At 54.4% G+C, this 115,343-nt stretch carries 103 protein-coding genes, 1 tRNA gene, 1 pseudogene and 2 riboswitches (2 of these 107 running past the window's edge); of the genes and pseudogenes, 59 read left to right on the top strand and 46 right to left on the bottom strand.

Features of this window, described 5'->3' with window-relative positions:
• The 3 genes in view from D7D48_RS07655 to D7D48_RS07665 are tightly spaced (each overlapping or abutting the next) and all read right to left on the bottom strand, a layout consistent with a single transcriptional unit that may run on beyond the window.
• Positions 1-1,134, bottom strand: partial view of a tetratricopeptide repeat-containing sulfotransferase family protein gene (locus tag D7D48_RS07655; protein ID WP_125230703.1) — the 5' portion only. 492 nt of this gene lie to the left of the window's left edge; only the first 1,134 of its 1,626 coding nucleotides appear in the window; it begins with the start codon at positions 1,132-1,134; its stop codon lies off the left edge, out of view.
• On the bottom strand, positions 1,131-1,724 hold the full coding sequence (locus D7D48_RS07660) for a nucleotidyltransferase family protein (RefSeq protein ID WP_125230704.1): 594 nt from the start codon (positions 1,722-1,724) through the stop codon (positions 1,131-1,133). The genes D7D48_RS07655 and D7D48_RS07660 overlap by 4 nt, the downstream gene beginning before the upstream one ends.
• Positions 1,724-2,662, bottom strand: coding sequence for an XdhC family protein (locus tag D7D48_RS07665; protein WP_125230705.1), 939 nt, complete (start codon positions 2,660-2,662; stop codon positions 1,724-1,726). Before D7D48_RS07665 ends, D7D48_RS07660 begins: the two co-directional genes overlap by 1 nt.
• A 69-nt stretch (positions 2,663-2,731) precedes the next feature.
• Here D7D48_RS07665 and D7D48_RS07670 point away from each other — a divergent pair, with 69 nt between their 5' ends.
• The 8 genes from D7D48_RS07670 to D7D48_RS07705 all read left to right on the top strand — a co-directional run bounded on the left by D7D48_RS07670 (position 2,732) and on the right by D7D48_RS07705 (position 11,956).
• Entirely contained in the window at positions 2,732-3,214 is a 483-nt protein-coding gene (locus D7D48_RS07670; RefSeq protein ID WP_125230706.1) for a (2Fe-2S)-binding protein, read from the top strand.
• A complete protein-coding gene (locus tag D7D48_RS07675; RefSeq protein ID WP_125230707.1) occupies positions 3,214-5,457 on the top strand; it encodes a xanthine dehydrogenase family protein molybdopterin-binding subunit in 2,244 nt (747 codons plus the stop codon). Before D7D48_RS07670 ends, D7D48_RS07675 begins: the two co-directional genes overlap by 1 nt.
• A 2-nt stretch (positions 5,458-5,459) precedes the next feature.
• Positions 5,460-6,056 (top strand): GNAT family N-acetyltransferase, encoded by a 597-nt coding sequence (locus D7D48_RS07680; RefSeq protein WP_185739807.1) that lies wholly within the window; start codon positions 5,460-5,462, stop codon positions 6,054-6,056.
• A 44-nt stretch (positions 6,057-6,100) separates the two neighbouring features.
• Positions 6,101-6,299, top strand: a riboswitch (cobalamin riboswitch).
• An 84-nt stretch (positions 6,300-6,383) separates the two neighbouring features.
• Entirely contained in the window at positions 6,384-8,231 is a 1,848-nt protein-coding gene (locus D7D48_RS07685) for a TonB-dependent receptor plug domain-containing protein (RefSeq protein WP_125230709.1), read from the top strand.
• Positions 8,231-9,067 (top strand): ABC transporter substrate-binding protein, encoded by an 837-nt coding sequence (locus D7D48_RS07690; protein ID WP_125230710.1) that lies wholly within the window; start codon positions 8,231-8,233, stop codon positions 9,065-9,067. Before D7D48_RS07685 ends, D7D48_RS07690 begins: the two co-directional genes overlap by 1 nt.
• The gene (locus D7D48_RS07695; protein ID WP_125230711.1) at positions 9,064-10,029 is read left to right on the top strand and encodes a FecCD family ABC transporter permease; all 966 of its coding nucleotides are present in this window, start codon (positions 9,064-9,066) and stop codon (positions 10,027-10,029) included. The genes D7D48_RS07690 and D7D48_RS07695 overlap by 4 nt, the downstream gene beginning before the upstream one ends.
• On the top strand, positions 10,026-10,802 hold the full coding sequence (locus D7D48_RS07700; protein ID WP_125230712.1) for an ABC transporter ATP-binding protein: 777 nt from the start codon (positions 10,026-10,028) through the stop codon (positions 10,800-10,802). The genes D7D48_RS07695 and D7D48_RS07700 overlap by 4 nt, the downstream gene beginning before the upstream one ends.
• Positions 10,799-11,956 (top strand): alkaline phosphatase D family protein, encoded by a 1,158-nt coding sequence (locus D7D48_RS07705; protein WP_125230713.1) that lies wholly within the window; start codon positions 10,799-10,801, stop codon positions 11,954-11,956. The genes D7D48_RS07700 and D7D48_RS07705 overlap by 4 nt, the downstream gene beginning before the upstream one ends.
• Here the strand turns inward: D7D48_RS07705 and D7D48_RS07710 are convergent.
• The 4 genes from D7D48_RS07710 to D7D48_RS07725 all read right to left on the bottom strand — a co-directional run bounded on the left by D7D48_RS07710 (position 11,940) and on the right by D7D48_RS07725 (position 16,330).
• On the bottom strand, positions 11,940-13,481 hold the full coding sequence (locus D7D48_RS07710) for a PH domain-containing protein (protein WP_125230714.1): 1,542 nt from the start codon (positions 13,479-13,481) through the stop codon (positions 11,940-11,942). The genes D7D48_RS07705 and D7D48_RS07710 overlap by 17 nt on opposite strands.
• Complete coding sequence (locus D7D48_RS07715; RefSeq protein WP_125230715.1) at positions 13,478-13,951, bottom strand: PH domain-containing protein; 474 nt, start codon at positions 13,949-13,951, stop codon at positions 13,478-13,480. The genes D7D48_RS07710 and D7D48_RS07715 overlap by 4 nt, the downstream gene beginning before the upstream one ends.
• Before the next feature lie 79 nt (positions 13,952-14,030).
• Positions 14,031-15,029, bottom strand: a complete 999-nt coding sequence (locus D7D48_RS07720) for an NAD(P)H-dependent flavin oxidoreductase (RefSeq protein ID WP_125230716.1) — start codon at positions 15,027-15,029, stop codon at positions 14,031-14,033.
• Positions 15,030-15,073: 44 nt separating this feature from the next.
• A complete protein-coding gene (locus D7D48_RS07725) occupies positions 15,074-16,330 on the bottom strand; it encodes an aspartate kinase (RefSeq protein ID WP_125230717.1) in 1,257 nt (418 codons plus the stop codon).
• 54 nt (positions 16,331-16,384) lie between these two features.
• Here D7D48_RS07725 and ubiG point away from each other — a divergent pair, with 54 nt between their 5' ends.
• Complete coding sequence (gene ubiG, locus D7D48_RS07730; RefSeq protein WP_125230718.1) at positions 16,385-17,122, top strand: bifunctional 2-polyprenyl-6-hydroxyphenol methylase/3-demethylubiquinol 3-O-methyltransferase UbiG; 738 nt, start codon at positions 16,385-16,387, stop codon at positions 17,120-17,122.
• 74 nt (positions 17,123-17,196) lie between these two features.
• Here the strand turns inward: ubiG and D7D48_RS07735 are convergent, their stop codons facing one another.
• Complete coding sequence (locus tag D7D48_RS07735) at positions 17,197-18,681, bottom strand: replicative DNA helicase (RefSeq protein WP_125230719.1); 1,485 nt, start codon at positions 18,679-18,681, stop codon at positions 17,197-17,199.
• Positions 18,682-18,828: 147 nt separating this feature from the next.
• Here D7D48_RS07735 and D7D48_RS07740 point away from each other — a divergent pair, with 147 nt between their 5' ends.
• The 4 genes from D7D48_RS07740 (at position 18,829) to dcd (ending at position 21,167) form a co-directional block, all read left to right on the top strand.
• A complete protein-coding gene (locus D7D48_RS07740) occupies positions 18,829-19,311 on the top strand; it encodes a UPF0262 family protein (RefSeq protein ID WP_125230720.1) in 483 nt (160 codons plus the stop codon).
• A gap of 85 nt (positions 19,312-19,396) precedes the next feature.
• A complete protein-coding gene (locus D7D48_RS07745) occupies positions 19,397-20,083 on the top strand; it encodes a glycoside hydrolase family 25 protein (RefSeq protein ID WP_125230721.1) in 687 nt (228 codons plus the stop codon).
• Complete coding sequence (locus D7D48_RS07750) at positions 20,080-20,511, top strand: cytidine deaminase (protein ID WP_125230722.1); 432 nt, start codon at positions 20,080-20,082, stop codon at positions 20,509-20,511. The genes D7D48_RS07745 and D7D48_RS07750 overlap by 4 nt, the downstream gene beginning before the upstream one ends.
• 101 nt (positions 20,512-20,612) lie before the next feature.
• Entirely contained in the window at positions 20,613-21,167 is a 555-nt protein-coding gene (gene dcd / locus D7D48_RS07755) for a dCTP deaminase (protein ID WP_125230723.1), read from the top strand.
• Positions 21,168-21,253: 86 nt separating this feature from the next.
• Here the strand turns inward: dcd and D7D48_RS07760 are convergent, their stop codons facing one another.
• The gene (locus D7D48_RS07760) at positions 21,254-22,177 is read right to left on the bottom strand and encodes a reverse transcriptase family protein (protein WP_125230724.1); all 924 of its coding nucleotides are present in this window, start codon (positions 22,175-22,177) and stop codon (positions 21,254-21,256) included.
• Positions 22,161-22,589 (bottom strand): helix-turn-helix transcriptional regulator, encoded by a 429-nt coding sequence (locus D7D48_RS07765; RefSeq protein ID WP_245964378.1) that lies wholly within the window; start codon positions 22,587-22,589, stop codon positions 22,161-22,163. Before D7D48_RS07765 ends, D7D48_RS07760 begins: the two co-directional genes overlap by 17 nt.
• A gap of 595 nt (positions 22,590-23,184) precedes the next feature.
• On the opposite strand from D7D48_RS07765, the gene D7D48_RS07770 reads away from it, so the two are divergent.
• The 3 genes from D7D48_RS07770 (at position 23,185) to D7D48_RS07780 (ending at position 26,237) form a co-directional block, all read left to right on the top strand.
• A complete protein-coding gene (locus D7D48_RS07770) occupies positions 23,185-23,598 on the top strand; it encodes a hypothetical protein (protein WP_125230725.1) in 414 nt (137 codons plus the stop codon).
• Between the two features lie 108 nt (positions 23,599-23,706).
• Entirely contained in the window at positions 23,707-24,870 is a 1,164-nt protein-coding gene (locus D7D48_RS07775; protein ID WP_125230726.1) for a saccharopine dehydrogenase family protein, read from the top strand.
• A 41-nt stretch (positions 24,871-24,911) separates the two neighbouring features.
• Complete coding sequence (locus D7D48_RS07780) at positions 24,912-26,237, top strand: M20/M25/M40 family metallo-hydrolase (protein WP_125230942.1); 1,326 nt, start codon at positions 24,912-24,914, stop codon at positions 26,235-26,237.
• A 34-nt stretch (positions 26,238-26,271) separates the two neighbouring features.
• On the opposite strand, the gene ctrA is transcribed toward D7D48_RS07780, so the two are convergent.
• Positions 26,272-26,973, bottom strand: a complete 702-nt coding sequence (ctrA, locus tag D7D48_RS07785; RefSeq protein ID WP_125230727.1) for a response regulator transcription factor CtrA — start codon at positions 26,971-26,973, stop codon at positions 26,272-26,274.
• Positions 26,974-27,464: 491 nt separating this feature from the next.
• Here ctrA and D7D48_RS07790 point away from each other — a divergent pair, with 491 nt between their 5' ends.
• The 3 genes from D7D48_RS07790 (at position 27,465) to D7D48_RS07800 (ending at position 29,144) form a co-directional block, all read left to right on the top strand.
• Positions 27,465-28,178: a pirin family protein gene (locus D7D48_RS07790; RefSeq protein WP_125230728.1), complete on the top strand. Its 714-nt coding sequence runs from the start codon at positions 27,465-27,467 to the stop codon at positions 28,176-28,178.
• Positions 28,179-28,247: 69 nt separating this feature from the next.
• Positions 28,248-28,649, top strand: a complete 402-nt coding sequence (gene arfB, locus D7D48_RS07795) for an alternative ribosome rescue aminoacyl-tRNA hydrolase ArfB (protein ID WP_125230729.1) — start codon at positions 28,248-28,250, stop codon at positions 28,647-28,649.
• Positions 28,650-28,661: 12 nt separating this feature from the next.
• A complete protein-coding gene (locus D7D48_RS07800) occupies positions 28,662-29,144 on the top strand; it encodes a GAF domain-containing protein (RefSeq protein ID WP_125230730.1) in 483 nt (160 codons plus the stop codon).
• A gap of 18 nt (positions 29,145-29,162) precedes the next feature.
• Here D7D48_RS07800 and D7D48_RS07805 read toward each other — a convergent pair whose 3' ends face one another.
• Together D7D48_RS07805 and D7D48_RS07810 are read right to left on the bottom strand one after the other, a co-directional pair.
• Positions 29,163-29,912 carry an arginyltransferase gene (locus tag D7D48_RS07805; protein WP_125230731.1) on the bottom strand — a complete coding sequence of 250 codons (750 nt, stop codon included), beginning with the start codon at positions 29,910-29,912 and terminating at the stop codon, positions 29,163-29,165.
• Positions 29,913-30,017: 105 nt separating this feature from the next.
• On the bottom strand, positions 30,018-31,238 hold the full coding sequence (locus D7D48_RS07810) for a threonine ammonia-lyase (RefSeq protein ID WP_125230732.1): 1,221 nt from the start codon (positions 31,236-31,238) through the stop codon (positions 30,018-30,020).
• Between the two features lie 56 nt (positions 31,239-31,294).
• Between D7D48_RS07810 and D7D48_RS07815 the strand changes: the two genes are divergently transcribed.
• From D7D48_RS07815 to D7D48_RS07830, 4 genes are all read left to right on the top strand, one after another.
• Positions 31,295-32,164: an NAD(P)-dependent oxidoreductase gene (locus tag D7D48_RS07815; protein WP_125230733.1), complete on the top strand. Its 870-nt coding sequence runs from the start codon at positions 31,295-31,297 to the stop codon at positions 32,162-32,164.
• Positions 32,161-33,849: an amidohydrolase gene (locus D7D48_RS07820; protein WP_125230734.1), complete on the top strand. Its 1,689-nt coding sequence runs from the start codon at positions 32,161-32,163 to the stop codon at positions 33,847-33,849. Before D7D48_RS07815 ends, D7D48_RS07820 begins: the two co-directional genes overlap by 4 nt.
• Complete coding sequence (locus D7D48_RS07825; RefSeq protein WP_125230735.1) at positions 33,849-34,865, top strand: NADP-dependent oxidoreductase; 1,017 nt, start codon at positions 33,849-33,851, stop codon at positions 34,863-34,865. Before D7D48_RS07820 ends, D7D48_RS07825 begins: the two co-directional genes overlap by 1 nt.
• Before the next feature lie 200 nt (positions 34,866-35,065).
• Entirely contained in the window at positions 35,066-37,810 is a 2,745-nt protein-coding gene (locus D7D48_RS07830; RefSeq protein ID WP_125230736.1) for a TonB-dependent receptor, read from the top strand.
• 187 nt (positions 37,811-37,997) lie between these two features.
• Here the strand turns inward: D7D48_RS07830 and D7D48_RS07835 are convergent, their stop codons facing one another.
• The gene (locus D7D48_RS07835) at positions 37,998-39,386 is read right to left on the bottom strand and encodes a DEAD/DEAH box helicase (protein ID WP_125230737.1); all 1,389 of its coding nucleotides are present in this window, start codon (positions 39,384-39,386) and stop codon (positions 37,998-38,000) included.
• 116 nt (positions 39,387-39,502) lie between these two features.
• Positions 39,503-40,006: a hypothetical protein gene (locus D7D48_RS07840; RefSeq protein WP_125230738.1), complete on the bottom strand. Its 504-nt coding sequence runs from the start codon at positions 40,004-40,006 to the stop codon at positions 39,503-39,505.
• Positions 40,007-40,096: 90 nt separating this feature from the next.
• On the opposite strand from D7D48_RS07840, the gene D7D48_RS07845 reads away from it, so the two are divergent.
• The gene (locus D7D48_RS07845; RefSeq protein ID WP_125230739.1) at positions 40,097-41,536 is read left to right on the top strand and encodes an FAD-binding oxidoreductase; all 1,440 of its coding nucleotides are present in this window, start codon (positions 40,097-40,099) and stop codon (positions 41,534-41,536) included.
• Between the two features lie 66 nt (positions 41,537-41,602).
• A complete protein-coding gene (locus tag D7D48_RS07850) occupies positions 41,603-42,382 on the top strand; it encodes a SapC family protein (protein WP_125230740.1) in 780 nt (259 codons plus the stop codon).
• A gap of 312 nt (positions 42,383-42,694) precedes the next feature.
• Here D7D48_RS07850 and D7D48_RS07855 read toward each other — a convergent pair whose 3' ends face one another.
• Positions 42,695-43,564 (bottom strand): N-formylglutamate amidohydrolase, encoded by an 870-nt coding sequence (locus tag D7D48_RS07855; RefSeq protein ID WP_125230741.1) that lies wholly within the window; start codon positions 43,562-43,564, stop codon positions 42,695-42,697.
• A 296-nt stretch (positions 43,565-43,860) separates the two neighbouring features.
• Between D7D48_RS07855 and D7D48_RS07860 the strand changes: the two genes are divergently transcribed.
• Positions 43,861-43,935: transfer RNA gene (locus D7D48_RS07860), tRNA-Val, on the top strand.
• A 142-nt stretch (positions 43,936-44,077) separates the two neighbouring features.
• Positions 44,078-44,851 carry a thioesterase family protein gene (locus tag D7D48_RS07865; RefSeq protein ID WP_125230742.1) on the top strand — a complete coding sequence of 258 codons (774 nt, stop codon included), beginning with the start codon at positions 44,078-44,080 and terminating at the stop codon, positions 44,849-44,851.
• Here D7D48_RS07865 and D7D48_RS07870 read toward each other — a convergent pair.
• The 3 genes from D7D48_RS07870 to D7D48_RS07880 form a co-directional block, all read right to left on the bottom strand.
• On the bottom strand, positions 44,848-45,429 hold the full coding sequence (locus D7D48_RS07870; RefSeq protein WP_125230743.1) for a septation protein IspZ: 582 nt from the start codon (positions 45,427-45,429) through the stop codon (positions 44,848-44,850). The genes D7D48_RS07865 and D7D48_RS07870 overlap by 4 nt on opposite strands.
• 3 nt (positions 45,430-45,432) lie before the next feature.
• The gene (gene rlmN / locus D7D48_RS07875; RefSeq protein WP_125230744.1) at positions 45,433-46,674 is read right to left on the bottom strand and encodes a dual-specificity RNA methyltransferase RlmN; all 1,242 of its coding nucleotides are present in this window, start codon (positions 46,672-46,674) and stop codon (positions 45,433-45,435) included.
• Between the two features lie 63 nt (positions 46,675-46,737).
• Positions 46,738-47,385, bottom strand: coding sequence for a histidine phosphatase family protein (locus D7D48_RS07880; RefSeq protein ID WP_125230745.1), 648 nt, complete (start codon positions 47,383-47,385; stop codon positions 46,738-46,740).
• 142 nt (positions 47,386-47,527) lie between these two features.
• Here D7D48_RS07880 and dnaN point away from each other — a divergent pair, with 142 nt between their 5' ends.
• Positions 47,528-48,643, top strand: coding sequence for a DNA polymerase III subunit beta (gene dnaN / locus D7D48_RS07885; protein WP_125230746.1), 1,116 nt, complete (start codon positions 47,528-47,530; stop codon positions 48,641-48,643).
• A gap of 150 nt (positions 48,644-48,793) precedes the next feature.
• On the opposite strand, the gene D7D48_RS07890 is transcribed toward dnaN, so the two are convergent.
• The 3 genes from D7D48_RS07890 to D7D48_RS07900 all read right to left on the bottom strand — a co-directional run bounded on the left by D7D48_RS07890 (position 48,794) and on the right by D7D48_RS07900 (position 52,491).
• Positions 48,794-50,536, bottom strand: coding sequence for an N-acyl-D-amino-acid deacylase family protein (locus D7D48_RS07890; protein WP_125230747.1), 1,743 nt, complete (start codon positions 50,534-50,536; stop codon positions 48,794-48,796).
• Positions 50,537-50,657: 121 nt separating this feature from the next.
• Positions 50,658-51,875 carry an argininosuccinate synthase gene (locus D7D48_RS07895; RefSeq protein ID WP_125230748.1) on the bottom strand — a complete coding sequence of 406 codons (1,218 nt, stop codon included), beginning with the start codon at positions 51,873-51,875 and terminating at the stop codon, positions 50,658-50,660.
• A 46-nt stretch (positions 51,876-51,921) separates the two neighbouring features.
• Entirely contained in the window at positions 51,922-52,491 is a 570-nt protein-coding gene (locus D7D48_RS07900; protein ID WP_125230943.1) for a TMEM165/GDT1 family protein, read from the bottom strand.
• 92 nt (positions 52,492-52,583) lie between these two features.
• Positions 52,584-52,701: riboswitch (yybP-ykoY riboswitch) on the bottom strand.
• A gap of 211 nt (positions 52,702-52,912) precedes the next feature.
• On the opposite strand from D7D48_RS07900, the gene D7D48_RS07905 reads away from it, so the two are divergent.
• Entirely contained in the window at positions 52,913-54,985 is a 2,073-nt protein-coding gene (locus tag D7D48_RS07905) for a malate synthase G (protein WP_125230749.1), read from the top strand.
• 5 nt (positions 54,986-54,990) lie between these two features.
• Here D7D48_RS07905 and trxB read toward each other — a convergent pair whose 3' ends face one another.
• Entirely contained in the window at positions 54,991-55,944 is a 954-nt protein-coding gene (gene trxB / locus D7D48_RS07910) for a thioredoxin-disulfide reductase (RefSeq protein WP_125230750.1), read from the bottom strand.
• Between the two features lie 154 nt (positions 55,945-56,098).
• Here trxB and D7D48_RS07915 point away from each other — a divergent pair, with 154 nt between their 5' ends.
• On the top strand, positions 56,099-56,416 hold the full coding sequence (locus D7D48_RS07915) for a 2Fe-2S iron-sulfur cluster-binding protein (protein WP_125230751.1): 318 nt from the start codon (positions 56,099-56,101) through the stop codon (positions 56,414-56,416).
• 43 nt (positions 56,417-56,459) lie between these two features.
• Here D7D48_RS07915 and D7D48_RS07920 read toward each other — a convergent pair whose 3' ends face one another.
• The gene (locus D7D48_RS07920; protein WP_245964379.1) at positions 56,460-57,266 is read right to left on the bottom strand and encodes an NUDIX hydrolase; all 807 of its coding nucleotides are present in this window, start codon (positions 57,264-57,266) and stop codon (positions 56,460-56,462) included.
• A gap of 212 nt (positions 57,267-57,478) precedes the next feature.
• On the opposite strand from D7D48_RS07920, the gene uvrA reads away from it, so the two are divergent.
• Positions 57,479-60,445 (top strand): excinuclease ABC subunit UvrA, encoded by a 2,967-nt coding sequence (gene uvrA / locus D7D48_RS07925; protein WP_125230752.1) that lies wholly within the window; start codon positions 57,479-57,481, stop codon positions 60,443-60,445.
• A 417-nt stretch (positions 60,446-60,862) separates the two neighbouring features.
• Here uvrA and D7D48_RS07930 read toward each other — a convergent pair whose 3' ends face one another.
• The gene (locus D7D48_RS07930) at positions 60,863-61,936 is read right to left on the bottom strand and encodes a RelA/SpoT domain-containing protein (RefSeq protein ID WP_125230753.1); all 1,074 of its coding nucleotides are present in this window, start codon (positions 61,934-61,936) and stop codon (positions 60,863-60,865) included.
• A 259-nt stretch (positions 61,937-62,195) separates the two neighbouring features.
• Between D7D48_RS07930 and D7D48_RS07935 the strand changes: the two genes are divergently transcribed.
• From D7D48_RS07935 to D7D48_RS07950, 4 genes are all read left to right on the top strand, one after another.
• Positions 62,196-63,734, top strand: coding sequence for an alkaline phosphatase family protein (locus D7D48_RS07935; protein ID WP_125230754.1), 1,539 nt, complete (start codon positions 62,196-62,198; stop codon positions 63,732-63,734).
• Between the two features lie 85 nt (positions 63,735-63,819).
• The gene (locus D7D48_RS07940) at positions 63,820-64,137 is read left to right on the top strand and encodes a hypothetical protein (RefSeq protein WP_125230755.1); all 318 of its coding nucleotides are present in this window, start codon (positions 63,820-63,822) and stop codon (positions 64,135-64,137) included.
• 78 nt (positions 64,138-64,215) lie between these two features.
• The gene (gene prmC, locus D7D48_RS07945) at positions 64,216-65,067 is read left to right on the top strand and encodes a peptide chain release factor N(5)-glutamine methyltransferase (protein ID WP_125230756.1); all 852 of its coding nucleotides are present in this window, start codon (positions 64,216-64,218) and stop codon (positions 65,065-65,067) included.
• 178 nt (positions 65,068-65,245) lie between these two features.
• On the top strand, positions 65,246-65,989 hold the full coding sequence (locus D7D48_RS07950; RefSeq protein WP_125230757.1) for a DUF4167 domain-containing protein: 744 nt from the start codon (positions 65,246-65,248) through the stop codon (positions 65,987-65,989).
• A 59-nt stretch (positions 65,990-66,048) separates the two neighbouring features.
• Here the strand turns inward: D7D48_RS07950 and D7D48_RS07955 are convergent, their stop codons facing one another.
• Together D7D48_RS07955 and D7D48_RS07960 are read right to left on the bottom strand one after the other, a co-directional pair.
• A complete protein-coding gene (locus D7D48_RS07955; RefSeq protein WP_125230758.1) occupies positions 66,049-66,444 on the bottom strand; it encodes an acyl-CoA thioesterase in 396 nt (131 codons plus the stop codon).
• Positions 66,441-66,734, bottom strand: a complete 294-nt coding sequence (locus D7D48_RS07960; RefSeq protein ID WP_125230759.1) for a LapA family protein — start codon at positions 66,732-66,734, stop codon at positions 66,441-66,443. Before D7D48_RS07960 ends, D7D48_RS07955 begins: the two co-directional genes overlap by 4 nt.
• 64 nt (positions 66,735-66,798) lie before the next feature.
• Between D7D48_RS07960 and D7D48_RS07965 the strand changes: the two genes are divergently transcribed.
• Entirely contained in the window at positions 66,799-67,227 is a 429-nt protein-coding gene (locus D7D48_RS07965) for a CBS domain-containing protein (protein ID WP_125230760.1), read from the top strand.
• 66 nt (positions 67,228-67,293) lie between these two features.
• Here D7D48_RS07965 and D7D48_RS07970 read toward each other — a convergent pair whose 3' ends face one another.
• Complete coding sequence (locus tag D7D48_RS07970) at positions 67,294-67,998, bottom strand: hypothetical protein (RefSeq protein ID WP_125230761.1); 705 nt, start codon at positions 67,996-67,998, stop codon at positions 67,294-67,296.
• A 142-nt stretch (positions 67,999-68,140) separates the two neighbouring features.
• Entirely contained in the window at positions 68,141-68,884 is a 744-nt protein-coding gene (locus tag D7D48_RS07975) for a Bax inhibitor-1/YccA family protein (protein WP_125230762.1), read from the bottom strand.
• Positions 68,885-69,161: 277 nt separating this feature from the next.
• Here D7D48_RS07975 and D7D48_RS07980 point away from each other — a divergent pair, with 277 nt between their 5' ends.
• The 3 genes from D7D48_RS07980 to D7D48_RS07990 all read left to right on the top strand — a co-directional run bounded on the left by D7D48_RS07980 (position 69,162) and on the right by D7D48_RS07990 (position 72,591).
• Complete coding sequence (locus D7D48_RS07980) at positions 69,162-70,775, top strand: spinster family MFS transporter (RefSeq protein ID WP_425452546.1); 1,614 nt, start codon at positions 69,162-69,164, stop codon at positions 70,773-70,775.
• A 91-nt stretch (positions 70,776-70,866) separates the two neighbouring features.
• A complete protein-coding gene (locus D7D48_RS07985) occupies positions 70,867-72,021 on the top strand; it encodes an acyl-CoA dehydrogenase family protein (protein WP_125230763.1) in 1,155 nt (384 codons plus the stop codon).
• A 135-nt stretch (positions 72,022-72,156) separates the two neighbouring features.
• Positions 72,157-72,591 carry an acyl-CoA thioesterase gene (locus tag D7D48_RS07990; protein WP_125230764.1) on the top strand — a complete coding sequence of 145 codons (435 nt, stop codon included), beginning with the start codon at positions 72,157-72,159 and terminating at the stop codon, positions 72,589-72,591.
• Positions 72,592-72,600: 9 nt separating this feature from the next.
• Here the strand turns inward: D7D48_RS07990 and D7D48_RS07995 are convergent, their stop codons facing one another.
• Positions 72,601-73,398 (bottom strand): crotonase/enoyl-CoA hydratase family protein, encoded by a 798-nt coding sequence (locus tag D7D48_RS07995; RefSeq protein ID WP_125230765.1) that lies wholly within the window; start codon positions 73,396-73,398, stop codon positions 72,601-72,603.
• Positions 73,395-74,015, bottom strand: a complete 621-nt coding sequence (locus D7D48_RS08000) for a 2-hydroxychromene-2-carboxylate isomerase (protein ID WP_125230766.1) — start codon at positions 74,013-74,015, stop codon at positions 73,395-73,397. The genes D7D48_RS07995 and D7D48_RS08000 overlap by 4 nt, the downstream gene beginning before the upstream one ends.
• A 235-nt stretch (positions 74,016-74,250) precedes the next feature.
• On the opposite strand from D7D48_RS08000, the gene D7D48_RS08005 reads away from it, so the two are divergent.
• The 3 genes from D7D48_RS08005 to D7D48_RS08015 are packed head-to-tail and all read left to right on the top strand — an operon-like array spanning position 74,251 to position 77,476.
• A complete protein-coding gene (locus D7D48_RS08005) occupies positions 74,251-75,840 on the top strand; it encodes a M23 family metallopeptidase (protein ID WP_245964380.1) in 1,590 nt (529 codons plus the stop codon).
• A gap of 39 nt (positions 75,841-75,879) precedes the next feature.
• Positions 75,880-76,881: a porphobilinogen synthase gene (hemB, locus tag D7D48_RS08010; RefSeq protein WP_125230767.1), complete on the top strand. Its 1,002-nt coding sequence runs from the start codon at positions 75,880-75,882 to the stop codon at positions 76,879-76,881.
• Between the two features lie 46 nt (positions 76,882-76,927).
• Positions 76,928-77,476 carry a gamma carbonic anhydrase family protein gene (locus tag D7D48_RS08015; RefSeq protein WP_425452547.1) on the top strand — a complete coding sequence of 183 codons (549 nt, stop codon included), beginning with the start codon at positions 76,928-76,930 and terminating at the stop codon, positions 77,474-77,476.
• Between the two features lie 2 nt (positions 77,477-77,478).
• On the opposite strand, the gene D7D48_RS08020 is transcribed toward D7D48_RS08015, so the two are convergent.
• Entirely contained in the window at positions 77,479-79,566 is a 2,088-nt protein-coding gene (locus tag D7D48_RS08020; RefSeq protein ID WP_125230769.1) for a TonB-dependent receptor, read from the bottom strand.
• A 161-nt stretch (positions 79,567-79,727) separates the two neighbouring features.
• Between D7D48_RS08020 and arsC the strand changes: the two genes are divergently transcribed.
• On the top strand, positions 79,728-80,075 hold the full coding sequence (gene arsC / locus D7D48_RS08025; protein ID WP_125230770.1) for an arsenate reductase (glutaredoxin): 348 nt from the start codon (positions 79,728-79,730) through the stop codon (positions 80,073-80,075).
• 27 nt (positions 80,076-80,102) lie between these two features.
• Here the strand turns inward: arsC and D7D48_RS08030 are convergent, their stop codons facing one another.
• Positions 80,103-81,830, bottom strand: a complete 1,728-nt coding sequence (locus D7D48_RS08030; protein WP_125230771.1) for a fatty acyl-AMP ligase — start codon at positions 81,828-81,830, stop codon at positions 80,103-80,105.
• A 110-nt stretch (positions 81,831-81,940) separates the two neighbouring features.
• Between D7D48_RS08030 and D7D48_RS08035 the strand changes: the two genes are divergently transcribed.
• Positions 81,941-82,474 carry a regulatory protein RecX gene (locus D7D48_RS08035; protein ID WP_125230772.1) on the top strand — a complete coding sequence of 178 codons (534 nt, stop codon included), beginning with the start codon at positions 81,941-81,943 and terminating at the stop codon, positions 82,472-82,474.
• A gap of 2 nt (positions 82,475-82,476) precedes the next feature.
• On the opposite strand, the gene D7D48_RS08040 is transcribed toward D7D48_RS08035, so the two are convergent.
• A complete protein-coding gene (locus D7D48_RS08040; protein WP_125230773.1) occupies positions 82,477-84,570 on the bottom strand; it encodes a RelA/SpoT family protein in 2,094 nt (697 codons plus the stop codon).
• A 211-nt stretch (positions 84,571-84,781) separates the two neighbouring features.
• A complete protein-coding gene (locus D7D48_RS08045) occupies positions 84,782-85,138 on the bottom strand; it encodes a CC_3452 family protein (RefSeq protein WP_125230774.1) in 357 nt (118 codons plus the stop codon).
• Between the two features lie 193 nt (positions 85,139-85,331).
• On the opposite strand from D7D48_RS08045, the gene D7D48_RS08050 reads away from it, so the two are divergent.
• The 8 genes and pseudogenes from D7D48_RS08050 to D7D48_RS10585 all read left to right on the top strand — a co-directional run.
• Positions 85,332-85,847 carry a winged helix-turn-helix transcriptional regulator gene (locus tag D7D48_RS08050; RefSeq protein WP_125230775.1) on the top strand — a complete coding sequence of 172 codons (516 nt, stop codon included), beginning with the start codon at positions 85,332-85,334 and terminating at the stop codon, positions 85,845-85,847.
• 211 nt (positions 85,848-86,058) lie between these two features.
• On the top strand, positions 86,059-86,586 hold the full coding sequence (locus D7D48_RS08055; RefSeq protein ID WP_125230776.1) for a CarD family transcriptional regulator: 528 nt from the start codon (positions 86,059-86,061) through the stop codon (positions 86,584-86,586).
• Positions 86,587-86,701: 115 nt separating this feature from the next.
• Complete coding sequence (locus tag D7D48_RS08060) at positions 86,702-87,046, top strand: DCC1-like thiol-disulfide oxidoreductase family protein (protein ID WP_125230777.1); 345 nt, start codon at positions 86,702-86,704, stop codon at positions 87,044-87,046.
• 2 nt (positions 87,047-87,048) lie between these two features.
• Positions 87,049-88,248 (top strand): FAD-binding domain-containing protein, encoded by a 1,200-nt coding sequence (locus D7D48_RS08065; RefSeq protein ID WP_125230778.1) that lies wholly within the window; start codon positions 87,049-87,051, stop codon positions 88,246-88,248.
• A 170-nt stretch (positions 88,249-88,418) separates the two neighbouring features.
• Positions 88,419-89,069 carry a class I SAM-dependent methyltransferase gene (locus tag D7D48_RS08070; RefSeq protein WP_125230779.1) on the top strand — a complete coding sequence of 217 codons (651 nt, stop codon included), beginning with the start codon at positions 88,419-88,421 and terminating at the stop codon, positions 89,067-89,069.
• Positions 89,070-89,114: 45 nt separating this feature from the next.
• On the top strand, positions 89,115-89,627 hold the full coding sequence (locus D7D48_RS08075; RefSeq protein ID WP_245964382.1) for a DUF192 domain-containing protein: 513 nt from the start codon (positions 89,115-89,117) through the stop codon (positions 89,625-89,627).
• Between the two features lie 40 nt (positions 89,628-89,667).
• Positions 89,668-90,054, top strand: a complete 387-nt coding sequence (locus D7D48_RS08080; protein WP_125230780.1) for an NADH:ubiquinone oxidoreductase subunit NDUFA12 — start codon at positions 89,668-89,670, stop codon at positions 90,052-90,054.
• A gap of 155 nt (positions 90,055-90,209) precedes the next feature.
• Positions 90,210-90,461: pseudogene (locus D7D48_RS10585) on the top strand (DUF2155 domain-containing protein); the annotation flags it as partial.
• Positions 90,462-90,496: 35 nt separating this feature from the next.
• Here D7D48_RS10585 and aat read toward each other — a convergent pair.
• Positions 90,497-91,204 carry a leucyl/phenylalanyl-tRNA--protein transferase gene (gene aat, locus D7D48_RS08090; protein ID WP_245964406.1) on the bottom strand — a complete coding sequence of 236 codons (708 nt, stop codon included), beginning with the start codon at positions 91,202-91,204 and terminating at the stop codon, positions 90,497-90,499.
• Between the two features lie 472 nt (positions 91,205-91,676).
• Between aat and purC the strand changes: the two genes are divergently transcribed.
• Complete coding sequence (purC, locus tag D7D48_RS08095; RefSeq protein WP_125230782.1) at positions 91,677-92,456, top strand: phosphoribosylaminoimidazolesuccinocarboxamide synthase; 780 nt, start codon at positions 91,677-91,679, stop codon at positions 92,454-92,456.
• Positions 92,457-92,518: 62 nt separating this feature from the next.
• Positions 92,519-95,383, top strand: a complete 2,865-nt coding sequence (locus D7D48_RS08100) for a M16 family metallopeptidase (protein ID WP_125230783.1) — start codon at positions 92,519-92,521, stop codon at positions 95,381-95,383.
• Between the two features lie 33 nt (positions 95,384-95,416).
• Here the strand turns inward: D7D48_RS08100 and D7D48_RS08105 are convergent, their stop codons facing one another.
• Positions 95,417-97,759 (bottom strand): transketolase, encoded by a 2,343-nt coding sequence (locus D7D48_RS08105; protein ID WP_125230784.1) that lies wholly within the window; start codon positions 97,757-97,759, stop codon positions 95,417-95,419.
• A 128-nt stretch (positions 97,760-97,887) separates the two neighbouring features.
• Between D7D48_RS08105 and D7D48_RS08110 the strand changes: the two genes are divergently transcribed.
• Together D7D48_RS08110 and aptA are read left to right on the top strand one after the other, a co-directional pair.
• Positions 97,888-98,370, top strand: a complete 483-nt coding sequence (locus D7D48_RS08110) for an Lrp/AsnC family transcriptional regulator (protein WP_125230785.1) — start codon at positions 97,888-97,890, stop codon at positions 98,368-98,370.
• Positions 98,371-98,490: 120 nt separating this feature from the next.
• The gene (gene aptA, locus D7D48_RS08115) at positions 98,491-99,807 is read left to right on the top strand and encodes an omega-aminotransferase AptA (protein WP_125230786.1); all 1,317 of its coding nucleotides are present in this window, start codon (positions 98,491-98,493) and stop codon (positions 99,805-99,807) included.
• A gap of 11 nt (positions 99,808-99,818) precedes the next feature.
• Here aptA and D7D48_RS08120 read toward each other — a convergent pair whose 3' ends face one another.
• Genes D7D48_RS08120 through D7D48_RS08135 form a run of 4 tightly spaced genes read right to left on the bottom strand, consistent with a single transcriptional unit; the run spans position 99,819 to position 107,002 of the window.
• Positions 99,819-100,889, bottom strand: a complete 1,071-nt coding sequence (locus tag D7D48_RS08120) for an alcohol dehydrogenase family protein (RefSeq protein ID WP_221738630.1) — start codon at positions 100,887-100,889, stop codon at positions 99,819-99,821.
• Positions 100,886-102,136 (bottom strand): aromatic ring-hydroxylating oxygenase subunit alpha, encoded by a 1,251-nt coding sequence (locus D7D48_RS08125; protein WP_125230787.1) that lies wholly within the window; start codon positions 102,134-102,136, stop codon positions 100,886-100,888. The genes D7D48_RS08120 and D7D48_RS08125 overlap by 4 nt, the downstream gene beginning before the upstream one ends.
• Positions 102,136-104,580 (bottom strand): GcvT family protein, encoded by a 2,445-nt coding sequence (locus D7D48_RS08130; RefSeq protein WP_125230788.1) that lies wholly within the window; start codon positions 104,578-104,580, stop codon positions 102,136-102,138. Before D7D48_RS08130 ends, D7D48_RS08125 begins: the two co-directional genes overlap by 1 nt.
• A gap of 4 nt (positions 104,581-104,584) precedes the next feature.
• Positions 104,585-107,002 carry an FAD-dependent oxidoreductase gene (locus D7D48_RS08135; RefSeq protein WP_125230789.1) on the bottom strand — a complete coding sequence of 806 codons (2,418 nt, stop codon included), beginning with the start codon at positions 107,000-107,002 and terminating at the stop codon, positions 104,585-104,587.
• Positions 107,003-107,164: 162 nt separating this feature from the next.
• Between D7D48_RS08135 and D7D48_RS08140 the strand changes: the two genes are divergently transcribed.
• The 3 genes from D7D48_RS08140 (at position 107,165) to D7D48_RS08150 (ending at position 109,940) form a co-directional block, all read left to right on the top strand.
• The gene (locus D7D48_RS08140; protein WP_125230790.1) at positions 107,165-107,929 is read left to right on the top strand and encodes an SDR family NAD(P)-dependent oxidoreductase; all 765 of its coding nucleotides are present in this window, start codon (positions 107,165-107,167) and stop codon (positions 107,927-107,929) included.
• A gap of 129 nt (positions 107,930-108,058) precedes the next feature.
• Entirely contained in the window at positions 108,059-108,841 is a 783-nt protein-coding gene (locus D7D48_RS08145; protein ID WP_245964383.1) for a lysophospholipid acyltransferase family protein, read from the top strand.
• A gap of 145 nt (positions 108,842-108,986) precedes the next feature.
• Entirely contained in the window at positions 108,987-109,940 is a 954-nt protein-coding gene (locus D7D48_RS08150; protein ID WP_125230791.1) for an NAD(P)-dependent oxidoreductase, read from the top strand.
• A gap of 9 nt (positions 109,941-109,949) precedes the next feature.
• Here D7D48_RS08150 and D7D48_RS08155 read toward each other — a convergent pair whose 3' ends face one another.
• The 5 genes from D7D48_RS08155 to D7D48_RS08175 all read right to left on the bottom strand — a co-directional run.
• Positions 109,950-110,879, bottom strand: a complete 930-nt coding sequence (locus D7D48_RS08155; protein WP_125230792.1) for a LysR substrate-binding domain-containing protein — start codon at positions 110,877-110,879, stop codon at positions 109,950-109,952.
• Between the two features lie 69 nt (positions 110,880-110,948).
• Positions 110,949-112,574, bottom strand: coding sequence for a GMC family oxidoreductase (locus tag D7D48_RS08160; protein ID WP_125230793.1), 1,626 nt, complete (start codon positions 112,572-112,574; stop codon positions 110,949-110,951).
• Positions 112,571-113,758, bottom strand: coding sequence for a mandelate racemase/muconate lactonizing enzyme family protein (locus D7D48_RS08165; RefSeq protein ID WP_125230794.1), 1,188 nt, complete (start codon positions 113,756-113,758; stop codon positions 112,571-112,573). Before D7D48_RS08165 ends, D7D48_RS08160 begins: the two co-directional genes overlap by 4 nt.
• Positions 113,755-115,194 carry an aldehyde dehydrogenase family protein gene (locus D7D48_RS08170; RefSeq protein WP_125230795.1) on the bottom strand — a complete coding sequence of 480 codons (1,440 nt, stop codon included), beginning with the start codon at positions 115,192-115,194 and terminating at the stop codon, positions 113,755-113,757. Before D7D48_RS08170 ends, D7D48_RS08165 begins: the two co-directional genes overlap by 4 nt.
• Positions 115,187-115,343 carry the 3' portion of a spinster family MFS transporter gene (locus tag D7D48_RS08175; RefSeq protein WP_125230796.1) on the bottom strand. It continues 1,151 nt past the right edge of the window, so only the last 157 of its 1,308 coding nucleotides appear in the window; its start codon lies beyond the right edge, outside the window — the gene reads right to left on this strand; the stop codon is at positions 115,187-115,189. Before D7D48_RS08175 ends, D7D48_RS08170 begins: the two co-directional genes overlap by 8 nt.

The raw sequence follows: 115,343 nt of genomic DNA on the forward strand, positions 1-115,343 counted from the left end.
AAAGTACGGCTTGGTCGTTTTACGCTGAATGCGTGTGCGTTCGATAAACTCCGCGCCCAGCCGTTCAGCGTCCTGCGCGCTGAAACCAGATAGCGCCTCAATCCAGTCGGTGTCGCGCCCTTCGCGCCCCTCTCGTCCTTCGCGTAATGCCATCGCCGGAATATCGGGCAATTCCATAGTGCCCTCCACCATAGAATGGCTGGCAAGGATTTGCTCAATCAATGTCGAACCCGCGCGCGGCATGCCAATGATGAAAATCGGGTCAGGCGCATCATGCCCCTGCCCGGCGCGGGCATCCCAAAATGCCGCCGTGCATTGCGTAATGATCCTATCGACCTGCTTACACACCGACTGCGGATCATAATGAAGCTCGGCACTGCGCAACGCATTCGCTTTAGCATAATGTGCGAAGGCCGCGTCATACTCGGCGCGCTCCTCCATCGCCTTACCCAATGCGAAATGGAGATGATATTTATCCTCCGTGCCAAGGCCGTCCGCCGTCAAAGCCGCCTCCATTGCCGCGACGTCATCGGCGGAGAAGCTTAATGTCTTTAAATTGGCGAGGCTCCACCAAACCTCACCTAAGGTCGGTTCCACCGCCAGAGCGTGGCGATAAGCGGCAATGCTTTCCTCCTGATTGCCAACGGTTTTGAGCATATGGCCATAGCTCATCCATAATTTGGCATGGTCGGGGAAACGCGCGGTCAGCTCCTGATAGAGCACAATCGCCTCAGCATAGCCGCCAATCCGGCCAAGCGTTGCGGCTTTCAGATTTTGCTGCACTGGGTTGTCGCCGCCCTCCGCCAGAACGGCGTTGAGATGCTCCAGCGCCTCAGGAAAGCGGTTTTGTTTATAGAGCACTGTTGCCAGATTGGCGCGCGCTGCGCCAAAGTCCGGCGTCAGTTCCAAGGCGCGGCGCAGCAACGCCTCGCTATCTTTCAACCGGCCAACGCGCGCGGCCAGTTCGGCCATCATGCGGATTGCCGCCACATCGGTTGGCGCATCGCGCAAATGCCCGCGCAATAATGGCTCTGCATCTTCCAACCGGTTTTCCGACAAAGCCACAGCGGCCGTCATCAGTTTGGGGTTGCGCAAGGCGGCTTCAATCGCGGGGCGAGCGGAGGTCTGGTTCATAAACTCTGGTCTAAGCCAAGCGACGGCGATTTTGAAGCGGCCAAATCATATGGCGTGTCTATGTCGCGCAAACTGCCGATGGGCGCGGCCAAATAGCGGGCTTGCGACAAGATGTGCCTTGCGCCCGCATCGCCCTGTGCTTGCAAAAGCAAAGGCCAATTGGCGCGCGGAAAAATGGCGGGCGGCATGGCTTGGGCGCCATCCGATGACGCGATGATAGCGCCATCGCACGCCGCAATCAGCGCACCGATATGCGCTGCGCTAATGAACGGCATATCGGCCAGCGCAATCAGCAATGCTTGCGCCTTGGTCATTGCCGCAGCCGCAACCGCGAGATGTAACGAAGCGGATAGACCAAGATCGGCATTTGGATTTTCAACGCGTGTATAGCCCAAGTCCGCATAATGCCGCGCAATGGCGGCTTTGGGCTGACACACGGCAAAATGCGCTGCGGCCGGAATGCCAAGCAAGGCGCGCGCCGCACGCACACCCAGCGGCGCACCATCCAAATCCGCCATCAACTTATCTGAACCAAAACGCCGCGCATGTCCGGCGGCCAGGATTACAATTGCGACCTGTTCGGCCTCCATCACCGCAGGCCCAGATTAAACGCGCGGATCATGCCGCCCGCAATCGATAGCGCGATTTCCGGCGCGCTGATCGCATTAATCGCAACGCCCGCAGGCCCCTCTATCCGCGCGCAGTGTTCCGCGCTGACGCCCGCCGCAGAGAGCCGCAAAAGCCGCTCCTGATGCGACCGGACCGAACCCAAGGCCGCCACATAGGCCGCGGGGCTCGCCAATGCAGCGATCAAGGCCGGATCATCAATTTTGGGATCATGGCTTAAGGTCACGATGGCGCTGCGGCTATCGGGCGCAAAGGCCTGCACCGCATCATCGGGCCAACGATCATCCAAGCGGACATTGGGGAAACGATCTTCAGTCAAAAACCGCCCACGCGGGTCGCATAAGGTGACATTTATGCCTTGTGACACCGCAATTGCCGATAATGCTGCCGCAATCTCCACCGCGCCAACAATCAACAAGCGGCGGGGCGGATAATAGACATTTACAAAACCGTCCGCCTGCGTGTCGTCCGAAACTACACTGCGTCCCGTGGCAAGGTCCGTCACGACCAATAACATGGCCCCATTGCACCGCGCATTGACGATGTCGGCAAATAGGCTTTCGGGAAAGCCGTCCGCCGACACCGGCTGCACCAACACGACAATATCGCCGCCACAGGGCAAGCCAACGTCCCACGCCGCATCATCGGCCACGCCATACCGCCTGAGCATCGCTGGCGCGCCCGCCAGCACCATCTGCGCGCGTTCCAGAACATCGGCCTCAACACAGCCGCCCGACACCGAACCTACAAACCGCCCATCGGCATGAACCAACATATGTGTGCCGGTCGGACATGGCGCGGATTTCCATGTTTCGACCACAGTCGCAATCGCCATCGGCGCGCCCGCCCAATCTCGCGCGGCGGCAAGGATGCGATCATGATTGGCACTGCCTGTTTTCATGGCTACCCGCTAGCAAAGTGACCGAAGCGTTGCTATATGAAACGCAATATCGGGTGGGAGCTTCTTTGTATGGCAATTCAGACGTCAATCAACGGCAAAGCAGTGGCCCTGTCCGCTGAACCGGATACGCCCTTATTGTGGGTCATCCGTGAAGAACTTGGCCTGACGGGTACGAAATTCGGTTGCGGCGTTGCCGCGTGCGGGGCGTGCACTGTCCATGTCGATGGCGAGCCCACCCGTTCGTGCAGCCTGCCGGTCAGCGAAGTGGCTGGCAAATCGATTACCACGATTGAAGGCCTGAAATCCGCCGATGGCACGCTGCATGCGGTGCAACAGGCGTGGATAGCGGCGCAAGTGCCGCAATGTGGTTATTGCCAGTCCGGACAAATCATGGCGGCCGTCGCGCTCATCGAAAAAACCGGTCGCCCCAGCGATGCCCAAATTGACGAAGCGATGACGAACCTTTGCCGCTGCGGCACCTATCCGCGTATTCGCAAAGCCATTCGCGCCGCCACCGGGCAGGCCGCCCAAGCTGTGGAAGGAGCCGTCTGATGACCGATACCCCCACAGCCGATATTGCACCCGAAGCCCCCCACAAGCGCAAGGGCGTCAAACGCCGTGCCTTTTTAATCGGCGGTGTCGCCATCGTCGGCGCTGGCTTGTTCGGCATCTCGATTGCAGACAGCAACGCCGCCAAAGACGCCAAGGCACGCATTACGGGTGAAGGCGAGCATAGCTTTGCGACTTGGCTGAAAATCGGCGAAGATGACATCATCACCATATATTCGCCGCACACCGACATTGGTCAGGGGTCAAATACAGGCCTTGCGCAAATGCTGGCTGAAGAATTGGACGCGATGTGGGATCAGGTGCGCATCGTCTCGGCGCCTGCGGAACCCGCCTTTGCCAATGTCGGCTTGGGCCGCGCGTTTCTTGCGGACATGACGGGCAAGCCAGCGATCATCAACGGCATTCCCGAATCTTTTTTATCGTTCATCGCGCGGCAAATGAACCTTCAGATGACCGGCGGTTCAACCGCCTTGCGGTTCACCGGCCAAGTGACCTTTCAAAAGGTGGGCGCGGCGACACGGCTGGCACTGATTGAAACCGCAGCTAAGCGGCTAAATGTCCCCGTCGGCGAACTGACGACGCAGGACAGCCGCGTCATTCACGCAAAATCGAGCCGGTCTTTGCGTTATGGCGAGCTGGCGGCAGAAGCGGCGACCTTGTCGCTCGACAATGAACCCAAATTAAAAGACCCCTCGCAATATCGCTTGATGCGCCAATCGATTCAGCGGCTCGATATTCCGGCCAAGGTCGATGGCAGCGCGCAATATGGCATCGATTTCGCGATCCCCAACATGCGCGTGGCAACAATTCAGGCTGCCCCCGTGCGCGGCGGAAAACTAACGTCCGTCGACACCGCACCTGCCTTGGCCATCAAGGGCGTTGAGAAGGTGATTAAGCTGGATGATGCTGTCGCGGTGGTGGCCAAGGGCTATTGGCCCGCTATCTCCGGCCTGCGCGCTTTGGCCCCCAACTTCACCGATGGCGGCCATGCCGATGTTTCAACCGCATCGATATTAGCGGCGCATGACGCGCTATTTGCCAAGGGGGAAGCAGATGGCGAAGCGGGCGAAGGCGATGTGCAAGCAGGCCTTGGCGCCAAGCCGATAGAGGCGAAATATCAAGTGCCGTTCTTGCACCATGCGATGATGGAACCCTTTGCGCTGACCGCCCATTTCAAGGACGGCAAGCTCGACATTTGGGGCGGGATGCAGGATCCGTTGGCGACCAAGATGTTGGCGGTCGATGTGTCGGGCCTTGATGCCGACAATGTCACATTCCACCCCATGATCATCGGCGGCAGCTTTGGCCGACGCTTGCCCATGTATATGGAAATTGTGGGCCAAGTGACCAAACTGGCCATGCAATTGCCTTATCCGGTGAAGCTGATTTGGAGCCGGGAAGAAGAAGTCGCGCAAGGCGCTTATCGCCCGCAAAGCTCGGCTGTACTGACTGCCGCGCTCACCGACAAAAAACGCATTGCCGCTTACCGCAATGATTATGCGCAACCCGAAAGCGCGGAGAGCGAGACGGTATTTCCTTACACCCTGCCTGCCGTGTCACGGCGGCATTTTGCCCATGTGTCAAACCAGCAAACGGGTGCATGGCGCTCCGTCAACTCGACGCAGCAAGGCTTTTACAATGAAAGCTTCATGGATGAACTGGCGCATGCCGCGGGCGAAGACCCCGTCATTTTCCGTCGCAATCATTTAAAAGCGGATTCACGGCATTTGCGCGTCTTGGATGAAGTCGCGGCGCGCAGCGGATGGAACACCCCACTTCCGGCTGGACGCGGGCGCGGTGTCGCCTTGGTCGAAAGCTTCAAAACCATCGTCGCAATGGTCGTGGAGGCATCGGTTGGCGCAGATGGCATGCCAAAGGTGCACAAGGTCACGACGGTTGTCGACGCAGGCAGCATCGTGAACCCCGACGCCGCGATGGCGCAAATTGAGGGCGGCACGATCATGGGCCTGTCCTCAGCCATTGGTGAGGCTATCACGCTTGAAAAAGGCGCAGTGCAGCAAAGCAACCTCAGCGATTATCTGTTGCTGAATATGGCGCAAACCCCGTTGGTGCAGGATATCCATTTCCTGAACAGCGGCGCGCCGATGGGCGGCATTGGTGAACCCGGCGTTCCGCCAGCCGCGCCTGCCTTGGCCAACGCCTTGTTCGCGGCGACGGGCAAGCGCGTTCGCAATCTACCCATCATGACACAGGCAAAGGGATAATCTTGCCGCACGCAAAGCTGCTCAAGCCCACAGACAATCTGGAGATTGCCGAAACGCTGGCGCGCGCGTTCCAGAATGAATCGGGTTGGAGCTATGTCATCCCTGACCCAGCGTTACGCGCACGGCGGCTGACGGGGGCATTCCATTTGTTCCTGCGCGATGAACATCGCAAAGGCGCCGTGTTCGGCACGGACGGCATAGAAGCGGTTACCTTATGGCGCGGCCCCGGCCAAGCGCGCGATACCCTATTCGACACCGCGCGGCTCTTCATTCCCTTTGTGCAGCAATTGCGCTTCTCGATTTTACGCGGTCTTGAAATATCGCATTTGATCGAAAAGCATTTGCCGCAGGAACCTGTCTGGTATTTGCATTTTGCCGGTTGCGATCCCGCTTTTCAGGGCAAGGGATTTGGCGGTGCGGCAATCCGCGCAGGTTTAGACCGCGTCGATCAAGATGGCCTACCCGCCTATCTGGAAACCGCCGACGAACATAATATCCCTTTGTACCAAAGCTTTGGCTTTGCCATCAAACATAGCTGGCAAGTCCCCGAAGGCCCCCAATTTTGGGGCATGCAACGCCCCGGCAAAACGCGGCATTAAGCGCGCCGCGCCCCGCCCCTTGCCCTATACCTAAAACCCGCCTAACCTCGTAGCACGCACCAGGTCTGCGCGAGAGCGTGGATAATAGGGAAGCCGGCGGAAATCCGGCGCTGTTCCCGCAACTGTAACCGGCGAGCTTTTGCTCCATATGCCACTGGAAAAACGGGTGACCGTGAAACTGGGAAGGCGGAGCAAGCGCATTGACCCGGAAGCCAGGAGACCTGCCTGATTGCGGTTTGTCCTTTGTGCTTGCGGGACACTGGCGCAATCGGGGTTTGCCTCCGCGTGACGACATACTGTTGAACGTCATGCGAAGGAGAATGATCCATGACCCTGATAAAAACGACGGCAGCCGTGCTTGCGATGCTGCCCTTCACGGCCTTTGCGCAAACGGCAGAGGATGACATTGTCGTCACCGCCAGCGGCTTTGCCCAGCCGCGATCCGAAACCGGACAAGCCATCGACATTGTCGACCGCGACCGGTTGGAACAATTGCAAAGCCCAACCATCTCCGATGCCCTGCAAACCTTAGCGGGTGTCAGCATCGCCACGCGCGGCGGCCTTGGTGGGCAGAGCAGCGCCTTCATTCGCGGCGGGAGCAGCGCGCAAACCTTAGTGTTGATAGACGGCGTGCGGATCAATGACCTTTCCAGCCCCAATGGCGCGTTCGACTTTGGCGCGTTGATGACGGGCAATATTGGCCGCGTGGAGGTTTTGCGCGGGCCGAACGCAATCATCTGGGGCAGCCAAGCGATTGGCGGCGTCGTGAATGTCCAATCCATCGCGCCCGTGACCGGTTTTGAAGGCCGCTTCGGGGCGGAATATGGGGCCTATGATACCAAAAGGCTGAACGCCAATATTGCGGGCAGCAGTGGCGTATTGGAAGGCAGCGTCGGCGGTTCCTTTGTGAATAGCGACGGCATCTCCGCGCTGGCGGGTGGGACCGAACGCGATGGCTATGACAATCTGACGGGCAATGCGCGTTTGAAGGTCAATCTCAGCGACAGCTTCAATCTCGATTTCCGCAGTTATTACAATCGCGCGACAGTTGCATATGACACCGCCTTTGGCGTTGGGGCCAATGGCTTGCCCGTGTCGCACAACCGGCAATTTATCGGCTATGTCGGCGCGCAGTTCGACCTGCTGGATGGGCGCCTGCAAAACCGGATCGCTTATACCCGCACCGATATAAAGCGGGTGGGCACGGATCCCATTGTTTTCAGTTTCAACAATTTCAATGTGCGCGGCGCAATTGACCGCGCCGAATATCATGCAGCGTTTGACCTGAACGATGCGCTGACTTTCGTGGCGGGCGCGGAATATGAACGCAGCTTTGCCAGCACCGCTTTTGAGGGGGCTGCACCTGATATCGCCCGCAACACATTGGGCAGCGGATTTGGGCAAGTCATTGTGCGTCCCGCCTCCGGCCTGACGCTCACGGCGGGCATGCGGCATGATGCCTATGATGATTATGGCGGGCAAACGAGCTTTGGTGGCAACGCGGCCTTCACCCCCAATGACGGGCGGACAATGTTCCGCGCGACTTATGGCGAAGGGTTTCGCGCACCAACCTTGACCGAGGGGCAACCACCTTATGGCAATCCGGACCTTAAGCCCGAAACCGCGCGCAATTTCGACTTGGGCGTTGAACATCAATTTCTGGGCAATAAGGCGCAAATCTTCGCGACCTATTTCAACCGCCGCAGCGATGACCTGATTGCCTTTTCATCGGTCACGGGCCAATCGGAAAATATCGACAAGGTGACCGCTAAAGGGTTTGAGGCGGGTGTTAGCCTCACCCCCCTCGACACTGTGTATATAGAAGCAAGCTACACATTAGTGGACGCCATCAACCGCACGGCAGGCGCCAATTTTGGCAAGCGGCAAACATTGCGCCCGCAACACAGTGCCAGCCTGACCGCCGATTGGCAGACCCCGTTCGGCCTTTCCGTCGGAAGTAGTTTGCTTCTAATCGGCGACAGCTTCGACGATGCCGCGAACAACGTGCGTCTTAAAAGCTATGCATTATTCGGGCTGCGGGCGTCGATGCCACTGACCGACACGCTGGAGGTGTATAGCCGCATCGATAATCTGCTGGACGCCGATTATACGGTGGTCGCAGGCTATAACAGCTTTGGCCGCCATGCGACGATGGGCATCAGGGCCAAATTCTGATGCGCTTTGGCTTCTGCCTCCTTTCGGCATTTGCCTTGGCGGGATGTGCCAGTCAGCCCGCCATTGCGCCCCATGGCGTCGTGTCCAACAATCCGTGCATTGACTCTGTGCTCGCCGAAATTGCGTTGCCCGGCCAAGTCACGGCGGTCAGCGTCTATTCGCATGATCCCGATAGCGCGTCCGCACCTTTGGCATGGGCGCGGCAATTGCCCGCCATTGGCATCAGCGCAGAGGAATTATTATTGGCGCGGCCCAAAATCGTGCTCACCGGAAATCTGGCCAGCGGGGGCACCAATGCGCTGCTTGCGCGGGCGGGCATTAAATCGGTGGCCTTGGGGGTCGCGCCAACGGTCGCAGACGACATGCAACAGATCCGGACGATAGCGGCCCTACTCGACAGGCGTGATGCCGGAGAAGCCTTGATTTCCGACATTCAGGATTCTCTACCCAACACCCCATCTTCCGGTCCATCTGTGTCGGCGATTATCTGGCAAAATGGTGGATTTGTGGCGGGTAAAGGCACGTTGCAGGACGAATTACTGGCACGCCACGGCTTTCGCAACGCGAGCGCACAATATGGCCTATCCTCCTGGGGGATATTGCCATTAGAAACGCTGATGCGAAACCCGCCTCAGGTCATTTTCATGCCCACGCAACCGCGCGGTTCGGATGCCCGTGAGACGAGCGCGCGCCAGAAATTGCTAGCCCATTTGGGCGACCGCACGCGAATTGTCGATTTCCCCGACAGGCTGTTATTCTGCGGCGGCCCGACGATCATAAAAGTATCGGCTATAATAAAGAAAACCCGCGCGTCCTTCGCTAAGGATAAGCCATGAATACACGCAGCTTAACATCGTTCCTGTTGCTCCTTACGCTCGCGGCATTCCTACTGTCGTTGATGGCGGGGAAGGTCTGGATTTGGCCGACCTCTTGGGCGGCAGACAATGCCGATGGCTGGATTTTCCTCGAACTGCGCCTGCCCCGCGCGCTCCTTGGCCTTTGCATCGGCGCCGTGCTCGGGCTTTCAGGCGCGGTGCTACAGGGCTATCTGCGAAACCCGCTGGCGGACCCGACGGTACTAGGCGTGTCGGCCAGCGCGGCTTTGGGCGGCGTCGGGGCGATTTACCTTGGGCTCAACCTGCTGCCCTTCGGCTTATTCGCCTGCGCGATGTTAGGTGCAGGTTCTAGCATATTGTTATTGCTTGTAATTTCTCGGAACGGCGGCCCTATTGGTTTTATCTTGGGCGGCATGGTGCTGTCGACTTTGGCGGGCGCGCTCACCGCCTTTGTCATCAGCATCGCGCCGAACCCCTTTGCTGCGAGTGAGATTATTAACTGGCTGATGGGCGCGCTCACCGACCGCTTGATGGCCGATGTTGCAACAGCTTTGCCCTTTATGGCGCTGGGCGTCGCTTTATTGTTCTCCACCGGCCGCGCGCTGGATGCGCTGACCTTGGGCGAAAATGGCGCACGAAGCCTTGGTATCAACCTAGTCAGGCTGCAATGGATTATTGTTCTGGGCGTTGGACTTGCCGTCGGCGCCTCGGTCGCGGTGTCGGGTGTGGTGGGCTTTGTAGGTCTGATTATTCCGCACCTCATCCGCGCCATATATGGGGAGCAGCCATCGCAAATATTGCTGCCCTCGGCCCTGGGTGGCGCGATACTGACGCTGGTCGCCGATAGCCTTCTCCGGTTGCTCCCCGGCCCCAGCGAAGTGCGGCTGGGCATTGCCATGGCTGTGCTGGGCGCGCCCTTTTTCCTTTTGCTGTTGCTGCGCTACCGAAGGGGTAACGTATGACCCTGACCGTCCGAAATCTTGGCTTTTCTTATGGTCAAACGTGCATATTGGACGCGATTGACGTAACATTTGAAGCTGGAAAATTCACTGTCATTTTGGGCCCCAATGGCGCGGGTAAATCGACCTTGCTCGCCTGCCTTGCGGGGCTTTTGGAACCGCAGATAGGGAACGCCAGCCTGAATGGCGCCGACATCATCCGCATGGCCCCAACCACCCGCGCCCGTCACATCGGCCTGTTGCCCCAAGGCGCCGAAACGCATTGGGCAATCCCGTCCGAGGCTTTGGTTGCGCTGGGCCGCATTCCCCATATGCGTGGCGCTGGGCCATCAGCAGATGACCGCGAGGCCATAAAGGCCGCAATGTCGGCGACCGCCACCGAGGGCTTCGCAAATCGTCCAGTCACGCGGCTTTCGGGCGGCGAACGCGCCCGCGTTCTGCTGGCGCGCGTGCTGGCGGGAGAACTCGACTGGATATTGGCGGACGAACCGCTCGCGAACCTCGATCCGGGCTTTCAACTCGACATTCTGGCTTTGCTCCAGCGGCAGACGGAAGCAGGAAAAGGTGTCGTCGCGGTGCTGCACGACTTGCAATATGCGGTGCGCTTTGCCGACCATATACTGTTGCTGCATGAAGGTTCGCTATTTGCGCAAGGCAGCGTCGAAGACGTCATCACGCCGGCCAATCTGGCGCATGTTTACGGGATTGACGCGAATCTCTTCAAGGACGAGGAAGGGACAATACAGCTAAGCATCAAAGGCAAGGTCAGATTATGAAATATGCCCTCCCATTTATCGCGCTCTCGCTCTCCGGTTGCGCCATCAGCGTCACATCAACGTCGAATATAGCCCCTATTGCTCCACAGAGCGCGCAGGAGGCCCTTCGGCCTTATTACGCAACCTTAGGCACCCAATTGCCCAAGGCTTCGCCCAACCCCGTTCTGGCCGACGATACAGTGATCACGCGCTTTGCCTTTGGCAGTTGCCTAAACGAAAATCGCGACATGAAAATTTGGGACGTCATAGCTGCGCAAAATCCCCAGGCTTTCCTATTGATTGGTGACAATGTCTATGGCGACACAAGGCCCACCAATGGGGCCGATATCCCGACGCTGGCGGCAAGCTATAAAAAGCTGAACAGCCGCGCGGAATTTGATCGCTTCCGCCGCAGCGTGCCTATGATGACGGCATGGGACGATCATGATTATGGCGCCAATGACGCTGGCGGCGCTTTTGCTTTCAAAGAATGGGCGGAGAAAGCCTATGAAACTTATTGGGGTTCCTCGGACGAGGTAAAGTCGCGTCCCGGCGTGTATGAAAGCCGCATCGTCGGGCCAAAGGGCAAGCGCGTGCAGTTCATCATACTTGATGGCCGCTTTTTCCGTTCTGACCTTGCAACCATGCCCTATCGTGACCCGGGCCCAGCGCTGGGTTGGTATATTCCCAACATGGATCCCAAAGCGACGATATTGGGCCAAGCGCAGTGGGATTGGCTGGCGCAGGAACTGGAAAAACAAGCCGATGTTCGCTTCATCATTTCATCAACACAAGTCATCACCGACGCGCATAATTTCGAAGGCTGGACCAATTTTCCCAAGGAACGCGATCGTCTATATGCGTTGCTCGGTCAAAAGGGCGTGAACAACGCCATTTTCCTGACCGGTGACCGGCATAGCGGCGGTTTCTACAAGACCAATGCCCCCGGCCTGTCTAAACCCTTATGGGATTTTACATCCAGCTCGCTCAACTTCGCCTTTGGCAAGGGCGATGGAAGCGAACGGGAACCCGATCCGCGCCGGACAGGCGGGTTCTGGGGCATCCCGAACTTTGGGCAGATCGATATTGATTGGGCGACGAAGAAAGTGACGATGACGCTGCGTAAGGACGATGGCAGCGTGATAGAAACGCAAGTTGCTAATGCGGTTGATTAATCGCTGAATAATCGACAGCGGCGACCTTTTCCATCACTGCCGCGCGAATGGCCTGCGCCGTTGACAGCGGCAGGGCCACCATTTCCAGCGTGCCGCCTGCAACCCCGAATTTGAGCGATGCGAGGCCATAACGCCGCGCCAATGGCCCTTGCGCAATCTCTATGCTTTGTACCTTCACCTGCGGCGCAAGCGTCAATCGCTGACGCCACCAACCGCGCCGAAGGTATAGTTGCTGATCATCCAGCCCGAAGCGATATCTGCGCCAGTCAAGCCAGAGTAAGAGTGCGACAATGATCAACAACAGCATTGGCAACAATGTCGGCGCAAGGGGCGCATGGGCGAAAATCACCAACGCCCCCACCGCTATCAGCAACGGCGGCACAAACAGGAACCACTGAATTACCCAGTGCAATGCTGCACCTTTACGCAGCCGTTCGTCGCCATCAGGTGCGGCAATTCCTGCGGCCTGCGATATGCGCCACAGCTCGTCCAATGTGGCCAATGGCGCAGCGACATAATTGCTTTCTTCTTTGCTATCCTGCGCCAGGCTGACGAATTTCAGGCTGTGCCAACCGCGCCGTTTGCGGATCGGCCCCGTCTGCACAACCGCCGCCTGCACCCGATGCGTGGGCATCACAACATCGGTGAGTGTAAACAAACCGCGCTGCCGCCGGAAACCTTTTGTCGTCTGGGTTAAGCGGAACCCATGTTCGCGCAAAAATGTGCGGACAATGCCTGTGGCAAAGCCAATAAAAATCAGGCTGATCAACGCGCCAAAAGCCAGAATGAGATGCCCCGTTATGCCGACACCATTGAGCGTATTGACGCTCACACCGCTTTCTTCGGCGAGGCCCGCCCAGCGTTTAAAGTCCCAAAACTCGAACGGCAGCAGAAAATCAAACTGTTGGGCAAGGCCGCCAAGAACTGCAAAAATGACAAGTGAAAAGGAATAGATGCCAAGGATAAACACACGTTGATCGTCCATCGCGAAGATCGTTTCTGCATCCTCGGGTTCCGCCATATGTGGCACATCTTGCGCGACCACTTCGCCCGCCTTGCGCGCACGGATTAACGCGCGCAACCGGTTCGCTTCCTCCAAAGTGACGAAGCGCAAGGTTGCGTCATCACCATCGCCACCGCCGGTTTCAAACTTGACCTCGCTCAGCCCCATCATGCGCGCCAGCAACTTTTGCTCAATGCTCACATCCTGAATGCGGTCATAAGGTATCGAACGCGCTGTGCGACTCAACACGCCCTTTTCCACGCGAATGTCATCGTCACCCACATGATAGCGAAAACGCCGCCAAGCCAGCCAGCGGAAGAATAGACTGATCGCCAGCACAGCCGCGATCATGATTGGGATGAGCGCAGGATTATCTGATTTGCGTGCGCCAAAAACCGCAGCAAGCACAGGGAATAGCAATTGCGGTAGGCCCGAAACAAAACCGACAAACAGGCCGCTTATATGCAACCGTTCGCCGTCCTGTGCTGTCACCTCAGTCGGGGCATCGCTGATTTCGTTCACAACATTTCTTGCCGAATCGCCGCGCGAATGGTCTCCCGCATCGCCAAAGCGTCGGGATGCGCCAACCCCGGTAGCGCCACTGTGCTATTGTGATTACCAGCGGTGTGCACCGTCAGCGTTGCAAGGCCATAACGCCGGTCGATTGGGCCTTGGTCCACATCAATATGCTGGATCCGTGCAAAAGGAACAATCGTATCTCTGTAGAACATATATCCACGCACGACACGCAACCGGTCGGTTCCCATATCATAGCCCCAATGCCGATATTTGCGGGCGGGCACAGTAAAGACGACAAACGCATAGACCAAAAGAATGGGCACAAGAAAACTGCCGGGCGGTAGCAATTGTGCAAACTCCAGCACCCCTGCCCCAATCACAAATGGCAGCAAGCCAAGCGCAGTGGCTATCCGGCTCGTCGTTATAAATGCGGGGTCAAGCGGGGTAAGTTCCGGCAGATTGTCATTGTTCATACACCGGATATGCGCACGCTGTGTTGTGTTGGCAAGACGGTTTATCTTCCCATCTTTAGTCGATGGGGAGCATTATTCGTTACCTGGCCAAAGCGGTGTTGGCTTCATCCACCAGCTTCGCGATGATATCGACCACAGGCCGCTCGACATGGACCATACCCACCGACTGCCCAGCCATGACCGAACCATATTCGACATCGCCATCAATCACCGCGCGGCGCAGCGCCCCTGCCCAATATTTTTCGATCTCAAGCTGCGCCGTTTCCATGTCAATTTCGCCGCGATCAAGCATCGCTGCAATTTCCACCTGTTTCTTGGTGAATTCTTCGGTGCCCTTATTCTTCAAAGCCCGCACGGGGATGACAGGTAAGCGGGGATCAATCTGCACGCTGGCGACCGCATCGCGCGCATTGGCGCGCAGGAACGCTGCTTTGAAATTGGGGTGCGCGATGCTCTCATGTGCGCAGACAAAGCGCGTGCCCAATTGCACACCTGCTGCGCCCATCTCCAGATAGCTTGCAATCGCGCCGCCGCGTGCAATGCCGCCTGCGACGAAAATCGGCAATTGTTCGCCAAGCTCTGGTAAGATTTCCTGCGCCAATACGGACGTTGCGACTGGCCCAATATGGCCGCCTGCCTCACTGCCCTCAATGACCAGTGCATCTACGCCGGAGCGCGCGAATTTCTTCGCAAGCGTGAGCGCAGGGGCAAAGCAAATGACCTTCGCGCCAAAATCCTTAATGGCCTCAATACTGCCCTTGGGCGGGAGACCACCAGCCAGCACAACATGGCTTACCTGGTGGCGCGCGCATATCGCAATCAAGTCCATAATCTGCGGATGCATGGTGATCAGATTCACGCCAAAAGGCTTGGACGTAAGCGCTTTAGTCGCGGCAATTTCTGTGTCCAACAACGCAGGTGTCATCGCGCCACAGGCAATGACGCCAAAGCCACCCGCATTGGAAATGGCCGACACAAGGTTGCGTTCAGACACCCAAGACATAGCCCCGCACATAATCGCGACCTCGCAGCCCAAAAAGTCCGTGCCGCGTTGCATGAGATGTTGGAGTTTAGTCATATATTAGAACCATATTTTGCTCACGCAGAGGCGGAAGAAGTTCCTCACTCCGCATCCAACCCATAAGCCGTATGCAACACCCGCACAGCCAGTTCGGTTTCATCCTCGTCAATCAACACGCTGACTTTGATTTCGGACGTTGAAATTGCCTGAATGTTGATTTTGCGGTCCGCAAGACTGCTGAACATCGTCGAGGCAACACCGGCATGGCTTTTCATACCAACGCCGACCACCGAAATTTTCGCGACCTTGGTGTCCGGAATCAGGCGGTTATAGCCAATGGCATCGCGGCGGTTTTCCAATATGTCCGTGCAACGCGCAAGGTCAGCTTGCGGGCAAGTGAAGGTCACGTCGGTCTCGCCTTTATCGCGGCCAACGTTTTGAATAATCATATCTACGTTGATGTTGGCGTCGGCCAAAGGCGTGAAAATATTGGCCACCGCGCCCGGACGGTCGGGAACGCGGGTAAGTGTTATTTTCGCTTCATTCTTGTCATGCGCGATGCCGGTGATCAGTTGGCGTTCCACTTGGCTATTCTCCAATTCTGCGTCGGTCACGATCATCGTGCCGGGGATGCTGTCGGCGTCAGGGGCACTGTCGTCAACGAAAGAGGACAGCACTTGAACCCGCACGCCTTCCTTCATCGCAAGGCCGACCGAGCGGGTTTGCAATACCTTTGAGCCAACGGAGGCCAGCTCAAGCATTTCTTCGTACGTGACGGCTTTAAGCTTGCGCGCTCGGGCCACGATGCGCGGGTCTGTGGTGTAAACACCGTCGACATCGGTATAAATATCGCAACGGTCGGCCTTTACCGCCGCAGCCACGGCAACCGCCGATGTGTCCGACCCGCCACGCCCCAATGTCGTGACACGGTTGTTATCGGTTAGTCCCTGAAACCCTGGAATGACGGCGATATTACCCGCCTTCATCGACGCGAGTAAATCGTCGGTATCAATCGACCCGATCCGCGCCTTGGCATGGGCATCATCGGTATGGATGGGCATTTGCCATCCCAACCAACTGCGTGCTTCACAGCCCAGCGCTTGCAAGGTGATGGCCAGCAAGCCAGCGGTAATTTGCTCGCCTGCCGCCACGACCACATCATATTCAGCGGGATCATACAGCGCATTTGCTTCGCGACAGAAATTAACAAGGCGGTCCGTATCGCCAGCCATGGCGGAAACGACTACAGCGACTTCATCGCCGCGTTCGGCCTGACGCTTCACCAATTGGGCAACGCGGCGGATGCGTTCGGTGCCGGCCATTGACGTGCCGCCAAATTTCATAACTATGCGCGCCATGCAAACCTTCAATAATTGCTATATTACAATCGCAGGTCCTGATAGGGACAGGATATGACAAACGCAAGCTTGCCCGAGACAATTAATGCTGCGGAAGCCGCGCATTTTGGCGCCCTAGCCGCGGAATGGTGGGACCCAAAGGGCAGCTCTGCGATGCTGCATAAGCTAAACCCTGTGCGATTGCGCTTTATCCGGTCTGCAATCGATGCGCATTTTGGCAGTGATGACAAATCGCGACATCCACTTGTTGGCAAAAATGCGCTGGATGTCGGCTGCGGCGCTGGTTTGCTGTGCGAACCACTCGCGCGGCTTGGCGCGGACGTTACCGGCGTTGATGCTGCGCCTGAAAATATCGCGGCAGCAAAGGCACATGCGGCGGTTTCCGGACTTGCCATTAACTATCGCGCTGGCGAAATCGCTGCGCAGGGCCTTGGCCAGTTTGACGTCGTGACCTGCATGGAGGTGATCGAACATGTTATGGATCCGGTTGCCTTTATTGCTGAATTAGTCCGTCACCTTAGGCCCGATGGGTTATTGCTGCTTTCAACGCCCAACCGCACAGTAGCGTCGCGTTTGTTTCTGGTGGAGGCCGCTGAACGGCTGGGCCAAGTCCCCCGCGGTACGCATGATTGGGACAAGTTCCTAACGCCGGAAGAATTGACCGCCTTGTTGACCGATGCGGGACTGGAGGTGGTCGACATGCAAGGCATCGCCTTTTCACCAATGTCAGGACTGCATTTAAGCGACAATAAGGCGTTGAATTATATTTTGAGCGCACGATTGCGGGGTTAGTTACCTTTATCGCGTTACCCCAAAACAAGTTCGGGATGACGGTTTTTCAAATTAGCCTGCGATTTAAACGCGCATTAATCATATCCCATATCGGCATATTGATCATCGGCTAAATCGCTAAAGCGCGTAATTTTCGCTTCAAACTTCATTCGCACGCGTCCGGTTGAACCATGGCGTTGCTTGGAGATAATAAGCTCTGCGATACCGTGGATCCGTTCCATTTTTTCGTTCCAGGCTTCAAATGCGGGTGTGCCCTCATCGGGTTTCTTCATAAGCTCATAATAATCTTCGCGGTAGACGAACCACACCATATCAGCGTCCTGCTCGATCGAACCCGATTCACGCAAATCGGACAACATCGGCGTCTTGTCTTCGCGCTGTTCGACCGCACGGCTTAGCTGAGATAGCGCAACTACCGGAATGCTCAATTCTTTTGCCAGCGTTTTCAGACCACGACTAATCTCCGAAATTTCATTGACGCGGTTGTCGTTCGCACGACTGGAACCTTGGAGAAGTTGTAAATAGTCCACAACGATCAAGCCAATCCCGTGCCGCCGCTGCAACCGCCGCGCGCGGGTGCGCAATGCAGCGATGGTGAGTGCGGGCGTATCATCAATATAGAGCGGCAATTCCTGCAATTCACGCGATGCGCGCGACAATTCGCGGAAGTCGTCACGGGAAATTTTACCCATGCGCAACAGTTCGGAACTAATCCCCGATTGTTCGGCCAAAATACGTGTCGCCAACTGGTCGGCGGACATTTCGAGGCTGAAAAACGCTACTTTTGCGCCAGATCCCTTCGATTCTTCAATGCCGTCTTCACGTTCCTGTACCCAACGCCGCGCCGCATTGAACGCAATATTGGTGGCCAATGATGTCTTACCCATGCCGGGACGCCCTGCCAAAATCACAAGGTCGGAATTGTGCAAGCCGCCGCATTTGGCGTTGATACTGCTCAGGCCCGTCGTGATACCCGAAAGGCTGCCACCCGAGTTAAGCGCCTTCTCAACATTTTTGATGGCCTCCGTCGACGCGGTAAGAAAGCTCTTCATGGAGCCAGTTTCGCCTTCGCCTTCTGCAACTTTGTATAAAGCGCTTTCCGCGGCCTCGATCTGCCCCTTTGGATCCACGCTTTCGCTTGTGTCTAAGGCGTTGTCGACCAAGGTCCGGCCCACCGTCACAAGCTCACGCAGCAGGGCCAAATCGTATATCTGTTGGGCAAAATCGCGCGCGCCAATCAAACCGGCGCCATCGGCGGTGAGCTTGATGAGATAGCCTGGCCCACCCAGTTCACGCATCGCCTCATCCGCTTCGAAAAATGGCTTCAGCGTCACCGGCGTGACCAGCATGTTACGGTCCATGAGACGCTGGATTTGGTCAAAAATCCGCCCATGCAACGGTTCAAAAAAATGATCGGGCTGCAGTTTGATCGATACATCCTCGATAATGCGGTTATCGATAAGTATAGCACCCAAAAATGCTGCTTCCGCCTCAATATTGCGTGGTAAGCGTTGGGGTTCAGCTTCATGTGCTGCGGAAAGTCTGATCAATTCGGCCATGCCTTCCTATCCTTTACCGCACGCCGCTGCGCAAGAGGCCCAAAAAAGAAGTGCGGGGATATGGCTGTGGACAATATTTTGCATAACCCAGTCGCCCGTATCTCGTTAACCTCTTGCCCCAAAAATATCTGAAGCTAACACAGCATCATGGCGGACCCGCGCATCATCAAAGTTGAATTGGACGAAGCAACGATCTTGCGGCGCAATGCCGATATTGAACAAGAACGCCGCGTCGCGATTTTCGATCTGATTGAAGATAATTTCTTCAAACCGCTGCGCGACATGGGCGACGGCTATGCGGGGCCGTATCATTTGAGCATTAGCGTCGCAGAGGGCCGCCTCATCCTCGATATCCACCGCGAAGATGGAACGCCGCACGAAATCTTGGTGCTGGGTCTAGGGCGTTTTCGTCGGCCGGTGAAGGATTATTTCGCTATATGCGACAGCTATTACCAAGCCATTCGCAAGGCGAGTGCGGCGGAAATTGAAACCATCGATATGGCGCGGCGCGGGGTACATAATGAAGGCGCGGAACTATTGATGGAGCGGCTTGATGGTAAAGTCGAAGTCGATTTCGCCACCGCCCGCCGACTATTTACGCTTATCTGCGTGTTGCACATTAAAACTTAGGGTCAGCGCGCCATTACGCCTCTCGACTTTGCGAGGCTGGAGAGCCTATTAATGGCGTCGAATCAAGGGGTTTAAACGGGGCTGCATGCTAAAGCGAAATCGCAAATTGATCCGCTGGATTTTGGTCCTACTGGGTTTAGCTCTTTCGGGCTATGCGGCGTGGACCTATGCCACCGGGTGGGCCCCATCGCGCAATAGCTATCCCGTGCAGGGCATCGTCGCGAACGCAAGCAATGGTCAACCCAAATGGTCGGAATTAGCCGCAACGGGGGTCGATTTCGCTTATATTACCGCCGTCGAAGGCGCACGCGGCCGCGATCCGCAGTTTGAAACCAATCTGGCCGCGGTGCAGGAAGCGGGCATTCGTTTTGGTGCGCTGCATCATTATGACCTGTGCCGGTCGGCGTCCGAACAGGCGACGATGTTTATCACCAGCGTACCCCGCAACGACCGCGCGTTGCCACCCGCGGTGCAGATGGATTTTGCCGAAGGCTGTAAAAGCCGTCCGAACCGCGCCTTGATTTTGGCGGAATTGGCAACATTCCTGAACCAGATTGAGGCGCATAGCGGCACCCCTGCAATCCTGTTACTAACGCCCGATTTCGAAGAGGAATACCAAGTGAGCAAGTCGATTGACCGTAATATCTGGCTCGAGGGCAATGGCATTTCCCCCGATTATTCGGCGCGCCCTTGGGTGATGTGGACCGCAAATAGCCACCGCCGCGTCAGTGGCATTGACGGCGCGGTGCGCTGGGTCGTGGTGCGCAAATGAGCGCGATGACAAAACGCTTGGTCCAAGCCGCCATAGACGCGGCCAAGTCCGCTTATGCGCCTTATTCCAATTTCCATGTGGGCGCGGCATTGTTGCTCGACAATCATGAGATTGTGACCGGCAGCAACTTTGAAAATGCCAGCTATGGCATGACCTTATGCGCCGAAACCGTGGCCATTTCTAAAGCCAATAGTGACGGCCAATTGCGCGCGATCCGCGAAATTGCGGTCGCCGGCGGCTTGGCCGGACATGTTGGCGCTGGCGCTGACCCCATTACGCCCTGTGGTCGTTGCCGTCAGATAATAAAGGAAGTGGCGGACCTCACAGACACCGACATTCCGGTGCATTGCGCCCATGCGACGGGCTATACGACATTTCGTTTGTCCGAATTGCTGCCGCACGGCTTTGGTCCAGCCAACTTAAAATAGGTCTGCCAGTGCGCCGCCAAGATACGCACAATTTTTTCGTGCCGAACACTTGCATGCGCGTCGCAGTATGGCAAAAGCGGAACGGTTAACAGGGAGTGATTATGTCCATATTGTCTGACATCTGGATCCGCGAACAAGCGCAAGCGACGGGCATGATTGAACCCTTTGTCGAGGCGCAGCGCCGTGATGGCTGCATAAGCTATGGCCTCTCTTCTTATGGCTATGACGCGCGCGTGGCCGACGAGTTCAAGATTTTCACCAATGTAGATAGCTCCATCGTCGACCCCAAGGAATTTGACCCGAAAAGCTTCGTGGATCGCAAGACCGATGTCTGCATCATCCCGCCCAACAGCTTTGCCTTGGCCCGCACCGTCGAATATTTCCGCGTGCCGCGCGATGTGCTCGTCATCTGCCTTGGCAAGAGCACTTATGCCCGCTGCGGCATCATCGTGAACGTCACGCCATTGGAACCCGGCTGGGAAGGCCATGTGACTTTGGAGTTCAGCAACACCACGCCTCTACCCGCCAAAATCTACGCCAATGAAGGCGCATGCCAGTTCCTATTCCTAAAAGGCGAGCAGCCCTGCGAAACCAGCTACGCCGACCGCGCAGGCAAATATATGGGCCAACGTGGGGTCACATTGCCGAAATTGTGACGGGGGCATGAAGACCTGAATGGCGGGAAGTTTGTGGGGTGCGGAGGGTTCGGTTTTGGACAAAAAAGCTTAAAAGCAGATCTCCCTTAAAACTGTTCGACCTGCCGCCGTTGCGCGACACGGCCTGCAATCTGACCATCAAGCAAACGCATCAGCGTCTTTGACCTTTCACGATGCCGTTCGCCACGAAGTTCAAAAAGCCGCTTGAATTGCCTGTTTGGCAATTTGGTTCGGTCGCCAACAACAATTACGCCTGTTACTTCCGCCGGACTATCGATCAGGCTAAGCTCCTTGTCGGCTTTAATCTTCATACCATGTTTGTGAATCGCCTGCTTGATTTCCCAAATCACCTTTTTAGGAACAATGGGGCCGGAAATCGTAATGTCGTCGGCGTAAATGCTGTGCTTTAACGCTGCCTTTGAAACTGATTGCTCAATTTCGCGCCACATGTCCAAATTCGAGAAATAGGCAAGTACAGGACTACACGGCGAACCTTGAGGCAAACACTGCTGCAAAGTCGTCAGGTGAACGAGGATCGCTGTCACATCAGGCGAGCATTCGAGCTTACGCTGAAAGAAATGTGCGACGTTGTTAGCTGTACAGCTAGGAAAATAGTCGGCAATATCTAAGAGCCAAAACGCTTTCGATCCTCGGTGGCAAGCTGCGTTGCCGACGTAAGAACGCCCCTTAACAGGACTGAACAACCAATCTGGAGGCGTTATACGCCCCAGCAGATTTGCAATCCGCGACTGAATAGCCTTTAGGCCGCCGTCTGGAATGTCAATTGGGCGGTAGAGATGGGCAATGTCAGCTGACGGTTCATCATCAAGCCAATTGTTTTTTAGCTTCTTGTGCTTCCAGCAACGCTCATAGAGATCGTTTCGCGACGCGATAGTAGCAAGCGTAGTTTCAGAAACGTGCAGCAACTTTGCTAAATCTTTGCGTCTTCGTAAACGGAAGAACGGGCTATCTCGTAAAGTGTATGGTACTGCTCTATGCCGCGTTGGCATCTGCTTTCCTCTCGATGAAGCCAAGCAAATCGAGCACGGAGGACGCAACCATGGTTCGCGCTTTTTCGCCGCGTTTCGCAGCAGGAAGCTCTTCAGCAAAGAACATGATCGCCGAAACCGGAATTCGAAATTCCGTAGAGTATTTGTCAACCAACTCCAATGATGGTGTCTTAGCGCCGCTTTCAATCTCTGAAATATGGGACTTTGAGACTTTCAGGCGTTCGGCCAGCTCAAATTGCTTCAAGTCGTGAAACACACGGATCAATCTAAGGGCTTCGTTTATCATCTCAATTCCTAACATTCGTTCGAAGTAGATATTAGGTTGGCGGTTTACTCGAAGAGATCGAAAATCCTTAGGACCGACCGCATAAAACGATAGATCAAGAAACCCACCGAAACGATGAGCCTCCATGTATTTGGGTTCTTCAATTTCTTCCAGAACCCACGACGCTGCTCAAGAGGTTTACCTCGCAGCTCACGTCGCCGCCGCCGTCGGTATGTGATCTTAGAAAAAGCCAATGCTTTTCTCCTTGTTCGCCTTGGTGACCAACTCGGAATGAGCGATCTGGCCAAGGATTCTCGTCGAACAAGGACGGACCCGACAACTAAACCATTTATCTAGAGACGATAGCAATTCTCGCTATCGTCTCTGCTTCGCTCGCCGTCGTCCGCGCATCCCCGTCGCCGGGGCCATCGCGGCCTGTGCGAATGAAGTGTCAGAGAGCTTTCGCTCTCCACGCTCGGACTAACGTCAAAGCTGAATATGAGAACTTGTTCCGTTATTCACACTGCACTTTAATGCGTCATCATTTTTGTGATTGCAAGTAAAAAATTCGCTTTAAGCGAATTATAGTTTGAAAATTACGATTTGGATTCTGTCGGACAGTTAGGGCCGCTTTGGGTGATGTTGCACCATTCGCCGAGCGACCGCGACATTGCCGCAAACCGACCTACAGCAAAAACCAACAGATTGACTATATTATCCATATAGGTTAATAAAATTCATCATGCAAACCATATCCGACTATGAACCCGAATTCACCCCCGTCGCGCTCGACCGCGTGCGGCATGATGGTTGGACGCCGGAGCGGCAGCGGTTGTTTTTGATTGCGCTGGCGGCGCTGGGCACGGTCGATTCTGCGGCGCAGGCGGTGGGGATGTCACGAATTTCGGCCTATAACCTGAAAAAACGTGCTGACGCAGGTAGCTTTGCAGATGAATGGGACCGGGCGTTGGGGTTCGGGCGGGACATGATGTTTGACTATGCCTTGGAACGCGCCATTTACGGTGTCACCAGTATTAAGATGCGGTTGGGCGGCGCGTTTGAATTTCAAACTGGCCCCGATGACAAGCATTTGATGAAAGTGATGCGCGTGCCACCGCCGCGCCGCGATGCCAAAGCACGCCTGCCTGCTTCCTAGGTCCTGACCCTAGGTTTACAAAAATAGCGGCGCATGCATATATGTTTGTAAACTTAAGGGTCAGAATCCTGTCCCCAATATGCCGTCACCCCAAAGAGAGGAAACTTCATGTCAAGCACCCCACGCGAATTCGATATCATTGTCTATGGCGCGACGGGCTATACTGGTCGCTTGGTTGCCGAATATCTCAAGGACAAAACGGGCCTGAAATGGGCGATGGCGGGGCGTTCGCTCGCCAAGCTGGAAGAAGTGCGTGATCTTATTGGTGCCGCCGCAGACACAGCCCTGATTGTCGCTGATGCATCTGACCCCGCTACACTCGACGCGATGGTCAAGCGCACTAAAGTCGTTCTGACAACCGTCGGTCCCTATCAGCTTTATGGCAATGAACTTGTCACCGCCTGCGTTGCCAACGGCACCGATTACACCGATTTATGCGGCGAGCCTGCATGGATGCGCCAGAAAATCGACCAGCATGACGCGGCCGCCAAGGCCTCAGGAGCGCGGATCGTATTTTCCGCCGGCTTTGACTCCATCCCCTTCGATTTGGGCGTGTTGATGCTGCAAAAGCATTGCATGGAAACATTTGGTGCGCCTGCGCCGCGCGTGAAGGGCCGTGTGCGTGCCATGAAGGGCACTTTTTCGGGCGGCACCGCAGCCAGCTTAAAAGCAACAATGGCTGCCGCATCCAAGGACCCTGCGGTCATCGGCTATTTGACCAACCCGTTCAGCCTGTCCGCCGATTTTGCTGGCCCGCCGCAGCCTGCCGGCAATAAACCTGAATATGACGAAAGCCTCGGCAGTTGGGCGACCAGTTTCGTCATGGCGCCGATCAACACCAAAAATGTCCACCGCACCAACCATTTGCTGGGGCAGGCTTATGGTGCCGATTTTGTGTATGACGAAATGATGCTGACGGGCCCCGGCGAGCAAGGCGAAGCCATTGCCAAGCATGTTGCCTCCACCCCCATGATGGGCGGTGCGGATGACCCCAAGCCCGGTGAAGGCCCTACCAAAGAAGAACGCGAAACCGGCTTTTATGACGTGCTGTTTGTTGCAGAATATCCCGATGGCCGCACAGCGCGTTTCAGCGTGAAGGGCGACCGTGACCCCGGCTATGGTTCGACCAGCAAGATGATCAGCGAAACCGCAATTGCGTTGTGCGCGATTGAGGGCGCTGGCGGCGTCACTACGCCGGGTGCGGCCTTGGGCGAACATCTCGTCGACAGGTTGCAGAAACATGCCGGATTGATTTTCGCGGTTGAAAGCTGAACGCGCCCTCTTGCGCCGGACAGGATGGGACAGGAACGATGATGAAAAAACTATGCGCATTGGCAGGCTTTATCGCTATCGGCTTCGCGTCCCCCATGGCCGTATATGCCAGCCCCGCAAACGAGGCGAAACCAGAACGGCTGAAGGCTGATGTGGAAAAACTCGTCAGCTTTGGCACGCGCCATACATTGTCATCGGCGACGGACCCCAAACGCGGCATCGGCGCGGCCCGCAAATGGGCGCACAGTGAATTCGCGAAAATCGCAAAGGCGTGCAATGGTTGCCTGCAGACCGAATATCTCGAACGCATCATGTCGGGCCCGCGCATCCCTAATGGCGTTAACATCGTTGACGTGCTCGCTATTAAGCCCGGCACAATGGGCTCGGACCATGTCATCATTATCGCAGGACATATCGACAGCCGCGTTTCTGATGTGATGGATTTTACTCAAGATGCACCCGGCGCCAATGACGATGGTTCGGGCAGCGCCTTGGTGATTGAGGCGGCGCGGATCATATCGCAACAGCCACAACATCAGGCGACGATTGTCTTTGCCTTGCTGTCGGGCGAAGAACAGGGACTGATGGGTGGGCGCCTGCTCGCGGAAACCGCCAAGGAACGTGGTTGGAAAGTCACCGCCATGTTGAACAATGATATTGTCGGCGGCACGCTTGGCACCGACGGGCGCAAGGTTGATAATGTCGTGCGGGTTTTCAGCGAAGGCATTCGCGCATCAGAAGATCTGGCGGGGCAAATGGCGCGGCGCAACAGCGGCGGCGAAGATGACGGCCCAAGCCGTGCACTCATGCGCTATGCCGATACGCTTGCTGCAAAAGCCTATCCAGACGTGGTACTAGATGTCTTTGGCGTCCGCCGCCCGGATCGTTTTGCGCGCGGCGGTGATCATTTGCCTGCGCTAGAGCTTGGCTTTCCCGCAATTCGTTACACCGTGGGCGTCGAAAATTATCATCACCAGCATCAGGATGTGCGCACCGAAAATGGTATCGAATATGGCGACACCGTCGACAAGATGGACTTCGACTATTTGGCCAAGGTGACGATGTTGAATATCCTGACGGCAACAGCCTTGGCCGATGCCCCGCCAGCGCCTGCGTCGGCGACCTTGGGCGGCGCCGTTACTTCCAATACCACTGTCAGATGGGACGCAAGCCTCGGCGCGCACGCTTATCGCATATATCAGCGCCGCGCGGATGCGCAGGATTGGAGCTTTGTCCGCGAGCTGCAGGGCACCGAAACGGTGCTAGAGGGCTTAATCGTGGATGATCATTTTGTCGGCGTCAGTGCATTAGGTAAGAATGGCGCGGAAAGCACAATTACCTTCGCTGGTCTGCCGCCGCGGCGTTAATCCCTCTATAGCAATGGGTTTGGGTCAGGTCGCTTTAGGCAATGTTCGGCTGCACGACATCGTCGAAATCGCGTAATATATAACCGCGCCCCCACACCGTTTCGATATAGTTTTCACCGCCACAGGCCAGCGACAATTTTTTGCGCAGTTTGCAAATAAAAACGTCGATGATTTTCAATTCAGGTTCGTCCATCCCGCCATAAAGATGGTTGAGAAACATTTCCTTAGTCAGCGTCGTGCCTTTGCGTAGTGTCAAAAGCTCAAATATTGCATATTCCTTGCCAGTAAGGTGCACGCGGCTGCCATCGACTTCAACAGTTTTGCTATCGAGATTCACGGACAATTTGCCCGTGCGAATGACGGACTGCGAATGGCCTTTAGAACGGCGAACCACTGCGTGAATACGCGCAATCAGTTCGGCGCGGTCAAAAGGCTTAGTCACATAATCATCCGCGCCAAAACCGAAGGAGCGGACCTTCGTCTCCATCTCACTAATGCCTGAGACAACGAGCACTGGTGTTTTCACTTTAGCAACGCGCAGTTTTTTCAAAACGTCATAACCGTGTAGGTCAGGCAAGTTCAAATCGAGCAATATCATGTCATAATCATAGACCATGCCTAGATCGAGACCTTCCTCACCCGAGGCCGTCGTGTAGACAGTGAACCCTTCAGCCGTGAGCATCATTTCAACGGCCTTCGCCGTTGTAGGTTCATCTTCAATCAAAAGAACACGCATCGGCATTCCCTTTTTCAACCTCCTTTTAGTTTTAGCACCGGTACCCGCGCGGCTTCATCCAGCGATGCGACAATCGTAATAAACCATAAGGGGCACAAACTTGAAAGGTGAATTTGATCTTAATATTCTGATTTATAATGATTGTGATATTTTAGTTCACAGAAAATAACTATTTTCCAAGAGTTACATTTTTCAGAATAATGTAAATTCTATCATGTATTTTGTAACATTCTCGAAGGCCTCGCACCGAAGGGACCATATTTGCGGCGGTGAAAATTTACCAAGTGCAAAAATCAGCGCCCCAGTTTCGCGAGCAGCCAGGCGAGAGCGTTAGAATAAGGGCTAGCAATTAATGCTGCTTACCTGCCCACAGGCTGCCCTTTCGCCCGCTGCATATTCGAAGCAATATGTTTCTAAATCTTCTATTTAAATACCAATATCCTTCACTATCTTGGGCATATCGAAAACACCCTGTTGATGGAGTGCGTGACATGGTCGACACAAAAACCAATTTTGAAATTCGCCCTTTTGAAACACTTGGCGCGGCGAACCATGGCTGGCTGAACGCACATCACCATTTTTCGTTCGGCAACTATCATGACGCTGCTCGGATGAATTGGGGCGCAATCCGCGTCTGGAATGACGATGTGATCGCGCCGCAGTCTGGCTTTCCACCCCACCCCCATGCTGACATGGAAATCATAACTTATGTCCGGACTGGCGCTATCACGCACAAGGACAGTCTTGGTAATGAAGGTCGCACTGCGGCAGGCGACGTCCAAGTCATGAGCGCCGGCAACGGCATTCGCCATGCGGAATATAATCTGGAGAATGAAGCAACCACCTTGTTCCAAATCTGGATCATGCCAAATCGAACGGGCGGCGAGCCAAGTTGGGGGGCAAAACCATTCCCCAAAAATGACCGCTCGGGTGCATGGCAAATTCTGGCCAGCGGCTTTGATGAAGATAATGATGCATTACCCATCCGCACGGACGCCCGCGTGCTTGGCGCGACGATCAAAGCGGGTGACAGCTTGGAATATGCCATTGGCACTAATCGTCATGCCTATATGGTACCAGCCACCGGCGCGATTGAGATTGATGGGCACCGTGCGCAGGCCCGTGATGGCGTGGCGATTGGCGAAGGTGTGATTACCATCACCGCCATTGAGGACGCCGAAATCGTTCTGGTAGATTCACGTTAATCCATCTTAACTCTAGCCAATCGGTTGTGACATTGGCAAAATGTGACGCTGGCTGTTACAACCGCCCTTATGGCCTTTGACCTTCCCGAAGAATATCTTGAAGAAACCTTCTTGGCCTCAACCGGCCCGGGCGGGCAGAATGTCAACAAAGTCGCGACAGCCTGCCAATTGCGTGTTGATGTCTATGCTTTGGGTTTGCAACCTTATGCCTTTCGCCAGTTGAAAATTCTGGCGGGCAGCAAGATGACGATATCAGGCGAGTTGATCGTCACGGCGCGCAGTCACCGCACGCGCGAAGCCAATCGGCAGGATGCGCGCGCGCGGGTCATCGAACTTATCGACCGCGCACATATACGCCAGCCCCGCCGCGTCGCTACCAAGCCAAGCAAAGCGGCTAAGGCACGGCGGGTTGATACCAAAATAGGCCGATCCACGATCAAGAAAAACCGTGGCAAGGTCAGTTTCGATTGATAAGGCAAGACGATGTACACATTTGCAATTGATGCCGCGGCACCCAAAGCCGAACTATATGCTGAACTGGTCCGCGCTGCCGATGCCCTGACCGGCGATGAACCCGATGCTGTCGCTAATATGGCGAACATCGCGGCCTTGCTTTGGGAATATCTGCCTGATGTAAACTGGACGGGCTTCTATCGCGTCGTCGATGGCGAACTTGTCTTGGGTCCCTTTCAAGGTAAGGCAGCATGCATTAGGATCCCTTTTGGCACAGGTGTTTGCGGGACCGCAGCGCAATCAGGCAAGACGCAGCTGGTGGGCGATGTGCACGCGTTCCCCGGTCATATCGCCTGCGATGCCATTAGCGCATCTGAACTGGTAGTGCCTGTGCAGCGCAATGGTAAGGTTGTTGCGGTGATTGACCTCGATAGCCCAACACTGAACCGCTTTGATATCGAAGATGCAAAGGGCATCGAGATGCTCGCCGAGATTATCGCTGACAGAATTTGAATGGCCTAAAGGCCAATTCTAAACCGCCTCAGCATCGGGATCGAAACATTCCCACCCGTCAGGTCCAAGGCGCTCCAATGGCCTGTACCGGGTCTTGTAATGCATCCGTGCCGCACCATTCACCCAATAGCCTAAATAGACATAAGGAAGCCCTGCGGCCTTTGCCCGCATGATGTGGTCCATGATGATGAAGTTGCCGAGGCCAGATCGGCCTTCAATCTCGGTATCGTAAAAGCTATAGATCATCGACATGCTGTCGGTTTGCTGATCAGTCAGGCACGCACCGACCAATTCTCCAATCCGTCCGAAACGCGGCGGGGTTCGATATTCAATGACTTGGCTGCGCACCGGCGATTGTTCGACCATGTCGGCATAATCCATATCATCCATATTCGCCATGCCACCGTCAGGATGGCGTGAGGAAAGGTAACGGCTTAGCAGTTCATATTGCTCGGATGTTGACCAAGGGCGGCACGCGCTCACAATCAAATCAGCATTGCGCCGCAAAATTCGGCGCTGTGTGGCGTTAGGAGTAAATTCGCGCGTGCGCACGCGTACCGAAACGCATGCCTTACAGTCCAGACAGCTTGGCCGGTAAGCAACATTCTGACTACGACGAAAACCAATACGTCCAAGCGCTTCGTTCAGTTCATCGGCATGGCTACCGTTGAGCTCGGTAAATACTTTCCGTTCGATTTTGCCGGGCAGATAAGGGCAAGGACCAGGGGTCGTTACAAAAAATCGCGGGAAACGGACTGGTGCGCTCATATTCTCTCCGCTAGGTCGCGATGGCATTTAACACATTATCTGCCTTTTATGCACAGCTCAACCTATGCTGAAAGGTACATTTGCCGTCTGGGTTAGGATGCCTCTTTACTTATTAAGCTCTACCCGTTCGACTTTGTAGCCCGCAACATTCAAACCATCAACAAGCCCTTGTAATTGTTGGGCATCACGCGCTTCGCATTCAATATCGGTGATCAGTCCCTTCGCCGGCAAGGTCGTAAAAATCCGCTGATGGTAAATTTCGATGATGTTGACATTATGTTCGTTGAACAAGCGCATCACTTTAAACAGCGCACCGGGGCGGTCTTGAAGGGTCAAGCGCAGACGCGCCAAGCGACCTGACCGCGCAAGATCCCGCAAAAGAACGTTTGCGAGTAGGCGTGTATCGATATTGCCTCCGCACAAGACGACTCCAACATTCTTACCAGCAAATTTCTCTGGATGGGCCATCACCGCAGCAAGACCCGCAGCACCAGCACCTTCGACAACAGTTTTTTCAATTTGCAACAGCAGGCTAACTGCCGTTTCCAATTCCGCCTCGTTCACTAAGACTATTTCGTCGACCAGTTCGCGAATAACTTCGCTGGTGAATGCACCGGGCATTTTAACAGCTATGCCCTCCGCTAAAGTATCCCCTTCGCAAGGCATTTGTAGATTGTTCAGCAAAGCATACATCGATGGGTAAAGCTCCGCTTGAACCCCAATGAGGCCAATATCCGGTTTCAACGCGCGTGCGGCCGTCCCCATGCCAGATAACAAGCCACCGCCACCAATAGGCACAACCAACATATCAAGGGACGGAATGCTCTCGAGCATCTCAAGCGCGACAGTACCCTGCCCTGCGGCAACATGCGGGTCATCAAAAGGATGAACAAAAGTAAGCCCCTGCTCGGCCTCTAGCTGTCGTGCATGTTTATAGGCGTCGTCAAAAGTTTCGCCAAACAGCACAACTTTGCCGCCAACACTTTCGGTTTGCATGACCTTAACCGTTGGCGTTGGGACGGGCATGACGATGGTCACCGGTATACCAAGGCGCGTACCATGATAGCTCAGCCCCTGCGCATGGTTGCCGGCGGACGCCGCGATCACGCCCTTGTTGCGTTGTTCCTCGGAAAGAAGCAGGATCGCATTGAGCGCGCCGCGTTCCTTATAGGCTGCGGTAAACTGCAAGTTTTCGAACTTCAGGTAAATATTTGCGCCAGTGAGCTTTGACAAAGTCTGGCTGTGCAGGGTGGGCGTAGCCACGATAGAATCGCGAATACGGTCATGGGCGGCGCGGACATGGTCCAAGGTCAATAGATCAGACATATAAATTGGCCCTAACGCATCTGGTGTTAAGTGAAAACAGCCATTAAGACCAAAGGATGACCAAAATAGCTTTTATCGGATTGGGCGTCATGGGCGGCCCGATGGCACGGCATCTCAAACAGGCCGGACATGATTTGACTGTGTATAATCGTTCGCGCGCCAAGGCCGAAAAATGGATTGAAGTTTATGGTGGAGCTCTCGCCACCTCGCCAGCAGATGCCGCCAAAGATGCTGAAGTTGTGATTAGTTGCGTTGGCACGGATGATGACCTGTCAGGCGTCACGCTTGGCCGCGATGGCGCTTTTTCGACGATGGCGAAAGGTAGCTTGTATATCGACCACACAACGGTTTCCGCACGCATTGCGCGACAGCTCGGTGTTGAGGCGAAATCACGCGGATTAATGATTGTCGATGCGCCAGTGACTGGCGGTCAAGCAGGCGCAGAAAACGGAACATTATCGATCATGTGCGGCGGGACAGAAGCCTCTGTTGCAGCAGCCTCACCCATCATTACGGCTTACTCTAAGCGTATCGTTCATGTCGGCGGTCCTGGAACGGGCCAGATTACGAAAATGTGCAACCAAATTGCCTTTGCCGGCATAATTCAATCCTTGTCCGAAGCCATGCGCTTTGCGCAGTCCGCTGAGTTGGACGTTGAGAAAGTATATGAAGCTATTTCCGGCGGCGCAGCACAAAGCTGGCAAATGGACAATCGCTGGGCCACTATGGCAGAGGATCGGTTCGATTTTGGTTTTGCCGTCGATTGGATGCGAAAGGACCTTGGATTAGCATTCGAAGAAGCCCGCGCGGTTGGCGCAACTTTGCCGATCACCGCAATCATTGACCAATTTTACGCCGATGTGCAGCATATGGGTGGGGGGCGACTGGATACCAGTGCGATTGTAAAGAGGTTGCCTAAGGGATGAGTAAACTACTCGCCCTCGCTTTGCTTGCGACCAGCATAGCAACCCCCGCGTTCGCCGATGGGCTTGTCGAAAACGTCAATGGCATCACGCTCGACGCCGAAGGCAAAGTCATTCGTTTTAACGCCATGCTCGTTGGCAGCGACGGTACAGTCACCGAACTGCTCACCAAAAAGGATAAGCTGCCCAGGCAACTGGATTTCCGTTTGGATGGACGCGGCGCGACATTGTTGCCGGGCCTCATTGACGCGCATGGTCATGTCATGGGCCTCGGTTTCCAATTACTCACGCTTGACCTGTCGACGACAAACAGCCTTGCCGAAGCACAGGCCGCGATAAAGGCTTATGCTGCAAAATATCCCGAACGTCGTTGGATTATTGGTCGCGGTTGGAACCAAGAGAAATGGGGACTTGGCCGCTTTCCGACGGCACAAGACCTAGACGCAGCCGTCAGCGACCGGCCCGTCTGGCTTGAGCGCGTCGACGGCCATGCGGGCTGGGCAAATAGCCGTGCGATGGAAATCGCTGGTGTAAACGCCGCGTCAAAATCGCCACCAGGCGGACGCATCGAACGCATCGGCGGAGAGCCAAGCGGCATTTTTGTTGACGCTGCGGCAAATTTGGTGGGCAAATTTGTGCCAGCGCCCAAGCCACTGGAGCGCGACATTGCTTTAGGTGAGGCGCAGAAGAAGCTACATAGCTTAGGTATCACCGCTATTGCCGACATGGGCACATCTATGGACGACTGGCAAAGCTACCGCCGTGCAGGGGATGCTAGCTGGTTGACGATACGAATAATCGCTTATGCGGGCGGTATCGATAACATGGTTGCCATTGCTGGGCCACGACCCAGCCCATGGTTGTATAACGATAAGCTCAGGCTAGGCGGGGTGAAGCTCTATCTCGATGGAGCTTTAGGCAGCCGTGGCGCTTGGTTGAAAAAGCCTTATGCCGATGCGGCTGGCCAAACGGGTCTGCAATTTCTGGCGAGCGCCGAAATCCGCAACCTCATGGTGCGCGCATCTATGGACGGCTTCCAAACGGCTATTCACGCCATTGGTGACGCGGCCAATGCAGAAGTTATCAGCGCAATTGAGGAATTGTCCGACACCTATAAGGGTGATCAACGCTGGCGGATTGAGCATGTGCAGATTGTTGATCCAGTGGATCTGCAAAAGCTTGGCAGGCACGGCATTATTTCCTCGATGCAGCCTGTACACCAGACATCTGATCGATTGATGGCAGAGGCACGGCTTGGTTCAGAGCGTCTGAACGGAGCATATGCGTGGCAGTCTATTGCACGCGCCGGGGGCAAGCTCGCTTTCGGTTCGGACGTGCCAGTGGAATCAGCTGATCCCTTCGCTGGCCTTGCCGCTGCAATGACGCGCGAAGATGCCGATGGGCAACCCTTTGGTGGATGGCGCCCCGAAGAACGTGTCACCCGCGAACAGGCGCTTGCAGGTTTTACCACAGGTGCCGCGTATGCAGCTTTTGCAGAAGGAAAATTTGGCGCATTGACGCCTGGGCATTATGCCGATTTCATCCTGATCGATGTAGACCCTTTACTTGCAAGCCCTCGAGAATTGCGTAATGCTGTAGTCAAGGAAACATGGGTCGCAGGACGGCCCGTTTATAAAAATGCTGCAGCAAATGCTGCAGACGAAAAAACGAATGGAGAAAAACAATAATGCGCGCATGGACATTGGCTAGCCGCCCAGTTGGACTTCCGAACAGCAGTAATTTTGCGATTGTTGAACATCCAGACACGCCGCTTGGCGCGGACGAGTTTCGCGTGACGAATAGCTGGCTGTCGGTCGATCCATATATGCGTGGACGCATGAATGATGCAAAAAGCTATGCGGATCCGTTCATGTTGGGCGAACCCATGACTGGCGGTGCAGTTGGTACTGTGACCGAAAGCAATAACGCCGAATTTCCGGTTGGCGCAAAAGTGCTGCACATGGCTGGCTGGCGCGACTCTGTCGTCTTTGGCGGCAGCCATACACCGCCTGCCGGAATGCCTCCAGTGAAGCTGCCTGACCTCGGTGTGCCGGACCAACATTGGCTCAGCATCATCGGCATGCCTGGTGGAACCGCATGGTTTGGTTTGCTCAAGGTAGCTGAAGCGAAGGCTGGCGAAGTCATTTTCGTGTCCGCCGCGGCCGGTGCCGTAGGCTCCACAGTGACCCAAATTGCTAAAGCCAAGGGCATGAAAGTCATTGGTTCGGCTGGCGGCGCAGACAAATGCGCTTGGGTTAAAGAACTGGGCGCAGACGCCGTGATTGATTATAAATCGGGCAAAGTGCTGCCGCAATTGATGTCCGCGCTTAAGGATATGGGTGAAACTGGTATTGATGTGTATTTTGACAATGTCGGCGGTGAACATTTTGACGCCGCGCTTGCGACATCCAAGGAATGGGCACGTTTTGCTATTTGCGGCATGATTGATGTCTATAATGATTTCAAAGCGCAGCCGATGCAGTATTTGCCAATGATCATCGGCAAAAGGGTCATGATCAAAGGTTTCCTCTACCCTGATTTCTACGCGCAGGTGCCAGAGTTCAATGCGGACATGGCCGCTCTCATTCAATCGGGTGCTGTCAAGGGCCGAGAAACCGTCAAGGATGGACTGGAAAAAACACCCGAAGCTTTCATCGGGCTGTTCAGCGGCGAAAACACCGGCAAAATGCTCGTTAAGCTCTAACTAAAAATGCTGCGCAGCATTTTCACGTGGAAACGCCAACAGTTTTCACGGTGAAATGTCGCGCTCGGTGCTGCTTATGCTGCTATTGTTGTAATATTGACGCACCGAAAATTTTTCAAACCGCATTGTTGTTTAGAACAATGACAAGCAAATACCCTTTCGTTAGATTGTTAAAAAAAGTGTCATTTAGGAGAAAACATATGTTGCGACGTGACAAATCTTTTAACCGTGCCTTGAAATTGTCGGCCGCCTGCCTCGCATTGGCCGCACCCGCTATGGCATTTGCGCAAGAAGCGCCTCAAAGCGAAGACACTTCCGACGCAGAAATCGTTGTGACGGCCCAGGGGCGCAGCCAACTGCTCTCCGACGTTCCTGTTGCCATTTCTGCCGTTAACGCAGAAACTCTGCAAAACAGTGGCGCCAATGACATTCGTCAGTTGAACCAAGTTGCGCCATCTTTGCTCGTGTCCTCCACCGGATCAGAGGCCAATGGCTCGGCCCGTATTCGCGGCATTGGTACCGTAGGCGACAACCCCGGTCTTGAAAGCTCGGTTCCCGTGTTCATCGACGGCGTTTACCGTTCGCGTTCGGGTATTGGCCTTAACGAGCTCGGCGAGATTGACCGCGTCGAAGTGCAACGTGGCCCGCAGGGCACGCTGGGTGGACGTAACTCGTCTGCTGGTCTCATCAGCATCTATTCAAAAAAGCCAAGCTTCACTTTTGGCGGGAACGGCGAGCTGACGTATGGCAATTATGATTTCATGCGCGCGGCAGGTAGCGTCACCGGCCCCGTTTCGGAGCAATTGGCATTCCGTGTTGATGGCGTTTACGTTAAGCGCGACGGTTTCTACCGCGATGACCAGAATGGCCGCGATATCAACAATCGTGACCGTTACTTCCTGCGTGGACAATTGTTGTTCGAACCCACAGACGCATTGTCCGTCCGTTTAATTGCTGACTATACCTTCCGGAAGGAAGAATGCTGCGCCGCAACTTATGTCGACCGGGCCGTCAATCAATTTATTGGTGACCTGAACACGCCAAGCACGGTTGGCGTTGCATCAACCGCCACGTCAAACAACATTATCAATGTGTTGCGCGACTTAGGTCAGCCTTTGGCCGCATTCAACCAAGGCTTTGGTCGCAAGGTTTCTGTTAGCCCGAACCGCGTATTCAGTGGTGAGACCAAAGATTATGGCTTCTCCGGTCAAGTCGATTATGACTTTGGCGGTGCGACTTTGACCTCGATCACTGCTTACCGCCAATATCGTTCGGGTCAGGCTTCCGACACTGATTATGGCGAAGTCGACATTCTGTACCGCGCCCCAAGTGACGACGCCTATCGTCAGTTCCACACTTTCACGCAGGAACTGCGTCTGCAGGGTGAAGCATTGGACGGCAAGCTTGATTGGCTCGTCGGCGGCTTCTTCGCGAATGAAAAGCTGACCGTACGCGATAATCTCCGCTTTGGCAGCCAATATGGCCGCTTTGCAAATTGCCGTCTTGTTTCAGGCGGTAGTCTTGCCAGTGGCTATCTCCCGTCTGGTCAGGCATGTCTCAGCGCGACTGTTCGCGGTGCCATTGCAGGAGGATTGACTGCACTAGGTGCTGGTGGTCCCGCGATACTTGCAGGACTTGATCGTCTGGATACCCTAAACAATCTCGGTTCGACCAACGATCGTTATTTCCAGAACGGCACGAACTGGGCCGTTTTTACGCATAACATCTTACATATTACCGACACAGTCGATCTCACTCTTGGCCTTCGCTACACGAAGGATAAGAAAAAGTTTGATGCAACCTTTGGTAATGACAATACGGTCTGTACCGCAAACCAGGCGGCGCTTGGATCTTTGCTTGCAGGACCACTCGCAGCAACAGCAGGTGGGATCATTGGTTTGTCCTGTCAGGGCAACTCGACTGCTGAACTCAACGGCGTCTCTATCCGCGATGACCGCAATGAAGATCAACTTACAGGAACGGCCATCCTTTCCTGGAAGCCAGTTGATGACCTCTTGGTCTATGGCAGCTTTGCCCGTGGATATAAGGCAGGTGGCTTCAACCTAGACCGTTCTGCGCTCAAATCGCCGATTGCCACATTCGCGTCAGTTGGCGGCGCGCAGGCATTGGTTGGCAATCTCCAGTTCGACCCCGAACTGGTGGACAGCTATGAATTAGGTGCGAAGTTCTCAAACGGTCCATTTGGCTTGAGCGTCTCGGGATTCCGTTCTGACTTCAGCAGCTTCCAGTTGAATACCTTCAATGGTACAGTGTTCCTCGTTCAGAACGTCAATGGTTGTAATAACCTTGTTGGCGGCTCAAACGCGGACACAGACCTAAGCAATACAACTGGCAGTTGTGCCGCTGGCGACATCACTTATGGTGTTCGCACGCAAGGTCTTGAGCTTGAAGCATCACTGACGCCAGCACGTAACTTCCGCATGGCAGCTGGCTTGACTTATGCAAAGACCACCTATCGCGACGATCTGATCGGCACAAAGAACGGTGCACCTCTAGATTCAGCTCTGCGTAAGTTACCCGGTGACAATTTGTCGAACGCACCTGAATTCGTTGCCACCTCAAGCGTCACCTGGACGCCTGATATTGGTAGCAATGGTATGAGCGGCCTTGTCTACATCGATGGGCGCATGACCAGCGATTACAACACAGGATCTGACTTGTTCCCGCAGAAGGAACAAGACAGTTTTGCGGTGTTTAACGCCCGAATTGGTCTTCGCGGTGCTGACGAAGCTTGGGGTATTGAGCTTTGGGGCCAGAATATCTTTAATCAGGATTATGCACAGGTCGCCTTTAACTCTCCATTCCAGGCGGGTCAAAGTTCAGCGCCTTTTGTGGATCCGCAATATCCAGGCGGTCGCCAGATCTTCTCGCAGTTCCTTGCTGAACCGCGGACGTACGGCATTACTTTGCGCGGCAAGTTCTAAGACCTTCGCCGGCTAATAACGAAAAGGGCCTGCAGTTATGCGGGCCTTTTTTTATGTGTGACTTTGAAAATGTAATGTTGCGCGTTAGCTTCGTTGAGTAAACAAACAGCGCCTTCATCCCGAAACAAGTTGAGAGTGACGGTAGCGAGTAGATTTCAAAAAAGATGCCCGCTTGACCGGGCGGTATTTAAGTGGTCCCAAAACCCACACCTAAGAAACCGGGCATTGGTCCGTTCCAGCGGTCATCGCCTAATGCCTCGCCGTTCGACGGATCTGGCTTCACCGTTTCAGCTTTAGGGGCTTTCTTTTCGCGTGCTGGCTTGGCCACTGTCTTCGCACGCACTGGCTCTAATGCTTCGACCGCTTCCTCAGGCCTATCAGACCGCATCTCCTTGGTCTTTGCCGAAGATGTGCGGCGTCCGCGCTTTGCTGGCCCGCGCTCTTCGCCCTCGGCGGGCGCTTCAATCTTACCAAGGCGCTCGATTTTATTGCCGATAAGTTTCTCGATGCTTTCAATCGCTTCTTCGTCGGCCTTGGTTACAAATGTAAAGGCCTTGCCCTTGGCACCGGCACGGCCAGTCCGGCCAATGCGGTGAACATAATCATCTGGATGCCATGGCGCATCGAAGTTAAACACGTGACTAACGCCCTTAACGTCAAGCCCACGTGCTGCGACATCGGATGCCACAAGAAGATCAATGTCGCCATTCTTAAACGCTTCCAATTGCTTCTGGCGCGACGCTTGGTCGATGTCCCCATGGATTTCGCCGGACCGAAAGCCGTGGCGTTGAAGACTGGTGTTCAATTCGCGAACCGTTGTCTTGCGGTTGCAAAAGATGATAGCATTCGACACTGTTTCTGTGCGCAGAAGGTCGCGCAAAACGTCGCGCTTTTTCATCTGGCTTACATTAACCAAAAACTGTTCGATGTTGACGTTGGCGGTCGCCGGGCGCGCAACTTCAATATATTTGGGATTGGACAAAAACTTGTCCGCCAGCTTTTTGATAGGCGGTGGCATTGTTGCTGAAAACAATAATGTTTGGCGCGTTGTTGGTAGTTTTGTACAAATATTTTCAATATCGGGAATAAAGCCCATATCGAGCATCCGGTCGGCTTCATCGATGACGAGCATTTCGCAGCCAGTCAGCAAAATCTTGCCGCGCTCAAACAAGTCCATGAGCCTGCCTGGCGTAGCAATCAAAACGTCCACGCCCTTTTCAAGGGCCTTAACTTGGTCCCCCATTTGCACGCCGCCAATCAAAAGCGCCATCGACAGCTTATGATATTTGCCGTATTTTTCAAAATTCTCTGCAACTTGCGCTGCCAATTCGCGTGTTGGTTCCAATATCAGGCTACGCGGCATACGCGCGCGTGCGCGTCCATTGGCAAGCACATCAATCATCGGGAGAACGAAGCTCGCGGTCTTGCCTGTCCCCGTTTGCGCAATGGCGATAATGTCGCGCATCATCTGGACCTGCGGAATAGCTGCTGCCTGAATTGGGGTCGGCGCATCATAGCCAGCCTCGTTTAAGGCTCTCAATAACTCGTCAGACAGGCCGATATCGGCAAAACGCATATAGTGTTCCGGAAAAAAGATGGCGCAGCGCCACCGGAAACAAATTCACAGGGACGAGCGTGGGCATTGGTCGCTACCGCAAGAAATGTCAAGATACATGCCCTATGGCGCTGGTGCTAGCGCGGGATCAGCAACCTGAATTTGTCGATATCACATTTGGCGCCAGTGCGCGCATGCAAAAGATCGCGATTGACGCATAACTTACCGTCATACGACCGTTCCATATAGGCACCCGCGTAGAATTCGCGTGCGAGGCAGCCGTCCCCCAGATACGCGCGAATAAGAATGCCGTCCCGCGTCACCAAATCCAAACTGCGATCAGGACCAGGGCGCGAACCACCAAGCCTGTTAACCAACAGGCATTTGCCGATCTTTTTTTCCTTATACCTGATTTTGCCAATAGACTGCCGTTGCGCACCCACCGGAGCCGGTGCTAAATCCGAGGCAGGGAACCTAACAATGACACGTTGGTCAATACGTACCTGATGAAAGTCGGTCTGTAGCCCCAACGACGGCGTCATCGGTCGATCAATCGCAGCGACCTTAAAATGCGCCCATGCCTCAGGCGACAAATTTGTCCATGCGACCGCAAAAAGGATGATTGCCAATAATGCGCGCAAGAAACATTCCGGTATGAAGTTGAAGTTCGGATCGCTTTACCCGATAAGGTTGAACCTATCATGAATTGCGACCCAAGGCCTTTGCGGACAATGGAAAATACTGTGCCAGATGTAAAGATTTTATCGGAATTTCGCGCCATATTGGGACCGAAGGGTTATACGGACGAAGTCGAGATGATTGCGCCTTGGCTGACCGACTGGCGCGGCCGATTTACAGGCGCAGCCCCTGCCCTGCTTTCGCCAGCCAATACGGACGAAGTTGCAGCCGTCGTGAAGCTGGCCGCCAAGCACCGTATTTCTCTGGTTCCGCAAGGCGGCAATAGCGGGATGGTTGCTGGGGCAACGCCGGATAAGAGTGGCGAGCAAGTCATTCTGTCTTTGCGACGAATGAATAAAATAACCGTGATGGACGCGGAAGACGGCCTGATATGCTGTGATGCGGGGGTTATTCTGCAGAATTTGCATGAAGCTGCAGCGGCGGTTGGACGCCGCTTTCCGCTTACCTTAGGTGGCAAGGGATCGGCTACTGTTGGCGGGCTAATTTCAACTAATGCCGGCGGAACGCAAGTGCTACGCCACGGCACGATGCGGATGCTTGTGGCTGGCCTTGAAGCGGTCTTACCTGATGGATCCATCTACAACGCGATGGCACCGTTGAAAAAAGATAATCGCGGCTATGATCTGAAACAACTTCTGATTGGCGCAGAGGGAACGGTTGGTATCGTCACCCAGGCCGTCTTACACACGGTTCCTGCCCTGATAGATCGCTGCGTCGCTTGGGCAGGTGTCGAAAGCCCCGCCCAAGCATATGACTTGTTATTGTTCATGCAACGCCATGGTCGGGATCGTTTAGAAGGTTTTGAAATTCTGCCACAGCGCGCACTGAATGCCGTGACAACCCATATCGCCGGAACACGGCCACCCCTCGACACCGCGCATCGCTGGCACGCGCTCATGGAGTTTGTGCAGGATGAGCCAGGGCAGATACCCCCCAACGAACTGGCCACACAACTTTTGGAGAAGGCCATGCATGAAAATCTGCTCGGCAATGCAACCATTGCGAGCAGCGACGCGCAAGCCGAGGCATTCTGGAAAATCCGCGATTCCATTGCAGAAGCAGAGCGCGCGGCGGGGCCAGCATTGCAACATGACATCAGCGTACCCGTGTCGGCAATGGCCCGCTTCATTGAAGATGAATCGCCTGTGATCGAAAGCACCTATCCTGGGACCAAAACGCTTGCCTTTGGGCATTTGGGCGACGGAAACATCCATTTTCATGTCAAGGCACCGGATGGCGTTGACGTGACCTCTTGGTATGCGGGCGATGGGAAAGCGATTACTTCACATGTTTATAACCGCGTGCGCGCTTATGGCGGATCGCTTTCTGCCGAGCATGGCATTGGACAGGCCAAAATCGATGAGTTCGAACGTCTAGCAGATCCAGCGCGACTTGCTGCATTGCGGGCCATTAAAAATGCGCTTGATCCGCTAGGGATAATGAACCCCGGCAAGCTTGTTCCACTTGCGTAAACGTGCCCATCCGCTTAAACGGCGCGTTCAAAATTTATTTACTATAATTCAACGATGGAGTTACATATGGCCACCGCGCCCCAAGCCGCTAACCTCCCGCTTTTATACAACGACCTCGTGCCGTTGAGCAGCAACGATCATGCGACGTGGAAATCACGCATGCTCGAAAACGCAAAATTCCTGGAGGGCCAGCACGCCATTCCGTTGACGATTGAAGAATTTGTGCCCGCGTCACGCACCTACCCAATCATCTTTTCCGCATCAGAAAACCCCGTACCGCTTGTGTTGATGGGTATGAACGAAGGCGTGAACACTTTCATGAACGACGAAGGGCATTTTGAACGCCCCGTTTACATCCCTGCATATGTTCGTCGTTATCCCTTCCTGCTAGCAAAACTGCGTCCTGATGCCGACGAATTGTCGTTATGCTTTGACCCAAGCTCCGGTGCGGTTGGCGAATTTGAAGAAGGCTTGCCTATGTTTGACGACGGCAAGCCAAGCGAGAATACGCAAGCAATTTTGAAGTTCTGTGAAGACTTTGAAAATGCTGGGGCGCAAACACACGCTTTTGTTGAAGAACTCAAAAAGCTAGACCTGCTAATGGATGGCGAAGTATCGATCCAACAAGAAGGTCAGGAGCAACCTTTTATTTATCGTGGCTTTAAGATGGTCGACGAAAACAAATTGCGTGAGCTTCGTGGCGATACAGTCCGCAAATTGAACCAAAATGGTATTCTTGCGCTCATCCACGCACATTTATTCTCGTTGCAGCTAATGCGGGAAATCTTTGCAGTTCAGGTCGCCCAAGGTAAGACACCGCAAGTGACGGAACTGCCTTCAACCTAAGTTGAAACTCTGCTTGATGCCGTCACTGACCGATTTGGAGAAGTGACGGCATGGGCTAGCTGCCCTATGCGTCTAAAGTCTGATGATAGTCATACCTTAGCGGGTAAATGCACCATTCCTCGCAACCATCGGGCGGCTGGTCGGCAAACTGCACTTGTTTTCGGCCTAGGACTTGAAACCGTCATGGCAGCGCCCCATCCTCTTGGTATGGACGGAATCATCCCCTCCCGTTTTCGTCCACTGATGCCTGCAATGGCATCAACTCCCTGAACCTAGGCCACCCCGGACAACTCCGGGGTGGTTTTTTCATGGTCATTCCGCAGCAATCAGAGCAGCGGAGCCCAAAGATTCGTCGGCAAGCGCCGAGACTAAGGCCGAAATCATAATGTTCATGCGGTCAATCCCTGCCCCAGGATGGCGCAAATCGGTGTCAAGATATAGCGATCGGTCAACCTCCAATTGAATGGCATGGATATTGGCACGCGGACGCGCGTGACGGCCGAGAATATAGGCGCCAGCATATGGATGGTTCAACCCAATGTTAAACCCTTCGGCTTGCAAACGCGTCATTACCAATTCCGCATATCGCGACGCAGCACTTTTACCGAAACGGTCACCAATGACAAATTGCGGCGCGGGTCCAGAAGCCCCGCCGCAGATCGGAGGCATGCTGTGCAAATCAAGCAATATAGCAACGCCAAACCGCAGCCGCATCTGTTCCAGCACGTCAGCAACGGCTTCATGATAAGGTCGGTGGAACGTCATGATACGGTGTTGCAACTCATCTAAGGTAAATTGCCGTTTCCACAATTCGCCCTCCCCAGACAATCTTCGGGGAATCAAGCCAAGACCGCCGCGTTGCTTGGCCCCTGGCTCCGGATAATCGCTGCGCAACGCCCCTTGCACCATTTCTGCGTCAACATCCTGCTCGTCACGGTTCAGATCAATCCACGCCCGTGCGCGGTGGGCAATGATCACAGGATATCCCAGCGCGACACAGCGCCGCGTCAGTATGTCCGCATATCTGTCCTCAAGCCTGAGTAAGGAAGCAGCTGGTAACCTCAATGCCTCCAACAGTTCGGTTGGATAATGACGCCCAGCATGCGGCACGGACAGCAGCACAGGCACGGATGGCGTTTCCGTACCCCAACTTGCGAATCCATCTATATCCGTCAGTGCCATGTGCCTCTCTTAACGTCTGATGTGCATGGTTGGCAGATTATCAGCAAAATGGGAAAATTTTAAAAGCTTGGCGAATATGCAGACGTTATTTCACAGCCATTGCCCTGTCTCGGGACCGTTAGGTTGTGTCATGACATAGCAGAAAGCCTGCGGGTCATCCGCCAGAGTCTTAACCTAACCCTTCCCTCTGAAGTCTCTTGTCGTCAAAGCCGACCATGTGATGGCAAAGGAAAATTTGGGTGCATTGAAATAGGCTTGAATGATACGGCAAGCCCAGCTAGAGGCTGCCGCAGCGTGGGCGTATAGCTCAGTGGTAGAGCACTGTGTTGACATCGCAGGGGTCGCAAGTTCAATCCTTGCTACGCCCACCATTTTTCCCTGGCGATGTCTTATTAGATGATTTTTCGAAACTTAACGACCTCAATAGCTGCAGCTTAACATTGGATAGTTCCTAACCGATCCAGTTTTCGTGCGCGGGTTGCGACATTGATTTTCCCTCGCTAAGTCCAAGACATGAACCTCGCATCGCTTCTTGCCCAGTTTACGCCTGGCGCCACGACCCACAAAATCTCCATTCCAACTACATGGCATCAGGGGCGCACGTCCTATGGCGGCCTGAGCTCCGTGCTGGCCTATAAGGCAGCTAAGCTCACAGCAGATGACCTTCCTCCCCTGCAATCGGCCCAGATCGCCTTTGTTGGGCCTTTGGCGGGCCAAATAGAGGTCAGCGCACATATCCTGCGGCGCGGTAAGAACACCGCCTTCATTCAAGCGGAGATTTCAGGCGCGGACGGCGTGGGGCTGATGTGTAATTTCATCTTCATGAACCGCCGCCATAGCCATTTGGATTATGCGAATATTCCAGCAGTAGATTTGCCAGCAATTCCTAAACCGGAAACCGTGCGCAGTGGCCCGCCGGAGTTTTTCACAGGGCATATGCAATATCCGGACAAAAGGCTGGAGCTGGGGAAGGCCACCAATAGGCTTGCAAGCTGGCATCGGCTGACCGAGCATCAAGGGCTAGATTCAATTGCCGAGCTTATTTGCATTGGTGACGCCCTGCCTCCGTCTGCCATGGGGCTCATGACTGAAAAGGGCATGGTGAGCTCCATGAACTGGCAAATCAATATGTTGACGGATGCTCCAAGCACCGAAAATGGCTGGTGGTATCTATCCAGCGAAACGCACCACGCCGCTAATGGCGCAAGCAGCCAGTATATGACCGTCTGGAACAGCCGCGGTGAAGCGGTGCTAACCGGAATGCAATCGGTCGCTATTTTCGCTTAAACAGTAGATTTTGTGCGGGCAAAGCGCAGGGCAAACATCACAAGGCCAATGACGATAAAATTATCGATAAAGGTTTTGTAGAAAAGCCAATTGTCGGTCGTTAGCAATTTTGCCGCGCCATAATTTAACGCCGCCATGATCAGACCGATGACACCCATGACGATAGCAAAGCGGCCCGCATGGATATCCGAATAGGGCATATAGCGCGCCAAACCTTTGCCGATATAAGGCCCGCCGCGCACACCGTCGATGATGAAGAAGCTGGCGGCGATTAATCCAGTGATTGTGCCGCGTAATTTGATCCATTCATCATCATTCAACCAGACCGCCAGTCCCGCCGAAATACAGAGCATGAGAATGCCAAACAAAGCGAGGCCGCCCGTCACATCGATTTTTGTGATACGTTGAAACGTGACAAGGCCAAAGCCAACGACAACACCAACCAAAGCGGCAGTCTGTAAATCGGTCATTTTGGCTATGACGTAGAATAATAAACCCGTGGCGACATCAATGGCAAATGGCAGGCGGTTGTGGCGCGCAAAGACGCCGCCATTCTCTTCAGTTCCTTGGACAGCCATGGCTTAGCCTAATGCCACCTGTTTTTCTTCGGCGAGACGGTCAAGCTCGGCGCGGCTTTTCTTCTCGCTGGAGGATTTCAACTGCCCACATGCTGCCATGATATCGCGGCCACGGGGTGTGCGCACGGGCGCGCTGATACCAGCTTCAAAAACAATGCTGGAAAAACGCTTTATCCGTTCAGGGTCAGAACATTCATAGTCTGCACCCGGCCAAGGATTGAAAGGGATCAGATTGACCTTGGCGGGCAGTTTATACTGCCGGATGAGGCTAACTAGCTGGTGCGCGTCTTCGTCGCTGTCATTTTTGTCCTTCAGCATCACATATTCAAACGTGATCCGCCGCGCATTGCTGATACCCGGATATTCGGCACAGGCGCGGAGCAATTCATCAATGCCATATTTGCGGTTGAGGGGCACCAGTTCGTCACGAACTTCTTTGGTGACACCATGCAACGAGACAGCAAGGTTGACGTTAATCTCCTCACCTGCGCGCGCCATCATGGGCACAACCCCCGACGTCGACAGCGTGATACGGCGGCGCGACAGGCCAAGGCCATCGCCATGCATCACGATCTTCATCGCATCGCGGACATTATCAAAATTATAGAGCGGCTCCCCCATGCCCATGAGAACAATGTTGGTCAGCATACGACCATCGGCAGTGTAATGCCCAACATCGTCGTCATCATCTTCATCTGCCGATGCGAAAGCCATATTGCCCTTTGGCCATTCGCCCAACACATCACGCGCCAGCATAACCTGACCCACAATTTCACCGGGGGTGAGGTTACGCACCAGCCGCATCGTCCCAGTATGGCAGAATCGGCAATTCAGCGTGCAGCCAACTTGGCTCGAAATGCATAGAGTCCCGCGATCCGCATCGGGAATAAACACCATTTCATAATCCTGCGCATCGTCGGTACGCAAAAGCCATTTGCGCGTGCCGTCGGATGACACATGTGCTTCAACAACCTCTGGCCGACCAATGACAAAACGATCAGCAAGCCAAGGCCGCATTGTTTTGGAAATGTCGGTCATCGATTCAAAATCGGTGACACCGCGATGGTAAATCCAGTGGAAGACCTGCTTGGAGCGCAGTTTCGCGGCCTTTTCGTCCAACTGCGATTCCTCAAACAACTGCCGGATTTGAAGATGGCTCAACCCCATGAGGTCAATGCGTCCATCACTGCGCGGAGTTATGGCGCGCGGCGTGACTACGGGGTCGATATGGCCAGGAATTAGCATGATAACCGCGCCTATAATTATGTTATCCGCTAAAAGCCAGCGTTGCGGCCTTCCCCGACCCTTTCACCCGCGCTCGCTATGCCCGCTGCCATCGATAACCAGCACTTCAACGCCGTCGCGGATCATCACCATGCTACCTTGTGCCAAGCTGGGCGCGATGGGTGCGCCGAATTGCGCCATCGGCTCGACGCCGAGCAGCAAACCGCGCAGCACCCGCGCAGTCATCCCATGACAAATGATGAGCATATCCTGATCAAAGGGCAATTCGTCCAACCAATGCGACAGCCGTTTCGCCACGTCATCATAATATTCGCCACCTTCGGGCCGGACCGAAAATAATGCATGTTCGGTATCTACGATGGGGCCGATTTCGGCAGAAATGTCAGAATAGGTCCGGCTGGACCAACGCCCGACGTCAATTTCCAACAAACGGTCGTCGCGATTTGTCTCGTGCCAATCCGCATCAATTTCTTCCGCAATCAACGCCAGTGTTTGCAACGCGCGACCTGCGGTAGAGGACCAAAGCTGCGGCCTTATGTCTGGCCCGAGATACTCTGCCAATGCACGCCCCATATCACGCGCTTGGATGCATCCCTCCCACGTAAGCGGCGTGTGCAATTCGGCCTGGCCTTGCATCCGTGCAATCTTGTTAAACACTGTCTCTCCATGCCGTGCGATGAAAAGGCGTCGATTATGTGTTGAAATACCCATATTGCCCTTATTCCACAGGATATTGCTCGACGCAAAAGCTATCGACTTGCCCTAATGGTCAAAGCGGTTATGGAAGATTCGGCATATTAAAAGGGGTTTTTGGCTGGTTTGCGGACCACCCAGCCCGGCAAGGGGAATTTGAATGAGAGCCACGATCGAACGCGCGACGCTCCTGAAAAGCTTGAGCCACGTCCAGTCCGTGGTGGAACGGCGTAACACTATTCCGATCCTATCCAACGTGCTGATCGAAGCCAGCGAAGGCGGCAAGATCAAGCTGACCGCGACCGACCTTGATTTGCAAGTCGTCGAAACCTTTGCCGCTGATGTCGAAACACCAGGCGCAACGACGGTTTCTGCGCATACCTTATTTGAAATCGCCCGCAAGTTGCCTGATGGCTCGCAAGTGCAACTGCACGCTGCTGATGGTCGTATGGCCGTCAACGCTGGCCGCGCGCGTTTCTCGCTCGCGACCCTGCCACGTGACGATTTCCCGACGATCGCCGAAGGTGACTTGCCTACATCTTTTGAAATTCCAGCAAGTTCGCTGATCCAGATCATTGATAAAACGCGCTTTGCGATTTCGACCGAAGAAACGCGTTATTATCTCAACGGTATTTTCCTGCATGTCACTGACGATGCGGAGCCTGTGTTGAAGGCAGCAGCAACAGACGGCCACCGTTTGGCCCGCGTGACCTTGCCACGCCCTGCTGGCGCGGAAAACATGCCTGACATCATCGTGCCGCGCAAATGCGTTGCCGAAATTCGCAAGCTGCTTGACGAAAGTGGTGATAATGTCATCCAAATCGACCTGTCAGCCAGCAAAATCCGCTTCACATTTGACAGCGTCATTTTGACATCGAAGTTGATCGATGGAACCTTCCCCGATTATAGCCGCGTTATTCCAACCGCGAATGACAAGTTGCTGCGCATCGACCCCAAGGCATTTTCGCAAGGCGTTGACCGCGTTGCGACCATCGCCACCGAAAAAACCCGTGCTGTCAAAATGGCGCTGGATCAGGACAAAATCACCTTGTCGGTCACCAGCCCCGAAAACGGTACTGCGGCGGAAGAAGTGTCTGGTCAATATAGCAGCGAAGGCTTCGAAATCGGTTTTAATGCACGCTATTTGATGGACATATTGGGTGAAATCGAAGGCGACGTGGTTGAACTCCACTTAGCCGACGCCAGCGCACCGACCTTGATCCGTGAGAATGACAAGTCAGCGGCGCTGTACGTACTGATGCCCATGCGGGTTTGATTTTTTCGAACAGTTTTCGAAAATTTAATTACTGCAACAAGATAAGCATAGCGACAGCTGGGTGGGCGCGTAAATTCTGCGCCCTTCCTGTCCCGTAAGACGGAAGCGTGCAGAGCAATCTCGTCTCAGAATTTTGGTTTTAAGTTCCCCTCACTCCGCCGCTTCAGCCATCAGCACGCTTTGCGGACCGCGTATCACTGTGCCGGGCAGGGCACCGGTCATCTGTCCATCGCGGAAGGTAACCACACCGGACTTGATGGTCGCGACATAACCTGTCGCCTTTTGTAGCAAGCGCTTTCCGCCAGCGGGCAGATCAAACGCCAACCAAGGTTTTTGTAGTTTCAGCGTGTCAAAGTCGATCACGTTGATATCCGCAAGATAGCCGGGCTTCAGCAACCCACGGTCATTCAGTGCATAAAGCGCCGCGGTGTCATGGCATTGCCGCTTCACCGCCAATTCCAGCGGAATCGTTCCAGCTTTGCGGTCGCGCGCCCAATAGCTCAATAGGAATGTCGGCGCGGCTGCGTCACAAATAGTGCCGCAATGCGCCCCGCCGTCCGAAAGCGACGCTAACGTATCCTCTGCCTCCAGCAGCTCTTTGGTAAACTCCAGATTGCCGTCCATATAGTTTAGGATTGGCAAATATATCATCCCATTGCCATCATCTGACATTAGCTGGTCATAGGCAAATTCAGCAGAATCTTTGGCCGCAGCACTGGCAAAACCGAAGACGCTTTCTTCCCGTGTAGGCTCATAGCTAAAATCGTCCGTCAACGGGAATTGCATCGCCCATGCCGCGGTCACGAGCATGAAAAATGGCGCCATATCTGGGGACGGTGGTGGCAGATTTTCCTCTGCCAGCAACTGCGCCTTGAACGCAGGGTCAGCCAACTTTGCTTTTTGCGCATCCCATCCAAGGTCTTTAATCGCCTGCCAGCTTGGTTTGCGCATGAATGGATGCACTGTACCGCGCCAGTTCATAATGACACCGATGCCCCGCAACCCAATCGCCGCGACAATATTTGCGCCATTGTCATTCGCCGACCGCATTGCCGACATCTGGTCCGTCCAATGCATCTGCTTAATGGGAGATTGCAGCATCGTAAAAACAATTAGCTGCCCCGTTTCTGCCGAAAGTCGGTGCATCCAGCCGAATTCATCCCATTCGGGCAATAGATCCGACGTCAATTCAAACACACCATGTCCGGCACGGGCCATCGCCCGGCCAAGCGCCAACAACTCCGGTTCGGTTGCTGTGGTGCCGGGGACAAGCTCACCGTCGATTGACTTGTGCAAAACGGTCCGCGAGGTGGAAATGCCAAGCGCACCTGCGCGCACGCCTTCTTCAACCAACCGCCCCATTTCGCATATGTCTGCAGCCGTAGGCTCTTCATTATCCGCGCCGCGCTCTCCCATCACATATGCGCGTAACGCGCCATGCGGAACATGCGTGCCGATATCCACTGTTCGCGGCAGGCGTTCCAATGCGTCCAAATAATCGGGAAAACTCTCCCAATCCCACTTCATACCTTCAGCCAGTGCTGTGCCAGGAATATCCTCCACACCCTCCATCAGGCCGATTAGCCATTCATGCTTCTCTTTGCGCGCCGGCGCAAAACCAACGCCGCAATTGCCCATGACGACCGTGGTGACACCATGCCAGCTAGATGGCGCCATTTCACTGTCCCACGTAGCTTGGCCATCATAATGGGTGTGAATGTCAACAAATCCGGGCGCGACGACCTTACCAGTCGCATCGATTTCTTCGCGGCCTGCTGCACTGATTTGGCCAACCGCAGTAATCACGCCGCCATCGACCGCTACATCAGCCAAAAAGCGCGCTGCACCCGTGCCATCAACTACGGTTCCGCCACGAATAACCAGATCATGCATGTCGACTCTCCTCTTTTCTCAGCAGGAGCGTATCAGCTTTAATTAGGCAATTAAACCTTCGCGTGTCCAAAGAACTTTCTTCTATTTTGTCAGCTGCGTCCTCTGTGCCTTAGCGCAGGAGTTACCCTTTACGCCCTGCCAGCAAACGCAAACGCAACGCGTTCAGCTTGATAAAGCCCGCTGCGTCTTTCTGATCATAGGCACCTGCGTCGTCTTCGAACGTCACAACCTTCTCGCTATACAGGCTGTTGGGCGATTTGCGACCAACCACGCTTGCAAGCCCCTTATAGAGATTCAACCGAACGGTGCCGGACACATGAACTTGGCTATGGTCTATCGCGGCCTGCAACATCTCACGCTCTGGTGAGAACCAAAAGCCATTGTAGATAAGCTCAGCATATTTGGGCATCAGCTCATCTTTCAAATGCGCTGCGCCGCGGTCCAACGTGATGCTTTCGATGCCGCGATGGGCACGCGCATAAATCTCGCCGCCGGGCGTTTCATACATGCCGCGCGATTTCATGCCGACGAAACGATTCTCCACCAAATCAAGTCGTCCAATGCCATGCTTGCGGCCTAATTCATTCAACGCTGCCAACAATGTCGCTGGCGACATGGCTTCACCATTCAGCGCAACGCCGTCGCCTTTTTCAAAATCAATAGTGATATATTCGGGCGTATCTGGCGCGTCTTCGGGGTTAACCGTCCGCGAATAGACATAATCTGGTGTTTCATCCCACGGGTCCTCAAGCACTTTACCCTCGGACGAGGTGTGCAGAAGGTTCGCGTCGGTTGAAAACGGGCTTTCGCCCCGTTTGTCTTTTGGCACAGGAATTTGATGTTGTTCCGCCCATTCAATCAGCCGCGTGCGGCTGGTCAGATCCCATTCACGCCAGGGGGCGATAACCTTGATATCGGGGTTGAGCGCATAAGCCGACAGTTCGAACCTAACTTGGTCATTACCCTTACCCGTCGCGCCGTGCGCAATGGCATCCGCGCCTGTTTCTGCCGCAATCTCAATTAACCGTTTCGAAATCAACGGCCGCGCAATCGACGTACCCAATAGATAGTCGCCTTCATAACGTGCATTAGCGCGCATCATTGGGAAGACAAAATCACGGACAAATTCTTCGCGCAAATCATCAATATAAATATGATGATCAGGGACACCCATCAGCACAGCCTTTGCCCGCGCAGGTTCGAGCTCCTCGCCTTGACCCAAATCAGCGGTGAAAGTCACAACTTCGCAGCCATATTCAACCTGCAGCCATTTCAGGATGACGCTGGTGTCGAGGCCACCCGAATAAGCAAGAACGACTTTCTTAATGCTGTCTGTCATGTCACTTTGTTTCCGAAGCTAAAATATCTGCGGCGCGCCTAACAGCTTAGGCGCGGTTCGACAACTCCCACAACTGCCCAAGCCCCAGAAGAAGGAACATTACAGCAGCGATGATATGCACCGTACGTAACGAGATTTTCGCGACCAGCTTCTCGCCTAAATAGACCGCTGGTACATTGGCAATCATAATGCCCAATGTCGTGCCAGCAGCAACCGCCCAAACTGCATGATATTGGGCACCCAGCGCTATCGTCGCGACCTGCGTCTTATCACCCATTTCGACAACAAAAAAAGCGATTGTGGTCGCAATAAATGCCCCACCTTGCGACACCACTTTTATATCATCATCCACCTTGTCTGGAACCAACGTCCATGCAGCCATCAATATGAAACCAATCGCCACAACATAACCGAAAGTGTCGCTCATAAAAATTGTGGCAAGCGCGCTGCCCGCCCATGCGGCGAGTGCGTGATTGGCGATGGTAGCGGTAAATATCCCTGCGATCACCGGGATCGGCTTTTTGAACCGGGTGGCAAGTAATATTGCCAAAAGCATCGTCTTGTCACCAATTTCGGCAACAGCAACCAACAAGGTGGATGTGAAAAAGATTTCCATAAAAATATCCTGGGTCAGGCAGTTTTTCGACGCAATGCCACCGGCCACCCCGCCCGACCAGAACGGATAACCGATGCCATTGGTCTCGCCTTGAACCACATGATCTTTTTCGACCTTGTGGTCCCACATGCACCATGACCTCTCGGCCAAATATGTTGATGCATGTCTCGTTCGGGTGGAACGACTGGCTACTCCCCAGATGACTGTCCTATCATTAAGCCGCTGAGGCAGAGGATGCAAGCGTGACACTAGACAGGTTATGCTTGATTGAACTCAGGTATATTTTACCTTGGCCTAATGCATTGCGTGCCGCCATATTAACCAGTTATCCCTTTTTTCCTTTTGTCGTTGGGCAACAGCCGTTAATGGGTTGCGCAACGATAAAAATCTCCCCAGGCACCATATTTACTGGAGCCAGATAATGACCAAATATGTAACGCGTGCCGGAATTCGAATTGCCGAACAGCTTTCCGAATTTGTCGAGAATTCCGCAATTGTCGGTACAGGCATCGCTGCAGATACTCTCTGGCAGGGCCTATCTGATATTCTAGGGCGCTTTGTACCCCACAACCGGAAGCTACTGGCCAAACGCGACGATATACAAGCCAAGCTGGACGCATGGCATCGCGCCAATCCCGGCCCAATTACCGACATGGCAGGCTATCAAACCTTCTTGCGCGAAATTGGGTATCTGGTTCCCGAGCCTGAGGCGTTCCGCATTGGTACGCAAAATGTTGATGCGGAAATTGCGACGATGGCGGGACCGCAACTTGTCGTGCCAAGCCTCAATGACCGCTTCGTTCTCAATGCCGCAAATGCGCGCTGGGGCAGCCTTTATGATGCGCTATATGGTACTGACGCTCTGTCGGCACCCGCAGCCCGGCCCGGTGGCTATGACACCGACCGCGGCGACGCAGTTGTTGCATATGCACGCCAATTTCTTGATGCCAGCATTCCAGGTTGGCAGGCGGCTTTAGCGGGCGGCAACAATCCCTATTTCGTGGCGAAGACACAATCGGGTGACACCACCCGTTATTTGTTCAAGCATCATGGCCTGCACATCGAAGTCGTGGTTAATCCGCAGCATCCTGTAGGTGCCACCGACGAGCTACACATCGCCGATGTTATCCTTGAATCGGCACTGACAACAATTATCGACTTGGAAGACTCAGTTGCTGCGGTTGATGCGGATGATAAAGTCGCAGCTTATAGCAACTGGCTTGGACTCATGCGGGGCGATCTGGTTGCAAGCTTTGACAAAGGCGGCAAGACCATCACCCGCGCACTTGAGGCAGACCGCGTGTATGACGGCCTCACTCTACCCGGCCGCAGCCTGATGTTTGTGCGCAATGTCGGGCATCTGATGACCAATCCGGCTGTATTGCTGGCCGACGGTAGTGAGGCGCCCGAGGGTATACTCGACGCTTTGTTTACGTCACTCTGCGCGCTGCATGACCTGCAAGGGCTGGGTACATATCGTAACAGCCGCGCGGGTAGCATCTACATCGTCAAACCAAAAATGCACGGCCCCGAAGAAGCCGCGTTCACCAACGACCTGTTCGATGCGGTCGAAGATGTGCTTGGCCTCGTACGCCACACGATCAAGGTTGGCGTGATGGACGAGGAGCGCCGTACCAGCGCAAATCTTGCCGCGTGTATTCACGCCGTTCGCGACCGAATTGTTTTCATCAACACCGGTTTTCTCGATCGCACCGGCGATGAAATGCACACGGCCATGCACGCTGGCCCGATGATCCGCAAAGCCGAGATGAAAACATCATCCTGGATCCAAGCTTATGAAGCCCGCAATGTCCAAATCGGCCTTGCCTGTGGCCTCAGCGGTAAGGCGCAGATCGGCAAGGGCATGTGGGCCGCGCCCGACATGATGGCCGATATGATGGTACAGAAAATCGGCCATCCCAAGGCTGGCGCAAACACAGCTTGGGTGCCGTCACCCACAGCTGCAACCTTGCACGCAATGCATTATCACCAGTTCGACGTATTCGCCCGTCAGGCAGAACTCGCCAAGGAACCGACGCCGGGCCTTGAGCCGCTACTGACCATTCCCGTCGCCCCCGTTGGTCATAACTGGTCGGCGGAGGATGTGGCCCAAGAATTAGAAAACAACGCGCAAGGTATATTGGGCTATGTTGTGCGCTGGGTTGACCAAGGCGTTGGCTGTTCCAAAGTGCCCGACATTGATGACATTGGCCTTATGGAGGATCGCGCCACGCTGCGCATTTCGTCCCAGCATATCGCCAACTGGCTTCTCCACGGCATTGCGACCGAGGCGCAAGTAGACGCCGCGCTTACCAAGATGGCAAGCAAGGTCGACACCCAAAATGCAGGCGATCCGCTCTACGAAAAGCTAGACGGAGCAAGCCTTGCGCTAAAGGCCGCCCGTGCCTTGATATTCGAAGGCGCCATGCAACCCAATGGCTATACCGAGCCGCTGCTGCACAAATTTCGGCAGGAGAAGAAAGCGGGGGCCTAACGCCGTTAAGCCACGGCGTCGATGAACCTTTCGGCATCCAATGCGGCCATGCAGCCTGTGCCGGCGCTCGTGCAGGCCTGACGGTAAATATGGTCCATCACATCACCGCAGGCAAAAACGCCGGGGACGCTGGTTTCGGTTGCTTGACCTTCGAAGCCGCCGCGCACCTTTATGTAACCGCCAGCCATATCGAGATGGCCTTCAAAAATGCCCGTATTTGGCTTGTGACCAATCGCAATGAATACACCGTGTAGCTCAATATCTTCGGTCCCGCTACCGTCGGTCGCTGCGATGCGCATGCCCGTAACGCCCATCGCGTCGCCCAGAACCTCATCAAGCCTGTGGTTCCATTTTATGGTGATTTTGCCTTCTGCTTCACGCGCGAACAGGCGGTCTTGAAGGATTTTTTCTGCCTTTAACTTGTCGCGGCGGTGGACCAGGGTAACGTGACTGGCGATGTTTGCCAAATATAACGCCTCTTCCACCGCCGTATTGCCGCCGCCGATCACGGCGACGGGTTTGTTGCGGTAGAAAAAACCGTCACAGGTGGCGCAGGCCGACACGCCCTTGCCCATGAACGCAGTTTCGCTCGGCAGCCCTAGATATTGGGCGCTTGCACCTGTCGCGATGATGACAGAGTCCGCAGTATAATCACCTGCCCCGCCTGTCAGGACGAATGGCCGTTTCGAAAAATCGACTTTCTCAATATAATCATTCTCAATACGCGTGCCAAAACGTTCGGCATGCTTGCGCATCCGCTCCATCAATTCAGGGCCCATGACACCCGCATCGTCGCCGGGCCAATTGTCGACTTCCGTCGTTGTCATCAACTGCCCACCGACTTCAACGCCCGTGATCATCATAGGTGTCAGGTTCGCGCGTGCAGCGTAAACGGCGGCGGTATATCCGGCGGGACCGGAACCAATGATGATGACAGGGGCGTGGCGATTTTCGGTCATATATTGTCTTTCTGATTCTATTGACTGCGGACATAGGCGCTGGCGCGGCGCTGGCCAAGGGCAGCACCTAACTTATCCCCATTAAATTAGGGCTTCACATGTCCGCAGGTGCAACCTATCAGACCGTCAACATTCAGAATATAGGGAGCAGCTCATGGCCAAAGTCACGGTAATTTCACGTAACGGCGAAGGTCGCGAAGTCGAAGCCGAAAACGGCCTGTCGCTTATGGAAGTCATCCGCGACAATGGTTTTGACGAATTGCTCGCTTTGTGCGGTGGCTGCTGCTCCTGCGCGACGTGCCATGTGCATATCGACCCTGCTTTTTCCGATCGACTGCCGAAAATGAGCGCCGACGAAGACGACTTGCTCGACAGCACCGATCACCGCAACGAAACCTCACGCTTGTCGTGCCAGATCCCCGTCAGCGATGCGCTTGATGGCTTGACAGTCACGATTGCGCCCGAGGATTAATAACAAGCTGACGCAAACACCCTCCCGCTTACGGGAGGGGAACTTACCCCCGCAGGGCGCTACCGAGCGGTTCCTGTATGATAGGATAGCCATGGCCATCTGGGATGCATAGCCAGCTTCCATCCGCGCGTTTATCGATATAGGTCAGCACCGTTGATACGGGATGCTCTGCGGCATGCGCAGCCGCCGCGTCAAAATCACCGAACATCGCCAGCCGTTCCAGATTGCGCCGCGTGGGGAAGATGATCTTCACTTGGCCTTCATCTGCTTTTTCCAAAACCTCAGCCGCCGTTGCCCAAAACAGCATCCGGTTCTCGGTCTGGTCCACCGTTGCAACGGGCGTGGTATCACCCGCATCCACGAGATAGAAACGCGTATCAAAAACGCGGCTGGCATTTTCAAAGGCAGGCGGGCGCCAGCGTGACCATGGCACAAGCTGTGCAAAATCCGGCGTCCAGCCAAAGCGGTTGCAGACGGCTTGCAGGCTTTCGCCATCATGCAACGCCGCCCGCGCCGCAACGCAATTGGCAGCGTCCGAAACGCCGGACAGCCCAAGCGCCAGCCCAGCCTCCTCTATCGTCTCGCGGATCGCGGCAAGTCGCGCCGCGGCCTCATCCAACGGCAAAGGCGACTCCAACATCTGCGCATAATCGAAATCGGCGGGGTCAACCTTTCCACCGGGAAAGACCGCCGCACCTCCGGCAAAGGCCATCGCTTTGATACGCTCGACCATCAGCAATAACGGCGCGCCGCCATTCGGGTTCTTCCGAAAAATGACCATTGTTGCCGCTGGCGTTGCGACGGGAAGCGGTTCGCCGCTGATCGGGTGGTTACGCAGTTCAGTTTCCATGGACCTACTCAAGCATGCTTTCGAACGCGTTAGAAGCGGAAAATCAATCGGCAGTCATTCCTGCGCCGCCACTGCCGTTATTCCGACGTCCGCAAATGCGCATGGATGCAACATACGGCAAAAGCCTAGCTTGAAATGCGATGATTTTTAGCCCAGGTCTATATCAACACGCGCACTTGCGCATTTAGAACAAATCTGGAACAAGCTATACTATGTCACTCACCCACATCAAGGTGCGCGGTGCGCGCGAGCATAATCTCAAGGGCGTCGATATCGACCTGCCGCGCGACAAGCTTATCGTCATCACGGGCCTGTCCGGTTCCGGCAAGTCCAGCCTCGCTTTCGACACCATTTATGCCGAGGGGCAGCGTCGCTACGTCGAATCGCTGTCCGCTTATGCGCGCCAGTTTCTGGAGATGATGCAAAAGCCCGATGTCGAGCATATTGAGGGGCTATCCCCCGCAATCTCCATCGAGCAGAAAACGACAAGCCGCAACCCGCGCTCAACCGTCGCGACGGTGACCGAGATTTACGATTATATGCGGCTATTATGGGCGCGCGTCGGCGTGCCTTATTCGCCCACGACGGGTCTGCCGATTACCGCCCAAACCGTCAGCCAGATGGTCGACCGCGTCATGGCTTTGCCCGAAGGCACCCGCGCCTTCCTCCTCGCGCCCGTCGTCCAAGGCCGCAAGGGCGAATATCGCAAGGAACTCGCCGAATGGCAGCGTTCGGGCTACACCCGCGTACGCATCGACGGCGAACTTTATGCGATTGAAGAGGCGCCTGCGCTCGACAAGAAATATAAGCATGACATTGAAGTTGTCGTTGACCGCATCGTCGTCAAGGATGGCATTCAGCAGCGTTTGGCCGAAAGTTTTGAGGCGGCGTTGAAACTGGCCGATGGCTTGGCGTTTGTCGATCTGGCCGACACCACGGTTGCGGAGTTGCAAACGCAAAATGCCGATGGCGTGCCAACCGCATTTGGCGAAGCGCGCGCGACATTCTCGCCTGCGTCCACGAACGTCACTGGCGGCGCGATGAAGGGCACTGGCCTGCCCGCCAACCGCATTGTCTTCTCCGAAAAATTCGCTTGCCCCGTTTCCGGCTTCACCATCGCCGAAATCGCGCCGCGATTGTTCTCCTTCAACGCCCCGCAAGGTGCTTGTCCGGATTGTGACGGCCTTGGTGAGCGGCAGGAATTTGACCCGCAACTGGTGGTCCCCAACGAACATCTGTCCCTCAAAAAAGGCGCGATTGTGCCTTGGGCGAAGTCGAACCCGCCCAGCCCTTATTATATGCAAGTGCTGTCCAGCCTTGCAAAAGCCTATGGCTTCAACCTCGATACCAATTGGGAAGATTTGCTCCCCGAACAGAAGCTCATCATCCTGCACGGCACGGGCGGCATGGCGGTGGAGTTGACGTTTAAGGACGGGCGCAAGGAATATACGGTGCGCAAGGCGTTTGAGGGCGTCATTGGCAATCTCAACCGCCGCTTGCTACAAACCGACAGCGCGTGGATGCGCGAAGAGTTGAGCAAATATCAAACGTCGCAGCCCTGCGAAACCTGCCATGGCGCGCGCCTCAAACCCGAAGCCCTCAGCGTCAAAATCGCTGGCGTAGACATCGCCACACCCACCCGCATGAGCGTCGGGGACGCGCTGGAGTGGTTTGGCAGCGTCGATAAGACGCTCACCAATCAGCAGCAGCAAATTGCCAAGGCAATCCTTAAGGAAATCAACGAACGGCTTGGCTTCCTCAACAATGTCGGGCTGGATTATCTCAACCTTGACCGGACCAGCGGCACGCTGTCGGGCGGCGAAAGCCAACGTATCCGATTGGCCAGCCAGATCGGCAGCGGCCTGTCGGGCGTGCTCTATGTGCTCGACGAACCCAGCATTGGCTTGCATCAAAAAGACAATGATCGCCTGCTCGCCACGCTGCGCCGCCTGCGCGATCTTGGCAATACCGTCATCGTGGTCGAACATGACGAAGACGCAATCCGCACCGCCGACTGGGTGGTGGATTTGGGCCCCGGCGCGGGCGTCCATGGCGGAACCGTCATGGCCGAAGGCACGCTGAAGCAAATCCTGAAATCAAAAGACAGCCTGACCGCCGCCTATCTGAATGGCACGCGCGAGATTGCGGTGCCCAAGACCCGGCGCAAGGGCAATAAGAAGAAGCTGACCGTCCACAACGCCCGCGCCAACAATCTGAAGAACGTCACCGCGAGCATTCCGCTTGGCACATTCTGTTGCATCACCGGCGTATCAGGCTCCGGCAAGTCCAGCTTCACCATCGACACGCTCTACGCCTCTGCGGCCCGCAGCCTCAACGGCGCGCGCGTCATTGCGGGCGCGCATGACAAGGTCACAGGGTTAGAACATTGCGACAAGGTCATCGACATTGACCAATCCCCCATTGGCCGCACGCCACGGTCAAACCCCGCGACCTACACCGGCGCGTTCACCAACATCCGCGACTGGTTCGCGCAATTGCCCGAAAGCGCCGCGCGCGGGTATAAGCCGGGGCGTTTCTCGTTCAACGTCAAGGGCGGACGCTGCGAAACATGCAGCGGCGATGGCCTGATCAAGATCGAAATGCACTTCCTGCCCGACGTCTATGTGACGTGCGAGGAATGTAACGGCAAACGCTACAACCGCGAAACATTGGAGGTCAAATGGAAGGGCCTCTCCATCGCCGACGTGCTGGACATGACGGTGGAGGACGCGGTGGAGGTGTTCAAGGCCGTCCCCCCGATCCGCGACAAAATGGCGATGCTGGCGGAGGTTGGCTTGGGCTATGTCAAGGTCGGGCAACAGGCAACGACCCTATCGGGCGGCGAAGCGCAACGCGTGAAGCTCGCCAAAGAACTCAGCCGCCGTTCCACTGGCCAGACGCTGTATATCCTCGACGAACCCACCACCGGCCTGCATTTCGAAGACGTCCGCAAACTCCTCGAAGTGCTCCACCGTTTGGTGGAACAGGGCAACAGCGTGGTGGTCATCGAACATAATCTCGACGTCATCAAGACCGCAGACTGGATCATCGACTTGGGCCCCGAAGGCGGCGTTAAGGGCGGCGAGATTGTCGCCGAAGGCACGCCGGAGGATGTGGTGAAGGTTGCTGCGAGCTATACGGGGCATTATTTGAAGCCGATGCTGGCGAAGGCAAAGTGAGAGATTAAAGCAAAGGCTTAAAGAACGCAGAGAATTGCGCACCGGAAACCCCGAAACCTCCTCTCGTCATCCCGACACCCCCTGTCGTCATCCCGAACTTGTTTCGGGATAACAAACCACCATTGCCGCCCCCTTCAGAAAGCCATTCGTGTTTGGTGCGTTATCCTGAAACTAGTTCAGGATGACGAAGAGTGGGAGAGCCGTGCTGGAAAAGGCCAAATAACCCAAATCCTCCCCGGCACGGGGAGGTAGCAGCCGGAACGGCTGACGGAGGGGCCTGCGGCGGCGAAGTCGCGCCGAAATTCGCAGCCGGCAAGCGTTGCATCCATTTTGTTTCGCACGAAGACGCGAAGAAGACGTTGGCCCGTCGTCATCCGCCAAAGCTATTTCGGGGATGACGCAATTGTCACCATATCGCTATTTTAACTCAGCTTCCGATTTCAAAAGTTTTACAAAATCTATTGGATCGTTAAAATAATTTCGGTAGATGGACCTTAGTTGAGATGGATTGTCTGAACGTACATAAACGGCATTAATACTATTTTCCAAAAGTTCTAAATGATTTGCCATCGCTATTGCAGCTTCAGCATTTTTGAAGGGAAGAACTTGTAAATTTAATACATCGTTTTCCCTAATAATATTTAAAACGCTGTGCCGACCCAAGGAGTCTCCATCACTGAAAGACTTCAAAGCCTCTAACCGATCCATAATATGAAGATCATTTTCCAAATTTTGTAAATCATTCTGTAAATCATTAGTTGATTTATCTAATAACGCTTTTTGTTTATTTTCATAAGTTCGTGCAATTATCTCACTTGCGATACGAAAAAACTGCACCCTGTTGTCATCGTTGTTATCAAGGCCGGTGACGAATTTCGTCCGTTCTTGATCAATCATATCGGAAATTTCCACCGCAGTTGCCCAAGCGTGTTGCGTCCGTGTCCGATACTGGACTTCTACCAACAGTCCATGCCATGGGTCAGAAGAAACCGAGGTTCGACGATGCTGGCGAGGCTGATGTCGGTATACGTCGTGTATTCCTCTATAACCTGTATCTTTAGGGGATTCGATGTAATCGAACTTATCTTCATCGTTTTTTAATTTATGCTTCACATTTCGAAGCACCCCTTCGGATCTCATATGGCTTCGAAAATCGATAAGTTCGTCCAGCGTTTCAAATACAAGTCTGCATCCCGCCAAGTCCTGCATTGATGTAACATCTTGGATTAAGGGTTGCCCGTCTGGGCGCACTCTTTTCAGCTTATCAATCACCGTCGCTCGGCGCTTTAAGCGCTGAGCAAACTCGACGTTATAATTTTTCTTTTTTATTTGTCCCTTCAGCCACGCCTGAAATGTGTTGATCACATATCCGTGAGATGACCTCCATTGATCAACCAACTCGAAATCTGCATCGGTAGCAGTTCCAGCTCCGATGGCACGACCCGCCCGTTTTACATTTGACTTGGGGTTTGGTGGCGTTGGATATGACATACTCAATGTGTTCCAAGATTGAATTACAATTGCAAGCACTTTGAAATTCGGCCTTTAGAATTACGTTGGAATTACGGCGATAGGTGCGACACCCCCTAAACTTGCGCGCAACTCTACACCGGACATAAGAACCCACGCCCGCCCCCACACGCCCTCTCGCCAACGCAAGCTTGGCCGTGTAAACACTTCGCATCACGCCCCTGTCACGCGCTGGTCATCTTGGTCGGCGATGGGGTGCCACGCTTTTGAGGAGTATCGCATGCGTAAACTGTCATCCGCCCTTTTGGCATCCAGCCTGATCGCCGCGCCGTTGTTCGCGCAAGGCGCGCCTACCGCTGCCCCTGCTCCCACGCCTACTGCCGCACCTGCGCCCGCAAAGCCGCCGATCAGCACCAGCGAAGGCTATCTTAAGGCTGGCCAAGCCGAGCTGCAACGCTTGCGCGCCGACAAGCCCAATGACGGCAAGGCGCGTAATGTCATCCTGTTCATCGGCGATGGCATGGGCGTGAGCACATTGACCGCCGGACGCATTTTTGAGGGGCAGCAGCTTGGCCTCGACGGCGAATCCTATGTCGCGCAAATGGATCGTTTGCCGCACACCGCCTTGGTCAAAACTTACTCGCATGACGCGCAAGTGCCCGACAGCGCGCCCACTGCAACCGCGATTGTATCCGGCGTCAAAACGCTGAATGGCGTGATTGGCGTGGGGCCTGAGGCGATTGAGAATGACTGCGCCGCAACCGCGCCGTTTAAGGTGCAATCCTTGTTCGGCATGGCGGAGGATCGCGGCCTTGCCACGGGCATCGTCTCCACCGCGACCATCACCCATGCCACGCCCGCCTCCACCTACGCCCATGTCGCGCAGCGCGATTGGGAAGTCGACGCCAATATGCCCGCCGCGGCCAAGGCCGCTGGTTGCACCGACATCGCCCGGCAGATGGTCGAATGGCCGCATGGTGACGGGCTTGAGGTTATGCTGGGCGGTGGGCGTCAGCATTTCATTCCGGCGACGATGGCCGACCCCGAATATGCCGAAAGAAAGGGCAAGCGCGCCGATGGCAGGGATTTGGCCGCGACATGGGCCGCCGCCAACCCCAAGGGCGCTTATGTCTGGAACCGCGACAGTTTCGTCGCGGTTGACCCGAAGAAAACGACCAAGCTGCTTGGCCTATTTGAACCATCGCATATGCAGTTTGAGGCGGACCGGACAGCGTCAGGCAATAAAGAACCTTCGCTTGCCGAAATGACAACCAAAGCGATTGCTATGCTGTCAAAGAACCAAAAGGGCTATGTCCTGATGGTTGAGGCAGGCCGGATTGACCATGCCCATCATGGCGGTAATGCCCGCCGCGCCTTGCAAGACACCGTTGCGCTCAACGCGGCACTCAAGGCCGCGATGGAGAGCGTTGATCTGCGCGAAACGTTGATTGTCGTGACATCGGACCATAGCCATGTGTTCACGATCGCGGGCTATCCTGAGCGCGGGAACCCGATTCTTGGCGTTGTGTCTGCGCCTGTCGGCACGCCGACCTTGGCGATGGATGGCAAAGGCTTCACCACTTTGGGCTATGCCAATGGTCCCGGCGCGGTGAATGCGGCCGAGCGCCCTGACCCTGCAAAGGCGGACACAAGCGCTCTCAATTACCGCCAACAATCGTTGATCCCGCTTATGTCCGAAACGCATGGCGGTGACGATGTCGTGGCGCGCGCGGCAGGGCCAAAGGCGCATTTGTTCAAGGGCACGATTGAACAAAACACTATCTTCCACATCATGCGTGTGGCGTTGGGCTTTAAATAAGGCGGGGCTGCACATAAGCCGACTTGTAATCTTGGCAGTGCCGCCCACATCTTTGGGTGCGGGGGTGCTGCACAAGAGGAAGCTTATGAAACGGATGATGACGATAGCCTTATTGTCGGTAATGCTGGCAGGATGTGGTGAAGGCGGCGCGCTCAATGATACTGTGCAGATTAGCGTGCGTAAATCGCTGGTCGCGACGTGCACGACGGCAGCAGGCGAGCAGATTCCCGAAGGCATAAATGTGGATATCAGCGCCGTCTGCGGCTGCGCAGCGGACAAGGTCATGGATGGCCAAAGCGTGGCGGAACTTGTCTCGAACCCGCCCAGCCCCAGTGAGGCCATGTCGAAGGTGCAGGCTTGCTTGAAAGAACTTGGCCCTGTAAAAGTCGACGCCGCCGCTTAAATACAGCCGGAAGCGCCTGTGCGCGCGCATAGCGCGGAAAAATCATTGGGCTTTGCCTGTGGTGGGATATAGGGGCGGATGATGACTGGCCTTGCTCCTGTTCTGCGCGAAGCAACCGCTGCCCTAGAAGGCATCAGCCCGACACCGCGGTTAGACGCGGAGCTGTTGCTGGCGCATGCCCTCGGCATGGACAGGTCCGCGATGCTGCTGCGGCAGCATGATATCAATGCGCCGGATAGCTATGCTGGCCTACTCGCCCGCCGAATGGCCGATGAACCCGTCGCCTACATCACAGGAGTGCAGGCGTTTTGGGACCTAGAGTTGTGCGTCACACCCGATGTACTTATTCCGCGATCTGACAGCGAAACCCTGCTGGAGGGGGCGGTGGACTGGTTTGTCGAAGATCAAGCGCCCACGCACATTGCGGACCTTGGTACTGGGTCAGGGGCGCTGTTGCTTGCGGCTTTGTCGATATTTCCGGATGCTCTGGGAATCGGTATCGACGCCAGCGCAGGTGCCCTTAAGGTGGCCAGCGACAATGCCCAGCGATTGCGCTTTGCCGACCGCGCCCAATTTGAACGGCGCGATTGGACGAAGGCGGACTGGACCGAAGGGCTTGGGCGATTTGACATTATCTTATGCAACCCACCTTATATTGAAGATGCCGCCACGCTCGCGCCGATGGTATCGGATCATGAACCGCATAGCGCCTTGTTTGCCGGAGCGGACGGCCTGAATGATTACCGAATCCTGATCCCAGCCTTGCGCCATTTGCTGCATGCGGGCGGAGTCGCCTTTTTTGAAATTGGCTATAATCAGGCGGATTCTGTGCGCGCTCTTGGCGCGGAAGCGGGGTATCTGACTGAATTACGGCATGATCTTGCCGGAAATCCGCGCGTTATTCGCTTTTCGCTTGGAATCACAGAATAGTAGGACTAGGACAAACAGGCATCGCAGCAAAAACACCTATTTGAAGGTCTTTTAGCGCGAAGCCGCCCCCCAGCGCAGATGGACGAAGTATATGGGTCAATGCTGACCCGCGCGCAACCTAACAGGGTTCAGGGGCTCCATGCAATTGAAGTGCTAAAAAGAGGACGGGTCAGCCCTGATGAATACCAGCAACAGGCAGCAGCAGAACAACAATCGTCGGCGCGGTCGCAACAATAACAACAACCGGCAACAGAATAACAATCGTAGTGGTTTTGATTATCAGAACCAGATTGATAATCGTGCGCGCGGCAACGCAGCGCAGATGTTGGAAAAATACAAAAAGCTGGCACAGGATGCACAGTTTAACGGTGATCGCGTGAACGCAGAATATCACCTGCAATTTGCCGACCATTATTTCCGCGTGCTCGCCGATTTCCGTAGTCGTCAAGAAGCGCGTCAGGAACAGCAAGGTGAACGCCGTCAACGTGATGATGCGCGTGACGACAATCGCGATGATCGCGACGATTGGCAAAACGACAACCGCACGCCAAATTATGATCGGTCGCCCAATTACGATGAGCAACCTTCATCGGGGAATGATGATGCGGAAGACGCATCTGATGAGGAAGCAAACGACAGAGAGCCGCGCGGTCAGCAACGCGATATGCGCACGCGCCGTCCAGAACGTAGTGAGCGCAACGAACGCAGCGAACGCAGCGAACGCTCTGGCAATCGCGGCCCACGCCGTCATCACAGCGAGATTATGGACGACGCCCCAGCAGGCCTCGACCTTGCCGTTTTACCTCCATCCATTGCGATTTCGTCAAGCGACGATGATGCCGCCGAAAAGCCAGCGCGCAAGCCACGCGCCCGCCGTGCCAAAGCATCTGGTGATGATGAAATGCCCGCCGCCGCCGAATGATTGAGGCGTTAAAGCTTATTAGGATTATAAAACGGGCGCTGGATTAGGTTCCGGCGCCTTCAAGCCTCTGGCAAGGGCCGTGGTTTGTGATTTTCATCTAGCGCGACGAAGGTGAATAATCCTTCAGTTACCTTAACCTCTTGCTGGCCACGCTCGCGTGTGGCTATCACCTCGACACGGATGCCCATCGACGTACGCCCGCGATGTTCCAGGGTTGCATAGACAGAGATAATGTCGCGCAACAATATGGGCGCGATAAACTCCATCTTTTCAATCGCAACGGTTGCGCAGGCGCCCTGTGCGATACGGCCTGCCAATATCCCGCCGGCCTGATCCATCATACCAAGCACCCAGCCGCCAAAGATGTGGCCATTGGCATTGATATCTGCTGGCCCCGGAATAACACGAAGTACCGGGTCATTCCGCTGCGGTAGATTACGGATATTCTCCGTCACCGGTCGACTTCATCTTCAAATGGATCATCAATGGCTTCATCATGTCCCGACCCGCTGGACAAGAAGACAAGGCCCATCAACGCCGCTGTCAGCATGATAGCACCCACAATTGCGCCTGTGGTCGCAATGAAAAAGTGGATGGAAACCATTCCGTTCTGCCACCAGAATGCACCCAATGCGATTGCGGTCACAAGCAATGTGACACCAAACATCCACCGCATAAGGCGCCAGTATCGCTGCCATGCGAAGTGAGCATATTCGGGATCATCGAGGCGGGAGGGGCGAGTCATAGCTTGATAAGGCTGCCTTATGCTATAAGTTCCATCATGGGCAAGGACATAAGGGAGAGAGTCGATGACGATTTCTGCAATACTGGCCAATAACCATCGAGACGTGTTGACGGCACTGCCACATGAAAGCGTGGGTGAAGTCGTTACCCGATTGGCAATAAACCGCATTGGTGCGCTTCCTGTCGTCGACGACACATCCGTGATTGGTATCTTCTCCGAACGCGACATAGTATATGGTGTGGCGAAGCATGGCGCGAGCTTTCTTACAAAAACAGTTTCCGAGACGATGACGGCACCAGCCATTACCGTCGCGCCAGATACCGCCATATTGTCGGCTCTATCGCTCATGTCAAAACGGCGCATTCGCCACTTGCCCGTCATCAAGGATGATGCGCTTGTCGGCTTCGTCTCCATCGGCGACTTGGTCAAACACCGTATCGAGAAGATCGAAACCGAAGCCGCCGCCATGCGCGATTATATTAGCATGGCTTGAAAAAGCGTTCATCCGTTCACATTATCACGGCTGTGAACGGTTCTTCCTATTGGTGGGCAAAGCCTCTTAGGGCTGCGAAGTTACCGATGGAACCATAATGTTGTTGGCAGGATCATAAGCCGGTTTTGGTGCATATTTCATGTTCCAATCCGCTAAATCCTGTACATATTTTGCATAGGCATCGTAGAAATTGACAAACACATTGTCGATATCGGCGAGGCTACCCATCGCATATTCGGGCAAGGCTTCTTTTGGCACTTGATTGGCCTCTTGCAGCTTGCGCAGCGCCATATCGCAATATTGTGCGCGCACGGGCGGTAGCGCGAAATAATTGTATAGATCCGTCATCCGCGTATCGCGGATGCGGAGACCATTCTGCTTTGGATAACGCTTAACATATTCGCGGTCGACGGCCTTGCTGGTTCTCGACAGCAATGCCTTATGAATGATAATGAACTTATTATACTCGGTTGCGATTTGCCCCCACACAGGCCCCTGACAATTGAGCGCCGCAACGTTGAGCGCGGAACGGAAATGCCAAATCTGCTCGTCACGGCTGAGCCCCCGATTGGGCGTTACGCGGATACCATCGACACCGATGGGTGGTAGGGTCATCGACAAGGCGGCGGCGCCTGGTGGTAGCGGCATAGCAGGCGTAGGTGTCGGCGGAAGTTGAATTGGAGCAGGTGCAACCTTTACAGGGGGTGGTGCACAAGCGGCAATGACAGTGACGAGGATGATGGCTGCTAAATGTTTGATGCCCCGACGCATTTTTTATTCTCCGATATGCTGAACCTAAGTCCAACAAAATTTTAGACCGAATGAAAAGCCCTGTTCGACCAAATCACAAAGAAAATGGCCCAGTGGTGCACCACTGGGCCATGATTATCTGTTCAAGCTGAGCCGCAGATGGTTATTCGCGGTTGCCCAAGAAGCTGAGCAGGAACTGGAACATATTGATGAAGTCGAGATAGAGGGTCAGTGCAGCCATAACCGCAGCCTTACCAATCATTTCCGGACCTTGCAGATAGAAATATTCGTTCTTGATACGTTGGGTATCATAAGCAGTAAGACCAGCAAAGATGAGTACACCTGCGCAGCTGATCACCCAACCCAAAGTGTCAGAACCCAAGAAGATATTGACGATTGATGCCACGATCAAACCGACCATGCCCATCACGAGGAAGCTTCCCCAACCGCTCATATCCTTCTTAGTGGTGTAGGCCCACAGGCTGAGACCCGCAAAAGCAGCCGATGTTGCAAAGAAGGTTTGCGCGATAGATTCACCGGTGAACATCATGAAAATGCGCGCCAGTGAGAGGCCCATCAGGACCGCAAAGCCCCAGAACATAGCCTGAAGCGTTGCCGCTGAAAACTTGCCCTGTCCGAAGCTCATCACCATTACAACCACCAGAGGTGACAGAATAATGACCCAGCTCATCAAGCTTGGGTTAAGCATAAGATTTTGCGCCAGTTCGGTTTGCGCAAACAACATCGCGACGATGCCAGTCAGCAACACGCCCGACGCCATATAATTGTAAACCTTGAGCATGTGCGAACGCAGACCGGCGTCAAAAGCGACATCACCGGCGCGTGAGCCGACACCTGCAAGACTTGACTGGGTCCCGGTTACCCGTGGATCGGACCACTGTGCCATGAATTATTTCTCCTCAAAACACGGCAATATAGCCGCATAACGCGTATATTGGATGAAATCGTTCCAGATTCAAGCGAAACACGACACACAACGTAACGTTTTTTGCTGATGGTGCCGGATAAGACATCGACAACTGGCGATATAGTTTTCCCATGGCTGCCATACCGCCCCCAAGCTCGTCGTCGATCCTGTCGTAAATCGGGTTGCACCGCTTGGCTGTTCTGCTAGCCATAGGCCTATATGGCGCAGCCAGCCTAAAAGGGAGAGTGATGTGAGTGTGACGACCGATGGTGAAAACAACAACGTCGTTTTGCAACAACCCGAAGCGCCATTGCCCGAAGCAAGCAGTTACAGCTGGTATGTATTAGTGGTGCTGGTTGTCGTTTACATCCTCAACTTCATCGACCGTCAAATTCTCAGTATCTTGGCGGTTGATATCAAGGCCGACCTTGGCCTGACCGACGCAGACATGGGTTTTTTGGGCGGGGCGGCCTTTGCGGTATTTTACGCATTGTTTGGCATTCCTCTTGGCCGCCTGGCGGACAATTGGAGCCGCGTAAAGCTGTTATCCATTGGCCTTGCCTTATGGTCAATCATGACCGCCGTGTCTGGCTTTGCCCGCAATCAAGCTGAATTGACCATCGCGCGCATGGGCGTTGGCGTCGGCGAAGCGACAGCAAGCCCAACAGCATATTCCCTGATTTCCGATTATTTCCCCAAAAGACAACGCGCGACCGCACTCGCAATTTATTCCTCCGGTTTGTACATTGGTGGCGGTGTGTCTTTGTTCATTGGCGCGCTCATCGTCCAAGGCTGGAACGACGCATATCCCCAAGGCGGCCCACTTGGTCTTGTCGGTTGGCAGGCAGCATTTCTCGCGGTTGGTATTCCGGGCGTCTTAGTAGGATTGTGGGTTGCAAGCTTACGTGAACCAAAACGCGGGGCAATGGACGGCTTGGAAACGCCTGCGCACCCGGCTCCTTTCCGCGCATTTGTGAGCGACCTATCGATGATCGTTCCGCCCTTTACGTTGCTCGGTGCTTGGCAACGCGGTCCCGCTGCACTTGCGATAAATATCGCAACCGGCGCAGCCATTGCCGCTTTTGCTTATTGGATGATTAAGCTTACCGGCAATTTCCCGCAATGGTCCGCGGTTGGTTTTGGTTATTACGCGGTCTTCTCATGGGCATCGACGCTCCGCGCCAAGGACCCTGCGACCTTCCGCCTGATTTGGGGCACGCCTGCATTTATCTGCACAACCATTGGATATGGCCTTGTCGCTTTGGCAGCCTACGCCTTGGCCTTCTGGTCCGCGCCTTATGCGGAAATCGTGCTTGGCCTACCGAAGCAGGAACTGGCCTTCATCCTCGGCGCAAATGGCGCAGTCAGCGGCTTTTTGGGCGTAATCGTAGGTGGCCGCGTCGCGGATGCCCTGCGTACCAAGAATCCCGCTGGCCGTATTCTTGTGGTTATTCTCGGCGTCTTTGGCCCGATCATCCCCATCGCCATTGGGTACACCACCGATAACGCGATCTTGTTTTACATGATGAATTTCCTCGCCGGAATGTTGGGCGCGACGGCACTCGGTGCAGCTGCAGCCACAACGCAAGATCTTGTCCTGCCACGCATGCGTGGCACGGCAACGGCAGCGTTTTTCTTGGGTACTACGCTCGTGGGCTTGTCATTCGGTCCTTATATGGTCGGGCAAATTTCCGACCTTGCCGGAACGATGGTCGATGGCAAATTGGTCGGCGATTTGCGCGTTGGTATCCTCTCGCTCATTGCGGTTGCACCTATTGCCTTGGCTTTATTGATCGCAGCCTATCGGACGGTACCTAAGGCCGAAAGAACGATTGTCGAGCGTGCACGGGATGCCGGCGAGCCAGTTTAATCAAACGATTAAATTCGGCTTGACGTCCGCGTCAAGTTACTGTCATTGATGCAAGCAGAAACCGTCGGACATTTTTGCAGGGGATTTTTCCATGTCACTCGATAGCATTCCACGCACCGCTTATAATGAAGATCATGAAGCCTTTCGTCAGTCGGTGCGCCAATTCCTGCAAAAGGAAGTCGCGCCCCACGCAAAGCAGTGGCAGGAAGACGGCATCGTCCCCAAATCAATCTGGCCTAAGGCTGGCGAAGTCGGCATGCTTTGCCCCACCGTGCCAGTGGAATATGGCGGCCTTGGTCTCGACTTTGGGTATAATGCCATTGTCGACGAAGAGTCGGCTTATTATGGCGGCGTAGCCACTGGCTTCTCGCTGCAGTCCGATATCGTCGTAAACTATATCACCAGCTACGGCAGCGAAGAGCAGAAGAAGCACTGGCTGCCCAAAATGATTTCTGGTGAGGTTATCACTGCCATCGCCATGACTGAGCCAGGCACCGGCAGTGATCTTCAGGGGATGAAAACCACCGCCAAAAAAGATGGTAATCATTATGTCATCAACGGTAGCAAGACATACATCACCAACGGCCAAAATGCGGACCTAATCCTCGTCTGCGTAAAGACCGACACCGAAATTCAGCCCGCTTATAAGGGCATGTCGATTGTTTTGGTTGAAGCCGACCGTGAAGGTTTTAAGCGCGGGCGCAACCTCGACAAAATTGGTATGGATGAAGCCGACACCTCAGAGCTTTTCTTTGAAGATGTGCGCGTGCCCATGACCAATTGCTTGGGCGAAGAGGGCAAGGGCTTCATCTATCTGATGAGCGAATTGCCGCAGGAACGCCTCTCAATCGCTGTTTCATCCATGGCCAGCACGCAAAAGGCGTTTGATGAAACTGTTGCTTTTTGCCGCGACCGGATTGTCTTCGGCAAACCATTGCTGGATTTCCAGAACACCCGTTTTGTTTTGGCTGATATCAAATCGAAGTTGCAGGTGGGCTGGGCCCATCTCGATTGGGCATTGAACCGCCATTATAAAAAAGAACTGACTGCCGAAGAAGGCGCCGCGGCCAAATTGTGGCACACTGAACTGCAATGGGAAGTTGTCGATGCCTGTCTGCAACTGCATGGCGGCGCAGGATATATGAACGAATATCCTATTGCGCGCATGTGGCGCGCTGCCCGCGTGACGCGGATTTTCGGCGGCACGAACGAGATCATGAAAGAGCTGATCGGTCGGGGTCTTTAGAACAATCCATATCCTCGGACTATTCTGTCACCCTGAACTCGTTTCAGGGTCCATCTTGCCACACAACCGGCGGTTGAGGCTGATAAATTGACCCTGAAAAAAGTTCAGGGTGACTATTGTTGATAAAGGTTCCCTATGCCCAAACCACAAAGCTGGCAGCTTAATCCCGCCAGCTATCCTTTCAATCATCGCACCGAAACGCGTTTTGCGGATCTCGACCTTCTGGGTCACATAAACAACGTGTCCATGGCCGGATTGTTCGAGCATGGTCGCGGCATGTTCAACCACGCGATTGAGGTCGAGCGCCGCGCTCCCGGGCAACGCTGGCTGATTGTCAGTGTCGCGATTGAATATATCGCCGAGGCTCATTTTCCTGAACATGTGGAGATTGCCAGCGGCATATTACGGATTGGCCGCAGCAGTTGGGACATTGCCTCTGCCGCGTTTCAAGGCGGGGAATGCAAGGCGACCTGCATCACAACTATCGTGCTGACCGATGCGAACGGCCCAACGCCCTTACCGCAAGAATTGCGCGCGGAATTTGAACGGTTGCACGTTAAGCTACCTTAGGATCTGAACCTAATCGACAAAAACCCCTGCCCGCTTTTGCATTCCGGCCATCACGGCTTCGATTTGATTGGGCGTACGGATAACACGCGCTTGGCGGACGCTTTCCGCCATCAATATCGCGTCTTCGTCCATGTCGGCATATTCATTGAACAACGCCTTTGCTTCGCGCATCGCATGGGGGTTGCGGTCCGCAATTTCGCGGGCAATAGCCATGGCACGGACGTGTGGGTTTTCGTCCACGAACGTCGCGAAGCCAAGGGCAAGCGCCTCGGCTCCTGAAAATTCGCGGTTGGTGTAGGTTAGCTCACGCAGAACATCCTCGCGAACCATCCCGCGCCATAAAGCATAGCCGCCCATATCAGGGATAAGGCCCCATTTCATTTCCATAACCGCAAGCCGCGCATCCGGCGCAATCACGCGCATGTCCGCGCCGCTCGCAATTTGCAGACCGCCGCCAAAACACACACCATGCACCGCCGCGATCACTGGCATCGGCAGTTTACGCCAGAGCATGGCGACCTGTTGGAATGTATTGGCATTGCCATGAGTCCGGTCGGTGAGGCTTCCCATACCGCTGCTCGCGCTTGCGCCTCCACTCGCCATGCTGGCCATGTCGAGGCCTGCGCAAAAACTGCGTCCTTCCCCAGACAATACCACTGCGCGAACGCCTTTCATGCTGGCAAGCTCTTCGCCTGCGGCTATGATCCCTTGAAACATCGCCGGATCAAGCGCGTTCATCTTGTCCGCACGCGTCAGGCGGACATCAGCGACATGATTGTCGATGGAAATAGATACGCGGTCGTTCATGCTTCGCTCCTGTTCAGTGCAAATTCCACCAGCGGCAATTGATCATTGCCAAAATACATCTTGTCCCTGTCCACAAATATAGTCGGCGATCCATAGCCGTCGCGCGCTATGACCTCGTCGGTGTTCGCGCGCAACAGGGCTTTCACCGCATCGGTCTGTGAAGCGACACGCATCGCTTCTCCGTCCAGACCAGCTTTGTTCGCCACCGCGACCAACACATCAGGATCGTCAAGATTTTCCTGCGCGCCAAAATAACTCTCAAAGGCCGCTTTTGTGAAGGTTTTTAACGCCACCTGATCGCTTGCAAGTGAACATGCCATGCGCATCGCATTGATGCTTTTTGCCGGATGATAGATGCTTGGAAAGTTCACTTCTACGCCCGCCAGCTTTGCCCAATCGCGCATAACCCGCCAACTATGCTTGAACTTGGGGTTATCACCCGCTTCTCGGGCGGCATATACAGACGGATTGACTGCATTGAAAACACCGCCAACTAGTATCGGGCGCAAGCGCACAGACACGCCGGTGCGGGCGATAAGGGCATCAAGATTATGGAACGCAATATAAGTCCATGGACTTGAAAGATCGTAGAAAAATTCAACCCGCGCGTCGTTCATGTCCTGCTCCCTTGGCCAATACGGATCATAGCATTGCGTTACATTTTATGAAGCTGATAAATTGCGATCCGCGAGTTTGTGCCAAAATTCCAACGCTTATCCGCGAATTTGCACCGTTTGCCGCAGTTCGACAAAAGCAAGGCTCCTGTTAATTTGACTTTAACCACCGCACGCCACAGGGGTGCGTTTGGGAACGCCCGTAGGGATGGGAAGACGGTCGTGGAATATACGCCTTATGTTTGATGGCAAAGAAACCCGGCTCGTCGGACAGGGCTGGGACATAGATGTGTCGTTGCCCGATGCCATGACCAAGTCGATGCGTCACAAATCAACAAGCCCTGCGCTTAGCGCCAGCTGGCTGTACCGTTTGGCCGAACTTGATTATGTGCCGGATCTCGGCGAAGATATCGGATCGGTTCGTTGGTTCCGTGGGCTTGCCACTTTAATCGCATTAAGCGCGGCTGCACTAGCACTTATACCTGATTATGGGCCGATTTATGGCGTACAGCCTTCAATACTCACCGAGGCGGAGTTTGAAGAAGCGCGCGCGCAAATGATTATGCCCATCGGTTATGGCAGCGACAGTGGAAAGCGCATGGCAGCCACCGACGCCGTTGTCGCGCTAGCCGATAGCCCGGAACGGCCGCGCATTGAACTCACAGCATCTTTGGGACGCGGCGATAGCTTTGCCCGTGTGCTCCAACGTTCGGGCGTCAGCGGCATTGAGGCAGCCAATATCGTGAATATGGTATCGGGCGTAACTGCTTTGTCAGACATCGAACCGGGCACTCCCGTAGACATTGTCCTAGGGACGCGACCGTCCAAAAATCAACCGAGGCCACTTGAATCTGTGGCTTTTCGCGCACGCTTCGACCTCAATCTTGAAATCAATCGTGAGGTCGGAAGTTTAAGATTGAGCAAAAAGCCCATAAACGTTGACAATACACCGCTGCGTATTCGCGGGACTGTTGGGAGTGCAGGTATTAGCCGTTCGGCACGGGCCGCGGGCGCGCCAGCACAGGCTGTTCAGGATTATCTGAAAGTCATCTCCGGACGCACATCCTTATCCAGCATCCGGCCGACAGACCAATTTGACATCATCATTGATTACAAGCGCGCTGAAACCGGTGAAGTTAAAGTCGGCGACTTGCTATACGCAGGGCTGGATCGCGGAGGAAAATCGAATATCCAGATGCTCAAATGGACACAGGGCGGCAACACCCAATGGTTTGAAGCATCGGGCATCGGTGAATCAAAAGGCGCGCTCAGCCGTCCCGTCAATGGTCCTGTAACCTCTGGTTTTGGGCCCAGACGGCACCCGATTTTGGGTTATATGCGGATGCATGCTGGCCTTGATTTCAAGGCAGGCTATGGCCAGCCCATTTTTGCGGTAACCGACGGCGTGGTTTCTTTTGCTGGACGCAATGGCGGCTATGGAAATTTTGTGCGTCTCAACCACAGTGGCGGTCTTGCCAGTGGCTATGGTCATATGAGCCGCATAGCCGCGCGTCCCGGCAGCAGAGTCCGGCGCGGGCAAGTTATTGGTTATGTCGGCTCCACGGGCCTTTCGACAGGGCCACATTTGCATTATGAACTTTATCGCAACGGACGCGCAGTCAATCCAATGTCCGTGAAATTCACCCAGCGCGCACAATTGTCCGGGAGCGATCTCTCCCGTTTCAAGAGTAAGCTGCAAAGCCTGAAGTCCGTTGCGCCAGGCGCGGCGCTTACGCCATTGCAAACAGCCGCTAAAAAAGACGAAGCGCCAAAGCGGGAAATTGACCGGCTGACACGTCGCGAGAGCCAGACATCCTCCGGCGGATAAGGCGTTGAGGAAAGAATGTATCGCGGCTAAGTGTTTTGGATGAGCGATATATCTTCTTTCCCAAATAGCCGCCTACGCCGCACCCGAGTTACCGGGTGGAGCCGCGCGATGGTGCGCGAAAATATGCTTTCGCCCGCCGACCTCATTTGGCCCTTATTCGTAACAGAAGGCGAAGGTGTTGAGGAACCGATTGCAACGCTCCCCGGCGTCTCGCGCTGGTCCGTTGACCAGATTGTCTTGCGCGCAGCCGAAGCCATAGAATTGGGTATACCCTGTATAGCTTTATTCCCGAACACACAGGCCGATCGCCGCACCGAAGATGGCGCAGAAGCGTTCAACCCCGATAACCTGATGTGCCGCGCCATCCGCGCTATCAAGCAAGCACATGGAGACAAGATCGGCGTTTTGACTGATGTCGCGCTCGACCCTTACACCACCCATGGGCAAGACGGGCTAATCGATGAGGATGGTTATGTCGTCAATGATGACACCGTCGCTGTACTCGTTGACCAAGCGATCAACCAAGCCAATGCGGGCGCGGATATCATCGCGCCAAGCGATATGATGGATGGCCGCGTTGGTGCTATTCGCAAAGCATTGGAAATGAACGAGCATCATAATGTCCAAATCATGTCCTATGCCGCCAAATATGCGAGTGCCTTTTACGGGCCGTTCCGTGATGCGGTTGGCTCTCGTGGCCTGCTAAAAGGTAACAAGAAATGTTACCAGATGGACCCGGCCAACACCGACGAAGCGATGCGCGAAGTGGCCATGGACATTGCCGAAGGCGCAGACAGCGTCATGGTAAAGCCAGGTCTGCCCTATCTCGATATTGTCCGCCGGGTGCGTGAGCGCTTTGACATACCTGTGTTCGCCTATCAGGTATCGGGCGAATATGCCATGATTGAGGCGGCAGCCGCTGTCGGCGCTGGTGACCGTGATGCACTTGTGCTGGAAACGCTCATGGCCTTCAAACGCGCGGGATGCTCGGGAATATTGACCTATCATGCTGCGGTAGCGGCGCGTTTGCTTAGGGCGTAATCCGTCCACCTCCGCATATTCATCTATGGAAACGCCAATGACACACATGCGCCACGACATCAGCATTATTACGTTGAACGGCAAAACACCGACAATCCACGAAACCGCCTTTATTGCGCCGGGTTGCCGGATCATTGGAGATGTCACCATCGGTGCAGAAGCAAGCATCTGGTACAATTGCGTCATACGGGCAGAGGTAAACCGCGTTGTCATTGGCGCGCGGTCGAACATTCAGGACGGCAGCATAATTCATTGCGATGGCCCTATGCCCGGTGTTGAGGACGGATTTCCAACCATCATTGGCGACGATGTGCTGGTTGGGCATAATGTCATGCTGCACGGTTGCATTTTACATGACCGCGCCTTTGTTGGCTTGTCCTCCACTGTGATGAATGGCGCAGTGATCGAAAGCGACGCCATGCTCGCCGCCGGCGCAATGCTGACCCAAGGCAAACGGATAGAGACGCGGCAATTATGGGCAGGTTCGCCGGCCCGCTTTGTTCGTGACCTTGACGATGCTGCGGTCATGGGGATGCGGCTTGGCGTTGCGCATTATGTCCACAATGCCAAGGCACATGCCGCCGCTGTAACTTAGGCTTAAAACTTCGCCCTTATAGTAAAGCGGCCGTTCACGGGTGCGCCAGTTGATATATTGTTATTGTTATGGGCATCCGAAAAATAGTCGGCGTTGAAAAGGTTTTCGACGTTTAACTGCAATTGCAACGCATCACTCAGATCATAATAAAATGCCGCATCGACACGCGTAAATGCAGGTAATTTTGTGGTATTTGCAGTGGTCCGGATTGCCGCTAACTGGCTAGATTGGTGAATGATGCCAAGGCCAGCTGCAAATTGATCGTTAAAGTCATAACGGTTCCACAGGCTCGCTTGATGTTTGGGAACCTGCCCCAAACGCACGCTGTCATTGCCAGCCAGGGCTGCGTCTTGATAACTGTAGCCGCCATGCACTTGCCATGCCGATGTAATGTTGCCCGTGGCAGCCAACTCAACGCCTTGCGTGCGCGTCGTTCCGATATTGATGCTGGCGACCGGATTGCTTGGATCAGGCGTTGTCGCATTGCTGCGTTCCAATTGGAACACGGCAAGCGTCAGGTTGAGATTAGGTTGCACATCCCATTTGGCGCCAAGTTCGTAATTGGTGAACTTTTCCGGTGCGAGATTTTGCTGCGTCACCGTCAGCGCCAAGAACTGATCGCCGGAGCGGGGCAGGAACGACTGGCTGTAGCTGCCATATAAAGAGATATTTTCCTGTGGCTTGAAAATCAGGCCAAGGCGAGGGCTGACCTTTTCGTCCTTTCGGGCGAAGGGCCGGTCAACCGCTGGAAATAGGTCACTGCCTTCAATGTCGAAGTTATCATATCGCAAGCCCGCTACCACGTCGATATGGTCGCCAAAGCTAATCTGATCTTGAACATAAGCCGAGAAGAATTTTACGTCGGACACAGTATCGCGCGATATTGTGTCATAACTTACGGTCGGGAATATCGGATTAGCCAAGCTGAGCGTTGGCATGGAGAGCAGGCCATTGAAACGCCGGTTGGCCGATTTTTGATCACCATATTCCGTACCGACCAGGATTTTATGTGTCAGCGCACCTGTTTCGACATCCCATACCAAATTGGCTTGGGCGATGAAGTTTTCACGTTGGGTCGGATCGCTGTAAGCGGCCAAAGCAACGGTGCCACTTTGCGCGGTCGCTGCGCCATTGGGATAGACGTTAAGGTAAATTTTGTCATAGTCGCCGTATAATATCGTTCCGCTAAAGCTCAAATTTGAAGCCAAAGCCCCATCAAGCCGAAGCTTGGCTATTTGCGCTTCCAACCGTGTGCGATTATCGTCCGGAATTCCGAAAAACTGATCACGATAGCCCGAAATGGGGCGATTAGCTTGTCCCGCTCCGGTCGCGATAGACGGAACACCGCGGTCCGTCGTGCGATCGTCATTCACATATTCGTATGAGAGGCCGAGCTTCCATGCATCGTTAAGCCTAAAAGCGACATAGGGGTTCCAAGCATAACGCTCTCCGCCGACAAAATCACGATGGCTGTCAAAATTCTCGTATATCGCATTGATGCGCACGGCAGCTGCATCGCTTAGGGGCACGTTGATATCCGCCGATATATCATGAGCACCTAAGCTGTTGATGCTCGATTGACCTACATAAACAAAATCATCGCTTAACGGGGATTTCTGCACGCGATTGATAATGCCGCCGCCACCGCCACGACCGAAGATCAGGGCATAAGGCCCTTTCAGAATTTCGACCCGCTCAATGTTATACAGCCCGCGATAATATTGGACGTCGTCGCGCACCCCATCCAAGAAAAAGTCAGCGGTGGTGTTTTGGCCGCGCAACGTAATCTGGTCGCGGTTACCTTCGCCTTGGCCCACAGTCGTTCCGGGAACATAGCGTAAAATGTCTGCAAGAGAATGATGGGCCTGATCATCCAGCTGGTCGCGCGTGACCACGTTGATTGTCTGGGGAATATCGATAAGCGGCGTGTCGGTTTTGGTCGCGGTCACTGAATTGGTCGCAAGATATCCCTCGCTCAACCCTGTCACAATGATCATCCGGCTGTCGTCATACGCTTCTTCGGCAAAGACAGGTTGCGTCAATGCAGAAGCTGACAACAAAGCGATAAGGGACGCAGACAGGCGGGGCATAGTGAACCTTTTTATTTATTGCGAATGACTCGCAATTCATATTTGCCGCACTATTGAGAATCGTTATCATATGCAATTGAAAATTGTAAAAATCATTGGATTGCTTTTGCATCTGGGCGATTGTTTGCACTATCAAGACTGAACTGAAGGAGCTTTTGACCATGCAAGCAACGATTTGGCACAATCCAGACTGCGGAACCTCCCGCAAAACGCTCGCCATTCTTCAGGAAACGCCGGGCGTGACGGTCGAGGTCATCGAATATCGCAAGCAGCCTTTTTCGCGGCCAAAGTTAGAACAGCTATTCCATGATGCCGGTCTAACCCCGCGCGAAGCGTTACGAACGCGCGGATCTCCAGCCGAAGAATTGGGCCTTTTGGAAGGCGCTCCGGCAGACCGGATCTTGGATTTTATGGTCGAGCATCCGATTTTGGTAGAACGCCCATTTGTCGAAACCGATAAAGGCGTCAGGCTATGTCGGCCTCAGGAAAAGGTCCGCGAAATTCTGTAAGCCACTCTAGGACGCCCGCCGGACGCCTTACGCCGCGATGGCGTAAGGTTGAATTTCACCCGACAGATACAGGTTGCGCGCCTTAGCACGGCTCATCTTGCCCGAGCTGGTTCGTGGCAAAGTGCGCGGGGGAACGAGTTCGACAACGCAGTTCATCCCCGTAACGGAACGCACCTTGTCACGGATCTGTTCACGCAGCTTGGCCCGCTCCACCTCGTCTGTTGTGCGGCATTGCACGAGCACCGCAGGCGTTTCTTCACCGCCCGGCGTCGTAACGGCAAAAGCTGCAATATCGCCTGCCTTAAAGCCCGGCAATTGTTCCACAGCCCATTCAATGTCTTGCGGCCAATGATTTTTGCCATTGATGATGATCATGTCCTTGGCGCGGCCAACGATATAAATATAGCCATTTGACAGATAGCCCATGTCGCCAGTGTCGAGCCAACCATCGACCAAGCACGCATCGGTAGATTCCTTGTCGCGGAAATATTCCTTCATCAAGGACGGGCCAGTGCACCACACTTTGCCAATTGTCTTGTCTGCAACGGCTACATTATTTTCATCGCGGATCTCGATGGTCATGTCTTTGACGGCACGCCCACAATTGACGATTGCGCGATAACGGACTGGGCGGTCAGGCGCGCCAGGGTGCCCTGTAAGCTCCGTCTCTTCCACCAACTCAACCTGAATACCTTCGCCCGGAGGCATGATGGATACCGCAAGCGTGGTTTCGGCAAGGCCGTAGCTTGGCAAAAATGCAGATGCCTTAAAACCGGCATCGCCAAATGCGTCCACAAATGCCTGCATAACGTCAGGCCGGATCATATCCGCACCATTGCCTGCAAGCCGCCATTTGGACAGGTCAAAACGATCATTCACATGACTCTGGCTGGAAATGCGCCGCGCGCAAATGTCATAGCCAAATGTCGGCGAGTAACTGATAACCGTTCCATCGGCGGCGCTGATCACGTCCAGCCATGCCAGAGGGCGACGCGCAAAGTCCTCCGTCTTCATATAATCAGTCGACACCTGGTTCGCCACCGGCGACAGGAAGCAACCCACAAGTCCCATGTCATGATACCATGGCAACCACGATACGCAGCGGTCATTTTCGGTCACTTCCATGCCATGCGAGTGCGCTGACAGATTGTTTAGCAATGCCTTGTGCGTAACGGCTACACCATGCGGAAAACGGGTCGATCCGCTCGAATATTGCAGATAACAAACTTCGTCCGTGCCTGCAGTCGGCAGTTCGGTTTCCAAAGCGGTCTTGTCGCTAAAGCTTTCCCAATCCAAGCCTTCGACACCACAGGCGCGCGCCGCATCATTGGCCATGTCAGCCAGTTCGGCGGGGAAAAACAATATTTTGGGATCGCAACTTTTCAACTGCACCGACAATTGATCGACATAGCTTTCTTTACCGCCGAACGAGGTCGGTAGCGGTAGCGGGACGGGCCATGCCCCCGCATAGACACATCCGAAAAACAACGCAGCAAAATCTGGTCCTGTTTCAGCGACCAAGGCAACACGGTCATCCTTACAGACACCATGGCTAATCAACCTATAGGCCATTTGCAGGGCATCTTTGCGTAATTCGCTATAAGGATAAGGCCGCGCCAACTGGCCACGCATGTCGTGGAAGTTTAATCCACGCTGCCCCAAGGCCGCATAATCGAGCGCCTCACCAAGCGTTGCAAAGTCCGAGAAACGGCGTTGCAAACTGTCCTGCGTTGGTGTGGATTTGAGTGCGCTCATAATAATTCCCATATTGTGATTGGGCGGCCGCCCGTTTCACTTTTATTCACTATAGCCTTTAGCCGAGGATAGCAGTTCAAATTTCGGCCCGACTGTGGCAAGAATAGGGCGTGAACCAACCCCGTCCCGTCAAAAAGCCCGCTCCACCGTTGAATGCGGACAGCTTGCGTCAATTGGCGCTGCATTATGTCGGCAAATATGCAACCACACAGGCGAAATTGGCTGGCTATTTAACGCGTAAAATACGCGAACGGGGTTGGGAAGATGCTCGCTCCGCCGACATTGCCGGATTGACCGAAAAATTCACGTCATTGGGCTTTATCAACGATGCCCAATTTGCCGAAGCACGCAGCCGTTCCTTTGTTCGCCGTGGCTTTGGTGGGCGACGGCTGAATGAAGATTTGCGCGCCAGCGGCATTGGTGACGCCGATGCCGTCAATGCCAAAGCACATATGGAAGAGAGCATTTTTACCGCTGCCGAAAACTTCGCTAGACGAAAGCGCATTGGTCCCTTCGCGCAAGAAGCGGCATCGCCCGAGAAAAGGGTTAAGCAGATGAATGCTTTCCTGCGCGCGGGGCATAATTTTGAATTGGCCAAACGCTTTGTTTATGCCGAACCCGGCGATGAGATCAACGACGGCTAAACTCAGTCATAGACGCGGTCTGCGGTTGCCACCGCCTCTGACGCCCGAAGCGCGGAAATGATACGCATCAAATGCTGCAGATCATGCACTTCCAAATCCACCTCAAAAGTGTGGAATTCAACATCACGCGCGGTCATCCGCAAGTGAATGATATTGGCCTTGTGATAGCCGAATATCCCTGCAATTTCGCCCAATGTGCCGGGCCGATTATGGATGATGACACGTAAGCGCGCCGAAGCGCCGTCACTGCCCTGCCCCCAGCTTAAATCGACCCAATCTGCATCAGCCCCACCTGCCAATCGGTCGCATTCAATCGTATGGACCTCAACCGGCTGACCCGCTAGCCGCAGCCCGACAATCCGGTCGCCGGGAATGGGGTGGCAACATTCACCAAGATGATATCCCACACCAGGGGTCAAACCACGGATAGAGATCGCGCTTCCCTGCCCCGGAAAATCGACATGGATGTCATCGGCGTCAAAACCGGGGACCAGTGCCTCCATCAACGCGCGATCATTAATCCTGCCCAAGCCAATGCGGTGCATCAACTCGTCTTCATCCTCCAGCTTCAACCGCGTCACCGCTGCCGTAAGTGCCTTTTTGCCGATCTTGCCCGGCATACGCGCGGCTATTTCTTCATAAAGCTTACGCCCAATCACGACCAGCTCATCACGCTCCTTGTGTCGAACATGGCGACGGATTGCGGCGCGCGCCTTGCCCGTGGTGACGAAATTCATCCATGCCTGTTGCGGCTCTTGCGCCTTGGACTTCAGGATTTCGACCATGTCTCCATTGCGCAACTGGGTTCGCAACGGCACGTGACGGCCATTGACCTTGCCACCAACAGTTTTGTCTCCAAGGTCGGTGTGCACAGCGTAAGCGAAATCAACAATGGTGGAACCCTTTGGCAATTGGTGCAATGCGCCTTTAGGGGTAAAGGCAAAAATGCGGTCCTGATACATCGCCATCCGCGTGTTTTCGAGAATGTCTTCAGCGTCTTGGCTAGTCTCAAGTATCTCAATCAGATCACGCAGCCAGCCCGCCTGCCCATCGGGCTTATCGGACTGCTTGTAAGCCCAATGGGCAGCAAAGCCATGTTCCGAGTTGCGATGCATCTCGGCGCTCCTAATCTGCACCTCTACCCGCATATTTTTAGCGAACATGATAGTGGTGTGGATTGATTTATACCCGTTGCGCTTGGGTGTGGAGATAAAGTCCTTAAAGCGCCCGGGCACCATCTGCCAACGCCGATGCAGCACACCCAAGGCGCGGTAACAATCCTCGGTCGTTTCCGTAATGACACGAAAGGCATTGATATCGGTCAGTTGTTCAAACGCTACATGGCGTTCCTGCATCTTTTTCCAGATCGAATATGGGTGTTTTTCCCGACCCGAAATTTTGATTTTCAGACCAGCCTGCTCCATTTCCCACGCGATGGTCTGGTTAATCTGATCAATTTCGACATCCGCTTTCTCACGGATTTGCTTCAGGCGGCCCGTAATCGTTTGATAAGCAGCGGGTTCCAGTTGCTCGAAGGCGAGCAACTGCATCTCGCGCATATATTCATACATGCCAATCCGCTCGGCCAGCGGAGCGTAGATATCCATTGTTTCCTTAGCGATACGGCGCCGTTTTTCTGGGCTTTTGATGAAATGCAGCGTCCGCATATTGTGCAGCCGGTCGGCCAATTTGACCAAAAGCACGCGGATATCATCGGAAATTGCGAGCAGGAATTTGCGTAGATTTTCCGCCGCTCGCTCATCTTCCGTTTGTGCTTCAATCTTTGACAGCTTGGTTACGCCATCGACCAAGCGCGCAACTTCCGGACCAAAGCGCTTTTCAATGTCTTCGATAGAAGTCAGAGTATCTTCCACGGTGTCGTGGAGCAGCGCGGTAATGATCGTGTCCTCATCCATTTTGAGGTCAGTCATCAACCCTGCAACCTCTACCGGGTGGCTGAAATAGGGGTCGCCCGATGCCCGCTTCTGCGTGCCATGCATTTGTACCGTGAAAACATAGGCCCGGTTCAGCCGATCTTCATCAACGTCAGGTGTGTATGCCCGCACCCGCTCAACCAGTTCATATTGCCGCATCATCCTTCCAACTTGGGTCTTTTACGTTGCGATGCAACAGGAAAATTTTTGGACTAGGGTCAGGACCACTCGGATGGACCTAAGCATAACGTCGGCGAAACAAAAAATGCGCCGAAGGGCGGTCCCTCCGGCGCAGTATATGTTCAGCTCCTAAAGCTGCCCAAAAAAGCAGCAAAGGGATAGGAGAGAGGAGCCGAAAAACTCCAGTATCGCTTTAGTTCTTAGCGACTGCCTTGGTATTGTCGCCATTACATGCCGTAATTTCTTCAGCCGTAAACACGCGCTCACCGGCGGTGAAAGCAGTAACTGCGCCAAATTCACGCGCGATGCTTACGCACATATTCTTTGGCGCGGTCGAAGCGATTGGCGCGCGGCAGCTCGTGCCTTCACACTTTACATATACGCTGCGCAAAAGCTGTGGCTTAGAAGTGGTCGGCTGCGCCAGTTCTGCTTTGTAATAACTACCGTTGGTAGCGGCATGTGCCTGCGGCGCCGCGAACAAAAGGGTGGCGCTCAAAACAGTGGCAGCGGCAAGCGCGCCCATACGGGCGGAGATTTGGGAGAGAGTCATATATAATCCTTTAGCTGTGCTAAATAATCAAAATGCCGGCTGGAACTTTGGGCCCTCGCAAGCATTTTGCGCTTCTGGAAAATCAGTTGCGAATCGCTACTTATTAGTATAGGTTTCTATTTGCAACTTAAATTTTCATTTTGGGTTGATTATTTGAAACAAGGGTCGCAATCTGCGACCGAGAGGATATTTGATGCGTGAATTGCGGGAACCTTTGCAGCAGCTCGCTGAATGCGGCCTCCCCACGGCGCTAGAGGCAATGGGCGAACGCTGGTCATTCATGATTTTGCGCGCTGCCTTTAATGGCGTTCGGCATTTTGAGGAGTTTCTGTCCGAAATCAGCATTGCGCGCAATATATTGGCCAACCGCCTGACCCGCTTGACCGAAAGCGGGATATTGCACCGCACCCCCTGCCCGGACGACCGTCGTAAGGTGGAATATCGCCTGACGGAAAAAGGGCTCGACCTGCTACCGACTATGATCGCTTTGCGCCAATGGGGCGAGAAATGGGGAACGGGTATTTTGTCCAATCCGGTATTGGTCGATGACCGTGATCGCCAACCCATCCTGCCCATTACAATCCGCAGTCATGACGAACGGGTTCTCGGTCATATGGACCTATGCTGGATGAATTCAGCAGATATAACGCCGATCAGCGCCGATACGCACGAGGTCGATGATCGCGTCCGGAAATTAAGCGCGATCTAACGTCCGCAACTAACAGGATGTAAAGCGACCATTGAATTTTTGTTGCGAATCTGTTACACTCCGTTGCGATAGGCCAACTTTGGTCGATGACTGCGCATCCAATCCAGGTAGCGACAGGTTCATGACGTAAGGGACGAACGTAAAAGTCTGATGGGCGACACTCCGTTGCCTGAACAAGCTATTTCTCCCGAATAATCAGAAAGGTCGTAATATGACGTCCACCGCGGCGATGTTTGATGTAGGCGATTATGTGGTTTATCCCAAACATGGGGTTGGTCGCGTAATTGAACTTCAGGATTCCGAAATCGCAGGGATGCAGCTTCAGCTTTATGTCCTGCGCTTTGAAAAAGAAAAAATGACGCTGCGCGTGCCTTTTAACAAGGCCGAGGGCGTTGGCATGCGCAAGCTTTCAAGCGATAAGACGTTGAAAGAAGCGATGCACACCTTGACAGGCAAGCCCAAGGTAAAGCGCACCATGTGGTCACGTCGTGCGCAAGAATATGAAGCAAAAATCAACTCAGGTGATCTTGTATCGATCGCCGAAGTGACGCGCGATCTGTTCCGCCCCGATGACCAACCAGAGCAAAGCTATTCGGAGCGGCAGATTTTCGAAGCCGCATCAAGCCGTTTGGCCCGAGAGCTTGCCGCCATGGAAAAGACTGACGAAAAAGCGGCGCTCCAGAAAATCCTCGTCATCTTGAATGAGGCGGCACCGCAATATTACGAAAAAGCGGAATAAATTTTCCCCATCGCATGATTTGAAGGGCGCTGGAAACGGCGCCCTTTTTTATGGTGCCTCGCTACCGCCTAATGCCTAGCCTGACAGTAAGATGTCCGAGATGATAAAAGGCATCATGGCCAAAGTAATTGTCTGGTATGATGGAGCATGTCCTCTGTGCATGCGCGAGATTGCATTAATGCGCCAGCTCGACGTTCGGCGCTCTATCCTATTTCTAAATATAGCACCTGCGGATGCGGTGTGCCCGCTTGACCGTCAATTGATGCTCGCGCGCTTCCATGCCAGCGAAGACGGCGTAATTTTATCTGGTGCCGCTGCCTTCGCCGCCATGTGGCGGGCTATACCATTACTGAAACCGCTGGGCTACATCGCTCGCAACCGGTTTGTTCTCGGGCTACTCGAACGGCTCTACAACCGCTTCCTCATCATCAGGCCGCGCCTGCAAAAGTTACTGGATTAAATATGGCCTGCGATACCTTCCCAGCAACACGCAATGCGGGGCTGTTACGTCTCACCCAATTTGCGCCGCGCGCAGGCCATGCTTATGCGTCTGGCCGCAATACTGACCCCGGGCCAGATCAAGTGGGCGCCGTGTCGATGCTTTCGCCATATCTGCGCTATCGGATGATAACCGAACAAGAAGTCGTCGGTGCGACGCTGGGCCAACACAGCCTGCCCGCAGCCGAAAAATATGTGCAGGAAGTTCTGTGGCGCACTTATTGGAAGGGCTGGCTCGAGATGCGGCCATCGATATGGGACCAATATATACAAGAGTGTGACCGGCAACGCGACAGCTTCCCCAATGCTCGCGCAATTCGCAGTGCGGAGGCCGGCGAGACGGGCATCGAAGGGTTTGATGACTGGGCCCGCGAATTGGTGGAAACGGGCTATCTCCACAACCACGCAAGAATGTGGTTTGCGTCAATCTGGATTTTTACCTTGCGCCTGCCTTGGTCGTTGGGCGCTGACTTCTTCCTGCGGCATTTGGTGGATGCCGATGCGGCCAGTAATACATTGTCTTGGCGCTGGGTTGCGGGATTGCAGACAGTCGGTAAGACCTATCTTGCGACCACCGAGAATATAGCGCGCTATACCAACGGCCGGTTTGCCCCAAAGGGTCTGGCAACCACTGCAACGATGCCAGCCGAGACGCCGATATGTGCAGTACAACCGCTACCCCAAGCTGTATCTGTCGATACGCAAAAACCATCCTTTCTGCTTGTAACGACCGAGGACTTGAACCCTGAATCCGCCTTTGGTGCATCGGCCAAAATCAACGGTGCAGGCATTTTCTTCGACACGGACACCTTATGGGGCGACAATGCATGTTCATTTGTCGCAGGAGCAGCAAAGGACGCCGCCGGACGTGTTGAAAACTACTTTAAATGCCCAACGAAATTGCACGACAATTTGGATGCCGCAAGCTTGATAACCCAAGCCCGCGAAGCAGGCGCAGAACAGGTCATCACCGCATATGCGCCGGTTGGTCCCGTCGCTGACGCCTTAGCCCGCATCGCGCCTGTATTGGCATCGGAGGGGATGCCCCTTGTTCAAATTCGGCGCGCCTGGGACGAACATTTCTGGCCGCACGCGACCAAAGGTTTCTTCCCATTCAAAGAACGCATTCCGAATATATTGAAGGAAATGGGTCTTTCGAGATAGACACAGGACCATTTAAAACCGCCCCTGCAACGCAAATATGGCTTGCGTGGAGCAATGCCGCGCATATGGTTAGTACCATATTCACAAGGGGGCATTATGGGTCAGGCTGTATATAATCTCAGTCAGTTTCGGCGGGATCATTTGCGCCTAAATAACGTCGGAAAATCCGCATGAGCAATTGGTGGGATCGTCATGTCGTTCCGCGGCTCATCGGCTGCGCCTGCACCCAACCAGCGGTGATGCGTGATAGGGCTAAGGTCGTGCCACATGCCTCAGGTGATGTTCTGGAACTTGGTTGCGGCGCCCCCAATCTCGATTTTTATGACTGGGACAATGTGCATTCGTTATCCGGCGTTGATCCATCAGTAGAGTTGCTTGCCAGCGCAACACGCGCCTTGGAAAGCAAAGGACTGACAGCCAATTTCATGCCCGGGGTTGCGGAGGCGCTTCCTTTTGCCGACGCTAGCTTCGATACTGTTGTGACGACTTTCACGCTCTGTTCGGTGCAAGATCCGCGCTTGGCATTGTCGGAGGCGAAGCGGGTGCTCCGGCCAAACGGACGCTTGCTGTTCGTTGAACATGGCCGTGCACCGGATCCTTCAGCTGCAGCATGGCAAAAGCGTATCGAACCAGTCTGGAAACGGATTGCAGGTGGTTGCCATTTGACCCGCCCTGTAACGCAAGCCATAACGGACGCTGGATTTCTGTGTCATGCGCCACAAGGACATTATATGAAACGGACGCCAAAATGGCTTGGCTGGGTTGAATGGGGTGAGGCACGATTGGCCGGAGCAGACGCGGCTTCACCAAAAATGTCATAGACGCTGCCATCCATATTACCGGGATCAAAAAAAGGAATATCGTCAATGACTTTTAGCCAGTTTAGCCGTTGCAGCGCCTTTGCCATCGCCTTGTCGCTCACTGCTTGTAACATGCCAGCCAATGGCGAAAGTCCTACAGCAGTTTGCGCGCCAGGCACGGCGGCAGGCCAGTCACCGGCGGGGCTACAACAAGTCACGTTATGCGTGACCAGCGCCACCAAAACGCATAGTTTCACGGTTGAAGCCGCAAGAACGTCTGCGGAGCAAGCCAGGGGGCTTATGTTTAGGACGGAACTCGCGGACAATGCGGGTATGATTTTTCCCTTTCCAGATTTGCGGATCGCGAGTTTCTGGATGAAAAACACTGTTATTCCCTTAGACATCATCTTTGTGCGCGCCGATGGTACTATTGAGAGTATCGCCGACAATACGGTCCCTTATTCCATGACACCCGTTGTCTCGGGCGAACCAGTTGCTGCTGTGCTCGAATTGCGCGGCGGTCTCGCGGCTGAACTGGGAATCGTTTCCGGTGACAAGGTGCAATGGACAACCAAATAAGGATTGCGCGGAATCATGCTTAGTCCTAATCGCGTGAGCCATGGGTATTCTGAGTAAAATCTTCACATGGTGGGACGGCGCGACAATTGGCACGTCCATCTATAGCTGGCGCAAAGGCAGAGCTGTGGGCTCTGACGCCTTAGGCAATCGCTATTATCAATCATCTGACGGCAAACGACGTTGGGTCATCTATAATGGGTCCAATGATGCAAGCCGCGTGGCGCCCGATTGGCATGGCTGGCTGCATGGCACACATGATGGCGACCCAGAAAGCTATTTGCCGCCACATCGTGGTTATGAAACCGCGGCCGTACCCAATCTGACGGGAACCGACGCTGCCTATCGTCCGGCGGGTTCGATTGAACGTGGCGGCCACCGTGCACGCGCAACGGGTGATTATGAGGCGTGGAGTCCCGACGCATCATGATCCGTGCGCGCGGCTTAATTTGGTTGCCGTTACTGGCAACACTGGCTGCATGCGGTTCTTCAGAGGATTCAACGCTTACGCCCGCAAAATCCGGCGAGGCCATTTCTACCAATGACAAAATTGTTGCAATGTCCGGCGCCAATATCGGCACGCCAATGGCAGAACGCGTTGCAGTGCTGGGCCTGCTGAACAAACGAAATGGTCAAACCCGCGACGTTGAGCTCAAACCTGGCCAAGCTATTCGCTTTGGCAAAGTGGTCATTCGACTCAGAGCTTGCGAGAAAACCGCGCCTTGGGAAAACCAGCCTGACGAAGGTGCATTTGTGCAATTGCTGGTGAATGAACGCCCCCCCGGAACGACCGAGGCGGAAAGATGGCGCAAAGTTTTCTCCGGCTGGCTGTTCAAGGAAAATCCTGCAGCCAATGTTGTCGAGCACCCGATTTACGATGTTTGGGTCAAGGCTTGCAAAATGCGCTTCCCCGGCGAAGAAGAAGCTTTAGAGAAGACATCTTCTGAAGAGCCCACAGCAGCCGACACTGAGGACAAAACGCCATCAAGCGCGCCCCAATTGCCGCCAGAACCTTCTCCCGCAGCAGCGGAAGAAGCCAGTCCTGACGAAGCATGAACCGCTTTGGCCAATGCGGCATTAAGCAATTTGAGATATGCGGCTTGAGTCATTTCGACTGCACCTAGGCTGGCTAAATGTTCAGTCATGAATTGGCAATCGAGCAATGCGAATCCGCCAAGTCGAAGCCGTGCGACCAACCATGCCAAAGCAACCTTCGATGCGTCGGTTTCACGCGAAAACATGCTTTCGCCGAAAAACGCGCGTCCCAAGGCGAGACCATATAACCCGCCTACGAGGCGGCCCTCCACCCAGCATTCAATACTGTGGGCATGCCCTTGTTCGTGCAAGCGGCAGAAAGCCTCCTCGATATCCGCATTAATCCAAGTGTCCAACCGATCGGCTTGCGATTCGGCGCACGTGGCAATGACCCGCGCAAAAGCGGTGTCAGCGGTGACAACAAAACGGTCCTGCCGAATAGTTTTGGCAAGCGACTTAGACACTCGAAAGCCATCCAGCGGCATGATCGCCCGCAATTCCGGTTCAATCCAAAAAGTTTCGGGGTCATCACGGGCGTCAGACATCGGGAATATGCCATTGGCGTAGGCCTGAAGCAGCAAATCCAGATCGATGGGCAAATGATGTCCTTTCGTGTCCGTCCTATTTAGGGTCAGGACCTATTAAATCCACCTTCACGGTTTGAGGCCATTTTGTTCAGTGCAAGGCGGCAAGCGCAGGGCTTAGTGGTTCTAAGTCCAAGCTTGCCAACGTGGCAATGGACAAAATGGGTCAAATCCGAAGGACGCCAAAATGGCTTCGATCTCGAAATAAAATGCCCTTGCAGGCAGAATAACTGCCTGCGGCGGACATTTTCCTTCGATATCTTTGCCATTTTGACGCCGCGAAGGTGCATTTAAGTGGTCCTGACCCTACCTATCTCGAATTGCGCCGACGCATGCAATGGATTATAGCATCTAAATCGCCCCGGTAGAGTTAGTCTCATTAACGGCCAACTCCACCGGGGCGCATCATTTCAAGCAAAGTCAGGGACCGCATATGACCCGCCGCCGCAAAATATACGAAGGCAAGGCCAAGATTCTTTATGAAGGTCCTGAACCCGGCACGTTAATCCAATATTTTAAGGATGATGCAACCGCCTTTAATGCCCAGAAAAAGGGCACGATTTCTGGCAAAGGCGTCATCAACAACCGCGTGTCGGAGCATGTCTTTACGCGGCTGAGCCATATTGGCATCCCAACGCACTTCATTCGCCGCCTCAATATGCGCGAACAGCTGATCCGTCAGGTTGAGATTGTTCCAATTGAAGTCATCGTGCGGAACGTGGCCGCGGGCACCTTGTCCAAACGCCTCGGTATCGAAGAGGGCACACCACTTCCGCATACCTTGCTGGAATATTGCTACAAGGACGATAGCCTTGGCGATCCCTTGGTCGCAGAAGAGCATATCGCCTGCTTTGGTTGGGCAACGCAGGAAGAAATGCAGGATATTTCGTCCATGGCGATCCGTATCAATGACTTCATGTGCGGCATGTTTGCGGCCATCGGCATCCGGCTGGTGGACTTCAAACTTGAATTTGGGCGCTTGTTCGATGGCGATTTTTCACGGATCATACTCGCCGACGAAATCAGCCCCGATGGTTGCCGGTTGTGGGACATTGAAACCGGCGAGAAGCTGGACAAGGACCGCTTCCGTCGTGACCTTGGTGGCGAAGCAGAAGCTTATCAAGAAGTCGCCCGCCGCCTCGGCCTAATGCCCGACGAAAGCGAAGGCGCGGTTCTTGATATGGTCAGCCACAGATTACGCAAAGGCAAGTAAATCAATAATTTACATAAGAAGATATTGCAGTTTCCAAACTTCTACGGAAGAAAAATAAGCGTATGAAAATTACGCTTCGCTTCATTTTTGGTCTCGCGATTGCCTTTGGCGGATCCGCCAACGCTTTTGCAGCGCCTGCGGGTGCAGAGCGGACGCAAGCCTGGAATGCCGAGACGTCTGATCTCGAAGCTGATGCCAGTATCATCTACGGGCGCCTGCCCAATGGTTTGCGTTACGCCATTCGCCCGAATCAACGTCCACAAAATCAGGTGCTGGTCCGCATGACCATCGACTTCGGCTCTGCGGCCGAGGCGGAGGATGAACAGGGTCTAGCGCATTTCATTGAGCATATGGCCTTTAACGGCAGCACGCATGTGCCTGAGGGCGAAATGGTCAAAATGCTTGAACGGCTTGGCCTGTCTTTTGGTGCGGATACCAATGCATCAACGGGCTATACGCAAACGCAGTATAAGCTCGACCTGCCAAAGGCTGACCCGCTTTTGATCGAACGTGCGCTTTTTTTGATGCGCGAGACAGCGCGGGAAATATCGTTTAACCCGGCGTCAGTGGACCGCGAGCGCGGGGTTATTCTAGCGGAAAAAAGCGCACGCGAGAATTTTGGATTTCAAAGCGCGCGCGCGGCAAACAACCTGTTTTACCCGAATAGCTTCTACGCAACGCGCTACCCCATTGGCACAGTCGAGGTCATACAAACCGCGCCGGCCGAACGAATGCGCGCACTGTATCGCACATATTATCGCCCGGACCGCATGAAAATCATTGTCGTCGGCCCCGTAGACCCGATTGCGATTGAACGCGAATTGGTAGCAAAATTTGCTGACTGGCGCGTGGACGCGCCGCCATTAGGTGCAATCGACCAATGCAACCTGGATACCAAGCGCGGTATATCGGCACAAAGCTTCGTGCACCCAGAGATTGGCGAAAGCATTAGTGTTCAGCAATTCTTACAGGATAAAAAGCGGCCTGACACCTTAGGACGCGCGATGATAGAGCTCAAAATGAGCATCGCAAACGCAATCATATCACGCCGCATGGCGCGCCGATCCCGCGAAGAAGACATACCGTTTTTAGGTGGCGGGGTGACTTTCGACCTCGGTCTGTGCGACCAATATGCAACCATTGGTTATGGCGTTGCGGGCAAGGACGGCAGTTGGCGGTCATTGCTCGCATTTACCGAGCAAACTGTTCGCCAAGCGGTCCAATATGGGTTTGAAGAGTCTGAGATTGCCGAACAGATAAAGCGCCTGGACGCACAATATGAAAATGCCGCCAAGAATGCGGGTACAGAATCAAGCGCAGCAATTGCGAACGCGTTGGTCGCGCTTGACGAAGACGTGTACAACTCGGACCAATATCGCCAGTTGTTGTGGCGGCAGATACGCCCGTTTATCACAAAGGCATCGATCCATGCCGAATTTTCGTCATGGTTTGGTCAAATGGACAGACCGCAGATTTTCCTGACAACGAAGGAAAATGCCGGCGCACCTGCGGATGACATATTGGCCGCTTATGTTGCCAGCCGCAATGCGCCGGTCACTGCGCCGATGGCGCGTACAGCCACAAGTTTCGCCTATACCGACTTTGGTCCCGCTGGCTCAATCATGTCTGACAAGACCATTCCAGACCTTGGCATTCGCGCTATCCGCTTTGACAATGGTGTGTTGCTCAATCTCAAAAAAACCGATTTTGAAGATAATCGGATCCGCTATTCCTTACGCATTGATGGCGGCCAGCTACATTTTGGTAAGGAAAATGCGGTGTTGGCCTCCCTGATGTCGGCAACTTATGTTTCGGGCGGATTAGAGGCGCATGACATCGAAGATTTGCGCTCCATATTGGCCGGAACAACCGTGTCTCCCGCATTTGGTGTTGGTGATAGATTTTTTGGCGCAGCCGGAGCCGTCGCGCCCGCCGATTTGGAACGTCAGTTGCAAATCATGGCAGCCTTCACAACCCATCCGGGCTATTCGGAAAATGCGCTTCGCCTATTTCGCCGCCCGCTACCCGAACTATATGCACGGTTACAGGCGACCCCGGCGTCGGCGCTTGCAGTCGCGATGTCGAAAATCATGACTGATGACGACCCACGCTTTGCACTCGCGCCCCTTGAAACCATCCAGAGTGCTGATTTTGCGATGCTGAAAGCAAGCTTGGGTGACGCTTTACGGCAAAATCGTTTGGAAATCGCGTTGGTCGGCGACTTGGATGAAGATGCGGCCATCGCGGCCGTTGCGCGCAGTTTTGGCGCCCTCCCCAAACGCGCAAGTGATGGGCAGGACTATGATGCGCAATTGCAACCTGGCTGGAGCGCAAAGCGCGGAAATTTTGATATTCCCCATAATGGCGAGGCGAACCAGTTGGCGTGGCGCCGCATATGGACGACCACAGGTGATGTTGACCAAAAAACCACCCAATCCATGGATCTTCTTGCACGCGTTGCAACGCTGCGCTTGACGGACGAATTGCGCGAAAAACTGGGGGCAACTTATGGCGTCTCTGCAAATTCTGATATGTCCAACCTATATCTTCAACGGGGTACATTTTCGGTATCTACCGCTGGCGACCCCAAAGATATTGCTGTGATAGAAACGACGGTCGACCAGGTCATATCAGCGCTGGTAAAGTCACCCGTTGATGCCGATGTGTTCGAGCGTGCGCGCAAGCCCGTTCTTGAAAGCTATGCCGATTGGAAAAAGCAAAACAACACTTGGTTAGGTGTCGTGGCAGAGTCGCAGACAAACCCAGATCGGCTCAACCGCTTCCGAAACAGTGAATCCAATTTTACATCGATCACAGCGGACGATCTATGGCAATTGGCCAAGCAATATTTGGGCAAGCCCGCAGAGTTCACATTCCGCGCACTACCAGATGAAATGATCAGCGCTGGCGCAAAATCCGCTGAATAAAGCTTGTCTTATTTTTAGGCGAACTTTGGTCGCTCACCTATTTAAAAACAGCTCAGCCATGGCATCAATAATCGCGGCCGCATCCAGGCGATATGTGCCGTAGAGATCGGGCAAATCCCCTGTCTGACCGAAACGATCCATGCCGAGCGGACTAACACGCATACCGTGCACGCCGCCCAACCAAGACAAAGCGCCGGGCGAACCGTCAATCACCGTCACAATGCCTGCATTAGGCGCCAATATGGATAACAAATCCTCTGCATGGCTTGCTTGCGCGTCCCGATCTGTCCAGCGCGCAGCCTTGCTTGCAGACCATTCACGATGCAGCACATCGGGCGAGGTGACATTCAAAACGCCTAAACCGGGAATATCGTCCAGCATTTGTTCGTACGCTGCCAACACCTCAGGCGCGATGGCCCCTGTAAATATAATGGCTGCCTCCGCCCCTGCTGCAGGTCGCCGCAACCAGTATCCACCCTTCAGGGCATCTGCCTCCCAATCCGTATTGGCCCGCTCAACTTGCGCAATCTGACGCGTACTCAGCCGCAGATAGACAGAGCTTCCCTCAGGTTGTTGCAGATATTCAAACGCCCACCGCATGAATAAGGCGACTTCATCGGCATAAGCAGGTTCAAAATAGGCAAGACCTGGTTGCCCCATACCAATCAACGGGGTGTTGATGGACTGATGCGCGCCGCCCTCTGGTCCTAAGGTCAAACCGGACGGGGTTCCGACCAACAGAAAACGCGCATCTGAATAGCAACCATAATTCAGCGCATCGAGGCCACGGGCAATAAACGGATCGTAAACCGTTCCAACCGGAATAAGGCGCGTACCGAAATGCGGTGCAGCCAGTCCAAGCGACGTCAGCAGCAAGAAGAAATTGTTCTCGGCAATCCCCAGTTCAATATGCTGCCCCGCCGCATGTGCCGCCCATTTCTGGGCGGATGGGATCTTCGCCTCGCGAAATATATCAGCCACGTCAGACCGGCGAAACAAACCACGCTGGTTCACAAAACCACCGAGATTGGTTGTCTGCGTCACATCAGGCGCAGTGGTGACAATCCGATCCGCTAGCTCTTCGGAAGACTTTGCAAGGTCAAGAAGGACATTACCGAACGCTGCCTGCGTTGATTGTACATCGCCCGATGGAACTGCAAAGCTAGCGGGTACATGTATCTGCGGTGATACGGGTTCTAACGGTTTGGCGGCAAGAACGCTGTCCCCGATGAACTTTTTGAGCCGAGCCGCCATATTGCCGCCGAGGCCTGCAAATGGTTCCCACTCCTCGCCCGCTTCAATACCCATGGACATACGAAGCTGATCAATCTGACCGGGGTTCATCATCCCCGAATGATTGTCCTTATGCCCCGCCAGTGGAAGGCCATAACCCTTGACCGTATAGGCAATGAACAAAGTGGGCCGTTCATCATCAGCGCTGTCAAAGGCATCCATTAAGGATTCGATGCAATGCCCACCCAAATTAGTCATCAATGCGGCCAGACCGTCGTCGTCGAAACTATCGAGCAGTTTCTTCACATGCGGTTTGCCACCAATACCTGCCATCAAACGGGCACGCCAAGCCGCGCCGCCCTGATAAGTGAGGACCGCAAATTCCGCATTGGGGCAATTTTCGATCCAGTCCTCCAGCGACCTCCCTCCGGGTCGTGCAAAAGCTGCTTGCTGCAACTTGCCATGCTTTAGAGTGATGACCCGCCATCCCGTGGTCTCGAAAATATCGTCAAAGCGCCGAAACATCCGGTCCGCCGTAGTGCTATCGAGCGATTGCCGGTTATAATCGACCACCCACCAGCAGTTCCGGATATCATGCTTATATCCTTCAATGAGGCATTCGTAGATATTGCCTTCATCCAGCTCCGCATCGCCCATCAACGAAATCATCCGGCCTGCCTTGCCCTCGTCTATCGATCCGTGCGCGATCAAATAGTCCTGAACCAGACTGGAAAAGGCGGTAATCGCCACACCCAAACCGACCGAGCCGGTGGAGAAATCGACTGGGATTTTATCCTTTGTCCGCGATGGGTAGCTTTGCGCGCCGCCAAGGGCACGAAACTGCTGCAATTGCTCCAGCGATTGATTGCCTAAAAGATAATGGATGGCCTGCAGCACTGGCCCTGCATGTGGTTTAACGGAAACCTTATCATTCGGGCGCAGCGCATGAAAATACAGTGCCGCCATAATCGCCGTCATCGACGCGCAGCTGGCTTGATGACCCCCGACCTTTAACCCATCGCGTTTTGGCCGGATATGATTGGCGTTATGCACGGTCCACGAGGCCAGCCAACGCAACCGCGCGTCGAGCGTTTCGATTGTTGCTATTTTTTCTTCACGCTTGTCAGCGACAATATTGGCCATGGCTGTTTTCCGCTTAAATCAAAGCAAGACTTTAGCCAGCACATCCCAGCATGTCCTTGCGTATCCTAACGGTAAATGTCATATTATTTGGAATATTCTGCTTAAATTATCAAAATTAGGTTTAAGATATGCCAAAAAATACCTTAGATGCCATTGACCGCAAGATTATCGACTGCCTTCAATCAGATGGCCGAATGTCCAATCAAGAACTGTCCGAACGGGTCGGCTTATCGCCCAGCCCCTGTTTGCGTCGGGTACGCCAGTTGGAAGCCGATGGTACTATCACGCATTATGTTGCTTTGGTTGATCCGGATAAGGTCGGTCTCGCCGTCACAGCATTTGTCCGCGTGCGTCTCGATCAACAAGATGACCGCCATTTGGAAGATTTTGAGACGGCCGTTGCCAGCTTTCCTGAGGTCATGGAATGTTATCTGATGACAGGTGAGGCAGATTATCAATTGCGCATATTGGTCGCATCCTTGACGCAATTTGAGGATTTTCTGCGCCATCGGCTGACCCGCGTGAAGGGTGTTGCCAATGTGACCACCAGCTTCGCGCTACGGCCTGTTATTTACAAGACGTCCGTTCCCACGTTGGAGCCGCACATATGACCCCGAGGCGGCGGACATGTGAGACCCAACTAAAATTTTCCGGACACAACAATCTTTTCAATCGAGAATGACCGCAATACGGTCGCATAAGGGCTAAAGACCTGTTGGTGGAGTGACGTGATGAAACTGGAAAATGACCCCCTTGCTGCATTTTGGATGCCGTTTACGGCTAACCGCGCGTTTAAGACGACGCCGCGGCAGCTGAAATCTGCGAAGGACATGCATTATACCAGCGATGATGGACGGCAGATTCTTGATGGTACCGCAGGGCTTTGGGCGGTCAATGCAGGCCACTGCCGCCCCACTATTGTCGAAGCGATTCAGAAATGCGCCGCAGAACTTGATTATGCGCCGCCCTTCCAACTGGGCCATCCTCTGGCATTTGAACTGGCTTCGCGCCTCGCGACCCTCATGCCCGAAGGACTGGACCGCATATTTTTTACCAATTCGGGTTCAGAATCGGTCGATACGGCTCTTAAAATTGCGCTCGCGTACCAACGCGCGATAGGCCAAGGCACGCGTACCCGCCTCATCGGACGGGAACGCGGTTATAATGGCGTCGGATTTGGCGGCATTTCCGTTGGCGGTATCGTCAACAACCGGCGCCAATTTGGCACCCTGCTGACGGGTGTTGACCATCTGCCGCACACCCATAATCTGGAACATAACGCCTTTACGATGGGCCGTCCCGAATGGGGCGCGCATTTGGCCGATAATCTGGAGGCCATAATCGCGCTGCATGGCGCGGAGACCATTGCGGCGGTTATTGTTGAACCCATGGCTGGCTCAACTGGCGTGCTGGTGCCGCCCATCGGCTATCTCGAAAAATTGCGCGAGATTACACGCAAACATGGCATCGTGCTTATCTTTGACGAAGTTATCACGGCTTTTGGCCGTGTCGGCGGCACGACAGCATCCGAAACCTTGGGCGTCACCCCTGACATCATTACAATGGCAAAGGGCCTTACAAACGCAGCCGTACCGATGGGCGCTGTCGCCGTCAGCCGCCATATCCACGACGGCGTTGTCGAAGGCGGGCCTGACGGCATCGAATTGTTCCACGGCTACACTTATTCCGGTCACCCCTTGGCCGCAGCTGCAGCTTTGGCAACGTTGGACCTTTACAAGTCAGAAGCTATTTTCGAACATGCAAGTTCGCTCCACGGCTATTGGCAAGATGCGGTGCACAGCCTGAAGGGCAAAAAACATATCATCGACATCCGCAACATGGGCATCGTTGCGTCTATCGAACTTGCGCCACATGCCGCCGGCGTTGGCAAGCGCGGGATGCAATTATTCCACAAATGCTTCGACAATGGCGTGCTCGTGCGCGCAACCGGCGACATTATTGCGCTGTCGCCGCCGCTCATCCTGCAAAAATCCCATATCGATGAAATTGTCGGACGGATCGGTGAATTGATCGAAACGGTCGACTAGGCTGTGCGCGCCTAAAGCGACAGGACAATTTTCCCGACATGCTGCTTCGTCAAAAATGCTTCCTGCGCTTTGACGATGTCAGATAGGTCATATGTCGCTGCCACCACTGGCTGGATTTCACCGCGTTCGATATAGGACACAAGGTTTGGAAACACTTCGGTTTCTAAAACCGTGCAACCAATGAGGCGCAAATCCTTAAGATACAAAGTCCGCAGATCAAGGTCGACAATGGGCCCTGATATAGCACCTGAAACACCATAGCGACCGCCGCGTTTCAGGACGTTTAGGATGGCGCCGAACTGCGGACCGCCAACAATATCTACCGCAGCGTCGAAATATTCCTGTCCGAATAAGGCAGTAATATCCGCATCGCGCGGAACCACCCGAGACGCGCCCAATGCCTGAACCATTTCTGCCTTTGCATCGGCGGCCATGGCGATCACTTCCGCACCACGCCTTTTGGCAAGTTGCACCGCGGCGGAACCAACACCGCCCGACGCTCCAGTAATCAGCACGCGCTCGCCCGCCTGCAAATCAATCCGCGTTAGAATGTTTTCAGCTGTCCCATACGCGCAGGGGAAACTCGCCAGTTCAACGTCAGATAACGCAGAACGCACGCGATGCGCATGCATGGACGGAACACACGCATAATCCGCAAAGCCGCCATCGACTTCAGAGCCAAAATAGAGAATGTCGAAGCGGCCTGCGCCACGAAAGACAGGTTCAACCAACACGCGCTCACCCATGCGCGCTGGGTCAACATTATCGCCCACTGCAACAATCCGGCCGCAGGCATCCGCACCTTGAATACGTGGAAATTGAAAGGCCGCACCTGACCAACCATCATCGCCGGCGCCGTCTATGCCAGATGCCGCATTAGCGTCTGTGGCTTCTGCCACCGCCTTGGAATACCAACCGATGCGGGTGTTGATATCGGTATTATTAATACCGGCAGCGGCAACGCGGATCAAAACATCATGCGGCCCCGGTATAGGCACCGGAACGTCGTCCCGAATATCCAACCTGTCATAGCCGCCATGGCCGGTCAGCAAAACCGCGCGCATGTTGGCGGCTATTGTCACTCGGCGCGTTCCAGCCCGAATTGGTTGAGATACCATTTCTGGAAATTAAGCACGCTGCCTTCCTGATCAGAATAGCGACCGGGCCGATAACGGCTCGACATGATGCCTTCCTGATTGTTTTCGGTGATGACTTTGTCCTGCGTCGTTGTCGCATGATAGCCCCAGATCATCTTTTCAATGTCAACGTCCGCCTCAGTCGCGCGTCCGTCTACTAGCCAGATCATCTCAACATCGGTTGCCAATGCGCCACGCGGGGTAAATTGGAACAGGATCGCAAAATGATCATCTGCAACAATCTGGCTGAACGGACTGAAGCTTAAATGCATCCGTCCGCCATCCGCTTTCGTACGCTTGCCCATTAGCGGCGCTGGCGCTGTGCCATCTTGCGTTTCCGAGGCCCAGCCGTCTTTGTTCATGCGTTGCATCAGCAGGCGCAAATGGCTGCTATCGGGTGCATCATCAATGGTACCAATTGGCCGGCCTGCGGCAGCAGCGTTGTCTTCCCACGCCTTTAACTTTGGCGCGAAGTCAGCGATTGCGTCCGCTGGACCGGAACTTGGACCAGCGCCTACGGCCACGATAGATTCAGATGCATGCATCGAACAGAATTCTGGATGCGATGGCACACAATGATAGCATTCAAAGAAATTCTCGATGACCAGTTTCCAGTTGGCGGTCGTGGGGTAACTGCCTGCATGCGCAATCCGCGCATCCGCAAATCCGTGATACTCGAGAATGGCGCCCATGTCGCCAAAGGTGGCGTCAAAATCGACGGGCTCATCCTCGCTCATATTGATGAAAATCAGGCCGTGGAACACACGGATATGGCATGCGAACAGGCTGTTTTCTGCCTTATCGAAATCTTCGGGCATCAGCCGCGCCGAAATCAAGCGTCCATCAAGGCCGAAGGTCCACGCGTGATACGGGCACACCAAACGCGGTGCATTGCCGCTTTCCGACTGGCAGATCGTCGATCCACGGTGGCGGCACACGTTAAAGAAAGCACGCACGCTGTCGGCATTTTCACGAATGACAATGATCTGTTCATTGCCAACACGAAATAGGAAATAATCGCCCTTATTCGGGATCCGCGACACATGCCCGGCTAGGAGCCATTTCTGGCTAATGACTTGCTCGAAATCCGCCTTGAACACCGCATCGCTGGTGTAAAATTCCTGATCAAAGCTGTATCCCATCCGCGTTTGTGCGGCGAGCCGTTGCATGGTTGCATGTGATGTTTCGGTCATTAGATTTTGATCCGTGCATTTGAAGGGTCATAAAGGGGCTTGAGCGACGCGGTCACAGGGTAACGCACACCCGCAATTTCGATTTCATAATCATCCGCGCCAATCGGGCCGACAACGCCGTCATCTGCCGCCGTCACATAGCCAAGGCCACAAGACGCGCCGAGCGTATGGGCGTACATGCCAGAGCGGATATATCCCGCAATCCGGTCACCCTGCCAGATCGGCTCATTATGATAGAGCATGGGCTCGGGCGATTTCAGCAGGAATTGAACGAGCTTTTGCTTCAGCCCCTCTTCCTTCTGCTTCACCAATGCCTCTCGGCCGATAAAGCCGCCGGTTTTGTCCATCTTCACGGCAAAGCCGAGTCCAGCTTCCAAGGGCGTATCTTCATCGGTGATGTCATGACCCCAATGGCGATAGGCCTTTTCCATGCGCAGCGCGTTGAGCGCGTGATAGCCGCAATGCTTGAGACCAAAGGCCGCGCCTGCGGCGACAATCTCATCATAAACACCCGTCATGAATTCGGTCGGGATATAGAGTTCCCAGCCCAATTCGCCGACATAGGTGATGCGTGAGGCACGCACGATGGCATAGCCCAGCTCAATTTCCTGGCTCGTCGCAAAGGGAAAGGCCTCATGCGACAAATCATTAGGGCAAATCGATTGGAGCAGCGCACGCGCATTTGGTCCCATGATCGAGATCACGCCCATCGCAGAGGACACATTGGTCAAAATGGCATGGGAACCCTCTGGAATATGCCGCGACAGCCAGTTAAAATCCTTCGTTTCTGTCTCTGCCCCAGTGACGATGAGATAGGCGGTCTGCGACAGTCGGGTAACCGTCAAATCTGCCTCAATCCCACCCTTGTCATTCAACCATTGGGTATAGATCAACTTGCCGGGCGCCACATCAACATCATTGGCGCAGACGCGGTTCAGGACAGCGCAGGCATCGCGCCCTTCCAGCCGGAATTTTGCAAAGGAGCTTTGATCGAACAGGCCCACGGCTTCGCGCACGGCTTTGCACTCTTCGGCATTGGCCTCAAACCAGTTTTGGCGGCCATAGCTATATTCATATTTGGGCGTGCTGCCTGGTGCCCCATACCAATTGGGGCGTTCCCAGCCAAAAGCCTCGCCATGGCACGCGCCCGCCGCAACCAACCGATCATGAATGGCGGAACGGCGTACGCCGCGCGCTGTTTCATATTGCTTGAAGGGATAATGCGTCGCGTAGAGCAGCCCAAGGCTCTCGGTTACGCGCTCGCGCAGATATTTGCGGTTAATCTGGAACGGCATGTTGCGCCGAATATCGACCGTCCACAGGTCCGCTGGCGGAATGCCGTCACGAATCCAGTCGGCCATCACCTTGCCAACGCCGCCTGCGGATTGCAGGCCGATGGAGTTGAGTCCAGCGGCGACAAAGCAGCCCTTCAACTCAGCACTTTCGCCCAGATGATAGCGCACATCCGGCGTGAAGCTTTCCGGCCCGCAGAAGAATTTCTGGATACCCGCTTTTTCCAACGCAGGCACGCGGCGCATGGCATCCATCAATAAAGGCTCGAAATGCTCAAAGCTGCCAGCGATTTCATCAAAGCAGAAATCTTCGGAAATGCCGTCCATACCCCATGGCCGCGCATTGGGTTCAAACGCCCCAACCAGCAGCTTGCCCGCATCATATTTATAATAGCCGCAATAATCATAGTCGCGCAGGACAGGCAGCGTATTGTCGATACCCTCTACGCCTTCAAACAGAACATAATAATGCTCGCACGCGTGCAAGGGTGCGGCCACGCCAATGCTCGCCGCCAGATCGCGCGTCCACATGCCGCCACAGATCACGACATAATCGGCATCAATCGATCCATGTTCGGTATCGACGCCCGTCACACGCTCCCCATTATGGCGGATTTTAGTGACCTTGGTATTTTCAAATATTTTGGCGCCGCCGGTGCGTGCGCCCTTCGCCAGCGCCTGCGTAATGTCCACGGCATTGGCATAGCCATCGCTCGGGATATGAATACCGCCGACCACATCATCGACATTGACGATTTGGGCGAGTTCTTTGATCTCTTGTGGCGTCACGACATGGACGGGCAGGTCAAATACCTTCGCCATCGAAGCGCTGCGTTTCAGCTCTTCAAACCGCTCCGCATTGGTCGCCATCGAAATGGAACCGCACTGGCGATAGCCTGTGGCTTGGCCCGTTTCGGCCTCAAGCCCGCGATAGAGTTCGCCTGTATATTTGGCGAGCTTGGTCATGTTGATGGACGGGCGCAATTGGCCCACCAAACCGGCCGCGTGCCAAGTCGTACCGCTGGTCAGTTGCTTGCGCTCCAGCAAAACAACATCGTCCCAGCCAATCTTGGTCAGGTGATAGGCAATCGAGCAGCCAATAACGCCGCCACCGACGATGACGACTTTCGCCTTTTTGGGAAGTTCAGCCACTATATCACACCTTCATTTTTGCGTTATCGGCATCATATGCCGGATGCTCCAGCACCGTTCCAACCCGCCGTTCGCCCTGCAGCATGATATCAAAGCGTGATCCTGGCGCGGCATTTTCAAGCGGCACGCACGCAAAGAAAAGGCTCTTGCCCACACGATGCCCATAGCCACCTGACGTTGTCAGACCGATGCATTGGTCGCCGATCAAACATGGTTCCGCACCGCGTACGTCGACATTGGATGCATCCACCTCACCATAGACAATGCGGAAGCGGTCTGGCGCATCCAGCGTTGCCTGCTTGCCGACAAAGTCATCCTTGTTGAAATTGATGAAGCGCGGCATGTCCGCCTCAATCATCGTCAATTCATTAGTGAGTTCGGAGCCCCAAGCTTTATAGCCTTTTTCCACCCGCATCGTGTTTGCAGCGTAAAGGCCGTAATTGACGATTCCATATTCCTGCCCAGCGTCCCAAACGGCATCATATAGCGCCGCAAGATCGTCCATCGCGGGATGCAGCTCCCATCCAAGCTCACCGGCATAAGACACCCGCAATGCGCGCATTTTTATACCTGCGATGGTGATTTCCTGACCGCTTAACCAACGGAAACCGTCATTGGTTAAGTCTGCATTGGTAAGCTTTGCCAACACATCGCGCGAACGCGGGCCGTTCATCACCAATACGCCCAAGTCCATCGTCAAATTGCGAATGGTGACATCCTCATGCGGCAATTTGCTTTGGATCAGCAAATCCCAATCGCGCTGCTCCGCCGCCGCCGCCGACAGACAGTAAAAATGATCATCAGCAAAGCGCGTGACCGTCATTTCGCCGTAAATACGGCCTTGAATCGACAAGGGGTGCACCAAGCCGATACCGCCCAATTTCTTGGGCATGCGGTTGGCGCAAATACGGTTGAGGAAAGCCTCCGCATCGGGGCCGCTTACGTCATATTTGGCAAAGCCAGACAGATCGAGCACACCAACGCCTTCGGCCACAGCCTTCACTTCGGCGGCGACCGCGTCGAAACTATTGGTGCGTTGGTAGCCGCCTTGTTCTTCCGCGCCATCAAGCGCGAAATATTTGGGCCGTTCCCAGCCATAGGTTTCGCCATAGACAGCGCCTGCCGCCTTCAGCGTTTCATACAAAGCACTGGTCTTTTGCGGACGGCCGTCGGGCTCTTCCTCGCCCGGCAACCGAGTTGTGAAGGTCATCCGGTAATCCAAGAACACCTTGTCACGGCTATAATCTTCATCGGCATAGGGGCCATAACGACGCGGGTCGAATTCGGTCATGTTGATGTCAGCATCACCAAACACCATCCATTGCGCCATATATTTACCAGCACCGCCGCCTTGGGCGATACCAAAGCTGGTGCCGCAGCAATGCCAGAAATTTTTGAGGCCTACCGCTGGCCCCAATAATGGCCCGCCATCTGGCGTATGTGGGATAGCGCCATTGACGAAGCGCCTCAGGCCAACCTCACCAAATATCGGCATCCGTTCAATCGCGCGTTCAAGCCATGGGGCAATGCGTTCCAAATCTTCAGGGAACAGCTCGCTGGTGGAATCCCATTCCGGGTGTCCGCCGCGCGGAGCCCACGCCTCGACCAAACCTGTGTTTTCGTAAACGCCGATTAGGCCGCTTTTCTGTTCCTGCCGGAAATAGCCCGACACATGCGGACAGCGCATAACGGGGATTTCTTCTTCGCGATCCTTAAACGCAGGAATAGGATCGGTGACGACATAATGATGCTCCATATTCGTCACGGGAATATCAATGCCTGCCATTTGCGCGATTTGCCGCGCATAACAACCGGCCGCATTGACGACGATTTCGGCACGAACAGTGCCTTTTTCGGTCTCCACATCCCATTCGCCGGACGGCAATTGAGTCAGGCCCGTCACACGGTTTTTGCGGACAATCTTTGCCCCCATATTTTTTGCACCAATGGCAAGCGCATTGCAGATACCCGATGGATCAGCATGCCCGTCTTGGGTTGTGCGTGCGCCAGCAATAACCCCGTCCAGCGTCATAAACGGATTATGGCGCAGGATTTCCTCTGGCGGGATGATTTCCATATCAAAACCAATGATTTTGGAAAAACCTTGTATATAGCGCATCCACGCCAACTCGCGCTCGTTCGTCGCAAGGCGAATTCCGCCCGATGTATGCCAGCTGACATATTGCCCCGTCAGCCCCTCCAGCTTGGGATAGAGTTGATTGCTATAAGCATGCATTTTGGCAAGGTTATAGCTGCCGGTAATATTGGGGCATTGCCCGGCGGCGTGCCAAGTCGAACCGGACGTCAGTTCGTCCTTTTCAATCAACAAGCAGTCGGTCCATCCAAGTTCAGCGAGATGGTAAAGCAGCGAAGCGCCCATTATGCCCCCGCCAATGATGACAACCCGCGCCGATGTTTGCATGAAAGCCGTGCTCCTTAAGGCATTAAATCCATCGAACCTTACGGCGGGATTAAGGTCCGGCACAAATGGGGAATATGACGAGATCGGTTAAAAAAATTTTTGAATCACAACCGCCAGTCCCTGTAAGGAAGACACTGCGATAACATGATGTGAAGGTGGAATATGCGGGTTGTATTGGTAACGGGTGCTGCGCAAGGGGTCGGCTATACGACCGCGAAGACATTTGCCGCGATGGGATGTCATGTCGTCCTGACCGATGTGCAGCCGCTGGGTACGCAAATTGCAACGCTATCGGCCCTTGGGGGCAGCGTGTCCGCTGTGTCCGGTGACATTTCCTCAGAGGCTTTTGTGACTGAGCTGGCCGACACAGTGGCGCGCGACCACACGGCAATTGATGTCCTTGTGAATAATGCCGGTATCAGCATGATATGCCCCGCCGAAGATACAAGCCTCGACCAATGGCAGCGCGTTATGAACATCAATCTGACCGGACCGTTTTTATTGTGCCGGGAATTTGGCAAGCAAATGCTGGCGCGTGGACAGGGTAATATTGTCAATGTCGCCTCAATTGCCGGTTTGCACGGCGTTATCGATCGTTCGGCCTATAACGCCTCCAAACATGGGTTGATCGGCTTAACACGCACGCTTGCCGCCGAGTGGGGCAATCGCGGCGTGCGTGTAAATGCTATCTGCCCCGGCTGGATCAAAACCGAAATGGACGAAGCGGACCAAGGTTCGGGCGCTTATTCCGATGCAGACATTATCAACCGCGTGCCCATGGGCCGCTTTGCAAAACCCGAGGATATTGCCCGCGCCATTACCTTTTTGGCGCATGAAGACAGCTTCATAAACGGCGTTAGCCTTCCTGTGGACGGCGGGTGGGTTGCCGACGCTAGCTGGGATGCCCTTCGTTTAAAAAAACGGTGACAGAATTTGCATGGCTTTTGATGCGGGCACGTGTCAGATAGAACCTTTCTGGACCGTCATAGCATAGTCACAGTTGTCATCTATCGTCCAGATATCTGAGATGTTGTCTTAACAGCAAAGTGAAGTCCAATGACGACGATTGCTATGACGATCCGGAAGTTAGATTTACAGGCCTATGTCCTGTGCGCGTTCCGGCTGCTTTGGATAGGGCTTCCATTGGCGCTATTGTTACCACTGCATATTGTTTGGCATGTGCTGAAACTGCCTTCGCCATGGGCCATGCTGTTTTTACGCATTTGTGCACGTGCACTCGGCGCGCGCGTGACGGTTTACGGAACACCATTGCACCGAGATGTATTTTTTGTAGCCAACCATATTTCGTGGCACGATATTCCAATTTTGGCGGGAATTACCGGTTCATCGTTTGTAGCGCAGGACGGCGTGCGGGATTGGCCGGTGATTGGCTGGCTGGCAAAACTGAATCGCACCATTTTCATCAGCCGCACCGAAAAGCAAAATGTTGCACAGCAAGTGGCCGAATTGCGCGAAGCCATCGCCGAAAATTGGTCCGTAACCCTGTTCCCAGAAGGCACGACGTCCGACGGGCTTGGGCTTTTGCCGTTCAAACAATCTTTGTTTGCAACACTTGCCCCACCACCCAAGCCGATGATGATTCAACCTGTGTTGCTTGATTTCGGTGATGACGGCCCGGACATCGCTTGGTTGGGCGAAGAGACCGGCTGGGAAAGTGCGTGGCGCGCGTTTACGCGGCCTGGCAGCTATAACGTTGGAGTGCACTTCCTAGAGCCATTCGACCCGGGCGCGCTTGCTGACCGTAAACTTGTGTGCGCCCTTGCGCGGGCACGGCTGGCAGAAGCTTTGTCGGCAAAGCTTGGCTACGACGTCCGCTAAAGCAGACGTTCGCGCTTCCATAAGCTTTCCAATAGCAAAATAATTCACCCAATCGGCCAAATTTTTCAATTGTGGCAGCGCATCGACGGCGCTCTAACTTTTCAATCGGCGGGTAACGCTTCTTGAAAAAATATTGGGTGTAATCATGAAAATCGGATTTATCGGACTTGGCAATGTCGGCGGAAAACTGGCGGGAAGCCTGATCCGCAACGGACATGATGTGACTGTCCGTGATCTTGATGACAATTTGGTCGCCGAATATGTCGCTCACGGCGCAAAGTCGGCTGCATCGCCCAAGGAATTGGGAGAGAATGTTGACCTGATCGTCACCTGCCTGCCCTCGCCCGCTGCTAGTTCGGCCGTGGCCGAAGGCGCAGATGGCTTTTTGCAAATCATGCGCCCCGGCCAAGTCTGGCTGGAAATGAGCACGACAGATTATAGCGAAATCATCCGCTTGGGAGCACTGGTCGAAGCGCGTGGCGCAATGTTTATGGAATGCCCAGTTTCAGGTGGATGCCATCGTGCCGATACCGGCAATATCGCGATTTTCGCGGGCGGCCCACGCGCGGCGTTTGAATTTGTTCTGCCTGTTCTCACCACAATGGGTCGTCGCATCTTGCACACGGGCGATCTCGGCACAGCCTCTCAGTTAAAGGTGATGACCAACTATCTGTGCACCGTGCATCTGGTTGCGCTCGCCGAAGCCTTGACCACGTGCAAGGCCATTGGGCTCGACATGAACACCACCTATGAGGCGATTAAAATCTCATCGGGCAACAGCTTTGTCCATGAAACGGAAAGCCAAGTCATTCTGAACGGCAGCCGCGATATCAATTTCACCATGGATCTGGTGTCGAAGGATATTGGCCTGTTTGACAAAATTGCACAGGAAGCGGGCGTTCCGGTGGAAATGTCCCCGCTGATCGTGCGTCTCTTCAAAGAAGCAGAGGCCAATTACGGATCACGCGAATTTTCGCCTAATATCATCCGCCGTTATGAAGAGCCGCTGGGCCTCAAAGTTCTAGGCACAGGCTTTCCTGCCCAAATGGTCGATGATGAGCCCGAAGAGCGCGGGTACGAAGTCGTTCCCAAACGCTAAGAGCGCAACTTAGCCAGCCTTAGCCGACTGGCTATCGGCGACATTTTTGGCCACCCAATCCATGAACGTCCGGATTCGGGGATTTTCGCGCATATCCTTGCGGCAGATTAATCCCCATGCGCCTGGACATACCGCCTTATGGGCGATGGGCTGCACCAGCCGTCCTGCTGCCATATCCTGATCCACAAACGGGCCGTTAACCAAGGCAATTCCTTCGCCATTCAGCGCCATTTCCAGTGCAACTGCCAAGGTATCAACCATCAGATACGGCACGGATGGTTCAAATTCCGCGCCGACGGACGCAAACCAAGTCTCCCAATTTTGCACTTCTGTATAAATGGCGACGAGAGGTTTGGTCATTAATTGTTGTGATGTCGGCTTTTGCCCCATGGCTGCGGCCACCTCAGGACTACATACTGGGAATAATGCATATTCATACAGCGGAACCCAATGAAACTTGGCAGGGTCAGGTTCGGTAGCGCAATAGACCAACCCGACATCCGCATGCACATCGTCAAATTCCCATTCAACCGCGCAGGTATTGAGCGTCAGTTTGATTTCGGGATGATCGGCCAGAAATTGCGGTACGCGCCGTGCAAGCCATCGAATAGACGCGGTCACATAGGTTTGCACCCGAAGCGGCTTATCAAGCGCGTTACGATGCACTTCTTCGACGCCCTCCAGCAAGGATTCAAATGCGGCGCGGACATAAGGGTACAGCACTTTGCCTTCTTCGGTCGAGACAATGTGGCGTCCTTCTTGGACGAACAAAGTAACGCCAAGCGCATCTTCGATAAGTTGAACTTGGTGGCTGACCGCAGGATGTGTCAGGCACAGCTCGTCAGCCGCGTCGCGAATACTTTGGTGGCGCGTCGCGGCTTCAAAGCCTTTAAGCGCCTTTAACGGCGGCAATTGCTTAAGATCAATCTTCGGATGCATCGCCACTCCCTTCCCGGATTCGCGCAGTTTCAATGGACTAGCACAGCGGAAAAGGACTGGTAAATAAAATTAACGCATCAATTTTGCATCTTCCAAAATCATCGCAGCACCCTTTTCGGCGACCATGACGGTGGGCGCGTTGGTATTCCCAGATGTGATCGTCGGGAACACTGACGCATCGACAACCCGCAATCCCGCAATGCCATGCACGCGCAAGCGCGCATCAACGACCGAAGTGGCCGGATCCGTCCCCATCATGCACGTGCTGGTGGGATGATACACCGTGTCTGCACGGGCTCGGAAATCCGCCAATAAGGCTTCATCGCCATCCACATCGCTGCCGGGAATAAGCTCCTCAGTGATGATATCGGCAAGTGGCTTTGTAGATGCGAGCTGACGGAGTATCCGGTTGCCAGCCAGGACGTCGTCAATGTCCGTCTGTGTCGCGAGATAATTGGGGTGGATCGAAGGATCTCCAGAAGGGTTCGAACCGTTAAGCTCTATATGTCCCCGACTGGTCGGACGACAGGGGTTATGCGAAAGCAAAAATGCCGAAAATGGATCAGGGTTCAGCAACTTGCGTTCCGACAAGGGCGTTTTGGTATAGCTGACTGGGCTAAAATATAATTGCAAATTGGGGTGCTCTTTGGTCGCATCGCTGCGCACGAAACCACCACTTTGATTAACGCTCAACGACAATGGCCCTGCGCGGTCGGCGACATAACGCAAGCCCGCACGCAACTTGCCCAAAAACGGGTGAAGCACATCGTTCAGTGTCGCCGTCCGGACCTTATAGAAATAGGATACGGCAATATGGTCCTGCAAATTGCGGCCCACCGCTTTTGCATCCAGTAAAGGCGTAATGCCCACATTTTTCAGATGATCCGCAGGTCCTATGCCCGACAGCATTAACAATTGGGGCGAATTGATCGCGCCGCCCGAAAGGATGACCTCGCGCCGTGCCTTCGCCTCTTTACGCGCGCCCTTGCGCGTGTAAGCAACCCCTACGGCGCGCTGCCCTTCAAATAATATCCGCGATACATGCGCTAAGGTCTGAAGCTTCAATGTCTTACGCTTGCGCGCAGGATGCAAAAACGCATTCGCGGTGGAGGCACGCCAACCGCCACGCGTGTTGATTTGATAATAGCCTACGCCCTCTGGCCGGCCACCATTAAAGTCATTGCTGGCGGGAAAGCCCAATGTCTGTGCAGACTCGATAAAGCTACGACAGATGGGGTGTGCAAAGGGCGATATATCGGTGACATGCTGTGGTCCACCTTTGCCGTGATGCGCGCTGTGCCAGTCGAAATCCTCTGACTTTTTGAAATAGGGTAAGACATCATCCCAGCCCCAGCCCTGATTGCCCAGTGCTTTCCAGTCATCAAAGTCACGCGGCTGTCCGCGCACATAGACCATCGCATTGATTGAACCCGAACCACCAATCACCTTGCCGCGCGGCCAATAGCTTCGCCTGCCGCCAAGCGCTTCAACCGGCTCGGTATCGTACATCCAGTTGATCCGCTTATCGAAAAAGGTGCGGCCATAACCGATGGGCATCTGTATCCAGATGGACCGATCACTGCCCCCTGCTTCAAGCAATAAAACGCTATACTTGCCGTCTTCGGTCAACCGGTTGGCAAGCACACAACCCGCCGTGCCTGCGCCGACGATGATATAGTCGAATTCTTCGGTCACTGAACGGGGTGCTGCGTCATTTCAAGGTGGAGCATATTACCCTTATATGGGTTGGCGCGTGCCACATCTTCGTTCAATTCGACCCCTAAGCCTGGGGCAGTCGATGGAATGACATGCCCCTCTTCAAACTGGATCGGCGATTTCAAAATTTCGGTATGGAACCCGCCCCAGGTTTCAATGCTCTCAAGAATAAGGAAGTTGGGTGAGCAGGTCGCAATTTGGATATTGGCCGCGCCCACAATGGGGCCGCAATATAAATGCGGCGCGATTTGGACATGGTCAACCTCCGCCATGGCGGCGATCTTCTTGGCTTCCAATATACCGCCGACCCGACCAAGGTTCATCTGCAAAATCGCTGCTGCGCCAGCACGTAACAGCCGCGCAAAATCATATTTGGTGGTCAATCGTTCACCTGTTGCAACAGGGATCGACGTTGCCCTTGCAACCTTGGCCATTTCTTCGGGCGCATCGGGTGGCACGGGTTCTTCCAACCACAAAGGATCATAAGGCTCTAGACGCTTGGCAAGACGAATGGCCCCTGCCGCGGTCATTTGACCATGCGTGCCGAATAACAAATCTGCCTTCATGCCCACCGCTTCGCGCAAAGATTTTGCAAAGCGTTCGCACAGATCCAGCGCTTCCAACGACAGTTGCCGCCCATCAAACGCCGAATACGGCCCTGCTGGATCAAATTTCAAGGCGGTGAAGCCTTGCGCTAAATATTCCGCCGAACGCTCCGCCGCCAGATCAGGATCGTGATACACATCTGTTTTGTCGCCGGGTCGCGGATAGATATAGGTATAAGCGCGCAGCCGTTCATGAACCTGTCCGCCCAGCAACTTGTAAACTGGCTTATTAGCCTCTTTGCCGATGATGTCCCAACACGCCATTTCAAGCGCCGACAAAACCCCCATCAATGTCAAATCGGGATGCTGGGTAAAGCCGCTGGAATAAACCCTGCGCCACATATTTTCGATGTCGTGCGGGTCATTACCGGCGACATAACGCGCAAACACATCCTCTATCATCTTGGCGACGAGATGTGGTTCAAACGGCACGCAATAGGCCTCACCAATGCCGGATACACCACTGTCGGTCGTTATCTTGACGAAGACAAAATAGCGTCCGCCAAAATGCGGCGGCGGATTGCCGACAACGAAGGTTTCAATGTCAGTCAGCTTCATGCGGTGCGAAACCCGCTGATCGATTTGATTTCCAGAAAATCGCGGACGCCAAATTCGCCATATTCACGGCCATTGCCTGATTGTTTATATCCGCCAAAGGGCGCCATATAATCCTGGCTTGTGCCATTAATGCTCACACCACCCGCACGCATCAACCGCGCTACACGGCGCGCACGATCCATGTCGTTCGTTTGCACATAGGCATAAAGGCCATAGGGCGAGTCATTCGCGATAGCGATGGCGTCTGCTTCATCTATAAAGGGTATCAGGACAAGCACGGGGCCGAACACTTCTTCTTGCGCGATACGCATCTTGTTATGGACGCCGGCGAAGACCGTAGGCTTCACATAATAACCGCGGTCAAAGCCTTCGGCACGGCCAGTGCCACCGGCAACAAGCTGCGCACCTTCATCAATGCCTACCTGAATCAGGCCCTGAATTTTGTCATAATGTGCCTTGCTGACCACTGGGCCATAATGCGGCCCTTTTTTCATTGGGTCGCCCAGCTGTGCCGCTTTCGCAACGCGGGCCGCAATAGCAACCGCCTCGTCATAGACCGATTGTTCGACAAGCATACGCGTCGGTGCGTTGCAGGATTGGCCGGTATTGCCATAGCAATGCAATACGCCGCGCGTGACCGCTGCCTCTAAATCGCTGTCGGCAAAGACGATATTGGCGGATTTCCCACCCAGTTCTTGGGCAACACGCTTCACGGTATCCGCAGCATTTTTGGCAATTTGAATGCCCGCCCGCGTCGATCCGGTGAAGGAAATCATGTCGACTTCGGGGTGGCTGGTCAACGTATCGCCGACCGACGCGCCCGTCCCGTGGATCATGTTAAACACGCCTTTTGGGAATCCAGCCTCTTCAACCATTTCGGCAAAAAGCTGCGCGGACAAGGGCGCCATTTCGCTAGGCTTCAACACCATAGTGCAGCCTGTGATGAGCGCAGGCCCCACCTTGCACACGATCTGATTGATTGGCCAGTTCCACGGCGTGATCAGCACGCAAACACCGATAGGCTCATGCGTGACGATGCCATCTGTGCCAACATCATAATCCCACGCCATTTCGCGCACGGCTTTAACCGTCGCCTTCAAATGGCCGGGGCCACTTTCCGCCTGTGCATCATAAGACAGGTCATAAGGCGCGCCCATCTCAGTTGATATGGCCGTTACCATTTCGTCATAGCGTCGCTCAAAAATGGTGATAAGCTTTTCCACTAACGCAATCCGGTGTTCCAGCGTTGTCGCCGCATAGCCATCAAATGCCGCCCGTGCCGCCTGAACCGCCCGATCAGCATCATCATGCCCGCACACCGCAACAACGGCGCAGACTTCTTCTGTAGCTGGGTTTATCGCATCCACCGTTGCTGTGGATGTCGCAGGCAAGACCCACGCGCCATTGATAAAGGATTTTAGGGGTGACTTAGACATATCCAATGGCTCTCTTTTGATCTTCAATAATATATTTTTCGGCGCGCCAATAATGCCAAGCCGCCCAAAGGCCCGTAGGCGCGAGAATAAGCTGCGCAAGACGCAGAGAATCTGCATTGCCGCCACCCGTAGCGTCAAAAAAGTCGCTT

This window comes from Sphingorhabdus wooponensis (genome assembly GCF_003933235.1).
Taxonomy (GTDB): domain Bacteria; phylum Pseudomonadota; class Alphaproteobacteria; order Sphingomonadales; family Sphingomonadaceae; genus Sphingorhabdus_B; species Sphingorhabdus_B wooponensis.

Bases quoted from the DNA above. Each gene is read 5' to 3' on its own strand.
- D7D48_RS07660 (WP_125230704.1), bottom strand. From the start codon at position 1,724: ATGGAGGCCGAACAGGTCGCAATTGTAATCCTGGCCGCCGGACATGCG.
- D7D48_RS07665 (WP_125230705.1), bottom strand. From the start codon at position 2,662: ATGAAAACAGGCAGTGCCAATCATGATCGCATCCTTGCCGCCGCGCGA.
- D7D48_RS07670 (WP_125230706.1), top strand. From the start codon at position 2,732: ATGGCAATTCAGACGTCAATCAACGGCAAAGCAGTGGCCCTGTCCGCT.
- D7D48_RS07675 (WP_125230707.1), top strand. From the start codon at position 3,214: ATGACCGATACCCCCACAGCCGATATTGCACCCGAAGCCCCCCACAAG.
- D7D48_RS07685 (WP_125230709.1), top strand. From the start codon at position 6,384: ATGACCCTGATAAAAACGACGGCAGCCGTGCTTGCGATGCTGCCCTTC.
- D7D48_RS07690 (WP_125230710.1), top strand. From the start codon at position 8,231: ATGCGCTTTGGCTTCTGCCTCCTTTCGGCATTTGCCTTGGCGGGATGT.
- D7D48_RS07695 (WP_125230711.1), top strand. From the start codon at position 9,064: ATGAATACACGCAGCTTAACATCGTTCCTGTTGCTCCTTACGCTCGCG.
- D7D48_RS07700 (WP_125230712.1), top strand. From the start codon at position 10,026: ATGACCCTGACCGTCCGAAATCTTGGCTTTTCTTATGGTCAAACGTGC.
- D7D48_RS07705 (WP_125230713.1), top strand. From the start codon at position 10,799: ATGAAATATGCCCTCCCATTTATCGCGCTCTCGCTCTCCGGTTGCGCC.
- D7D48_RS07715 (WP_125230715.1), bottom strand. From the start codon at position 13,951: ATGAACAATGACAATCTGCCGGAACTTACCCCGCTTGACCCCGCATTT.
- D7D48_RS07720 (WP_125230716.1), bottom strand. From the start codon at position 15,029: ATGACTAAACTCCAACATCTCATGCAACGCGGCACGGACTTTTTGGGC.
- D7D48_RS07725 (WP_125230717.1), bottom strand. From the start codon at position 16,330: ATGGCGCGCATAGTTATGAAATTTGGCGGCACGTCAATGGCCGGCACC.
- ubiG (WP_125230718.1), top strand. From the start codon at position 16,385: ATGACAAACGCAAGCTTGCCCGAGACAATTAATGCTGCGGAAGCCGCG.
- D7D48_RS07735 (WP_125230719.1), bottom strand. From the start codon at position 18,681: ATGGCCGAATTGATCAGACTTTCCGCAGCACATGAAGCTGAACCCCAA.
- D7D48_RS07740 (WP_125230720.1), top strand. From the start codon at position 18,829: ATGGCGGACCCGCGCATCATCAAAGTTGAATTGGACGAAGCAACGATC.
- D7D48_RS07745 (WP_125230721.1), top strand. From the start codon at position 19,397: ATGCTAAAGCGAAATCGCAAATTGATCCGCTGGATTTTGGTCCTACTG.
- D7D48_RS07750 (WP_125230722.1), top strand. From the start codon at position 20,080: ATGAGCGCGATGACAAAACGCTTGGTCCAAGCCGCCATAGACGCGGCC.
- dcd (WP_125230723.1), top strand. From the start codon at position 20,613: ATGTCCATATTGTCTGACATCTGGATCCGCGAACAAGCGCAAGCGACG.
- D7D48_RS07760 (WP_125230724.1), bottom strand. From the start codon at position 22,177: ATGCCAACGCGGCATAGAGCAGTACCATACACTTTACGAGATAGCCCG.
- D7D48_RS07765 (WP_245964378.1), bottom strand. From the start codon at position 22,589: ATGGAGGCTCATCGTTTCGGTGGGTTTCTTGATCTATCGTTTTATGCG.
- D7D48_RS07770 (WP_125230725.1), top strand. From the start codon at position 23,185: ATGCAAACCATATCCGACTATGAACCCGAATTCACCCCCGTCGCGCTC.
- D7D48_RS07775 (WP_125230726.1), top strand. From the start codon at position 23,707: ATGTCAAGCACCCCACGCGAATTCGATATCATTGTCTATGGCGCGACG.
- D7D48_RS07780 (WP_125230942.1), top strand. From the start codon at position 24,912: ATGAAAAAACTATGCGCATTGGCAGGCTTTATCGCTATCGGCTTCGCG.
- ctrA (WP_125230727.1), bottom strand. From the start codon at position 26,973: ATGCGTGTTCTTTTGATTGAAGATGAACCTACAACGGCGAAGGCCGTT.
- D7D48_RS07790 (WP_125230728.1), top strand. From the start codon at position 27,465: ATGGTCGACACAAAAACCAATTTTGAAATTCGCCCTTTTGAAACACTT.
- arfB (WP_125230729.1), top strand. From the start codon at position 28,248: ATGGCCTTTGACCTTCCCGAAGAATATCTTGAAGAAACCTTCTTGGCC.
- D7D48_RS07800 (WP_125230730.1), top strand. From the start codon at position 28,662: ATGTACACATTTGCAATTGATGCCGCGGCACCCAAAGCCGAACTATAT.
- D7D48_RS07805 (WP_125230731.1), bottom strand. From the start codon at position 29,912: ATGAGCGCACCAGTCCGTTTCCCGCGATTTTTTGTAACGACCCCTGGT.
- D7D48_RS07810 (WP_125230732.1), bottom strand. From the start codon at position 31,238: ATGTCTGATCTATTGACCTTGGACCATGTCCGCGCCGCCCATGACCGT.
- D7D48_RS07815 (WP_125230733.1), top strand. From the start codon at position 31,295: ATGACCAAAATAGCTTTTATCGGATTGGGCGTCATGGGCGGCCCGATG.
- D7D48_RS07820 (WP_125230734.1), top strand. From the start codon at position 32,161: ATGAGTAAACTACTCGCCCTCGCTTTGCTTGCGACCAGCATAGCAACC.
- D7D48_RS07825 (WP_125230735.1), top strand. From the start codon at position 33,849: ATGCGCGCATGGACATTGGCTAGCCGCCCAGTTGGACTTCCGAACAGC.
- D7D48_RS07830 (WP_125230736.1), top strand. From the start codon at position 35,066: ATGTTGCGACGTGACAAATCTTTTAACCGTGCCTTGAAATTGTCGGCC.
- D7D48_RS07835 (WP_125230737.1), bottom strand. From the start codon at position 39,386: ATGCGTTTTGCCGATATCGGCCTGTCTGACGAGTTATTGAGAGCCTTA.
- D7D48_RS07845 (WP_125230739.1), top strand. From the start codon at position 40,097: ATGGAAAATACTGTGCCAGATGTAAAGATTTTATCGGAATTTCGCGCC.
- D7D48_RS07850 (WP_125230740.1), top strand. From the start codon at position 41,603: ATGGCCACCGCGCCCCAAGCCGCTAACCTCCCGCTTTTATACAACGAC.
- D7D48_RS07855 (WP_125230741.1), bottom strand. From the start codon at position 43,564: ATGGCACTGACGGATATAGATGGATTCGCAAGTTGGGGTACGGAAACG.
- D7D48_RS07865 (WP_125230742.1), top strand. From the start codon at position 44,078: ATGAACCTCGCATCGCTTCTTGCCCAGTTTACGCCTGGCGCCACGACC.
- D7D48_RS07870 (WP_125230743.1), bottom strand. From the start codon at position 45,429: ATGGCTGTCCAAGGAACTGAAGAGAATGGCGGCGTCTTTGCGCGCCAC.
- rlmN (WP_125230744.1), bottom strand. From the start codon at position 46,674: ATGCTAATTCCTGGCCATATCGACCCCGTAGTCACGCCGCGCGCCATA.
- D7D48_RS07880 (WP_125230745.1), bottom strand. From the start codon at position 47,385: ATGGGTATTTCAACACATAATCGACGCCTTTTCATCGCACGGCATGGA.
- dnaN (WP_125230746.1), top strand. From the start codon at position 47,528: ATGAGAGCCACGATCGAACGCGCGACGCTCCTGAAAAGCTTGAGCCAC.
- D7D48_RS07890 (WP_125230747.1), bottom strand. From the start codon at position 50,536: ATGCATGATCTGGTTATTCGTGGCGGAACCGTAGTTGATGGCACGGGT.
- D7D48_RS07895 (WP_125230748.1), bottom strand. From the start codon at position 51,875: ATGACAGACAGCATTAAGAAAGTCGTTCTTGCTTATTCGGGTGGCCTC.
- D7D48_RS07900 (WP_125230943.1), bottom strand. From the start codon at position 52,491: ATGGAAATCTTTTTCACATCCACCTTGTTGGTTGCTGTTGCCGAAATT.
- D7D48_RS07905 (WP_125230749.1), top strand. From the start codon at position 52,913: ATGACCAAATATGTAACGCGTGCCGGAATTCGAATTGCCGAACAGCTT.
- trxB (WP_125230750.1), bottom strand. From the start codon at position 55,944: ATGACCGAAAATCGCCACGCCCCTGTCATCATCATTGGTTCCGGTCCC.
- D7D48_RS07915 (WP_125230751.1), top strand. From the start codon at position 56,099: ATGGCCAAAGTCACGGTAATTTCACGTAACGGCGAAGGTCGCGAAGTC.
- D7D48_RS07920 (WP_245964379.1), bottom strand. From the start codon at position 57,266: ATGGAAACTGAACTGCGTAACCACCCGATCAGCGGCGAACCGCTTCCC.
- uvrA (WP_125230752.1), top strand. From the start codon at position 57,479: ATGTCACTCACCCACATCAAGGTGCGCGGTGCGCGCGAGCATAATCTC.
- D7D48_RS07930 (WP_125230753.1), bottom strand. From the start codon at position 61,936: ATGTCATATCCAACGCCACCAAACCCCAAGTCAAATGTAAAACGGGCG.
- D7D48_RS07935 (WP_125230754.1), top strand. From the start codon at position 62,196: ATGCGTAAACTGTCATCCGCCCTTTTGGCATCCAGCCTGATCGCCGCG.
- D7D48_RS07940 (WP_125230755.1), top strand. From the start codon at position 63,820: ATGAAACGGATGATGACGATAGCCTTATTGTCGGTAATGCTGGCAGGA.
- prmC (WP_125230756.1), top strand. From the start codon at position 64,216: ATGATGACTGGCCTTGCTCCTGTTCTGCGCGAAGCAACCGCTGCCCTA.
- D7D48_RS07950 (WP_125230757.1), top strand. From the start codon at position 65,246: ATGAATACCAGCAACAGGCAGCAGCAGAACAACAATCGTCGGCGCGGT.
- D7D48_RS07960 (WP_125230759.1), bottom strand. From the start codon at position 66,734: ATGACTCGCCCCTCCCGCCTCGATGATCCCGAATATGCTCACTTCGCA.
- D7D48_RS07965 (WP_125230760.1), top strand. From the start codon at position 66,799: ATGACGATTTCTGCAATACTGGCCAATAACCATCGAGACGTGTTGACG.
- D7D48_RS07970 (WP_125230761.1), bottom strand. From the start codon at position 67,998: ATGCGTCGGGGCATCAAACATTTAGCAGCCATCATCCTCGTCACTGTC.
- D7D48_RS07975 (WP_125230762.1), bottom strand. From the start codon at position 68,884: ATGGCACAGTGGTCCGATCCACGGGTAACCGGGACCCAGTCAAGTCTT.
- D7D48_RS07985 (WP_125230763.1), top strand. From the start codon at position 70,867: ATGTCACTCGATAGCATTCCACGCACCGCTTATAATGAAGATCATGAA.
- D7D48_RS07990 (WP_125230764.1), top strand. From the start codon at position 72,157: ATGCCCAAACCACAAAGCTGGCAGCTTAATCCCGCCAGCTATCCTTTC.
- D7D48_RS07995 (WP_125230765.1), bottom strand. From the start codon at position 73,398: ATGAACGACCGCGTATCTATTTCCATCGACAATCATGTCGCTGATGTC.
- D7D48_RS08000 (WP_125230766.1), bottom strand. From the start codon at position 74,015: ATGAACGACGCGCGGGTTGAATTTTTCTACGATCTTTCAAGTCCATGG.
- D7D48_RS08005 (WP_245964380.1), top strand. From the start codon at position 74,251: ATGTTTGATGGCAAAGAAACCCGGCTCGTCGGACAGGGCTGGGACATA.
- hemB (WP_125230767.1), top strand. From the start codon at position 75,880: ATGAGCGATATATCTTCTTTCCCAAATAGCCGCCTACGCCGCACCCGA.
- D7D48_RS08015 (WP_425452547.1), top strand. From the start codon at position 76,928: ATGCGCCACGACATCAGCATTATTACGTTGAACGGCAAAACACCGACA.
- D7D48_RS08020 (WP_125230769.1), bottom strand. From the start codon at position 79,566: ATGCCCCGCCTGTCTGCGTCCCTTATCGCTTTGTTGTCAGCTTCTGCA.
- arsC (WP_125230770.1), top strand. From the start codon at position 79,728: ATGCAAGCAACGATTTGGCACAATCCAGACTGCGGAACCTCCCGCAAA.
- D7D48_RS08030 (WP_125230771.1), bottom strand. From the start codon at position 81,830: ATGAGCGCACTCAAATCCACACCAACGCAGGACAGTTTGCAACGCCGT.
- D7D48_RS08040 (WP_125230773.1), bottom strand. From the start codon at position 84,570: ATGATGCGGCAATATGAACTGGTTGAGCGGGTGCGGGCATACACACCT.
- D7D48_RS08045 (WP_125230774.1), bottom strand. From the start codon at position 85,138: ATGACTCTCTCCCAAATCTCCGCCCGTATGGGCGCGCTTGCCGCTGCC.
- D7D48_RS08050 (WP_125230775.1), top strand. From the start codon at position 85,332: ATGCGTGAATTGCGGGAACCTTTGCAGCAGCTCGCTGAATGCGGCCTC.
- D7D48_RS08055 (WP_125230776.1), top strand. From the start codon at position 86,059: ATGACGTCCACCGCGGCGATGTTTGATGTAGGCGATTATGTGGTTTAT.
- D7D48_RS08060 (WP_125230777.1), top strand. From the start codon at position 86,702: ATGGCCAAAGTAATTGTCTGGTATGATGGAGCATGTCCTCTGTGCATG.
- D7D48_RS08065 (WP_125230778.1), top strand. From the start codon at position 87,049: ATGGCCTGCGATACCTTCCCAGCAACACGCAATGCGGGGCTGTTACGT.
- D7D48_RS08070 (WP_125230779.1), top strand. From the start codon at position 88,419: ATGAGCAATTGGTGGGATCGTCATGTCGTTCCGCGGCTCATCGGCTGC.
- D7D48_RS08075 (WP_245964382.1), top strand. From the start codon at position 89,115: ATGACTTTTAGCCAGTTTAGCCGTTGCAGCGCCTTTGCCATCGCCTTG.
- D7D48_RS08080 (WP_125230780.1), top strand. From the start codon at position 89,668: ATGGGTATTCTGAGTAAAATCTTCACATGGTGGGACGGCGCGACAATT.
- aat (WP_245964406.1), bottom strand. From the start codon at position 91,204: ATGTCTGACGCCCGTGATGACCCCGAAACTTTTTGGATTGAACCGGAA.
- purC (WP_125230782.1), top strand. From the start codon at position 91,677: ATGACCCGCCGCCGCAAAATATACGAAGGCAAGGCCAAGATTCTTTAT.
- D7D48_RS08100 (WP_125230783.1), top strand. From the start codon at position 92,519: ATGAAAATTACGCTTCGCTTCATTTTTGGTCTCGCGATTGCCTTTGGC.
- D7D48_RS08105 (WP_125230784.1), bottom strand. From the start codon at position 97,759: ATGGCCAATATTGTCGCTGACAAGCGTGAAGAAAAAATAGCAACAATC.
- D7D48_RS08110 (WP_125230785.1), top strand. From the start codon at position 97,888: ATGCCAAAAAATACCTTAGATGCCATTGACCGCAAGATTATCGACTGC.
- aptA (WP_125230786.1), top strand. From the start codon at position 98,491: ATGAAACTGGAAAATGACCCCCTTGCTGCATTTTGGATGCCGTTTACG.
- D7D48_RS08125 (WP_125230787.1), bottom strand. From the start codon at position 102,136: ATGACCGAAACATCACATGCAACCATGCAACGGCTCGCCGCACAAACG.
- D7D48_RS08135 (WP_125230789.1), bottom strand. From the start codon at position 107,002: ATGCAAACATCGGCGCGGGTTGTCATCATTGGCGGGGGCATAATGGGC.
- D7D48_RS08140 (WP_125230790.1), top strand. From the start codon at position 107,165: ATGCGGGTTGTATTGGTAACGGGTGCTGCGCAAGGGGTCGGCTATACG.
- D7D48_RS08145 (WP_245964383.1), top strand. From the start codon at position 108,059: ATGACGACGATTGCTATGACGATCCGGAAGTTAGATTTACAGGCCTAT.
- D7D48_RS08150 (WP_125230791.1), top strand. From the start codon at position 108,987: ATGAAAATCGGATTTATCGGACTTGGCAATGTCGGCGGAAAACTGGCG.
- D7D48_RS08155 (WP_125230792.1), bottom strand. From the start codon at position 110,879: ATGCATCCGAAGATTGATCTTAAGCAATTGCCGCCGTTAAAGGCGCTT.
- D7D48_RS08165 (WP_125230794.1), bottom strand. From the start codon at position 113,758: ATGAAGCTGACTGACATTGAAACCTTCGTTGTCGGCAATCCGCCGCCG.
- D7D48_RS08170 (WP_125230795.1), bottom strand. From the start codon at position 115,194: ATGTCTAAGTCACCCCTAAAATCCTTTATCAATGGCGCGTGGGTCTTG.